Below are 112,497 nucleotides of genomic sequence, written 5' to 3'. Positions count from 1 at the left end.
GGCGGGACCGGAGACGAGCACGGTGGCCGCGCGCAGCCGCTCGAACGCCGCGTACGGGTCGTCGTGCAGCATCTCCAGATCGGCGAGCACGTCGCGGTGGCGCTCGCGGGTGCCGGCGTCCGGTTCCGGGACGCTGAGGGCGTCCAGGTCGAGGAGCAGGCCGGCCCGCCGCCAGGCCTCCAGCAGCTTGGCCACGACGGGACGGGCGGCCTCGCCGCCGAGCGCCGCGACGAGGGAGTCCTCGCTCGCGCCGTCCTCGAGCAGCGGGACGCACACGTCGGTCACCTTGAACAGTGCCGCCGGCCCGCGCAGGACGAACGACGTGCCCTCGGCTCCGAAGTAGACGCCGTCCCGCACGGGTGCGTAGTGCAGGGCCGGGCGCAGCCTCATCCGCATCGTTGCTCTCCCTGGTCCTTGTAGTGCCGGTGCCGTTCGGGTTCCCGGTCGTCGGTGGGCCCGCTGCCGGGCCGTGCGTAGGTGAACCGTCCACCGGACGGTCTGCTGATCTCGACCGCCCACTCGTAGGCGTGCGGTGACGCGCCCGCGGCGGGCAGTGCCTCTTCCACGAAGCCGCTGCCGTCACGTTCGAGGAACCGCGGCAGGGCCCTGGTGAGCAGCGCACTGGTGAGGTCGACGTACTGCGGTTTGCGCTGCTTGGCGGTGGAGCGGCCGGAGCCGGACTCCGCGCCGGCGCCGTTGCCCGGGACGGACGCGGGCTTCAGCATGACCTCGGCCGGCACCCCGTGGCGGGCGCGCCAGCGGGTGAGCGCCAGCATCCGGTCGGCCTCGCCGGGCCCCTGCCGGACGGCCTGCTCGAACTCCTCGCCCGGGTACCAGCGGCGGCGCTGGAGGACGACGGAGCCTGCGCACAGCCGCGGCGTGGCCGGCGCGGTGGGCTCGCCGCCGGGGCCGGGTCCGCCGAGGCCGCCGGGCATGCCCAGGTCGGGCAGCAGCCGGCCGCCCATGACCAGCCAGTTGGCCAGGCGCAGCGGGGGCGGAAGGATTTCGGGGTGGCCGGTGCCGAGGGTGAGGACGTGCAGGCGGCGGCCGTCGGCGTCGGCGACGTGCAGCCGGTCGAGGTCCGGGTCGTGGACGAGCCGCAGTCCGTACCAGTCCTCGGCGTGCAGCTGCCGGTCGAGGACGGGTGCATGGGCGTTGACGCTGACCCCGTGCAGGCCCCGGTCCTCGACGACGAAGGTGCCGTCGGCTCCGTGCCGTTCGAGGAGGCGGCGGCGCAGCCGGGGCAGGGCGTGGCCGCCGAGTTCGGCGTCGTGGCCGACGAAGCGGCCGTAGAGCATGCCGTGGCCGGGGTAGGAGTCGTTGAGGACCAGCCGTTCGCCGGCCGGCTGGACCAGGACGCTGTAGGCGAACGCGTCCTGGCGGAACCGGTCGGGCAGCGGCGCGGCCAGATCCGCCAGCCACCGGGCGGGCCAGACCACTTCGGTGTCGCCCTGGCGGCCCGCGAGGTCGGCACGGAGTTCGCCGAGGAGACGGGTGCGCAGCAGGCGCAGCGGGGTGAGGCTGTCGCAGCCGGCGACCACCCGCGCGTTGACCGTGCGCACCAGATGGCGGGCATGGTCGGTGAGGAGTACGGAGCCGCCGCGGCCGTAGCGCTCCACGAACACGTCGGTGAGCACGGCGCGGATGTCGTGGAGCCGGTCGAAGGCGGACAGGAACTCCATCGCGTGGGCGAGGTCGTTCAGCTGCCGGTCGTGGCCGCTGGTGTCGACCTGGGCCGGTGCCAGCAGGTAGTTCTCGGAGACGGTGAGCACGGCCGGGCGGCGGGCCTTCTCGCTCAGCGCCGAGGTGAGGGAGCCGATGCCGCGCAGGGCGTCGGCGCGCTCGGCGTGCCCGGCGTCGGCGAAAGCGGCCACGGCGGCCCGCAGTGCGGCGTGGGGAGCGGCGGCCAGCGGGTCGTCCGCACAGTCCTCCGGTCCGTCCGTCGTGCACAGGAGCCCGGCCTCCAGGGAGCCCAGGACGATGCCGGTGGCCTGCTCGGGGGTGGTGCCGAGGGTACGGGCGACATCGCCGGCGATCGCGCCGACGGTACGGGGGCCCATGTCCGTGGCGTTGAGGAGCCGGCGCAGGGGTTCGGTGAGGGAGGTCGACAGCAGCTTGCTGGTGTCGTCTCCGATCTTCACGAAGGAGATCCGGTCCGGGCCGGGGCCCGGGGAGAGGCTGGGCGCCTGCCGGACCCAGGTGCCGGGGTCCGGCGGGGTCCCCCGGCCGGCCGCGGCGACGTAGCCGAGCAGCGCCTGGTCGAGGTGCGGGAAGGACCGGGCCCCGGTGAAGGCGACCTCGTCGGGGCGGGTGCCGCCGGGTGAGGGGACGGCCAGGCCGACCGCCGTGAAGCGGGCGAGCGGGCTGGTGCGCATCATGGCCCGGGTCACGTACTGGAGCAGTCCGCGCTCGGACTTGGCGGCCCGGGACAGGGTGCCCTCGCGGTAGCGGACGGCCGCCCGGTGGACCTCGGGGGCCAGCAGCGCCAGCGAGCGCAGCAGGTCCTCGTCCCCCAGGAGGCCGCAGAGGGTGCCGCGCTCGCGGGCCAGCGCCCGGGGGTGTTCCTCGGCGGCCTCGGCGAGGAGCCCGTCGCGCAGGACGCGCAGCTCCAGCCAGGCGAGGAACTCGGCCGGGGCCGGGGCCGGCAGCGTGGCCGGGACCCGGTCGTTGTGCACGGCCCGGCGTACGGCGACCAGTGCGGCCCGCTCGTCGGCGGGGGCCGCGCCGATCCGCTCGTACAGGGCGTCGGTGCAGGCGGTGGCCCGTACGGCCAGTTCGGCCTCCACCCGGGCCAGTTCGTCGAGGACGCCGGCGAGGGCCGGGTCGGCGAGCCGGGTGCGCCGCAGCGGGTTGAGGCGCAGCATCCATACGGGCTCGGTCCGCTCCGCCGGGGGGCGCCCCGGGGTGTTCGCGGGGACCGTGCCCGTGGCCGTCGCCGTGACCGTTTCCGGGCCGGCGGCGGTGTCCGGCGGGGCGATCGCCGGGCGTTCTTCTGTGACGGTCACCGGAAGTCCTTCCGGATCCGGTGCGTGCGCGCGGCGACGCACAGCAGCAGTCCGCCGATGATCCAGGCACCCAGCACCAGGGCGACCCGGCCGAGTTCCCAGCTGTGCGCGGGCTCCAGCGCGGCCATGTCGTCGGGCAGCAGAGCCGCCCGCATGCCCTGGGCCATCCACTTCAGCGGGAAGAGGGCGCCGATGCGCTGCACCGTGTCGGGCAGGCCGGAGAAGGAGTAGTAGACCCCGGAGACGAACTGGAGGAGCACGAACGGGAACTGGACGGCGGCGGTGATGGTCCGCCGGTCGGTGATCAGGGAGCCGACGGCGATGCCCAGCAGGGCGGTGGCCGCGGAGCCGAGGAGGAACACCCAGGCCAGGGTGGCCCAGCGGCCGGGGGTGGTGGGCAGCTGGAAGCCGAACACGGCCACGGCCAGGCCCAGGACGGCGACGGACTGGAGCAGGGCCAGCACGAGGACCAGTACGGTCTTGGCGAGGAAGTAGCCGCCCGTCGCGAACGGGGTGCCGCGCAGCCGCTTCAGCGAGCCGTCGCCGCTCTCCAGGGCGATGCCGGTGGCGAGGACGCCGAACGCGGCGGACATGACGCCCGACGCGAGGACGCCGGCCACGACCACGTCGTGCATGGAGACGGTGTGGTCGCCCGCCTTCATCGTGAAGATCGAGCCGAAGAGCAGCATCAGGACCACGGGCAGGGCCATGTTCATGGCCACCGCGGTGCGGTTGCGGAAGAAGACCCGCAGTTCGGCGCGGGCCCGCAGGACGCCGGTGCGCAGGACGCCCGGCAGCGGGCCGCGGGCGGTCACGGTGCCGATCGGCGCCGGGGGGGCCTGCGCCGGGGCCGGGGCCGGGGTGGTGGCCGGTTCCCGGAGGGTCGGGGTGGGCGTCATCGGGTCCTGCTCCTTTCGTCCGTGTCGTCGCCGCCGCGTTGGCGGCCGGCGTCCTCGATCAGCCGCAGGTAGCGGCTCTCCAGGGAGGGGCGGCGGATCTCCAGTCCGGGCACGTCCGTGCCGAGCCGGGTGCGCAGTTCCTCCAGGACGGGTCCGACCTCGGCGGTGGTGACGGTGCGGGTGCGTCCGTCCTCGCGCCAGGACACCTCGGTCCCGGCGTCGCCGCCGCCCAGTTCGGCGGGCGGCGCGACCTCGCGCACGCGGCCGCCGGCGAGGACCGCCACGCGGTCCGCGAGCCGTTCGGCCTCGTCGAGGTAGTGGGTGGTGAGCAGGACGGTGGTGCCCTCGTCGCGGAGCCGCTCGATCATGGCCCAGCAATCGCGGCGGGCCTGCGGGTCCAGGCCGGTGGTCGGCTCGTCGAGGAACAGCAGCTCGGGCCGGCCCACGACCGCGAGGGCCAGATCCAGGCGCCGGCGCTGTCCGCCGGAGAGGGAGCCCAGGACGGCCCGGGGGCGGTCGGCGAGGTCCACCAGTTCCAGCGCTTCCCTGACGGGAAGCGGGTCGGAATAGCACAGACCGATCTGCTCGACGAGTTCACCGACCCGCCAGCCCTCGTGGTCGGTGCCGCTCTGCTGGACGATGCCGATGCGGTTGCGCCACGCGCGTCCGGCCTGGCCGGGATCCTCGCCGAGGACGGTGGCCGAGCCCCCGGAGCGGTGCCGGAAGCCCTCCAGGATCTCGATGGTGGTCGTCTTGCCGGCGCCGTTGGGGCCGAGCACTCCGAACACCTCGCCGCGGCGCACCTCCAGGTCCACGGACTCGACGGCGACGTGGGCGCCGTACGCCTTGTGCAGGCCGGTGGTCCGGACGGCGAGGTCCGCGGCGTCCGCGGTCCCCGTCACCGCTTCGGCTCCGGGCCAGCTGAGCGGACTCACGCCGCCTTCCTCTCCGCTGCACGCCGCAGCCGCTCGCGCCAGCTCTCCCCGTACACCTCGTCGACGGTCTCGGCGATGGCGAAGCACAGGTAGTAGCGCTGGATGGGTGTCACGCCGAGCAGGGGGAGCCGGCTGTAGAACAGGTTGATCAGGAGCCGGTACGAGGCGAACCAGGACGGGGTCCGGTCCGCGACCCGGCTCTCGGCGACGGTCGCGTGGAAGTCGCTGCGGCCCTCGCCGACGGGTCCGCGCTGTCCGGGCGGGGCCGTGGTCTCGCGGTCCATGGCGGGCGCCAGCCCGTCGAGCAGGCCGGCACTGAGGTCGCCGCGGGCCGCCGCGGTGTCGAAGACCCCCATGCCGTACGCGAACGCCGCCCGGAATTCGGCGGCTTCGGCGCTCTCCGCGCCGTCCCGGGCCCGCTCGACGACCGCGCGCAGCGCGGGCGCGTCGGCCTCCAGCCTGCGGGCGAAGGAGGGGCGCGGGTCCTTGACGGAGCTCGCCCAGTGAAGGAAGGCCTCGGCGTGCGAGCGCAGCGAGAACACCCCGTAGGCGGGGCCGCCGGGGTGGGCCGTGCACAGGGCGGTGAAGGCCTCGGCGAGGGCCGTCACGGGAACGCCTGCGTCCCGGTCGGCTGCGAGGTCCAGCAGCCGTGCCAGGGGGGTGAACATGCGGGTCAGGGCCAGGTCGCGGGGGGATTCCAGGGCGGCGGGCCAGGTCATGCCCGGGTACCGGTCGAAGAACTCGACGGTGCCGCGGGGGTGGAGCGGGAGATAGGGGGGCTCCACGCGCTCCAGCCGGCCCAGTTCACGGGCCTGGGCGAGGTACTGCTCGCCGGTCATCAGCTCGGGGAGTTCGTCCGCCCGCCAGTCGATGGAGCCGGCTATTTCCTGCCACGGAATTCCGTCCGGGCCGTGGGCTATGAGTTCGACGTGGGGGCCGTGCTTCCAGCCGCGGGCCAGATAGGCCACGGTGGCGTTGTGCTCGATGCGCAGGGACCGCACCACAGGCACCATCACCTGCGAAAGCCATCCGGGTCCGATCGGTGATTGCGCATGAAAGCGCATGCCGATCGTGCGCTCGTTCGGGGCGCCTTGCATGGGTCTCACCTCTCGTTCGCGGAGCGCCTTGTTCGGGTGCGCCTGAATCCTGAATCAGCCGTCAGCAGCAGGACGAGGCGGACGACGACGAGCAGCACAGCCAGCTACCCAGATTGGAGGCGCCCATTTCGGGGAGGGCGACACCATCGACGACGTCGAGTACTTCGAGGTCCTCCAGCTCGAAGGAAGCGAAGTCCTCGGCGGTCAGCTGGTCCATGCGAATTCCCTTTCACTGCGTTCACGGATGATGCGGGGCAGGCGCCCGCCCGCCGTCTTTCGACGGAGGGCGGGGCGCCTTGCTCAGACGTGCCTGAGGCGTACTGCCGTCGTCAGCTCAGCAGCAGGACGAGGAGGACGACGAGGAGCAGCACAGCCAGTCACCGCTGGAGGCACCGACCTCGGGGAGGGCGACACCGTCGGCGACGTCCAGGACCTCGATCTCCTCCAGCTCGAAGGAAGCGAAGTCCTCGGTGCCCAGGTTCTTGTCCATGTGAATTCCCTTTCAGGTTTTCTGCTTTCCGACCGGTCGGCCGGACAAGAAGAATCATGGCCGTTTCGAATCGGCTTCCGGAAGAGTTCGAGGGCATCCCCTGACACAGGTAACGGGGCCCCGTGACATTCGTCATGAGGCCCTGTACGCGTACGCGCGCGAGAAGGGGCGTGTGATTCCCGGCGGTTCTCCGGACGGCACCCCGGCCCGCCCCCGGACGGCACCCCGGCCCGTCTCCGGACGGCACCCCGGCCCGTCCCCGGACAGCACCCCGGCCCGTCCCCGGACGGCTCCCCGGCCCGTCCCCGAGCGGTTCCCCGGGATCCTTTCCCGGACGTTTTTCCCGGACGGCTTCCCGGGCCCCGGCAGCCCCGGAACAGCCGCCGCAATGACACTTGTCACGACCTCACGTGATGCGTGTCAGCGCCTCTTCGGAAAACCTTGTCCGGACCCGCGCTTCCGGCCGAGCATGCGAGGGACCCGTCTTCGCAGGGAACGAGAATGGCGTGACCGGACGATCCATTACGCAGGGGCACTACGTCACCCGCATGCTCGACGTACTCGCCCGGGCTCCGCGGCAGGCCCGCATCCAGGGCCGGGCCGGCTCCCTCGACGGGGCCGCGCTCGTCCGCTCCGTGCACCGGGCCCACGAAGCGCTCCGCGCGGCGGGCGCCGGACCGGGCACCATGGTCGGGATCCTCACCGGGCCCAACCACCCGCTGACCTTCACCGCACGGCACGCGGCCCATCTCCTGGGCGCCGGCGTGACGTACGTCCGATCGGCGAACCCCGGCTCGGACCTGCCGCTCCCTGCGGACGAACAGGCCGCGCTCCTCGCGGAATGCGAGGTCACCGTCCTCGCGGTGGACCCGGCCCACGCCGAGCGCGGCGCCGAACTGGCCCGCAGGGTGCCCCGGTTGTCGGCCGTCGCGGTGCTCGGCACCGAAACCGGGACCGAAGCCGAGGCCGGCTCGGACGGTGCTCCGGCGGCGCTGACGCCCCGGACCCCCGACTGCGCGGTGATCACGTACACGAGCGGGAGCAGTGGCCGCCCCAAGGGCGTGCGCCAGTCCTTCGCCGCCTGGAACCGGCTCGTGCTCCTCGACGCCGCCTCGTTCGCGGGGCGGCCCCCGGAGCGGATGCTGATCGTCACCCCGACGAGCCACACCGTCGCCGTCATGGCCGACGTGGTGCTCACCTCCGGCGGGTCCCTCGTCGTCCACGAGCGCTTCGACGCCGCCGAGGTGCTCGCAGCCCTCGCCGCCGAACGGATCACCCGCGTCTACCTGACCGTGCCGCAGCTGTACCGGCTGCTGGACCACCCGGACGCGGCCGGCACCGACCTGTCCGCGCTGCGCCAGCTGATCTACAGCGGCTGCCTGGCCTCACCTGCCCGACTTGCCTCCGCCGTACGGGTCTTCGGCCCCCGCCTCGTGCAGTGCTACGGCTCCACCGAGGCGGGCCGGATCACCCTGCTGGACCAGCTCGACCACTTCGAGGAGGAACTGCTGCCCAGTGTGGGGCGGCCCTTCCCCGGGGTCGAGGTCCGCGTCTGCGACCCCGGTACCGGCCTCGCGGTCCCGTCGGGGGCCACCGGCGAGGTCCAGGTGCGCTCCCCGTACGCGATGAGCGGCTACCAGGGCCTTCCCGCCGAGAGCGCCGCCGCGCTGCTGCCCGAGGGCTGGCTGCGCACCGGCGACCTCGGGCACTGGGACGCTTACGGCTACCTGCACCTGGTCGACCGCATCGGGCGGGTCGTCAAGGCCGCCGGGGTCAAGGTCCGTCCCGCCGAGGTGGAACGCGCGCTGCTCACCCACCCCGCCGTCGCCGACTGCGCCGTCTTCGGGATGCCGGACCCCGACACCGGCGAGGCGGTGCACGCCGCCGTGGTGCTCCGCGGCCCCCATGAACCGGACGCCCTGCGCCGGCACGTCACCGAAACCCTCTCCGCCGCCCACGCACCCGCCCGGATCGTGCTGTGGCCCGAACTCCCCCTGACCGCATCCGGAAAACCCGACCTCGAACGCCTGCGCGGCGCGGCGGTCGCCGGCACGGCCTCGACCCTCGAAGAAAGCGAGCTGTCATCGTGACGACCACCTTCACGTCCGCCCAGGCCCATCTGGCGTTCTTCACGGACCGCGCCGCCGCCGCGATCGCGGACGGCAAGCGGGAGTTCCTGGAGCTCGGCCGCCGGGCCGGGCGCTTCCCCAGCGCCTCCACCTCCGCCGACCCGGCGGACACCGCGGCCGAGATCAGCGTCTGGTGCAGCAACGACTACCTCGGGATGGGCCAGCAGCCGCAGGTCATGGCGGCGATGCGGGAGGCCGTGGCGCGCTTCGGAGCCGGCTCCGGCGGCTCCCGCAACATCGGCGGCACCAACCACGTCCACGTCGAGCTGGAGGCGGAGCTCGCCGCCCTGCACGGCAAGGAGGCGGCGCTGCTGTTCACCTCGGGCTACACCGCGAACGACGGTGCCCTGACCGTACTGGCCGGGGCGGTCCCGGACTGCGTGGTCTTCTCGGACGCGCTGAACCACGCCTCGATCATCGACGGCCTGCGGCACAGCGGCGCCGCGAAGCGCATCTTCCGCCACAACGACCACGCCCACCTTGAGGAGCTGATCGCGGCCGAGGCGCCGGAGCGGCCCAAGCTGATCGTGCTGGAGTCGGTGTACTCGATGTCGGGTGACGTGGCACCGATCCGCGAGGTCACCGAGATCGCCCGGAAGTACGGCGCGACGATCTTCCTCGACGAGGTCCACGCGGTGGGTATGTACGGGCCGCACGGCGCGGGCATAGCAGCCCGCGAGGGGCTGGCCGACGAGATCGACGTGGTCATGGGCACGCTGGGCAAGGGCTTCGGCACCGCCGGCGGCTACATCGCGGGCCCGGCCGCGCTCATCGACGCCGTACGGACCCTGTCGCGGCCGTTCGTGTTCACGACATCGCTGCCGCCCGCGGTCGCGGCGGGCGCGCTGGCCGCCGTACGCCACCTCGTCGGCTCGGACGCCGAGCGAGCCGCGCTGCACCGCAACGCGCGGCTGCTGCACGGGCTGCTGAAGGACCGGCGGATCCCGTTCCTGTCGGACGAGTCGCACATCGTGTCGGTGCTGATCGGCGAGGACGCGGCGTGCAAGAAGGCCTCGGCGCTGCTGCTGGAGCGGTACGGGATCTACGTACAGGCCATCAACGCGCCGAGCGTGCGGACCGGCGAGGAGATCCTGCGCATCGCGCCGGGGGCGGTGCCCGAGCCGGAGGACGTGGAGAAGTTCGTCGAGGCGCTCGACACGGTCTGGCTCGAACTCGGCCTGTCGCGGACCGGCGAATGAACCCCTCGTCCTCGTCGTTGGCGTCCGTCCTGGCCGAGTCGGCGGCCCGGCGGCCCGCGCACCCCGCGCTGGTCTTCGAGGACCGTTCGTACTCCTACGCACAACTCTGGGACGGCGCCCTGCGGTACGCGGCGGCACTGCGCGCCCGGGGTCTGGGGCCCGGGGACAAGGTGGCGCTGCTGCTGCCCAACACCCCCGCCTTCCCCATGGCCTACTACGGGATCCTCGCCCTCGGCTGCACCGCCGTACCGGTCCACGAGCACTCCCGGGCGCCCGAAATCGGGCACGTACTGCGGGACTCGGGCGCCGGAGCGCTGATCTGCGCGGGGTCCCTGCTGCCCGAGGCGGCCGCCGCCGCCCGGTCGGCGGGAACCCTGTTGCTCGGCGTGCGCGACGAGGGCGACGAGGGCGACGAGGGCGACAGCACGGAGGAACTCCCCTGGCTCGATCGGGAGGCGGAGCGCGTACCGCCCCTCGCCGGGCTCGTCCCGCGCGCCCCCGAGGACATCGCGGTGGTCCTTTACACCTCCGGTACGACCGGCGCACCCAAGGGCGTGACGCTCACGCACCGCAGTGTGCTCATGAACATCACGACCACCGCACGCACCCCCTTCGCCTTCGACGGGGAGGACGTGCTCCTCGGCACGCTGCCGCTGTCCCACACATTCGGCCAGATCTGCGGGATGGGCGTGTGCTTCCACGCCGGCGCCACCCTGGTGCTGATGTCCCGCTTCTGCGGGACGCGCGCGCTGGACCTCATGGCCTCCCACGGGTGCACGGTCGTCATGGGCGTGCCCACCATGTACCTGGCCCTGCTCGAAGCGGCCGTGCGTGATCCGCGCCGGCCTCCGCTGAAGCGCGCCTACTCCGGCGGCTCCTCGCTGCCCCCGGCGGTGCTCCGGCGCGTCGAGGAGCTGCTGGGCGCCCCGGTCTACGAGGGCTACGGGCTCACGGAGACCTCTCCCAGCGTGAGTTACAACCAGCCGGGAACGGAACGCAGGCCCGGGACGGTCGGCCTGCCGATCCCCGGCGTCGAGGTCGGAATCGCTCCGGCGGACGCGGCGGAGCGGATCCGGCTGCTGCCGGCGGGCGAGCGCGGGGAGATCGTCGTACGGGGCCACGGACTCATGGCCGGCTACCTGAACCGCCCGGAGGCCACCGCCGAGGTACTGGTCGACGGCTGGCTGCGCACCGGGGACATCGGGGTGCGGGACGAGGACGGCTACCTGAGCGTCCTGGACCGCAAGAAGGACGTGGTCATCCGCGGCGGCTACAACGTCTACCCGCGCGAGGTGGAGGAAGTACTGCTCGGCCACCCGGCGGTGGCCCAGGCCGCGGTGGTCGGCGTCCCCCACGAGCGGCTCGGCGAGGAGGTCTGCGCGGTGCTGCGGACCGTTCCGGGGGTGCGGCCGGATCCGCGGCTGGCCGAGGAGATCACCGCCTGGAGCGGGGAGCGGCTGGCGCGGTACAAGTGCCCGCGCAAGGTCGCGTTCACCGCGGCCTTTCCCGTGGGCCCCACGGGGAAGGTACTCAAGGGCGAACTGGCCGGGCTCTTCCGGTAGATCGCCAGGCGGGCCGTCCGGCCGTGTGGCAGGATCCCCGCGCCGGCTGCGAGAAGATGTACGACCCACGCACACCAGGAGGCAACACCCGTGGAAAAGACCGCCGCCCGTCCCGTCTTCACGACCCGACGGGACCAACTGCGCAATGGTGGCCGGGCGACACTGATCGGGACGGGCTTCGGCTCGATGTGGTTCGCGCTCGGTCAGGCCGGCGTCCACGGGGCCGCCCGCCCGGCCGTACTCGCGGGCGGCCTGCTCCTGTTCGCCGCGAGCGCGGCGGCGGTGGTCCGCCTGTTCCTCCTGGCCCGGCGCACCCCCGCCACGGTGAAGGGCGCGCCCCCGGCCCCGGGCGGTGGCGGTCCGAAGTTCCTCACGGTCCTGCTGATCGAGGTCGCCGTCCTCGGGGCGGGCAACAACTACATACGCACCGGCTTGCACCGTCCCGAGCTGATGCTGACCTGGTCGGCCCTGGTGGTCGGCGCGCACTTCTTCCCGATGGCCCGGAGCCTGCGCGCCCCGATGCTGCGGTGGGTCGGCGCGGCGATGCTGGCCACCGTCGGCCTCGCGGCGCTGGCCACGCTGGTACCGGGTGCGACCGAGAACGTCTGGCGGGCCGTGCCGGGCCTCGGCTGCGCGGCCGTGCTGTGGGCGGGGGCGGCGTACACCGGTCTGCGGGCGGGCCGGAAGGCGTAGCACCGCGGGGCGCGGCACCGTACGGCGAAGGAGCGCCCGGGGCGGGTCCCCGGGCGCTCCTTCGCGTACTGCTCAGATCCAGCCCTGCTCCACGGCGATGCGCGCCGCGTCGAAGCGGTTGCGGCCGCCGAGCTTTTTGATCGAGGCCGAGGTGACGTTGCGTACCGTGCCGGCGGCCAGGTAGAGCTCCGCCGCGATCTCCTTGACCGTGGCCCCGCCCGCCGTGAGCCGCAGCACCTGGGACTCCCGGGTGCTGAGCGGGGCGGAGGGCCCCATGGCGGCCAGGTTCATGGCGCCGTTCGCCAGGGACGGGGCCATCATCACGCAGCCCGCGGCGACGCCTTTGAGCATCGCGATCAGCCGGGGCAGGCCCGTGTCCATGGGAACGATGCCGTGCACGCCCGCCGCGACGGCCCGGCCGACCGCCGCCGGGCGGGAACCGGACATCATCAGCGCAATGCCGCATGCCGGTACCCGGGCCCGTACCGCCGAGACGAGACGCAGTACGTCATCGCCGACGGGGGTGTCTTCGAGGAGAAGGACGTCCGGCGAATGCCGGTGCACAAGTGATAGGACGTGCTGGTGATCGCTGTCCGCGGCGACGACTTCGATGTCGTCGACCCGTCGGAGCGCCTCGGCGAGCGCGTCGAGAAAGAGAGAGCGGCTGCCGCCGACGATGACGCTGATAGCCATTGAATCCCCCTGAGCGGATCTGGTAGCCGTGTTCTACCGTCCGGTTTCCACGGTCCAGCCACTGAGCTGTTGGGTTATCTCAAGTGCCCTGCGGCAAATAGCGATTGCCGGGGCCGGGGGTTCCGTCACGTCGGGGACGCTCTGGAACAGTACGAGCTCGACCTGCTCGGCGGAAGGGCGGACCGCGACGTGCTCCAGGCCGTCCGCGGGCGATGCCACGGCCCTCAGCAGCGAGGCGAGGAGGAGGGGATCCGGCTGGCCACCCGTCTGCGCACATGGCGAGCGCATGACAACTGAGGTCATATACATGCGAGCTTGTCAGTCCCAGTTGAGGTTTTCCAGGGCCGTCCCGGCGATGCCCGGCGCCGCGCCGGCGTCGGGCGCGACCACGTCCCAGTTGAGGTTCGAGGCGGTGTCGCGGATTTCCCGGTTCTGCTCACTGTGGGAAGCCCCGAAGGCGATGAGCGCGACAGCCAGACCGGCCAGGGAAGCGACACGGGAAAAACGACGGATGAACAGCATGAGAATCCCCCTGAAAAGCGTGCTTGGAGCGTGAGTCCCCCGGCCGTTGAGCCCGGGGTGCTCCTTCGTTCTGCACCCAGCTTGCTTTACGGAAGGAGTGATCAGGAAGCGGTTCGGCTGGCAGGAAGAACCAGGTGGCAGGTCGGTGCCAACCTCGCAACAGCTCGCGCCGGAAGTAGCCATTCACCTGCGACGTCTCATATGTTGATCACATCGGCGCGGCTCGGCGAAGAGTGAGCAGCGGGGGACCGAACGAGGACATCAATGCTGGAACTACTGGGGCTGGACGCGCAAACGGCGGATGTGTACGAACTCATGCTGGCGAACCATGCATGGGGCGTCGCCGAGATCGCGCGGCGGCTCAAAGTATCGACCGTCGACGTACGCGCGTCACTGGAGAAACTGACCGATCTGCGGCTTCTGCACCGCTCGGCCACGGGCAGTGAACTCCAGCCGAGCGACCCGGCACTGGGCCTGCGGGAGCTGCTCAACCAGCGCAAGCGGGAACTGGAGAGCCGGCAGGAGGCCGTGGCGCGCTGCGAAGCCGACCTGGCCGTGCTGGTCAACACCTACAGCGAGCTCTACACCGGCCAGACCCAACGCGTGGCCCAGCAGTTCGTGGGTGTGGAATCAGTACAGAACCGGATCAGGGAGCTGGCCTCCGAAGCCACTTCCGAGTGCCTGACCTTCAACCCGGGGGGCGCCCAGTCCCGGGCCAGCCTGGAGGCCAGCAAGCCCCTTGACCGCCAGACCCTCGACCGGGGGGTGCGGATGCGGACGGTGTACCTGGACAGCGTCCGCAACGACACGGTCACCACCGAGTACGCCGAGTGGCTCACCGACCTCGGCGGCGAGGTGCGCACCGCGCCCTCGCTGCCCGTGCGCATGCTCATCTTCGACCGGAGGACCGTCATCGTGCCGGCCGACCCGGAGAACACCCGCAAGGGCGCGGTGCAGCTGACCGAGCCGGGCGTGGTCGTCGGCCTCTGCGGGCTCTTCGACCAGATCTGGGAGTCGGCCCCGCCCATGGGTACCGGCCAGGACCGCGACGACCGCGGCCTGACCCGCCAGGAGAAGGAGCTGCTGCGCCTGCTCGGCAGCGGCCTCACCGACGAGGCCGCCGGCCGCCAGCTGGGCCTCTCCCTGCGCACGGTCCGCCGCATGATGGCGGAGCTGATGAAGCGCCTCGGCGCGGGCAGCCGCTTCGAGGCGGGCCTGCGCGCGGCGCAGCGGGAGTGGATCTGACCCTCCCCGGAGCTTCGTGAAAAGAGCAGCTCCTCCGTGGTCTCGAAGCGGTGCCGGCGGCGAAGGCCGGTGGGCGCGTACCGCGGCAGGGCCCGGACCGCGCGTCGCGATCCGGGCCCTGCCGCCGTGCCCCGCCGCCTGCGGCGGCGCTGCGTCAGTTCTGGTCGGTGTCGTCGCCCGTCTGCCCGGCGGCTGCCTCGGCCGCCTCCGCCTTCTCGCGCATCTTGCGCACCAGCTCCGCCTTCCGGTCGGCGGCACTCTGGCGGTCGAGGTTGCGGTGCGGACCGTTGTTCTGCCGTTCGGCGCGGGACTGCTTCTTGCGCTGGCCGCCGCCCTGGCCCACGGGGTTGTTGATGTTCTTGCTGTCGGTCATGGGCTCTCCTGGTGCTGCGGTGAACTGATCTGCGGATTCATCGGTGGGGGACGGGCGCGGCGGCGTCGAAGGACGTCAGCAGGGGCCCATCACTCGCTCACTCGTGAACCGGCGTCTAGAAGAACATGGCAACGACGTTACCCGGTTCCGCCGGCCCCGCACACCGGGCCCTTCGCCGCCGGTTCGAGCTCAGTCGTCCAGGGCGGTTCCCAGGTCGATCAGGGCGAGGCGCTGGGGGTCCGTGAGGATGTCCAGAGCGACGATCTTGCCGTTTCGGACCGTGAAGGCCATGAGCGACAGGGGCTTGCCCTCGGCCAGCGCGAGTGCGCCGGGGATGCCGTTGACGAGGACCGGAACGGCGGCCTCGGCGAATCGGGCGAAGGTGATCGCGTTCGAGGCGACGTCGGTCGCCCCGCGCCTGACCGAACCGGGGCGCAGCGCGCCGCCGTCGGAACGGGCCACGACGTCGGGGTCGAGGAGGTCGACGAGCGCGTCGAGGTCCCCGCCGCGGGCGGCGGCGAGGAAGGCGTCCACGACCTCGCGGGTGCGGGCCAGGTCGAGGTCGGGGGCGGGCGCGGCGCCCTCGACCCGGCGGCGCGCACGGCTGGCGAGCTGTCGCGTGGAGGCGGCGGTCCGGCCGAGCACCGGGGCGATCTCGTCGAAGGGGACGGCGAAGAGGTCGTGCAGGACGAAGGCGAGCCGCTCGGCGGGGGACAGGGTCTCCAGGACGACCAGCAGGGCGATGCCCGCGGAGTCGGCGACGAGCACCTCGCGCTCCGGGTCGATGCCGGAGAGACCCGTGACGACCGGGTCGGGCAGGCGGACGGACCCGTCCTGGTCGTACAGCGGGTCCTCGCGCCGTGAGGTCCGCGAGCGCAGCATGTCCAGACACACCCGGCCGACGACCGTGGTCAGCCAGCCGCCCAGGTTCGCCGCGGCGGAGACGTCCGAGCGGCTCAGCCGCGGCCACACCTCCTGTACGGCGTCCTCGGCCTCGCTGAGCGAGCCCAGCATCCGGTAGGCCACGGCCCGCAGATGGGGTCGGTGCTCCTCGAAACGCCGGGCCAGGGTGTCCTGCTCGCTCACCTGTCACGTCCTCGCGTCGTGATCGTCACTGCTCATGAGGACGCTAACCGCGATGCCGCACGGCCGGAGCGGTGTTTCACGTGAAACCTCGCCCGCCCCTCCCCGGGGTCCACATCATGGACAACTACGCTCGGCGCATGAACGCAGAAGCCGCCGACGCGCTCGCCGCCGTGAAAGACGCCGACCGGAAGCACGTTTTCCATTCCTGGTCGGCGCAGGAGCTCATCGACCCGCTCGCCGTGGCCGGGGCCGAGGGCTCGTACTTCTGGGACTACCAGGGCAACCGCTTCCTCGACTTCTCCAGCGCCCTCGTCTACACGAACATCGGCTACCAGCACCCCAAGGTGACCGCGGCCGTCCAGGAGCAGGCGGCCAAGCTCTGCACCGTCGCGCCCGGCTTCGCCGTCGACGTCCGCTCGGAGGCTGCCCGGCTGATCGCCGAGCGCACGCCCGGCGACCTCGACAAGATCTTCTTCACCAACGCGGGCGCCGAGGCCGTCGAGAACGCCGTCCGCATGGCGCGCCTGCACACCGGCCGGCCCAAGGTGCTGTCCGCGTACCGCTCGTACCACGGGGCCACCTCCACCGCGATCAACCTGACCGGTGACGCGCGCCGCTTCGGCAACGACACCGCGACCGCCGGCGTCGTGCACTTCTGGGGGCCGTTCCAGTACCGCTCGCCGTTCTACGCGGCCACCGAGGCCGAGGAGTGCGAGCGGGCCCTGCGCCACCTTGAGGACACGATCGTCTTCGAGGGCCCGCAGTCCATCGCCGCGATCATCCTGGAGACCGTCGGCGGCGCTCCCGGCGTGCTGGTGCACCCGGACGGCTACCTCGCCGGGGTCCGCGAGCTCTGCGACCGCTTCGGCATCGTCTTCGTGCTGGACGAGATCATGGTCGGCTTCGGCCGCACCGGAAAGTGGTTCGCCTCCGAGCACTGGGACGTCACCCCCGACCTGATCTGCTTCGCCAAGGGCGTGACCAGCGGATACGTGCCGCTCGGCGGGGTGGCCATCTCGGCCGCCATCGCCGAGACCTTCGCCCGCCGGCCCTACCCGGGCGGGCTGACGTACTCCGGGCACGTGCTGGCCTGCGGGGCCGCCGTGGCGACGATCAACGTCATGGAGGAGGAGGGCATCGTCGAGCAGTCCGCCCGCACCGGCGCGGAGCTGCTGGGGCCCGGCCTGCGCGCCCTCGCCGAGAAGCACCCGTCGGTCGGGGAGGTCCGGGGCCTGGGCACGTTCTGGGCCCTGGAGCTCGTGAAGGACCCGCGGACGCGCGAGCCGCTCGTCCCGTACAACGCCTCCGGGGCGGACAGCGCGCCGATGGCCGAGTTCGGCGCGGCCTGCAAGAAGGGCGGGCTGTGGCCGCTGATCGCGGGCAACCGCATCCACGTCGCGCCGCCCTGCAACATCGCCCCGCAGGACGTGGCCAAGGGGCTGGCGATCCTGGACGAAGCCCTGTCGGTCGCGGACGCGCACATGGCCTGAGCTGCACGGATGGAAGGTCGCCCAATCCGTGGGCGCCTGTCTTGGACGTTCCGCGTCATTCCGAACACCACGTGAACGTGCTGAAATCCGAACAGAGCACCTACGGACCGGGATGCACGTCAGTCCCGGGGCGGTCCTCCGTGACCGAACGGCGGGGAGCGGGCCGACCGCTGGACGCCGGGCGTACGGGATCCAGTCAGTCGGACTCCGTGTACCCGAAGGAATACAGCCATGAGCAAGCACGTCCTCGCGCAGAACCAGTACGGCAAGGCCGAGAACCGCATCGTCAAGGTCACCCGCAAGGGCTCCGACGGTTCGTGGCACGAGATCCGCGACCTCAACGTGTCGGTGGCGCTGCGCGGCGAGTTCCGCGACGTCCACCTGACCGGCGACAACGCCAACTGCCTGCCGACCGACACCACCAAGAACACGGTGTACGCCTTCGGCAAGGAGCACGGCATCGCCTCCCCCGAAGCCTTCGGCATCCTGCTCGCCAAGCACTTCGTCTCCTCCCAGTCGCCGATCCGCGAGGCGCAGATCCGGATCGAGGAGTACGCCTGGGAGCGGATCCCGGTCCCGACGCGCAAGGAGCAGCACTCCTTCGTCCGCAAGGGCCAGGAGGTGCGCACGGCGCAGATCACGTACAGCGAGACGACCGGCCTCCAGGTCATCTCGGGTCTGAAGGACCTGACCGTGATGAACTCGACGAACTCCGAGTTCCACGGCTACATCAAGGACGAGTACACGACGCTCAAGGAGGCGTACGACCGCATCCTGGCGACCAAGGTCACCGCGCGCTGGGCGCACTCGGCTCTGGCCGCCGACGACGCCGGGTTCGACTGGGACCAGTCGTACAAGAAGGTCCGCAAGAACATGCTGGAGGCCTTCGCGGAGACCTACTCGTACTCGCTCCAGCAGACCCTGAACCAGATGGCCGAGCGGGTGCTCGACAACTGCCCGCGGGTCAACGAGGTGCGCCTCAACCTCCCCAACAAGCACCACTTCCTGGTGGACCTCGAGCCCTTCGGCCTCAAGAACGACAACGAGGTCTACTTCGCGGCGGACCGCATGTACGGCCTGATCGAGGGCACCATCCACCGCGACGGGGTGCAGCCGGTGATCGCGACGAGCGACTGGATCACCGCCTAGCTCCTCCGCGCCGGGCGGCTACGCGTCGGGCCGCTACGCGTCGGGCGGCCGGCCGAGCTGGAGGTTCCACCGCCCGAGCCGCCCGGTGAGCGTGGTCATCGTGTCCGGCCGTACGTCGAGGCGCCAGAACGCGGCGGCCGGCAGCTCCAGCGCGTGCACCACGCCCGCCCGTACGACGGCCTGCTCGACCACCGCGCGGTGCGTGCCCGGGGCCAGGCCGTCGAGTGCGGTGCCCACCCGGGCGATCAGCGCGCTGACGGACTCCCCGCCGGGCGGCGCGTAGTCGGGGTCGGTCAGCCACAGCTGTACGGCGGCCGGATCCTCGGCGGAGACCTCGTCCAGGGTCCGGCCCGCCCATGCCCCCGTGTCCGGGCCGCTCAGGCCCTCGTGGCCGGGGCAGGGGGCTCCGTGGCCGAAACGGATCTGTCGTGAGGCCGCGCCGAACGGTGGTGTGACGAACTGAACTCGTACCACGGCACTCTTCATAAGGGGAGCGTAAACGCGGTACGGTCGCGGACGACAACCTAAAAAGACGACGGTATGACGGAAGTACCGGTGAAAATCCGGCACGGTCGCGCCACTGTGAATCCTCCCGGAGGGGGAGGGAAAGTCAGACCCGCCATGTCGTCGCGAGCACCACTGACCGGGACGCGTGTTCCCTCTGGAGGTACTGCCATGGCTCACTCCGCCGTGCCCACGACGGCCCCTGCCGTCGCCCCGATCTCGCTTTCCGCGCTGGCCCCCTGGGCCGTGTTCGTCGGCGTCCTCATGCTGGTCCTGCTCTACCTCGTCGGTGCCGAGCAGGGCGCCACCGCGCTCTTCGAGGGCGACACCGTCCACGAGTGGATGCACGACGGTCGCCACCTCCTCGGCTTCCCCTGCCACTGATCTCCACCTCCGCAAGGGAAGTACCGAACCATGAACCAGATTTCACCCCGTGTCCTGCTGGTCCGGGGCATGCTGGCAGGCCTGCTCGCAGGCCTGGCCGCCTTCCTCGTCGCGTACGTCCTCGGTGAGTCCAAGGTCGACGCGGCCATTGCCATCGAGGAAGCGGGCCACGCCGCCCACGACCACGGTGAGGAGGCGGCCCCGGTCAGCCGGGCCCTCCAGGCCACGGCCGGCCTCGGCACCGGCACGCTGCTGTACGGCATCGCTCTCGGGGGCATCGCCGCGCTCGTCTTCTGCTACGCGCTGGGCCGCATCGGCCGCTTCGGCCCCCGGGTCACGGCGCTGCTGGTCTCGGGCGGCCTGTTCGTCGCCCTCAACCTGGTGCCCTTCCTCAAGTACCCCTCCAACCCGCCGGCCGTCGGGGACCCCGACACCGTCGTCCGGAGGACCACCCTCTACGTCCTGATGATCGCGCTGAGCGTGCTGCTGTCGGCGGCCGCGCTCATCCTGGGCCGGCGCCTGGCGCCCAAGCTGGGGAACTGGAACGCGTCGATCATCGCCTCGGTCGCCTTCGTCGCGGCGGTGGCCGTCGCCTACGCGTCGCTGCCCGGCATCAACGAGGTTCCGGCGGACTTCCCGGCCGCCCTGATCTGGCAGTTCCGCCTCGCCACCCTGGCCATCCAGGCGGCGATGTGGACGACCTTCGGCCTGGCCTTCGGCGTCCTCGCCGAACGCGCCCTCACCCCGGCCGCCGCTCCCCGGGCGACGGCGCAGCCCGCGAGCTGATCCCGCCACCGGCACCCCGAGGCCCTGACCGCCCCCCGGCGGCCGGGGCCTCGGTCGTTCTCCGGTCCACCCGTTCGGTCGTATCTCGCGCAATCCCCGCAACGGCGGTGGCTCACCCGTCGCCAGCTGGGAAGACGTCCCGGTCGCGGGGGCGACACGCCTGTGACACGGCGTCAGTCTCCGGTGTGGTCAGCGGTACTGACGGACGCGGAGGGGGTCCACTGCTCTCAGGAGACCCGGCCGCCGGAGCCGGGGGATCGGACCAGGAGGGATTCCATGCCCCGCGCCAAGTGGGTGGCCGGCGTACTGACAGTGGCTCTGCTGGGTGCCGGGATAGGGATGTTGATGAACACCGAGGGCGCCCGGCCCACGGCGGCCACCGCCGCTGACGCCCTGCCGTCCCGGGCGCTGGGCCTGTCCGGCCACCGCCGGCTCGTCGAACAGCTGGAGCACTCCGGACAGCACGCCTCGGGCAAGGGGTCCCGGCCCTCCCGGGCCACCGCCATCACACCGCTGCGGTTCTCCCGGCCGCTGCGGCTGCACATCCCCAGCCTGGGGGTCGACCTGCCGCTGGGCAGGGACGCGGAAGAGGCAGCCTGGGACCACGACAGCCCGGCCCCGGGGTCGGCCGGCACGGCCGTGGTCACCGCCGGCGATCTGCGCCTCGCCGAACTGCGGCGCGGACTCACCATCGAGATCGCCCGGGCGGACCGCCGTACCGCCGTCTTCACCGTCGACCGGGTCTCGCCCGGCGGTATCACCGGTCGCGGACAGCGGCCGGGGCGCGCCCAGCTCCGGCTGGTCAGCGGTGAGACCACCGTCCTGGCCCGGCTGACCGGCCAGCACCGCACAGGCTGAGCAGGCGGCCGTACCGGCTTCCTGTCAGCCGTGGGGGGTGTCTTCGTCCCCCGGTCGGGGGCTTCTGGGGTCCGGTCGGGGAGTTGTCCGGCGTGTCGGGGCAGACCCCTCGCATGAGCGGGACGCGGTACGCACGCACGGCACTGGCCAGGGCCCTTTCGGTGGCCTGTGTCGTGCTGCTGTGCCTGTTCGCGTCCGGTCCCGCCGTCACGACGGCCTCGGCGGCCGCCGCGGCCGAACGCACCGCCTCCGGCGTGCCGAGCGAGCCGGGCGCCCCCGCCGAGGGGGAGTCCGATCCTGCCGCGGATCCCGAGGTCCGGGCCGCCGTACGGCTCGTCGTGCGCGGGCTGCCGGGGGTGCGGCAGCTGCCGCGGCCGGTGTTTCACGTGAAACCTGCCGGTCAGGACGTGCTCGTCCGGGCCTCCGGGGCCGACGGGCCGATGCTGTCCGCGTGGACGGAACGGAGTGTGGTCCTGCGCTGCTGAGCGGGCCGAAGCAGCGCACACCCCCACACACCCCCGAACACCGTGAGGTTCCGGCATGCCCATCGACCCGTACGCCGCCCTGAACGCCATGCTCCGCGCAGAGGTCACCCGCTACACCCCGCCGGCCCCGAAGCCCCCGGGCCGCGGGACCGACGGCGAGGGCTCCCCCACCGCGTCCGTGGCGGCCGTGACCACCCCTGCCGCCGACTCCGACTCCTCGTCCGAGGCCTGAGCCCCGGACGCGAACGGGCGCCGGTCCCCGTACGGACCGGCGCCTGCCACGGCTCCCGTCAGGGCTCGCGCATGTGGTACCGGTAGAACGCCGCCACTCCGATGCCCATGCCGACGAGAAGGCCGACCAGGCACGAGCGGAGGATCGAGTGGTCGGCCAGGCTGTACAGGTAGCCCACGGCGATACCGCCGAACGCCCCGTACGCCGCGGCGTGCAACTCCTGCATCAGGCGGGGGCCCACCTGGGAGAGGGTGTACATGATCGCGGCGAAGATGGCTCCGCACAGGATCCCGTAGAAGACGTTGCCCGCGTCGACGGGGCCCGTCTGGCGCTTCATGAAGGCCGCCCAGACGCCGTAGACCAGTCCGAGGAGCAGCGCCCGCGTCAGCGGGCCCTTGCTCACGTGCTCCGTGCCGGTCGCCTGAAAGTGCCGCCCCGGGGCGGTGGGTGCCGCATGTGCCATGACAGGGCTCCTCTCTTCCACCATCCAGGGCACACCCGCCACACCGCTCCGGCAAGTGGAGCAGCGCCCGGCACCCTGCGCCACCCGCCCGCAGCAGCACCGCTCGCGTCCCCCGCGGCGGCGGCTTTCCCTGGTGACGTGCGCACCTTCCTCTCGGCGGTACTCATCGTGCTGGTGGCCCTCCTGGTGCCCGCCGGCGCCGTCGCGTACTGGGCGGACCACGAGCTGGGCGACGCCGACCGGTACACCGCGGCGATGTCCCCCCTGGCCGAGAACCCGGCCGTGCAGAACGTCGTCGTCACCCAGGCGGGCCGCGCCCTCTCCGGGCAGATCGACGCCGGTCCCTTCCAGGGCGGCATCGACGCGCTGCTCGGGGAGGCCCTGCGCTCCTTCTCCGGCACCCCGGCCTACCGCACCGCCTGGGACGCGGCCAACCGCGCCGCGCACGCCGCCTTCCTCAAGGCGCTCACCACCGGTGACGGCAACGCCGTCAGCATCGACCTCGCACCCGTGATCGAGCAGGTCAAAGGGGACCTCCTCGCCGACGGCGTGCCGTTCGCCGACCGGATCCCGGTGACGCACGTGTCGGTGAAGGTCATGGAGTACGACAACCTCGGCGCGCTCCGGAAGGGCTTTCGCATGCTGCAGATCGCCGGCGTCTGGCTTCCCGTGCTCACCGTGGTGCTCGCCGCGACGGCGATCGCCGTCGCAGTCCACCGGCGCCGCGCCGTGATCGCCACCGGGCTGGGGGTGGCCGTCGGCGCCGTACTGCTGTGGATCGCGGTGGTCGTCTGCCGCCGGCTCACCCTCGACGACCTGCCGGCCGACGTCGACCGGGCGGCCGCCGCGGCGGTGTACGACGCGCTCACCGCGTTCCTGCGCACCACCGCCTGGGTGGTCCTGGCGATCGGGCTCGCCGCCGCAATCGCCGCCTGGCTGACGGGCCGACTGCGCCGCACCCCATAAGCTCGGAAGGTACCGGAGCGCGCAGAACGCCCCAGAAGAAGCCGAGAAGAACCCAAGAAGAACGCAAGACCCCGGAACAGCGCAGAAGAACCGATTCACGAGCGGCCGCACGGAAGCTGAATGAGCACCGAACGCACCGAACACATACCCTCCGGGCGACCCCGGCACCGTCCGCTGGCTCCGCCCGCCTGGCTGCTCAAGGGACTGCGGCCGAGCACCGCCCCGATCCCCTGGGCCGCCGCCGCGCGCGCCGGCATCGCGATGGCCGCCCCTCTCGCCGTCGGATTCGCCCTGAACGAGCCCGAGTACGGGGCCCTCGTCTCGATGGGCGCCCTGTCCGGAGTCATCGGCGACACCGCCGACGCCTACCGGATGCGGGTCCTGAACATCGCCGTGCCCCAGCTGTTCGGCGCGGTCGGAGTCGCCCTGGGCACCCTGGTCTACGGCCACGGCTGGCTCGCCGTCGGCGTCCTCACCCTGATCGCCCTGGTCTCCGGGATGATCTCCTCGATCGGCACGGTCGCGTCCGTCTCCGGACTGCTGCTGCTCCTCAACGCCGTGGTCGGCGCAGGCCTGCCGCTGCCCCAGCCCTGGTGGACGGCCCCGCTGCTGCTCAGCGCGGGCGGGCTGTTCGTCCTCCTGCTGACCCTGCTGGGCTGGCCGCTGCGCGGCCGGCAGCCGGAACGCGTGGCCGTGGCGGCCACCTACCGGGCCCTCGCCGACGCCCTGGAAGCCGCGGGCGGACCGGACTACGACGACCGCCGCCGGCAGGTCACGCACGCCCTGAACCAGGCCTACGACCTGGTCCTGGGCCGCCGCGCCCGGGTACACGGCCGCAGTCCCTCGCTCGTACGGATGCTGGCCCAGCTGAACGTGGTGATCCCGCTGGTGGAGGCCGCACCCGCCATGCACCTGCGGGGCAGGGCGCTGCCGCCCGAGATCCCCGCAGCCGTACGGGACCTGGCACAGGCCGTGGAGGAGGGCCGCACCGGCAAGCCCGTACTGGACCTGCCCGCGCCGCGCACCCCCGCCGAACGGGCACTCGACGCGGCCCTGCGGCACGCCGCGGCCATCGTCCACGTGCCCGATCCCGACCTGCACAACGTCGACGACCGGCTCGGCCGGCCCGCCGCGCTGACGGTCCGCGCCCGGCGGGCCGTGCGCGACATGATGCTGTCCAGCGCCTCCTGGCGGTACGGGCTGCGTCTGGCCCTGTGCATCGGGCTCGCCCAGACACTGGTCTCCGTGGTGCCGGTCGAGCGGTCCTACTGGATCGCGCTGACCGTCACCTTCGTCCTCAAGCCCGACTTCGGCTCGGTGTTCTCCCGGGCCGTGCTGCGCGCCGTGGGCACGGCGGCCGGGCTGGTCATCGCCGCCGCCGTGCTCGCCGAGGTGCCGCGCGGCTGGTGGGACGTGCCGGTGATGGTGGTGCTCGGCGCGCTGATCCCCGCGTTCTCCGCGAAGGGGTATGCCTTCCAGACCGCCGCGATCACCCCGGTGATCCTGCTGCTCTCCGACCTCCTCAACCACCAGGGCTTCGACCTGATCCGGCCCCGGCTGCTGGACAGCCTGATCGGCTGCGCCATCACCCTCGTCGCCGGCTACCTGCTGTGGCCCGAGAGCTGGCACACCCGGATCGGCGACCGGCTCGCCGACACCGTGGACGACGCGGCCCGGTACGTGGAACGCGCCTTCGGCACCCACCCCGACACGGAAGCCGGCCGGCAGGCCGCGAGGACCGCCCGGCTCCAGGCCCGGCGGCGGATCTACCGCGAGATGTCGGGCGTACGCAACGAGTTCCAGCGGGCGCTGACCGAGCCGCCGCCGACGGGGGCGCGGGCCGCCGCGTGGTGGCCGCTGGTCGTCGCCGTCGAACGGATCGTCGACGCGACCACCGCGGCGCGGGTCCGGGTCAACCACGGCGCCGAAGCCCCCGGCGCCGAAGAGGTGACGATCGTCATCGCCGATCTGCGGGCCCTGGCCGAGGGGGTGCGCAGGGCCAGGACGCCGACCCAGCTGCGCCCGGCAGCGCTGCCGCCCGGGGACGAGGCATCCGTCCTGGCCCCGGTGCGGCACGAGCTCGCCGCGGCCCGCGCGATCGCCGCCGACGACCACTGACGCGGGCCGCCGCCCCGGGGCCCGGAGCGCGCGCGTCGCCCGAACGGCCCCCGGGCCGGGCCCGCGCGGCCCGGCCGGGAGAGCATCGGTGCATGAGGCCCCTCTCCCGGCGCGGCCGCGCAGCGGCCCCGGTCCTCGCCGCCGTGCTCGCGGCGGCGACCGGGTGCGCCGATGTGGACGGGCTGCGCGACGACGGCGACCTGGGCACGGTGCACGCCCCGCAGTCCCTGTGGTCGGACATCCGCCCGGACCCGCCCGGCCCGGGCCAGCAGCCCGGTACGGCCGCAGTGGTCCCGGGGCTGCCCAAGGTCGCCGGGCTCAGCATGCGGGGCGTGAACGCGGTGGAGGTCGTACGGGCCGACATCACCGCAGCCACCGCCCAGGACGAGGGGACCGGGCGCCTCGTCGACCCCCGGGCGGTGCAGCGCCTCGCGCTGTGTACACAGGCTGTGGACGGAGGTCCGGACTGCCCGGTACGGGCCCCGGTGCTGCACGACGTGACGGGCAACGGCCGCGACGAGCTGATCACCGCCCTGGACCTCGACGGCCGGGTCAGCGAGCTGCGCGTCTACACCGTCCGGGACGACGGGACGATCGCCCGGATCCTGTCCCGGCGCGGGGTGCTGGAAGGAGTGGAGGTGGCCGCGGAGCACCTGGCGGTCCGCGAGCCGACCTCCAACCCGGCGAAGGTCTCCGTCTCCGACTACGTGTGGGACTCCAAGGCCGGGATCATGAACCTGTCCCAGCTCACCCTCGACGAGTGCCCGGGCACGAAGAACGGCTCCGCCCGGTGCTCCTCCGCGAGCCGGGGCTGAGAGGGCCGGGCCGGCATGCGGGTGACGAGCAGTCTGCGCTGGAAGATCGCCATGACCACCACGGCCGTGTGCTGCGCCGTCGCGGCCGTCCTCGGGATCCTCGTGCACAACGTGGTCGCCCAGCAGATCGTCGGAGAGGTCCGCAAGGACGCGGACCGGGATCTGGACTACGCCCTCGCCCAGTACCAGTACGGCACCTCCCACGGCGATGTGAACGTCGCCGTGAACCCGCCCGAGCTCCCGGGACCCCTGCGGACACTCGTGTCCCGAGGACGCACGGGCAGCATGGTCGGCGAGCGCGCCGGCAAACCCGTCATGTGGGCCGCCGGACCCGCCGACGACAAGGCCATCGCCATCTGGCTCCCGTACGAGAGCACCCGCCACCGGCTGCGGGACATCGACACCGCGATCCTGGCCTCCGCCGCGCTCGCCGCCGGAGTCGTGGCGCTGGCCGGCCTGTTCCTCGCCAACCGGATCAGCCGCCGGCTGACCACCACGGCCGCCGTTGCCCGCCGGATCAGCGCCGGGGACCTGGACGCGCGCGTGGGCTTCCCCGTCGAACACGACGGCGACCGGCGCCGGCCCCGCTACCGCGACGAGGTCCGGGACGTCGCGGTGGCGCTCGACTCGATGGCCCGTTCCCTCCAGGAGCGGATCGAGGCGGAGAAGCGCTTCACCGCGGACGTCGCGCACGAGCTGCGCACCCCGCTCACCGGTTCCCTGGCCGCGGCCGCCCTGCTGCCGGAGGGGCGCCCCAAGGAGATGATCAACGACCGGCTCAAGGCCCTGCACCTGCTCACCGAGGACCTGCTGGAGATCTCCCGGCTGGAATCCGGCGTCGAGCACGCAGAGCTGGCCCGGGTGGAGCTCGGCGAGGCGGTACGGCGGGCCGTCCGCGCGACCGGCCTGGAGGCCTCCGTACGGGTCATCCGAGACGTGGTGGTGCTCACCGACCGGCGGCGGCTGGACCGGATCCTGGCCAACCTGCTGGTCAACGCCGACAAGCACGGGGAACCGCCGGTCGAGGTGACCGTCGAAGGGCCGGTGGTGGCCGTACGCGACCACGGGCCCGGCTACCCGCCCGAGCTGATCGAGCAGGGCCCGCAGCGCTTCCGCACCGGGGACCCGGGCCGCGGCCGTGGCCACGGGCTGGGCCTGACCATCGTGGCCGGCCAGGCGGCGGTCCTGGAGATCGCCCTGAGCTTCGCCAACGCACCCGACGGCGGGGCGATGACGACGCTCATGCTGCCCGTCGGACGCCTGGCGGACACGAGCCGGGAAGGCGAACCTCCCTCCCCCGGCTAGGCCGTGGCTCTCCGACCAGGGACAAGCCCATCCGGTGAAACACCCGTGGGCGGTGGGTGTTTCACGTGAAACACCCACCGCCCACGGGGATTCAACCGGTCAACTGACCGCGCTTGCCGGTCCGATCACACGCCGATGTTCTTGCCGTCCTTGCGCCAGACGGACACGACCGCCGGGCGGACGATCTTGCCGGGGCCGTCGGGCCACACCGACTGCGGCTTCTCGACGGACGCGCCGTCGATCTCGCCCGGGTGCTGGACGGCGACCAGGACGCGCTTGTCCTGGACCAGCGGGCCGCAGGTCTCGGCGCCGCGGGGGACGGTCAGGAACTGCTTCAGCTCACCGCGGCGGTCACCGGCGGTGGCGACACCGAACAGGCCGTCGTGGGAGCCGAGCTGGTTGCCGTCCGTGGAGATCCACAGGTTGCCGTGCGGGTCGAAGGTCACGTTGTCCGGGCAGGAGATCGGGCTGACCTTCTCCTTCGGGAAGCCGGCGAAGAACGTGGACGGGTCCTTCGGGTCACCGGCGACCAGGAACAGGCGCCAGGCGAAGCCGTCACCGGCCGGGTCGTCGAAGTTCTCGGCGAGCTCCAGGATCTGGCCGTGCTTGTTCGCGTTGCGCGGGTTGGCCTCGTCCGCACCGGCCTTGCCGGCCTTGCCGCGGTCGCTGTTGTTGGTGAGGACCACGTACACGCGGCCGGTGCGCGGCGAGGGCTCGATGTCCTCGGGGCGGTCCATCTTCGTGGCGCCCACCTTGTCGCCGGCCTCACGCGTGAACACGGCCACCTCTTCGGCGGTCATGCCCTCGACGTGCGAGACGTTGCCGGAGGGGGAGGAGGTGAGGAGCTTGATCCACACGCCGGAACCGTCGAACTGGCCGTCGGAAGGGAGCTTGCCGGTGCCGTCGAACTCGGCGGCCGGGGAGTCACCGGTCAGCTTGGCGACGTAGAGGGTGCCCTCGTCGAGCAGCGTGAGGTTGTGCTCCTTCGCCGCGCGCGAGTCGCCCTTCTTCATCTGCTTCGAGGAGACGAACTTGTAGAAGTAGTCGAACTTCTCGTCGTCGCCCATGTAGACGACCGGACGGCCGTCCTCGGTCAGGCGGGGCTGGGCGCCCTCGTGCTTGAAGCGGCCCAGCGCGGTGCGCTTGCGCGGAGTGGAGTGCGGGTCGTACGGGTCGAGCTCGACGACCCAGCCGAAGCGGTGCGACTCGTTGGGCTCCTGGAGCACGTCGAAGCGCTTGTCGAAGCGCTCCCACTTGCGCTCGGTGGCGCCGGCGGTCACGCCGTAGCGCTTCAGGCGGGCCGCCTGGGTGGCGTCGGTGACCTGGCCGGCGTTGGCGAAGTACTGGTTGAAGTTCTCCTCGCCGTGCAGCGTGGTGCCCCACGGGGTGGTGCCGCCGGAGCAGTTGTTCAGCGTGCCGAGGACCTTGGTGCCGGTCGCGTCGACGGAGGTCTTCACCAGCGCGCTGCCCGCGGCCGGGCCGGTGAGCTTGAACTCGCTGGTCGCGGTGAGGCGGCGGTTCAGCTGGTGGCGGTTGACCGCGGTCAGCTTGCCGCTGCGGTGGTCCTCCTGGACGACGACGACGCCGAGGCCGTGCGCGGCCCAGGCGATCTCGACCTGCTCACGGGTCGGGTTCGCCGGGTCGTAGCCCTTGAACATGAGGATCTCGTCGGTGTACTCGTGGTTGGCCACGAGCAGCTGCTGGCGCTCGTAGTCACCGCCGAGCGGGAGCAGCGAGAGGAAGTCGTTGTTGTAGCCGAACTGACCGGCCTGGGCGGCGGCGGTCTGCTTGTCGGCGTTGAAGCCCGGAGCGCCCTTGACGATGGGCTCGCCCCAGCGGATGACCACGTTCTGCTCGTAGCCCTCGGGGACGGTGACCCGGTCGTCGGTGTTCGGCGCGACGGCCTTGAAGCGCAGACCGCGGGCGCCCGCGGCGTCGGCGGCGGCGCCCTGGGCTTCGGCGGCGGGGGCGGCGGTGGCCGAGGAGCCGTTGCTGCCCAGGGTGATGGCGGTACCGGCGGCGGACGCGACCGTGACGACGGCGGCAGAGCGCAGCATCGAGCGGCGCGAGTAGGCGCGGGCGATGACGTCGCCGACGTACTCGTTGTCGCTCTTGTTCGGCACCTCGTGGAAGCAGGCGTCGCCGCAGCGGTAGCGGCAGGTGAGGGCGGAACGGCCGCCCCCATGCGAGTTGCCTATGAGCGGCAGGAGCTTGCGCACGAGTGTCCTCCGTAGATGCACGGGTGCCGACAGCATGTCGGTCGAATCCAGCCGTGACGGTAGGCGCGGGTTGCGCCGAAGCGGCGGCGACGGAATGAACGCCCGGTGAACCGGGCACGTCGGTGCGGGAGTTCGGCAAGATGGGGTGTGTGCTGGGTGGGCCGGGCGCCACGAAGGGCGCCCCTGCCGAAGTTCCAGCCAAGCGGCCGATAACCTTACGTGTCCACTCTGGGCAGGGATCAACCGCGCAGCACGGACAAATGACGCACGCACTCATGCGAAAGGCCTGGCCCATGGGTATTCGGAGCTTGTTGCGCAAGGTGTTCGGACGGTCTGCCGAGCCGGTTCCGGAGATGACGGACGCCACTTCGGCCGCCGTCCCGAGCCAGGCGGAACGGACCCCCCTGGACGTGGCGGCCGAACTGGTCGCCGCCTCCTTCGACAATCCGACGGTTCCCCCGCAGTCCGCTCCGCGGGACCGTGAACCGGGGACCCTTCTCACCGCCCCGGCCCCGGACCCCACGGTCCCGGAGGCACGGCGCCCCCAGCAGTCGGCCGCACCGGCGGCCGCAGCGGCGGCACCGGCCGCCGAGGCGAAGCCGGAGCCGGAGGCCGCGCCGGCCGAGGCCGCGGCGGAGCCCGAGGCCGCGGCGGAGCCCGAGGCCGCGGCGGAGCCCGAGGCCGTCCCGGCCGAGGCCGCGGCGGAGCCCGAGGCCGTCCCGGCCGAGGCCGCGGCGGAGCCCGAGGCCGTCCCGGCCGAGGACGCGGCGGAGCCCGAGGCCGTCCCGGCCGAGGACGCGGCGGAGCCCGAGGCCGTCCCGGCCGAGGACGAGACCGGGACCGGGAACGCCGAGGCCGAGGACGAGACCGGGACCGGGAACGCCGAGGCCGAGCCGGTGGCCGAGGCGGACGCCCCGGTCGTGGCCGAGCCCGAGGCTCAGCCCGAACCCGAGGTCGCCGTGGAGCCCTTGGCTGCCGAGGCGCAGACCCCGGAGGCGGAGCCGATCGCCGCAGCGGCCGAGCCCGAGGTCGTCGAGGTCGAAGCCGCGGCCGTGGCGGAGCCCGCAGCCGAGGTCGAGCCGGCGGCCGAGGTCGTTGCCGACGTGGAGCCGGTGGCCGACGTGGTCGAGACCGAGCCCGAGGTCGTCGCCGAACCCGTCGCGGAGCCGGTCGCCGACGTGGTCGTCGAGACCGAGCCCGAGGTCCTCGCCGAGGTCGTCCCGGAGCCGGTCGCCGAGGTCCTCGCCGAACCCGTCGCCGACGTCTCCGCCGCCGAGACCGAGGGTCCGGCTCGCGTGCTCGCCGACGTGAAGCGGGCTGCGCCCGGCGTGGCCGGGGCCTACAAGGCCGCCGGGACGGTGCTCCGGGGCAAGGGCAAGGCCGGTGCGCGGGCCAAGGTGTACCTGGTCCTGGACCGGTCCGGGTCGATGCGCCCGTTCTACAAGGACGGCAGCGCCCAGCGCCTCGCGGACCACGCCCTCGCCCTCGCCGCGCACCTCGACGGCGAGGCGACCGTGCACACCGTGTTCTTCTCCACGGACGTGGACGGCACCGCCGACCTGACCCTCGAAGCCCACGACGGCGCCTGGGTCGAGACCCGGCACGCCGAGCTCGGCCGCATGGGCCGCACCAGCTACCACGTGGCCGTGGAGGCCGTCGTCGAGCGGTACCAGAAGGACGGCGGCGAAGGCCCCGCCCTCGTCGTGTTCCAGACCGACGGCGCCCCCGACAGCGTCCGGCCCGCCAAGCAGGCGCTCGCGGACGCCGCCGCCTCCGCACCGGGGGTGTACTGGCAGTTCGTCGCCTTCGGCGACCACGACGCCAAGGCCTTCGACTTCCTGCGCAAGCTGGACGCCGAGAACGCCGGCTTCTTCCACGCCGGTCCGGCCCCCGCCGACCTGACCTCCGCCGCACTGGCCAAGGGCCTGCTCCAGAGCTACTGAGCCCTGCGGCCCCTCCGCACGAGGAAGGGCCCGGGATCCATCGGATCCCGGGCCCTTCCTCGTGCGTACGGCGATTACCGCGCGGCGTCCGGGTGGACGGCCTCCGCGATCGGCTTGGCGTCGGCGGCCTTCGTCTCCACCGGCTTGCGCAGCGCGATGTTCAGCTCGCGCAGGCGGGACTCCTCCAGGACGGTGGGCGCGCCCATCATCAGGTCCTGCGCGTTGCCGTTCAGCGGGAAGGCGATGGTCTCGCGGATGTTCGGCTCGTCGGCGAGCAGCATCACGATGCGGTCCACACCCGGGGCGATGCCACCGTGCGGCGGGGCGCCGAGGCGGAAGGCGCGCAGCATGCCGGCGAACTCGCGCTCGACGGTCTCGGCCTCGTAACCCGCGATCTCGAAGGCCTTCAGCATGACCTCGGGCTCGTGGTTGCGGATGGCGCCGGAGGACAGCTCGATGCCGTTGCAGACGATGTCGTACTGCCACGCCAGGATGTCGAGCGGGTCCTTCTCCTCCAGGTCCTTCATGCCGCCCTGCGGCATGGAGAACGGGTTGTGGGAGAAGTCGATCTTGCCGGTCTCCTCGTCCTTCTCGTACATCGGGAAGTCGACGATCCAGCAGAACCGGAAGACGTTCTCCTCGAACTGGCCGGCACGCTTGGCGGCCTCGACCCGGACCGGGCCCATGATCTTGGAGACCTCTTCGAACTCGCCCGCGCCGAAGAACACGGCGTGGCCGGGGACCAGGCCCAGGCGCTCGGTGAGGACCTTGAGGTTCTCCTCGGTGAGGAACTTGGCGATCGGGCCGGTCAGCGAGCCGTCCTCGCCGACGCGGACCCAGGCCAGGCCCTTGGCGCCGAGCGAGATCGCGTACTCGCCGAGGCCGTCGAAGAACTTGCGGGGCTGCGCGGCGGTGTCCGGGACGGCCAGCGCACGCACGTGCTTGCCGGCGAACGCCTTGAACTCCGAGCCCTCGAAGACGTCGGTGATGTCGACGAGCTCCAGCTTGGCGCGCAGGTCGGGCTTGTCGTTGCCGTACTTCAGCATCGACTCGCGGAACGGGATCCGCGGGAACGGCGAGGTGACCTCGCGGCCGCCGCCGAACTCGGTGAAGAGCTCGGTCATCAGGCGCTCGATCGGCTGGAAGACGTCCTCCTGCTCGACGAAGGACATCTCGACGTCGAGCTGGTAGAACTCGCCCGGCGAGCGGTCGGCGCGGGCGTCCTCGTCGCGGAAGCACGGCGCGATCTGGAAGTACCGGTCGAAGCCCGAGATCATCAGCAGCTGCTTGAACTGCTGCGGGGCCTGCGGCAGGGCGTAGAACTTGCCCGGGTTCAGGCGGGACGGGACGACGAAGTCGCGCGCGCCCTCGGGGGAGGTCGCGGTGAGGATCGGGGTCGCCATCTCGTTGAAGCCGAGGGCCACCATCTTGTGGCGGATCGCCGCGATGACGGCGGAGCGCAGCATGATGTTGCGGTGCATGCGCTCGCGGCGCAGGTCGAGGAAGCGGTACTCCAGGCGCCGCTCCTCGTTCACACCGTCGTCGGTGTTGATCGTGAAGGGCAGCGGGGCGGCCGCGCCGAGCACCTCGACCTCGGCGGCCTCGATCTCGATCTCGCCGGTGGGCAGCTCGCCGTTGACGTTCTCGGCGCCGCGCGAGACGACCTTGCCGTCGACGCGGACGACGGTCTCCTTGGACAGCTTGTCCAGGACGGCGGCCGCGGCGGTGCCGGGGCGGGCGACGAGCTGCGTGATGCCGTAGTGGTCGCGCAGATCGATGAAGAGGATGCCGCCCAGGTCTCGACGGTTGTGCAGCCAGCCGCTCAGCCGGACGTCGGCGTTGACGTCAGAGGCGCGGAGCTCGCCGCAGGTGTGGGACCTGTACCGATGCATCAGTCATCCAGTTCTTCGCGATACCAGGGTGGATTCAACCCTCACAAGGTTACCGTCCGGGCCGGGGACCGTGCGGGCGTGCCCGCCGACCCCCGAGAACAGGCACGCCGGGGAGATGACCTGTAAAGATGACCGAGTGCGCACCGAGGACGTCCTGGCCGCCATCGCGACGGGCCTGTGGCGCTGGGACAACGCCACCGGGACGGTCACCCTCGACAGCGAGGCCGCCCGGCTGCTCGGGCTGCCTCCCGAGCCCGTCGTACTGCCCGAGGTCGTCGTACGGTCGCGGTTTCACCCGGTGGACTGGAACGAGATCAACGGGATCGTCAACCTCGCGGTGGCCGAGGACACCCTCGCCGAGGCCCGGCTGCGGATCATGGACGAGGACGGGCGGGTGCTGCGGACCGTACGCAGCCGCTCCAAGCCCGTGGAGAACCGGACCGCCGAGGGCCGCGTCGACTACGAGCTGATCGGCACCATCCAGGAGATCGCCGAGCCGCAGCCCGGCACCACCGCCGTCCACACCCCGATCACCGGCGACTGGCGGCGCTCCCGCGAGGCCTTCCTGCTGGACGCGGGGCGTGCGCTCGCCGAGGCCCGGTCCACGGCGGAGGTGCTGCGCGTCGCCGCGTCGCTGTCGATGCCCGGCTTCAGCCCCGACGGGCTGGCGGTCTTCGGGGTGGCCGGGGACCGGCTGTCGATCATCGGGCACCACGGGCACGGCCCCGGCGACGAGGCCCCCTTCTCGGACATGCGGCTGGACACGGATTACCCGGCCGCCGAGGTGGTCCGTACGGGGCGGGCGATCTACATCCCCTCCGCCGAGGACTACAAACGGCGGTTCCCGGCCACCTGGCCGCTCGCCCAGCGCTTCGGCCGGGCCTCATGGGCCTTCCTCCCCCTCATCGTCGCCGGGCGCACCATGGGCGCCTGGATGGCCGCGTTCAAGCACCCGGTGTCCTTCTCCCCGGACGAGCGCTCCGTCCTGACCACGGTGGCCCGGATGCTGGCCCAGGCCCTCCAGCGTGCGGGCGTGGCCGAATCCGAGCGGGAACTCACCTCCGACCTGCAACGGTCGATGATGCCCATGCTGGGCCCCGACATCCCCGGCATGCGCATCGCCGCCCGGTACGTCCCGACCGGCGGCGGGCTGGAGGTCGGAGGCGACTGGTACGACATGATCCCGCTGCCGGCGGGACGGTTCGCGCTGGTCATCGGGGACGTCCAGGGGCACGACGTACGGGCCGCCGGGCTGATGGGCCAGCTGCGGATCGCGGTGCGCGCGTACGCCTCCGAGGGCCACCGGCCCGACGCGGTGCTCTCCCGCGCCTCCCGCTTCCTGGCCGGCATCACCGATTCGTACGAGGACGACGACTTCCGCAGCCCGCGCTTCGCGACCTGCCTGTACGTGGAGTGCGACCCGGCGTCCGGGCTGCTGGAGGTGGCCCGCGCCGGCCACCCCGACCCGGTGATCCGGATGCCGGACGGCACGGTGCTGATGCGCCCGACCGCCGGGGGGCTGCCGCTCGGCATCGTGGCGGACACGGACTACCCGACGACGCGGTTCACGCTGGAGCCCGGCGAGACGGTGATGCTCTGCACCGACGGGCTGATCGAGACCGGCGGGCACGACCTGGACACGGGCTGGGCGCGGCTGCGGGCGATCCTGGAGTCCGAGACGCACGAGCCGGACGGGACGCACGGCTCCGACGGCCTGGAGAAGCTGGCCGACCTGCTGGTGCAGGCCGTGCACGGACCCTCCTCGCACCACACCACGGGCCCGCTGGCCGACCGGCGCGAGGACGACATAGCCGTGGTCCTGCTGTGCCGGGAGGGCTCGCAGTGCGACTGCGGCGCCCCCGCGGAGCACGTGGTGCGACCGGCGCGCCGCACGATGCTGACCGTGGCCCAGGCGGAGCCGGAGCGGATCGCGGGCGCGCGCCGGCAGATCCGGGAGCTGCTGCACGACTGGGCGGACGCGGAGCAGGTGGACTCGGCGGTGCTGATGGTCTCCGAGATGGTCACCAACGTCCTCACGCACACCGACGGCGACGCGCTGCTCGTCGCGGAGGCGGTCGGCGAGCCGGGGACGCGGAGGCTGCGCATCGAGGTCGCGGACGCCAGCGACGAGCTGCCGCACAAGCGGCACCCGGGCGAGATGGCGTCGAGCGGCCGGGGCGTCCTGCTGATGGAGATGCTGGCGGACACCTGGGGCGTGGATCCGCGCGGTGAGGGCAAGTCGATCTGGTTCGAGATGTACGAGCAGACCGGGGACGACCCCGCGGGCCCGGCCTGATCGACAGGACACTCCCCGGGGGGTGTTCGCTCGCGGAGGCGGCCCGGCGCGGCCAAGGCGGCGGCGCGGCGGCGTGGTTGGATGCACGGGTGCTGACTCTGCTTCCCCCGCCGGTCAGGCGGCTGGCCGCCTGGTGCGTGGTCGCCCTGCTCGTCACCGGCGTGACCGCCGTCGGCGTCTGGCTGTGCATCACGTTCAAGACCGCCGTCACGCCCGTCCTGCTCGCGCTGCTCGGGGCCGCCCTGCTCGGGCCGATGCACCGGCGCCTCGTACGGATGGGGATGCACCGCTCGCTGGCCGCCGCGCTCACCTGCCTCGGCGTGGTCGCGGTGTTCGGCGGGGCCGGGTACGTGGTCGTCCACGCCCTGATCGACACCGGCGACCAGATCCTCGGCTCCCTCACGCGGGCCGGGCAGGACCTCGCCGCCCGCTTCGGGCCCGCCGGCACCTCGCTGGAGGACCTGGCCTCGAACGCCAAGGAGCTGCTGGCGAAGTTCGGCGGTACGGCCGCCTCGGGCGTCATCACCGGCATCAGCGTCGTCGGCGAGATGCTCGCCACCGCCGTCCTCGCCCTCCTGCTGATGTTCTTCTTCCTGCGCGATGCGCACCGCGCGGCCGGCACCCTGCGCTCGCTCGCGCCCCGCGCCACCGGCGACACCGTCGAGGCGATGGCCCGCCGCGCCTTCGAGGCCGTCGAGGGCTTCATGCGCGGAACGACCTTCATCGCCCTGATCGACGCCGTGTGCATCACGATCGGGCTGCTCGTGCTCCGCGTCCCCGGCGCCGTCGGCCTCGGCGCCCTCGTGTTCGTCGGCGCGTACATCCCCTACCTGGGGGCCTTCATCTCCGGCGCGGTGGCCGTGCTCGTCGCGTTCGCCGAGCGGGGCTGGTTCATCGGCCTGTGGGCCGTGGGCGTGGTGCTCGCCGTACAGGTGCTGGAGGGGCACGTCCTCCAGCCCGTGATCCAGAGCCGGACCGTGCAGATGCACCCCGCCGTGGTGATGCTCGCCATCACCGCCGGCGCCAGCGTCGCCGGGATCCTCGGCATGCTCCTGTCCGTGCCGCTGACCGCTGCCGCGTTCGGTGTGGTGTCGGAGGTCCGGGCGCGCTACGCGGGGGCCGAGCCCCTGGAGTAGCGCGCCGCGCGGGGTCAGGAGTGCTGGTCCGCCGACTTGTTGCGCTCCCGGGCGGTGGTGGGGATGGTCCCCAGCCGGCCGGCCTGGAAGTCGTCGAAGGCCTGCTGGAGCTCCTGGCGGCTGTTCATGACGAACGGCCCGTAGTGCGCCATCGGCTCGCGGATGGGGCGCCCGCCGAGGATGACGACCTCCAGGTCCGGGGTGTTGGCGTCCTGGGACTCGTCCGCGCGCACCGTGATCGAGCCGCCCTCGCCGAAGACCGCCGTCTGCCCGGTGTGCACGGGGCGCCGGTCGGTGCCGACGCTGCCGCGCCCGGCCATGACGTACGCGAGGGCGTTGAAGTCCTCGCGCCACGGGAGGGTGATCTGCGCGCCCGGGGTGACGGTCGCGTGGATCATCGTGATCGGGGTGTGGGTGATGCCGGGGCCGGAGTGGCCGTCCAGTTCACCGGCGATCACGCGGAGCAGGGCGCCGCCGTCGGGGGTGGACAGCAGCTGGACCTGGCCGCCGCCGATGTCCTGGTAGCGCGGGGGCATCATCTTGTCGGAGGCGGGGAGGTTCACCCACAGCTGGAGGCCGTGGAAGAGCCCGCCGGACACGACGAGGGACTCCGGCGGGGCCTCGATGTGCAGGAGGCCGGAACCGGCGGTCATCCACTGGGTGTCGCCGCCGTTGATGACTCCGCCGCCGCCGTTGCTGTCCTGGTGGACGAAGGTTCCGTCGATCAGGTACGTGACGGTCTCGAAGCCGCGGTGGGGGTGCCAGGGGGTGCCCTTGGGCTCGCCCGGCGCGTACTCCACCTCGCCCATCTGGTCCATCATGATGAACGGGTCGAGGTACTGGTAGTTGATCCCGGCGAACGCGCGGCGCACCGGGAACCCCTCGCCCTCGAACCCACCCGGGGCGGTCGTGACGGCCAGCACCTTGCGGGCGGCGGTCTCCTGAGCGGGCTCGGCGACGCGGGGGAGCGTCAACGGGTTCTCCACAGTCACTGCAGGCATGGTCGGAACCTCCTTCTGCGTCGAGTTTAGTTGAAACTCGAACTTTCTGCCACACCCCACAGAACAGAAGGGGCCCCGGGGACATTCCCCCCGGGGCCCTGCGCCTGTCACCTGCGCGAATGCGGTTACGGCGAAACGATGACCGAGTTGATGGGCGTGATGTCCCGCCACTGGTACCAGTCCAGCGGCATGGACTCACAGCTTCCGGTGCCGTTGTAGCCGGTGCACAGCTTGAACTTCCAGTCGTGGGTCTGGTTGTTCAGGACCCAGCGCTCACCGTTCTTGTTGCTCAGGTTGTAGGTACCCGCCCGGTCGAACTTCACGTCCACCGTGAGCGAACCCCAGCCCGGGGTGTAGATGCACCCGAAACCGGACGGGCACCCGTCGACGGTGTGGTCCGAGGCCGCCGCCGGTGACGCCGCCAGGACCCCCGTGCCCAGCGCCATGACCCCGGCGGCCGCCAGCGCGGCGAACTTCGTACGTAAGGACATGCGTGACATCGCAGTCTCCCTCTCGGTAGCGGCGGGTTTTCCCCGCAGCACCGATGGTCGGGAGCCGGGGCACCGGCCGCGATCCTTTCGGGCACGGCCGAAAGGACGGCGCCGAGAGGTCAGCGCCCGCTGTGGAGCAGGTCCACACCGAGGCCCGTCGCCGAGTGGAGGACCGCCTTGCCGTCCCGCGCCGTCGTGATGAGTCCGGCCGCCCGCAGGGTGCGGGTGTGCTCGGACACCGAGGGCAGGCTGATGTCGAGGTCCCGGGCCAGTTCGCTCGTCGTGCGCTGCTCGACGAGCAGCTGGAGCACGGCCGCCCGCGTCCGCCCCAGCAGCGCGTCGAGCGCACCCGCCGCGGGGCCCTCCGCCACCAGGGGCAGCGGGCTCATCGCGGGATAGTGCAGTACGTGCGAGCCGTCGGGCCGGGTGGCGAGCAGCGGGCGCCCCGTCCAGAACGCCGACGGCATGAGCAGCAGGCCGCCGCCGCCCAGCCGGACCTCGTAGTCCGGCGGCTCCCCGACCTCGAAGGCGGTGCCCGACCAGTCGGCCTTCGGGTGGGTGCCGGCCAGGCACGCCTTGATGCCGTGGGTGGCCAGCAGCCGGGTGCGCCAGGCGATGTCCGCCTGGAAGGACTGCCGTATGCGCGGCCAGTGGGGGGCGATGACGGCCTCGTGCGCGGACCGGATGGCCTCCTCCAGCTGCCCCCAGGCCGTACGGTCCTGCCGCCACAGCGCGCACAGCCAGGACGGGGCGCCGGGAGCGCGGCCCGCGACCCGGTGCAGAAGACCGGGGCCGAGCCGCGGCGCCGCCTCGCGTACGGCCGCCAGCCCTTCCTCCAGACTGCGCGACAGCGGCTCGATGAACTGCGGATTGTCCCCGTCCGGCCGCAGCAGGTCCAGCAGCGGGCGGGCCCGGCCCGGCAGCTCGCGGCTGACCGTGCCGCGCCAGCGGCCGAAAACGGCCTGCTCGTCGGTGCGCTGCCAGGCGATCAGCGCCATCGACAGCTCCACCAGGGGGGAGGGCTCGCCCGCGAACGTGACGTTCAGCAGGTCCTCGGCCGTGAAGTGCACCCGCAGCATCGCCCCGCCCGCCCCCTTGGCGCACCGGCCGGAAACGGCCGCTCAGCCGTGCATGTCAGCCGTGCACGCGGCTGTCAGCCGTACATGCGGCGCATCGCGTAGTCGACCATCTGCTCCACGGCCTTCGCGTCGAAGACCATCCGGTGGTCGCCCTCCATGTCGAGGACGAAGCCGTAGCCGGTCGGCAGCAGGTCGATCACCTCGGCGCCCGTGATCACGAAGTACTTGGACTCCTTGCCGGCGTACCGGCGGAGCTCCTTGAGGGTGGTGAACATGGGGATCACCGGCTGCTGCGTGTTGTGCAGCGCCAGGAAGCCCGGCGTCTCACCGCGCGGGCAGTAGACCTTCGACGTGGCGAAGATCTGCTGGAAGTCCTCGGCGGACAGCGACCCGGTCGTGAACGCCCGCACCGCGTCGGCGAGCGACGGGGGCGAGGGCTCGGGGTACAGCGGCTGCTCACCGTACCCGCCGGCCATCTGCTGCGGGGCGGCGTACTGCTGCTGCCCCGCGTTCACGTTCTGGTCGTAGCCGTACATGGGGCGAAGCCTACCGAGCGACCCCTGCCCCGTGGACGCGCATTCCCGCCAAGGCCGCGGACCCGTGGCCGGCCGGCCCGCGGCTTGACCCTGGTCACAGTCGCCACATCAGGGGTTGCGTCTTATTACCCGTGGGTAGCATCATGACATTACCGATTGGTATGTACGAGGAATCTGTCTTCCCGAGCCTTAACGGAGCCGTCGCCATGGGGCACTACAAGTCGAATCTCCGCGACATCGAGTTCAACCTCTTCGAGGTGCTCGGCCGCGACAAGCTGTACGGCACCGGACCGTTCGGTGAGATGGACACCGAGACCGCCAAGAGCGTCCTGTCCGAGATCACCCGCCTCGCCGAGAACGAGCTGGCCGACTCCTTCGCGGACGCCGACCGCAACCCGCCGGTCTTCGACCCGGCCACCAACACCGCGCCGGTCCCGGCGTCCTTCAAGAAGAGCTACGAAGCCTTCATGGACTCCGAGTACTGGCGCCTGGGCCTGCCCGAGGAGATCGGCGGCACCACCTCGCCCCGCTCCCTCATCTGGGCCTACGCGGAGCTGCTGCTCGGCTCGAACCCGGCCATCTGGATGTACTCCTCCGGCCCGGCGTTCGCCGGCATCCTCTTCGAAGAGGGCAACGAGGCGCAGAAGAAGGTCGCGCAGATAGCGGTCGAGAAGCGCTGGGGCTCCACCATGGTCCTCACCGAGCCGGACGCCGGCTCGGACGTCGGCGCCGGCCGCACCAAGGCCGTCCAGCAGGACGACGGCTCCTGGCACATCGAGGGCGTGAAGCGCTTCATCACCTCCGGTGAGCACGACATGGAGGAGAACATCCTCCACTACGTCCTCGCGCGCCCCGAGGGCCACGGCCCGGGCACCAAGGGCCTGTCCCTCTTCCTCGTCCCCAAGTTCCACTTCGACTGGGAGACCGGCGAGCTGGGCGAGCGCAACGGCGTCTACGCGACGAACGTCGAGCACAAAATGGGCCTCAAGGCCTCCAACACGTGCGAGATGACCTTCGGCGACCAGCACCCCGCCAAGGGCTGGCTGATCGGCGACAAGCACGACGGCATCCGCCAGATGTTCATGATCATCGAGTTCGCCCGCATGATGGTCGGCACGAAGGCCATCGCGACGCTCTCCACCGGCTACCTGAACGCCCTGGAGTACGCCAAGGAGCGCGTGCAGGGTCCGGACCTGGCCAACTTCATGGACAAGACGGCCCCCAAGGTCACCATCACGCACCACCCCGACGTGCGCCGCTCGCTGATGACGCAGAAGGCGTACGCCGAGGGCATGCGCGCCCTGGTGCTGTACACCGCCTCCGTCCAGGACGCGATCCAGGTCAAGCAGGCCGCGGGCGAGGACGCCTCCGCCGAGATCGGCCTGAACGACCTGCTCCTGCCGATCGTGAAGGGCTACGGCTCGGAGCGCTCGTACGAGCAGCTCGCCCAGTCGCTGCAGACCTTCGGCGGCTCCGGCTACCTGCAGGAATACCCGATCGAGCAGTACATCCGCGACGCCAAGATCGACACCCTCTACGAGGGCACCACGGCGATCCAGGGCCAGGACTTCTTCTTCCGGAAGATCGTCCGCGACCAGGGCGCCTCCCTGAACGTCCTCTCCGAGACGATCAAGAAGTTCCTGGCCGAGGCCGTCGGCGGCGAGGAGCTGGCCGGCGCCCGCGACGCGCTCGCCAAGGCCGCGGTCGACCTGGAGGCCATCGTCGGCCAGATGATCGTCGACCTCACCGCCACCGGCGAGGACGTCAAGAACATCTACAAGGTCGGCCAGAACACCACCCGCCTGCTGATGGCCTCCGGTGACGTGGTCGTCGGCTACCTGCTGCTCAAGGGCGCGGCCGTGGCCGCCGAGAAGCTCGCCGCCGGCGCCCCCGCGAAGGACGTCGCCTTCTACACCGGCAAGATCGCGGCGGCGAAGTTCTTCGCCTCCCAGGTCCTGCCGAACGTCTCGGTCGCCCGTGCGCTGGCCGAGTCCGTCGACAACTCCCTGATGGAGCTCGACGAGGCCGCGTTCTAGCCTCCACGGCCATCCACGGCCCGTCCACGGCCATCCGCCCGACGGCCGGGCCCCCGCTGAGGGGCCCGGCCGTCGGCATTCACAGGTTGTCGGTGGTTCGTGGCACGCTCGTAGACATGAGTCCGGCAGAGCAGCACGGCAACAGCAGGGGGTACTCCGTCCCGACCGGGCGGCCGTACGCCCTCAAGGAGCTGCAGGCCGCCCTGGGCAGCCTCGGCGACCACATGAAGGAGCTGTACGACGGCGCCCACCCCGCCGAGTACGAGACCGTGGCCGACGCCCTCTACACCGCGTTCCAGACCGCCGCCGGGCTGGCTCCCGCCAAGAGCTACACCGGCTGCTCCGAGCACCCCAACGGGGCCCTGGACCCCGAGGCGCCCGACGGCTGGGGCCGCTGCCTGATCTGCAACGACCGGCGGCGCCTCGGGCTGCGCTCCCAGGGGCTGCGCGGCGCCCGCGCGGCGGCCGCCGCCCCGCCGAAGGGGGAGCAGCGCCGGCTGGGCTATCCCGTGCCGGACCCTCCGTACACGCTGCAGGCCCTGCGCGACCACCTCCGCACGATCGAGGACCGCCGCTTCCACCTGGGCTTTTCCTCCCCGGCCGAGGACTTCGTCCGGATAGCGGACGATCTCCACCGGGCATTCATCGTGGCGCGCGAACTGTCCAGGCCGCGCAACGCCTCCGGCTGCTCCGAACACCCCGGCGCGCCCATCGACCCGGACGCGCCACCCGGTGAGGCCTGTATCTTCTGCGCCGGACGCAAGAGACGCGCGCAGCGCTCCGCGACGACCCCGGAGATGCTCCCGCGCATCCGCCGGGGCGAGCGCAGGCAGCTACAGCGCCGATTCGAGCGCCCGCCGGGCTGAACAGCAACCGGGGAGCGGACCACACAGCCCGCCCACCCGGCGTTTCGGCTATCCGCCGCAGTCCGACCATGGCGAACACGACCGTCGTTAAGGTGAACCACATGAGCTCTCCCGCCCGCTTCGACCGCGGCCACACCGACGATCTGATGACCTTTCTGACGGCCAGTCCGTCGCCGTACCACGCCGTGGCCAATGCGGCCGAGCGGCTGGAAAAGGCAGGTTTCAGGCAGTTGTCGGAAACGGACGCCTGGGACTCGGGCAGCGGAGGCCGGTTCGTCCTGCGCGGCGGAGCGCTCATCGCCTGGTTCGTACCGGAGGGCGCGACCGCGCACACGCCGTTCCGGATCGTCGGCGCGCACACCGACTCCCCCAACCTGCGCGTCAAGCCGCTGCCTGACACGGGCTCACAGGGCTGGCGGCAGATCGCGGTCGAGATCTACGGCGGCACCCTGCTCAACACCTGGCTGGACCGGGACCTGGGCCTGGCGGGCCGGCTGACCCTGCGCGACGGCAGCGAGCGGCTGATCAACGTGGACCGCGCGCTGCTGCGCGTCCCGCAGCTGGCCGTGCACCTGGACAGGTCGGTCAACAGCGACGGGCTCAAGCTCGACAAGCAGCGCCACATGCAGCCGATCTGGGGCCTGGGCGAGGTCCAGGAGGGCGACCTCATCGCCTTCCTGGAAGAGGAGGAGGACCTGCCGCAGGGCTCGGTGGCCGGCTGGGACCTGATGGTCCACTCGATCGAGCCGCCCTCGTACCTGGGGCGCGACCGCGAGCTGGTGGCCGGCCCGCGCATGGACAACCTGGTCTCGGTGCACGCGGGCGTCGCGGCGCTGGCCGCCGCCTCGGCCGCCGACAAACTGGACCACATCCCGGTGCTGGCCGCGTTCGACCACGAGGAGAACGGCTCGCAGTCGGACACGGGCGCGGACGGGCCGCTGCTGGGGAACATGCTGGAACGTTCCGTCTTCGCACGTGGGGGCACGTTCGAGGACCGCGCGCGAGCCTTCGCGGGCACGATCTGCCTGTCCTCGGACACCGGCCACGCCGTGCACCCCAACTACGCGGAGCGGCACGACCCTTCGCACCACCCGCGCGCCAACGGCGGCCCGATCCTCAAGGTCAACGTCAACCAGCGGTACGCGACGGACGGCAGCGGCAGGGCGGTGTTCGCCGAGGCGTGCGAGCGGGCCGGGGTGCCGTGGCAGTCGTTCGTCTCCAACAACGCGATGCCGTGCGGGACGACGATCGGCCCGATCACGGCCGCGCGGCACGGGATCCGGACGGTGGACATCGGCATCGCGATCCTGTCGATGCACAGCGCCCGCGAGCTGTGCGGTGCGGACGACCCGTACCTGCTCGCGAACGCCCTGCTGGCGTTCCTGGAGGGCTGAGTCCGTACGGCCGCGCCGCCTCCCGAGTACGGGAAGCGGCGCGCTCATCCGCCGGGCGGGTCGATCTCGGCGGCGCCGCGGTGCGATGAACGTATGGTGACGCTCCGTCATGTTGTGCTGGGATTCCGCCCTTCCCGGCCGACGAGGAGAGTCCCGTGCTCCGCCTGTTCAGCCTGCTCCGGCCGTTCCGGCCGTTCCGCCTCGACCCCGTACCGCGCATCGCGGCAGCCATCGGCATCGCCCTGGCCCTGCTCGTGGCCGCCCCCGCCGCGGCCACGCCCGAGCCGCCGGACTCCCCGGACACGGAGCTGTCCCTCGCGGATCCGCGGATCATCGCGCACTTCGACTTCGAGGCCGGCGAAACGCCCGAGAACATCGCCCTGGAGCCCGACGGCTCCGCCGACCTGACCCTCGCGCTCGCCCGCCAAGTGGTCCGGGTCGACCGGCACGGCGGAAAGCGGGTGCTCGCGACCCTGCCCGACGTCGAGAACCCGCAGACGCCCCTGCTCGGCGCCGCCGTCGTGAGCGGCATCGTCCGCACCCGCGACGGGACGCTCTACGTCGGCTACAACACCGGCACCGCCGAGAGCGGCATCTACCGGATCACCCCCGACCGCGAGGTCTCCAAGCTCGTCGACATGTCACCGAAGGGCTTCGTGAACGGTCTCGCCCTCGACGAGCACCTCGGGCTGATCTACGCCGCCGACTCCGTCCTCGGCACGGTCTGGCGCATCCCCCTGGACGGGAAGCCCGAGGTGACGGCCTGGGCCACCGGCGCGGCGCTGGAGCCGACCGCGTTCATCGGCGCGAACGGCATCAAGGTGCGCGGCCACGCGGTCTGGGTGTCGAACTTCGACCGCGCCACGCTGCTGCGGATCCCGGTCGACGAGGACGGATCCGCGGGGAAGACCATGACGCACGCCACCGGGCTGACGGGCATCGACGACTTCGCGTTCGCCGGACGCGGAGAGACGGTCCTCGCCGCGCTGAACACCACCGCGAGCGAGCTCGCCCTGGTGCGGCCCGACGGCACCCACACCATCGTGCTGACCAAGCGGGACGGGCTGTCCGGACCCACCTCCGTGGCGGTCCGCCACCACAAGGTCTTCGTCACCAGCGGCGCCTTCCTCGACGGCTTCGACCCGAACCTGCTGGTCGCGGACGAGGTGAAGGGCGCCGCCGAGGCCGCACGACGCCCTTCCCCGTAACGCCCGTCCGGCCTAGGCGTCCATTCCCGCGAGGACGAGCGGGAGCCGGGTGGCGCCGTCGGCCGTGACGGTCACCGGCACGCCCCAGTCCTGCTGGTGCACGTGGCAGGCCGGGTACTCGTTCGCCGGGTCGTCGTCGCAGGAGGCCGCCATCGCCGAGACGTGCAGCACCCCCTCGGTGACCTCCGGGTTCAGGGCCAGCTCCCGGAACAGGTCCGTCCCGGTACCCTCACCGCCCACCAGCAGCTCCGGCGGGGTCGAGGACACCAGCAGCCGCGTCGACGGCCCGTAGCGGGTGTCCAGCTTCTGGCCGGTCGGCGCCTGGAACACCACGTCGAGCCGGAGCGTGCCCGGGGCGACCTCGGTCGCGGCCCGCTGGGTACGGTGCGCGACGGCGTCGACCCGTACCGCCTCCTCCGGCAGCCGCAGCCGGGTCAGCCGGTGGCGGGCGGACTCGACGACCACGATGTCCTCGCCGGCCAGCACCGCGTCGCTGGGCTCCCGCAGGTCCGTTGCCAGCGTGGAGACCTGGCCGGTCGCCGGGTCGAAGCGGCGCAGCGCGTGGTTGTACGTGTCGCACACCGCGACCGAGCCGTCCGGCAGGGCGGTCACCCCGAGCGGGTGCTGGAGCAGGGCCTGGGCGGCGTCGCCGTCCCGGTGGCCGAAGTCGAACAGGCCGGTCCCGACGGCGGTCCGCACGGCGTACCCGGCGGCCCCCTCGCCCGCGGGTTCCACGTACCGCAGGGCGCTGTTCTCGGAGTCGGCGATCCACAGGCGGTCGCCGGCGGCCGCGAGCCCGGAGGGCTGCGCCAGCCAGGCCTCCAGGGCGGGGCCGTCGTGCAGGCCCTCGCTGGTCGTCCCGGCGGAGACGGCGACGGTCCCGTCCGCCGGGTCCCAGGTCCACAGCTGGTGGACGCCCGCCATGGCGATCCACACCTTGCCCTGCCACCAGGCGACGTCCCACGGCGAGGACAGGTCCACCTCCAGGGCCGGGCCGGAGGCCGGGGAGCCCTGCCACCACTGGCGGCCGGTTCCGGCGACGGTCTCGACGGCGCCGGTCGCGGGGTCGAAGCGGCGCAGCGCGTGGTTGACGGTGTCGGCGACGACGACGGAGCCGTCGGGGAGCAGGGCCAGGCCCTGGGGCTCGCTGAAGGCGTCCGGCCCGAAGCCTCGCTCGCCGCTGCCGATGCGCCGTACGACGCTCTCGCCGTCGGGGGCCAGCTCCACGAGCTGGTGCCGCGTCGTGTCCGAGACGAGGAGGTTCCCGCTCGGCAGGACGAGCGCCTTGCCGGGGAAGCGGAGGTCGGTGGCCACCGGCTCGGGCGCCACGTACGGCCCGTCCCCGCGGCGCAGGGTGCCCTTGGCCTCGTGCTCGGCTTCGAGCTCCTCCACGAGCTTCGCGATGGCGTGCGCGTGCCCCTCGCCGGCGTGCTGCGCGACGATGTACCCCTCGGGGTCGATGACGACGAGCGTCGGCCAGGCCCGTACGGCGTACTGCTTCCAGGTGGCCAGCTCGGGGTCGTCGAGGACGGGGTGGTGCACCTCGTACCGCTCGACGGCGTCGACGACGGCCGCGTGCTCGGCCTCGTGCACGAACTTCGGCGAGTGGACGCCGATGATCACGACGGTGTCGCGGTGCTTCTCCTCCAGCTCGCGCAGCTCGTCCAGGACGTGCAGGCAGTTGATGCAGCAGAAGGTCCAGAAATCCAGGATCAATACGCGGCCTCGGAAGTCGGCGAGCTTCAGGTCCTTCCCGCCGGTGTTGATCCAGCCGCCCTTGCCGGTCAGCTCGGGGGCGCGGACACGGGCACGGCGGGGTGCGGGCGCGGGGGTGGGCGCCGGGGCAGCATCGTTCATCCTTCAAGCTTGCCATCCGCCCGTGAACGTCCGGTCACGGGCGCGTGGCCGCGTGACCGGGGCGCCGCGCGGTCCCCGGCGCGGTCAGCCGAAGAGGGCGCTCAGGCGGGGGAGGCGGGTGGAGGTCAGTGCCGTGTCGTCGAAGTCGAAGTCCCAGGACGGGTCCAGCGCGGGGTAGCTGATCGTGAAGGAGTCCGCCGGGAGCTCGCGGCCCGTGGCCGATTCGTAGGCCGTCCAGGCGATCGACAGGGCCTCCTCGTCCCACAGCTCCAGGCCCTCCGCCGCCGCCTCGCGGACCGCGGGGTGGTCGGCGAGGGAGTCGGGGTCGGCCAGGGCTCGGGCGAAGGCCTCCTCGCCCTGGGTCAGGAGCCAGCCGCGGAAGTAGTCGAAGCCGTCGTCCGAGCAGCCGCCGTTGATCACGTACGCCGCGGCCCACAGGGGGCTGCGGTAGGACTCCGCCAGCAGGTCCCACAGCACCTGCTGGGCGGCGGCTATCTCGGCCTCGGGGCGGCGCGCCAGCAGTTCCGAGGCGCGCGCCGCCACCTGGTCCGGCTCGGCGTCCGTACGGGCGGCTTCGATCAGCTTCCAGAACGTTTGCTTGTCCATGGGGGAATCGTGGCACTCGCCTCTGACATCGGACGCGTCGTCAGACCGTGAGGAAGGAGTGGAGGGATTGCGTCAGAGCGGTGACGAAGGTCTCCTGCGTCGCCGCGGGGACCAGGTCCAGGGAGAGGTACGGGTTCAGGTCCTCCAGCTCGACGAGGAGGAGCTCGCCGGACGGTGCGCGGCAGGCGTCCACCCGCTGGATGCCGTGCGACAGCGTGTTCCACGCGATGAAGGCGCGGGCGAAGTCGAGGTCGGCCGCCGTGGCCCCGTACGGTTCCAGCTGCCAGCGGCGGGCCGGGTCCGGGGCGTACAGGGCGTACTGGAAGGCGTCGTCGACGAAGTAGAAGGAGACCTCGTACGCGAAGTCGATGCGCGGCTGGATCAGGTTCACCCCCGCCGGGCCGCCGGGGTGCGCGGTGAAGGTCAGGCCTATGGAGTCGGCGCCCTGCTTGGGCTTCACCGCGTACGAGGGCACCGACGGCAGCAGCGCGAGGTCCGCGGGGTCGTCGATCGTGGGGATCACCGGGTAGCCGGCGGCCGTGAGGTCGAGGAGGTACTGCTTGCCGGCCATGTCGCCGCGGCCCGTGAGCGGGTTGTAGACGCGGGTGCCGGCGGCGAGGGCGGCCGCGCGGAAGGCGTCGTACGCCTCCTGGTAGTGCAGGACCGGCCCGCTGTTGCGGACGACCACCGCGTCGAAGTCCGCCATCATCGACGCCGCGTCCAGCGGATGGCACAGGGCGAGCGGGAAGTGCTCGCGCAGGCGGGAGGTGAGGAGGATGTCCTCGTCGCAGTAGCGGCGGCCGCGCGCCGGGTACGCCAGGTCGGTCACATAGAGCAGAGGCATGGCGGCAACCTATCGCGGGCATCGATCCGGGCATGAAATACCTGGTTCGGGACAAAATGCTCGCCGTCGGGGACGACTACTGGATCGAGGACGAGGACGGGAGGCACGCCTTCCTCGTCGACGGCAAGGCACTGCGCGTCCGGGACACGCTGGAGCTGAAGGACCCGGACGGGCACATCCTGATCACGCTGCGGGAGAAGCTGTTCAGCCTGCGCGACGCGATGACCCTGGAGCGCGACGAGCGCCGGCTCGCCGTGATCCGCCGCAAGCGGCTCTCGCTCCTGCGCAACCACTACCTGGTGACGCTGGTCGAGGGCACCGAACTGGACGTGAGCGGGCGGCTCCTGGACCGGGAGTTCAAGATCGAGTACGAGGGGGAGCTGCTCGCGCTGATCTCCCGCCAGTGGTACCGGATCCGCGAGACCTACGCGGTGGACGTGATCCGGGAGGACGCGGACGCGGCGCTGCTGATCTCGGTCGCCGTGTGCGTCATCCGGATGGCGGAGAGGGAACGGGAGGCCGGGGCCGGTCCCGATGGTGGTTCCGGGCCGTGAGCTGGCCCTGGACGTAGGCGTCGGTGTCCGGCGTGTACGGGCCTCCGTGGTCGGACAGGAGGTCGGTGATGCGCTGCCACTCGGCGGCCCCGGCGCGGACGGCGGCGTCCGCGGACTCCAGGTCGCCGGCGGCCGCGAGCACGGCCTCCAGGGCGGCCCGCGCCTTGTGGTGGGTCATCCCGGTGGCCCGGTCCCGCACCCGCCGGCGGGCGTCGATCTCCGCCGCGGCGGGCTCGTGCGGCTCCAGGGCCGCCTCCAGCACGTCCTCTGCCTCGTCCGTCACGGCGTACCCGCCTCCTCGCGTCCCGGTCGTCCCGTCTTCGCGGACCGGCGTCCGGCGCCGCCCGCTCCTTCCCCCTGCCCGCGAACCCCGGCGTCAATCGGCGGCCCCGCAGCCCTGCAGCCCCGCGGCCCCGCAGCGGCGATCAGCGCAGCCGGCGGTCCTTGAGGGCCGGGAACTGCTCGCGGGTCTCGGCCACCTTCGCCGGGTCCAGTTCGACGGTGAGGACGTCCTCACCCGGGCCCGCCTCGGCCAGGACCTCGCCCCACGGGTCCACGACCAGGCTGTGCCCGGCCTGCTCGACTCCCGCGTGCGTACCGGCCAGCCCGCAGGCGAGCACGTACGACTGGTCCTCGACGGCCCGTGCCCGGTTGAGCAGGGTCCAGTGGGCCCGGCGGCGGGCCGGCCAGCCCGCGGCCACGACCATCGTGGTGGCCCCGGCGTCGACCAGGCCGCGGAACAGCTCGGGGAAGCGCAGGTCGTAGCAGGTGGCGATGCCGAGGACCTGCTCCGGCAGGGTCACGGTGGTCAGGGACTCACCGGCCGACATCAGGACGGCCTCGCCCTGGTCGAAGCCGAAGCGGTGGATCTTGCGGTAGGTGGCGGCCAGCTCGCCGGCCGGGGACAGGACGAGGGTCGTGTTGTAGAGGGAGCCGTCGCCCGCGCGCTCCACGACCGAGCCGGCGTGCAGCCAGACCCCGGCGTCGCGCGCCGCCTTCGACATCGCCTCGTACGTCGGACCGTCCAGCGGCTCGGCCTCGGTTTCGAACTGCTCGTAGGCGAAGGCGCCGACCGTCCACAGTTCGGGCAGCACGACCAGGTCCGAGCCGGACTGCTCCCGTACGATATCGGCCACTCGGGCCCGGCGTGCGGCGACCGACTCCCCGTCGGACACCGCGATTTGGATCAGCGAGGCGCGCACAGTACCACCGTCCTGGCATTCAAGCCGTCAACTCGGGCCTACGATCGTCACACGAAAGCACTGCCGGGGTGCTCACCGGCAGCGTAGTTTTGGAAGCAGTCCACACGCTTCCAGAAAACGCGCCACTGAACAGCACGCGAGGGGTCCCGTTGACCGTCCAGCCGCATCCCAGCCTCCAGCCCTATGCCGACGCGTGGACCCACTCCATCGAGGCGATATCCGAGCTGGTCCTCCCCTTGGCGGAGGGCGAGTGGAACCGGGCGACGCCGTGTCCCGGCTGGTCCGTCCGTGATGTGGTGTCACACATCATCGGCATCGAATGCGAGCAGCTGGGGGATCCGCGGCCGATCCACACCGTGGCGCGGGATCTGCGGCACGTGGTCGACGAGTTCAGCCGCTACATGGAGGTCCAGGTTGACGTCCGGCGCCACCACACCGCGCCGGAGATGACCTCGGAGCTGGAGTACACGATCATCCGGCGGTCGCGGCAGCTGCGGAACGAGAAGCGGGATCCGGACACGATGGTGCGGGGGCCGCTGGGCGACCAGGTGACCCTGGAGCACGCCCTGCGGCTGCGGGCGTTCGACGTGTGGATCCACGAGCAGGACCTGCGGGCGGCGCTGGGCGCACCCGGGAACTGGGACTCCCCGGGTGCGTTCGTGGCGCGGGACATCCTGCTGGCCGGGCTGCCGAAGGTGGTCGCGAAGCTGGCCGGGGCGCCGGCGAACTCGGCGGTCGTGATCGACGTGCACGGGCCGGTGGAGTTCATGCGGACGGTACGCGTGGACGCGGAGGGACGCGGAACGGTGGACGGGACGCCCTCGCTGGGCCCGGCCGTGACGCTGACGATGGACTGGGAGACGTACGTACGCCTCGCGGCGGGCCGGGTGCGCGCCGGCGCGGGCGCCGTCGCGGACCGGGTGAAGGTCGAGGGCGACGCCGAGCTGGCGGACGCGATCCTGGCCCACTTCGCGGTGACTCCGTGACGCCGTGACTTCGTGACTTCGTGATCCCGTAGCCACCGCGCGGCGCGGGCCACTCCCCGTGGTCCTCCCATTCGCTCCCGCTCCGGCCGAGAACCGCTCGCGCCGTTGGCACGTCCTTGTCATGGACGGGACATGGAAGAGCGGGAGAAGGGGGTTCCGGGGTGTGGTCAAGGATGTCGGCCGCCGCGGTACCGGCGTCGGAGCGGCTCGACTGGTTCACCGACGTGATCGCGCAGGAGCTCGTGCCCACGGCGATCCGCAGTGAACGCGGCCGGGACTTCTGGGCCGAGGCCTCCGTCCTCGACCTCGGCGGCGTGCAGGTGTCCTCGTTCGAGTTCAGCTCGCTGCACTCCCTGCGCACTGCCGCCCACGTGCGGCGCAGCGATCCCGAGCAGTACCAGCTGGGTCTCGTGACCACCGGATCCATGTCGCTCGCCCAGAACCGGAACGAATCGGGTCTGTTCACCGGGGACATGGTGCTCTGGGACACCTCGCGGCCCATGGAGTCGGACGCCGTACCGGACACGGACGGGGGCCGGGTCCGGGCGATCGTCCTGTCCTTCCCCCGCGACGCGATGCCGCTGCGCGGCGCCCGGGTCGAACGGCTGCTGGCCCACCGGATCGCCGGCGGCCACGGCATGGGGGCGATCCTCGCCCAGTACATGCGGTCGCTGGCGGCGCACGCGGCCGACTGCGGGCCGGTGGAGCTGGACCGGCTGGGAAGGGTCGCCCACGACCTGGTCGGCGCCTGCCTGGCCGGGCAGCTCGGCGCGCGGGAGGACCTCTCGCCCGAAGCCCGCACCCGCGCCCTGCTGGAGCGGATCGAGGTCTTCGTCCACCACAACCTCGGCGATCCGGAGCTGACGCCGTCCGCCGTCGCCGCCCGGCACGGGATCTCGCTGCGCCACCTCCAGCAGTTGTTCCGCGACCGGGGCGAGACGGTGGCGGCCGGGATCCGGCGGCGCCGGCTGGAGCGGTGCCGGGCCGACCTCGCGGACCCGGCCCTCCTGACCACCCCCGTCCACACCGTGGCGGGGCGCTGGGGATTCACCAACGCCTCCGTGTTCAGCCGGACGTTCCGGGAGGCGTACGGGACGAGCCCCACCGAGTTCCGGCACCGGGCGGTCCGGGAGACCCTTGCGCGCAAGATCAACGAGCCGTGCGCTCCCGGCACATCCGGGGGTGCCGCGCGGCCGTAGGGTCGGCCGTGCCGTACCGGCAGGATGGTTCGGCGGGACTGGACGGGGGTCTGTCCCGCCGGACCCCTGCCGGTGGAGCGGAGCCGCACGCAGCGTCGGCGTGCGGGCTACGCGGGCGCCGGCCTCGGGGAGTCGGCCGGGTCCGCCGGTGCGGCGGAGGCCGCGGCGGCCGCTGAGGCCGAGGGGGCCGAGGGGGCCGACGGAGTCGACGGGGGTCGGACCGCGGCCAGGCGGGTGCGTTCGCGCGCCAGGGCCCGGGGGCGCAGGCGCAGGATCTGGGTCAGGCCCAGGAGTTCCACCGCGAAGACCGACGAGAAGGCGATCCGGTAGTCGTCGCCGGTGGCGTCCAGGAGGAGGCCGATGGCCAGGAGGGTCGTCATCGAGGCCAGGAAACCGCCCATGTTGGTGATGCCCGAGGCGGTGCCCTGGCGGTCCGGCGGGTTCGCGGGGCGGGCGAAGTCGAAGCCGATCATCGAGGCCGGGCCACAGGTGCCGAGGACGACGCACAAGGTGACGAGCAGCCACATCGGGGCGTGCGGGCCCGGGTGGGCCAGCGTCGCGGCCCACAGCAGCGCCGTGAGGCCGACCGTGCCCAGCGCCAGCGGGATCCGCGCCGACTGGCGGCGTCCGATCAGCTGGCCGTAGAGGAGGCCGAAGCCCATGTTCGAGGCCACCACCAGCGTCAGCAGCCCCGCGGCGGTGGTCCGCGCCAGCCCCTGGTCCTCGACCAGGAACGGCATGCCCCACAGCAGCAGGAACACCATCGCCGGGAACTGCGTCGTGAAGTGCACCCACAGGCCCAGGCGGGTGCCGGGCTCCTGCCACGAGTCCCGGATCTGGCGGCGTACGAAACCCCCGCCCCCCGCCCGCACCGGCGGTTCGTGGCCCTCCGGGTGGTCCTTCAGGAAGAGGACCAGCGGGACCAGCACCACCACGCCCGCCACCGCGCTGCCCGCGAACGCCTGCACCCAGCCGACCCCGTGCAGGACCGGGGCCAGCACCAGCGTGGAGACCAGGTTGCCGGCCATGCCGACCAGCCCCGCCAGCTGCGCCATCAGCGGACCGCGCCGGGCGGGGAACCACCGGGTGCCCAGCCGCAGCACGGATATGAAGGTCATCGCGTCGCCGCAGCCCAGCAGGGCGCGGGCCGCGAGGGCCATCCCGTACGAGGGCGAGAGCGCGAAGCCGATCTGGCCGGCGGTGAAGAGGACCGCGCCCAGCGTCAGCACCTTCTTGGTGCCGAGCCGGTCCACCATCAGCCCCACCGGCACCTGCATGCCCGCGTACACCAGGAGTTGGAGGATGGAGAAGGTCGAGAGCGCGGAGGCGTTGACGTGGAAACGATCCGCCGCCTCCAGTCCGGCCACGCCCAGGCTCGTACGGAAGATCACCGCGACGAAGTACACCGCGACGCCGATCGACCAGACGGCCACCGCCTTGCGGCCGCCCGGGGGATCCCGGAAGACGCCGTTCCCGCTCACCGGCCCGGCCCCCGCACCAGCGCCTCGACCCGGCCCACGTGGCCCCGTACGGCGGCCGCCGCCGTCTCCGCGTCCCCGGCCCGCAGGGCGTCCAGGATCTCCGCGTGCTCGGCGATCGAGCGCTCCGCCCTCTCGGGGTGCGCGTGCAGCAGGGCCACGCCCATCCGCAACTGCCGGTCGCGGAGCTGGTCGTAGAGGCGGCACAGGATCGCGTTCCCGGCGCTGCGCACGATCTCGGCGTGGAAGCCCCGGTCGGCGGCCATCATCGCCGCGAGGTCGCCCCCGGCGGCGTGCCGGCGCTGCTCCTCCAGCAGTTGCGCGAGCCGCTCCAGCAGCCCGGGCGGGGCCGGGACGGCCCTGCGCACGGTGAACTCCTCGACCAGCAGCCGGGTTTCTATGACGTCGGCGATCTCCTGCGCGGAGACCGGCAGCACCAGCGCGCCCTTCTTCGGGTACAGCTTCAGCAGCCCCTCGGTCTCCAGGCGCAGCAGCGCCTCACGGACCGGCGTACGGGACACCCCGACGGCGTCGGCGAGTTCGCCCTCGGTGAGGAGGGTGCCGCCCTCATAGCGGCGGTCCACCAGGACGGCCTGCTTGACGTGTCGGTACACGCGCTCGGCGGCGGGGACGGCGGCTGCCGGCGGAGCGGCGGAGGGTGGAGCGGCGGTGGGGGTCGCGGTCGCGGAGGGGGTCGCGGTGGGGGCGGCTGGCGGCATGCGCACAGGATAGATACATGAAGGGTGCACCCGGTTGCCCCGTCCGGGATGTGGACAGCCGCCCGGCACCGCTGCATCGAAGGATGTACCGGGGCTTCGTCCGGCCGCAGGACGCAACGGGCAACCGGCGCCGGGACGCTGAGGTCATGGCCCACACCACCCTCGTCGCCCCCCGGGCGACCTCGACCCGGCTGCCCTTCCTCGACGTCCTGCGCGGCGCCGCCATCCTCGGCACGCTCATGACCAACGTCTGGATCTTCGCCTCGCCCGGCTCCGAGTGGGCCGTGCTGGACGGCGGTCTGGACGCGCCCGACCCGCTCGCCGCCCCCTCCGCCGCGAACATCGCCGAGAGCGTCTTCCGCTTCCTCGCCGACGGGAAGTTCCTCTCCCTGCTGACGATCCTGTTCGGGGTGGGCCTGGCCATCCAGTACGACTCCGCCGCACGCCGCGGCGAGCCCTGGCCCGGGCGCTACCCGCGGCGGGCCGCGTTCCTCTTCCTGGAGGGGACCGTCCACTTCGTCCTGGTCTTCGCCTGGGACGTGCTGATGGGGTACGCCGTCACCGCCCTGCTGGTGGCCCGGCTGCTGGCCCGCTCCGAGAAGGTCCGCCGGGCCGCGATGTGGACGGCGGGCGGGCTGCACCTGGCGCTGATCGGCCTCGTGACGCTCGGGGACCTGGCCAAGGCGGATTCCGGGCCCGGCACCCCGGACCCCGCCGCGACCCGGCTGTACGCCCACGGCGGCTACCTCGACCAGATCTCCTTCCGGCTCGACAACGCCCTCGCCCTGCGCGTCGAGCCCGTCTTCACCTTCGGGCTGCTGGTCTTCCTCTTCCTCCTCGGCGTCCGCCTGTACCGCGCGGGGGCCTTCGGGACGAGCGCCGGCGGGCGCCGGATCCGGGTCCGGATGGCCGCGTGGGGACTCGGCGCCGGGCTGCCGCTGGGCGCCGCCGCCGCGCTCGGCGGCCCCGACTTCTTCGTCCTGGGGCGGTACGGCATCGCCCCGCTGGTCGCCGTCGGGTACATCGGGCTCATCGGCTGCGCCCTGGACCGCTTCCGGGTCCCGGGGGCCGGGGCCCTCGGCTCCGTCGGGCGCACCGCCCTGTCCTGCTACGTCGGCCAGAACCTGCTCTGCATGCTGCTCTGCTACGGGATCGGCCTGGGGCTCGCCGACCGACTGGCCGGGAGCGGGCCCTGGTGGGTGATGGGCCTGTGGGCGGGGGTCGGCCTCGTGCTGGTCGCCGCGTCGCGGCTGTGGCTGCGCCGCTTCGAGCGGGGCCCGCTGGAGGCCGTGCAGCACTGGGCGCTCAGCCCCCGTCCGGCCCGCGGGCCGCGCCCGTGACCTCCGCCTCCACTTCCACCTCCAGGACGAACTCGTCGTACGGGGCCTCCTGCGGGTACGGCGGCCGGATCTGCGCGAAGCGGATCGTGGCCCGCCCGCCCGGGCAGCGGCCCCGGACGAGGTACGTCCGCTCCAGCGCGGCGCCGGGCAGCACCTGTGCGGGCGGCGGCGGGGGCCGGCTCACGTCGCTGACGGAGACGGCGTCGGCGTCCCCCGTGACCTGCCAGGTCCACACGTACCCGCGCGCCCCGCGCCCGGTGAGCCGCAGCTCGTACGACTCACCCGCGCCGAGGGCGATGCTGCGTACCTCCACCCGCGACCACCTCCCGGCTCAGGCGGGGCCGATCACCGGCCCCTCGTGCCAGCCCGCACCGTCGCGCCAGTAGTGCTGAAGCTGCCGGTCCGTGCGCAGGACGATGACTTCCAGGTTGAACCCGAAACTCCCCTGGAGCATCCCGGTGACGGCGAGCGCGTCGTGGCCGAAGACGGCGCTGCGGCTCCAGGCGGAGCCGGCGGCGTTGCCGCGCCACCAGTGCTCGACGCGGCCTCCGCCGGCCGCCACGCAGAGCTCGTAGTTCCCGGCGGTGTCCTCGTCGGCCGCCCCGTACTGGCCCTCGATCAGACAGGGCGCGGAGGTGATCGCGCTGCCGAAGACCTCCCCGGGGCGCCAGGCGAAGCCGTTCGGGTCGTCCCGCCACCACAGCTGCATCCGCCCGTCCGTACGGGTGGCGACGAGGTCGAGGTGGCGGCTGCGGGTCTGGACCAGGGCGGGCCCGTAGTGGGCGATGCCGGAGCCGAAGCGGCCGCCGTCGTTCCAGGTCCAGGGGGCGCCGTTGATCCGCCACCAGTGGTTGAGGCGGCCGTCGGCGGTGCGGACGACCGCCTCGAAATTGCCGGGCTTGCCGTAGTCGCTCTGGATGAACGCCGGGGTCGAGCCGATCGCCGCGTCGCCCGGCCCGAAGGCGCCGCCGTCGCGCCAGACTCCGGCGGACTGCTCGTAGTACCAGTGGCGCAGCCGGCCGCCGGTGGTCACGTGCAGGGACTCCATGTTCCGGTTGTACGTGGTGCCGGTGAAGGCGGGCCTGCCGGAGGCGTCGTTCGCGTACGCCTGGGCGCGGGCCCACGCGAAGGGGGCGTCGCCCTCGCGCCACCAGTGCTGGAGGCGGCCCCCGCCGGCGGGGGCGCACAGTTCGAAATTGCGGTGGGCGCGGCCGTTGCCGCTCTCGTAGACGTTGCCGGCGTGCAGACGGCGTTTGCTCCACGGGTCGATGTTCGTGCCGCGCAGACCGCACTTGGCCCAGTGGTCGATGTCGACTTCGCCGTAGGCGATCCGGCCGTGGCCGCCGACGTGGTAGCCCGTCCCCCAGGAGTTCTTGAACAGCCAGCAGCCGGCGGCGTCGTCGTAACCGGTGATCAGGACGCAGTGGCCGCCCGCGAGGTGGTCGGACGTGCGGTGGTAGACGCCGGAGCCGAGGGCGAAGAAGTCGTCGTACACGTCGAAGCAGGCGGTGAGCGGGCCGACGGTGTCCAGCCAGACCTTCTGCTGCTCGACGTCGCCGAGGCGTACGTAGTCGGTGATCCGCACGGTCCGGCCGGACCGGTCCCAGCTGGGCGTGTACTCGGCGCGCCAGGCCTCGCGGCGGTCGGCCGGGACGGTGGGCGGGGGCGGGGAGTAGGGCCAGCAGTCGGGATCGGCGAGGCCGCCGTTGTCCTTGACCCAGTCGAGGGCGGTCTCGGGGTTGGAACCCTGGCCGCAGGTGAACTTCAGACCGTCGTGGACGTCCCCCTCGGAGCGCTCCGCCCAGACGTTGTGCTCGATGCGGGCCATGGACTCGACGAGGCCCGCGGCCCCGAAGGCCCAGCAGGAACCGCACGGGTTCTGGTCCTTGACCTTGGTGATCCAGGGCCAGCCCCAGCGGACGCGCCAGTCGACGGCGGCGGGGCGGGCGCCGGGCCCCGCGGACGGCGTGCCGGGCAGCAGGCCGTGGGCGGCGCGGCGGCGGGTGAGGTGCGGATTGGCGCTCTCGTGGCCGATGAGCGCCCGCAGGTCGACGGCGCCGACCTGCGCGGCGGGCGTGAGGTTCGCGCCCGGTTCCAGGCCGAGGGAGGCCCGCGGTACGGGCTCCTCGTCGGCGAGATGTTCGATGACGGACCAGCGCGCTCGCCGCGCCGCGAGCCGCGCGCGCAGCTCCCCCGCCGTCTGGACAGACTGCTCCGGCATGACCGGCCCCCCAGCGTCAACCGTTGTGTGCAATCCGGGAGCGTCCATCGGGCGGCGGGGCGCGTCAAGGGAGTCCGCACGGTCGCGCGGTCGCACGGGGGGTCGTACGGGACAGCCGTCCGCCCCCGGCGTCGGAGGGACGCCGGGGGCGGGGGCAGGGCCGAGCGGCCGAGTGGCCGAGCGGCCGAGCGGGGCCTATTCCGCCGGGGCGGGAGCGGCGGCCGGCATTCCGGGCAGGCCGAGGCCGGTGAAGAGGGCGACGACGGTGGTGCCGAGGTCGTTCACGACGTCGTTGGCCTTGGCCTTGGCGTCGGTGGTGCAGCCGCAGGGACCGGCGGCCTTGGCGACTTCGTCGACGGAGGCCTTGAGGTGGTCGACGGCGGCGGTGACCAGGTCCACGCGGGCGCGGTCCACGGCCTTGGGCTTCGCCGCGACGACCGGGGCGACGGCCGGGAGCGTGACGGGCTGCGCGACGGCTGCCGGCGGCTCGACCGGGGCGGGCGGCTTCAGCACGTCGACGGGAGGCTTCGCGGCCTCGACGGGCGGCTTCGCCACTTCGACCGGCGGCTTCGCAGCCTCGACCGGCGGCTTCGCGGCCTCGACCGGCGGCTTCGCGGCCTCGACCGGCGGCTTCGCGGCCTCGACCGGCGGCTTCGCGGCCTCGACGGGCGGCTTCGCGGCCTCCACCGGCGGCTTCGCAGCCTCGACCGGCGGCTTCGCGGCCTCCACCGGCGGCTTCGCAGCCTCGACCGGCGGCTTCGCGGCCTCCACCGGCGGCTTCGCCACCGCTCCCGGAGGCTCGTCCGCCGGCTGCTTCGGCAGGACCACCGGGGTCACCGGCACGGTCGCCGGCGGCTTGACCGCCGCCTCCGGTACGGCCGGAGCCGCCGGGGCCGCCGCCGGAGCCGCCGCCGCGAAGGTCTTCTTCATGGAGGCCAGGGCCGCGTCGATCTTCTGCTTGTGCGCGGCCAGGTCGGCCTCCGGCAGCTTCCCGTCCGGCGACTTCAGCACGTCCCCGAGGAAGTTCGTGACGGGGGTGATCATGCTGCCGGCGGCCCCGAGGGAAGCCACCTGCGCGGTCAGCGCCTCGGCACCGGGGATGGCCTTCTTCGCCACGGGAGCCGACGCCTTCGCCGGGGCGTCGGCCGCACCGGCCAGACCGGGGGTCACGGAGATCAGCGTCACGCACAGGGCGGCGGGGAGGGTGTAGCGGGTGATGCGGTGCAAGATTTCTCTCCTGTTCAGAGTCGCGGGGCAGGGTGTGCCCCTGTCCACTCACCGCCACCCGGTCACATTCGGCAACCGGAAGCCGGACCGCCCGCCTCCCAATCCACCCACCCGCACGCCCGCCACCTGCACGGATGAATTCTCCGCCCGGCTCCACCACCGGTGCTGCACCTCCACGAAAGCGTCACCCTGAGTGATGATCCGGCATGGTGGTCCCGGCGTGCGCGCGGGGACCGCCCAGAGGTCCGTACGGGCCGGGACCGGCGCCGGCGGCCCCGCTAGGGTTTCCCGCATGGGGACCTGGATAGCGCCGAGCGTCATCGAACGAGAGCTGTACGAAGCCAAGCTCGGGAACGACTGGCCCTCCTACTTCGACACCCTGGCCGGCGCCTGGCTGTTCATACCCATGGCCCGCGGCTACGCCGACGCGCACCCCACCTCGGTACTCCTCGAACCCGCGTACTTCCCGCAGGCCCGCGCCCGTTGCTACGTCGCGTACACGGCCGGCATGCTGCCCGCCCCCACCCCCGACGTGGTCTTCAAGCGCCAGAGCCTCGCCTGGTTCGCCGCACATCTGGAACCCGGCGACCCGCCGTTCCTGGCCGTGAACCCCGGCAGCCCCTGCGAGGCCTTCCTGCCGGCCTCCCCCGCCGACCGCGCCGTGTGGAACGCCCACTGGGAACGGGCTCCGCTCCACGGCCTGGAGCAGAACAAGGTCCACGCCCTCCACGTCGGGGGCCCGCTGCGCGGCCCCGCCGCCTTCGGGCTCGCCTGCGGTGCGCACCTCTCGGTACGCAACGGGCTCTTCTGGAACGCCCTCGGCTACCACGGCGAGGGCTACACGAAGGAGCGCGAGAAGCTCAAGGAGTACTGGGGCATCACCACCCGCGAGGAGTGGCTGGTCAGCATCGAGCAGCTGCTGACGGCGGACATGGTCAGCGCGGTATGGGAGTTCACGCTCCGGATCCGCGGCGCCCTCGCCAAGGAGTTCGCCGGACCGGTGGACATCGAGCACTGGCGCCACGCCACCGAGGCGACCCTGCGGGCCAACGCCGAACGGGCGGCCGAGCCCCGGATCACCCCCGAGGGCGTCACCGTGGCCCGGCCCCGCTCCACGGCCGAGATCGAGGGGGAGGTCGCCGGGGTCCAGCGGGTCATCGGCCGCATCGCGCGCTACGAGCAGCGCTTCCGGGCCGACGGGATCCTCGGCGAGGGCAAGTTCGTCCGCTCCGTCGAGGCCTGGGACTACGGGCGAGCCTCCCAGATGGCCCGCTGGGGCCTCGGCGCCCGCCTGTGCACGCTCCAGGAGGCCGAGGACGCCGTGGTGAGGGCCGGGAGGGTCTGCCGGCTCGCCTACCGCTCCTGGGAGGACCTCTCGGCCGGCTTCATCCTCGGACGCTGCCTCCAGTTCGACGAGGAGGAGTACGGACACTGGTACACCGAGATGGCCGCCACCCACCAGGCGCTGATGAGCGACCCGGGCAGCCCGTGGCTCAACATCCCCTGGGAGTAGGCGATGTCCGGGCAGAGGGCTGCCGCTCGCCGCCGCTCGCCGACTTTCCCCAGTCGCGGAGAAATCTTGGACCGGGCCGGAATCCGCCGACTAGCCTCGCCCGCATGACCATTGTTCTGAACGACACGGTACGCAAGCTGCTCGACTCCCCGCATCCGGCGGTGCTCACCACCCTCAACCCCGACGGCGGCCCGCAGAGTTCGGTGGTCTGGGTGGCCCGGGACGGCGACGAACTGCTGATCTCCACCGAGCAGGGGCGCCGCAAGGAGCGCAACATCGCCCGTGACGCGCGGGTCGGTCTGACCGTTTTCGACACCGCCAACCCCTTCTTGTACGTCGAGGTGCGCGGCACGGCCACCCTCGCCGAGGACACGGGCCGCGAGGTCGCCGTGCTCATCGCGGAGCAGTACACGGGTCCGGGCGGCGGCAAGGAGTACGCCGAGGCCCCGGCCGAGAACGTCCGCCTCGTCGTGCGCATCACCCCGACCAAGGTGCTCGGCAACGCGGCCAAGGCCGGCTGACGCGGCTCCCGTCCTACGGCAGCCGCGGGCGGACCTCCGCCCAGGCGTCGACCGCCGCGGCGAGCGGGCCGTCGTCCGCGAGGTGGGGCCGTACGAGGGCCGTCCACGGCAGCAGGAGCTTGATGCGCCGCAGGTGCCGGATGCGCGGTCGCGGCAGGTCGCGCCAGGTGCGGGCCTCCGCGGCCGCCTCCGCCGGGGTCAGATCGATGAGCGCCAGCACGTCGCGGCACAGCTCGTCCGGGTCGCCGCCGCGGCCCGGGCCGAACTGCCCGATCAGGTAGCCGCGTACGGCGGCCACCTCGACCGCGCGGTCCAGCGGGTGCGCGTCCGCCCAGTCGGCCTTGCGGTGCGTCGCGGCCAGCGCCACCGCGCCCCAGCGCAGCCGGGTCTCCTCGGGGAGCCAGTCCCCCTGCATCCGGCCCACGGCCAGCGTCCGCAGGGTCGGCGGATGCGGCTCGTCCAGCAGCGGCGGGTCGGTGGCCAGCCAGGCCTCGATGTCCTCCAGCGCGTGCTCGCCGGGCGGGACCGCGGTCAGCACCTGGCCCCGGGTGAGCAGCGCGACCAGGGCTCCCGTGAGGTGCACCTTGGCCACGTGGCCCGCGTCGAAGAAGGCCACGGTGCGCCCGTACCGCTCGATCCGGCGCAGCCCGAGCCGCAGTTCCCCGACGGCGTAGACCTGCCCGGCGCGGGCGACCCCGCCCAGGCACCGCACGACGCACACCCCGCCCGTGACGTCGGCCTCCTCGACGGAATACACCTGCAACTCGGCGATGGCCACTCCCGGCCCCCCTTCCCCGGCGGGGAGGGTACCGCCTGCGGGTGTCGCAGCGGCGCCGGCCCGGCGGCTACGCCTCCGGCTCCAGGACCAGGCGGATCTCCGTGACCTCGTAGCCGGCGCGGTCGAAGGCCGCGGCCATGGGGGAGTTGACGGTGTCCGTCGTCGCCGTGACCCGCTCGGCGCCGGCGGCCGCGTGGAAGCGGGTGATCTCCGCCAGGACCTCGTCGATCAGGCCGCGGCCGCGCTGCTCCGGTACGACGCCCAGGTACCCGACGTTGCGGTGGTACGGGGTCGCGGACGGGATGGCCATGCCCGCGAGCGTGCCGTCCGGGAGTTCGGCCAGGCGCCACCAGGAGCGCTCTCCGGGGCAGTCGAGGTAGAAGTCGACGTCCGCCCGGGCCAGCCGCTCGGCGTCCATCGAGCGCAGCTCGTTCTGCGTGTGCAGGTCCAGGCTGCCGGCCGAGAGGCGGGCGAAGGCATCGAGGAACTCCTCGTCCGTGCCCTCGCGGAAGACCAGCCGCCCGGTGGGCTCGGCGGTGCCCGCCGCTGGGGTCCACTCGTAGCGCAGCCGCTCGATCTCGCGGGTCAGCCCGGCCGCGTACGCGGCCTTCTGCCGCCAGGCGACGGCCTCGACGAGATCGGGGCGGGTCCGCCAGCCGCCGGGCAGCGAGATGTTGTAGAGCGGCAGGTTCCCGAAGGCGGCGTGCCCGGCGGCGAGCAGGGCGGCGGCGAGCGCGGCCGGGTCGGCCACGGATTCCCGTACCTGGAGGCAGTCGAGGGCGAGGGGCCGCTCGCTGTCCGCCCGGCCCCACCACAGCGCGCGGCCCAGGACCTCGCCGTCCTCGTCCTCGGCGAACCAGGTCCACTCGGGACGGAACCGGTTCCCGGCGAGCTCCTCGCGGATCTTCTCCGCGGACAGGGCCCCGACGGGCCCGTCGGCCGGGTAGGCGAGGGCGCGGTCGATGCCGGCGGGGTCTGCGGTGGCGGCGTGGAATCGCATGCGTTGATCATCACCCGGGGGCGGGCCGGCCGGCCAGGGTCGTCGCGTCACGCCGAAGCCCCCCTCGCGGTGCGGTGGCGAGGGGGGCTTCGGGTACCGGATCGGTCAGGACCGGGCTACGCCCAGGTGACCAGGCGGCGCGGGTGTTCCAGGACGGCCGCGATGTCCGCCAGGAACTTCGAGCCGAGCTCACCGTCGATGAGGCGGTGGTCGAACGACAGCGCCAGGGTGGTGACGTGACGCGGCTTCACCTTGCCCTTGTGGACCCACGGCTGGAGCTTGATCGCGCCGACCGCGAGGATCGCGGACTCGCCGGGGTTCAGGATGGGCGTACCGGTGTCGACGCCGAAGACGCCGACGTTGGTGATGGTGATGGTGCCGTTCTGCATGTCGGCCGGGGAGGTCTTGCCGTCGCGGGCCGTGCCGACCAGCTCGGACAGGGCCGTCGACAGCTCGCCGAGGGTCTTGGCGTGCGCGTCCTTGATGTTCGGGACGATCAGGCCGCGGGGGGTGGCCGCCGCGATGCCCAGGTTGACGTAGTGCTTGAGCACGATCTCCTGGGCCGCCTCGTCCCAGGACGCGTTGACGTCCGGGTTGCGGCGGATGGCCACCAGCACCGCCTTGGCGATGAGCAGCAGCGGGTTGATCCGGAGCCCCGCGAGGTCCGGGTCCTCCTTGAGCTCCTGGACCAGCTTCATCGTGCGGGTCACGTCGAAGGTGATGAACTCGGTGACGTGCGGCGCGGTGAACGCCGAGTTGACCATCGCCTGGGCGGTGACCTTGCGGACGCCCTTGACCGGGACGCGGGTCTCGCGGGCTCCCCCGGCCGCCGGTGCCTCGACCTGGACCGGTACGGGGACCGATACGGCCTGGGCCGGTGCGGGCACCGCCGCCTGCGGGGTGATCGCGGCCGCCGCTGCGGCGTGCACGTCCTCGCGGGTCACGACCCCGCCCTCGCCGGTGGGCACCACGGAGGCGAGGTCGATGCCGAGGTCCTTGGCCAGCTTGCGCACCGGCGGCTTCGCCAGCGGGCGCTCCCCGGCGGCGTGGCCGGTGCCGTTGCCGTTCAGCGCGGCAGGAGCGGCCGGAGCCGCCTCCGGCTGGGCCGGTACGGCCGGCACGGCCACGGGGGCGCTGCCGTTCTGCGCGGCCGGCACGGCCTTGCGCGGGCGGCGCTTCGTCGAGGCCTGGGAGACCCCGTAGCCGACCAGGACGGGCTGGCGGGCGGCGGCGGCCGGCTCCTCGGCGGCCTCGGCCACGGCTACGGCCGCGGCAGGAACCTCGACTGCGGCGGCCGTAGCGGCCGCGGGAGCCTCCGCCTCGCCCGTCTGCACCGAGATGATCACCTGGCCGACGTCGACCGTGGTGCCCTCCTCGAAGAGCAGCGCGTGCACGGTCCCGTCGAACGGGATCGGCAGCTCCACGGCCGCCTTCGCCGTCTCGACCTCGCAGACGACCTGCCCGTCGGTGACGGTGTCACCCGGCTGGACGTACCACTTGAGGATCTCGGCCTCGGTCAGGCCCTCGCCCACGTCGGGCATCTTGAATTCGCGGATCGTCACGGGAACGCTCTCCTCAGTACGCAAGCGAGCGGTCGACGGCGTCGAGCACCCTGTCCAGGCCCGGCAGGTACTCGTCCTCCAGGCGGGCCGGCGGGTACGGGGCGTGGAAGCCGCCCACGCGCAGCACCGGCGCCTCCAGGTGGTAGAAGCACCGCTCCGTGATGCGGGCGGCGATCTCCGCGCCCGTGCCCAGGAACACCGGGGCCTCGTGGACGACCACGAGCCGGCGGGTCTTCTCCACCGAGACCTGCAGCCCGTCGAAGTCGATCGGGGACATCGAGCGCAGGTCCACGACCTCCACCGACTTGCCCTCCTCGGCCGCCGCGGCCGCGGCCTCCATGCAGACCTTCACCATCGGGCCGTAGGCCGCCAGGGTGATGTCGGAGCCCTCGCGCGTCACGCGCGCCTTGTGCAGCTCGCCGGGGATGGCGTCGGTGTCGACCTCGCCCTTGTCCCAGTAGCGCCGCTTCGGCTCGAAGAAGATCACCGGGTCGTCGCTGAGGATCGCCTGCTGGAGCATCCAGTACGCGTCGCTCGCGTTGGAGGGCGAGACCACCTTCAGGCCCGGGACGTGCGCGAACAGCGTCTCGGGGGACTCGGAGTGGTGCTCCACCGCGCCGATGCCGCCGGCGTACGGGATGCGCACGACGACCGGCATCTTGACCTTGCCCAGCGCCCGCGCGTGCATCTTCGCGAGCTGCGTGACGATCTGGTCGTACGCGGGGAAGACGAACCCGTCGAACTGGATCTCCACCACGGGCCGGTAGCCGCGCAGCGCCAGGCCGATCGCCGTGCCGACGATGCCGGACTCGGCGAGCGGGGTGTCGATGACCCGCTCCTCGCCGAAGTCCTTCTGCAGGCCGTCGGTGATCCGGAAGACACCGCCCAGCTTGCCGACGTCCTCGCCCATGATCAGGACCTTCGGGTCCTGCTCCAGGGCCTTGCGCAGGGACTCGTTGAGCGCCTTCGCGATCGACATCTTCTCGACGGTCATCAGTGACCCTCCTCGGCCTCGAAGGAAGCGAGGTAGGCGGCGAACTGGGCGCGCTCCTCGTCGACGAGCGCGTGCCCGTCCGCGTAGACGTTCTCGAAGATCGCCATGGTGTCCGGGTCGGGCATGGCGCGCACGACCTCGCGCACCCGCTTGCCCAGCGCCTCGCTCTCGGCCTCCAGCGACTCGAAGAAGGCCTCGTCGGCCCCGCCGCTGGCCAGCAGGTACGTCTTCAGGCGCAGGATCGGGTCCTTCGCCTCCCACGCCTGCGTCTCCTCGTCCCGGCGGTACTTCGTCGGGTCGTCGGAGGTGGTGTGCGCGCCCATGCGGTACGTGAACGCCTCGACCAGGGTCGGGCCCTCGCCCGCTCGGGCCCGCGCCAGCGCCCAGCGGGTCACCGCGAGGCAGGCCAGGACGTCGTTGCCGTCCACGCGGACGCCCGGGAAGCCGAAGCCCTGGGCGCGCTGGTAGAGCGGCACCCGCATCTGGCGCTCGGTCGGCTCGGAGATCGCCCACTGGTTGTTCTGGCAGAAGAACACCACGGGGGAGTTGTAGACGGCCGAGAAGGTGAACGCCTCGGCCACGTCGCCCTGGCTGGACGCGCCGTCGCCGAAGTAGGCGATGACCGCGGAGTCCGCGCCGTCCTTGGCCACGCCCATCGCGTAACCGGTCGCGTGCAGCGTCTGCGAGCCGATGACGATCGTGTACAGGTGGAAGTTGTTCGTGTTCGGGTCCCACCCGCCGTGGTTCACGCCGCGGAACATGCCGAGCAGGTTCGTCGGGTCGACGCCGCGGCACCAGGCCACGCCGTGCTCGCGGTACGTCGGGAACACGTAGTCGTCGTCGCGCAGCGCGCGGCCGGAGCCGATCTGGGCGGCCTCCTGGCCGAGCAGCGAGGCCCACAGGCCCAGCTCGCCCTGGCGCTGGAGGGCGGTCGCCTCGCCGTCGAAGCGGCGGGTGAGGACCATGTCGCGGTAGAGCCCGCGCAGGTCCTCGGTGGTGATGTCCTCGACGAAGGAGAGGAACTCCGCGGCGTCGGGATTGTCCGCTGCGCTGACCCGTTCACCCTCGGGCGTCAGCAGCTGTACGAGCTGGGGCTCGGCGTTCTGCGCGGTGGCGGCAGCCTTGGCAGCGGGGGCCTTGGCGGCGCTCGCCGCGCCCGCCGCCCGCTTGGTGCCGCTGCTGCGTCGCGGCTTGCGCGCGGCAGTGCTCTCCACGGTCACGTGTTGCTCCTCCGTCGGTCCGGCTCCCGGGTTCTCCGGGGTCCAGTGCGGCTCACCCGGATCCGTACCAGCGCACAAGGGTGGGTGCGCGTCGTGTACGGATTCGGGCGTGACAGGTGCCCCGGCAAGTGCCCTGCGCAATGCACGTTACCCAGTGCGCCGCATAACTGCGAAACCCCACTTGACCTGCGTTTTTGCTTGGATTTCCAAGTAAATCCGCCGGGTGGGGAACAACCACTGGTCACAGCCTTGCAGGGGGCCGGAACAACGGCACGTTATCCCGGGTAACGACGGCAGGGAAGGGGTGAGTGTGTGAAACTGAGTTCGTGCGCGAAGACGGAAAAATCAAGGTATTCCTCCTGGACGACCACGAAGTGGTACGTCGGGGTGTCCATGAGCTCCTTTCGGTCGAAGAGGACATCGAGATCGTCGGCGAGGCCGGTACCGCCGCGGACGCCCTGGTGCGCATTCCCGCCACCCGCCCCGACGTCGCCGTGCTCGACGTGCGCCTGCCCGACGGCAGCGGGGTGGAGGTCTGCCGCGAGGTCCGCTCGCAGGACGAGGGCATCAAGTGCCTGATGCTGACCTCGTTCGCCGACGACGAGGCACTGTTCGACGCGATCATGGCCGGCGCCTCCGGTTACGTGCTCAAGGCGATCCGCGGCAATGAGCTGCTCAGCGCCGTGCGGGACGTGGCGGCCGGCAAGTCGCTGCTGGATCCCGTCGCCACGGCGCGGGTGCTGGAGCGGCTGCGCGACGGCAAGAACGGCAAGGGCGACGACCGCCTTTCCAACCTCACCGAGCAGGAGCGGAAGATCCTCGACCTGATCGGCGAGGGCCTGACCAACCGCGTCATCGGCGAGCGGCTGCACCTGGCCGAGAAGACCATCAAGAACTACGTCTCCAGCCTGCTGTCCAAGCTGGGCATGGAGCGGCGCTCGCAGGCCGCCGCGTACGTGGCCCGCCTCCAGGCCGAGAAGCGCGCCTGAGCCGCCCTACAGCCCGGCCCGCAGCCCTGCCCACGGCCTGACCTGGCCGTTCCTCCGGCGGGTCCGTTCATTCGGGACCAACGTCCCCGATCATCGGGGCGGCCTCCTCTTTTCGGACGAGTGTCCGTACCGGACAGTGGACGCATGTCTCCGGAGGAACTCCACGCCATCGAACTGCTGCGCCGGGTGCCCTACGGCAGGGTGGCCACCAGCATGCGCGCGCTGCCCTTCCTCGCCCTCGCCCGCCACATCGTGGTGGACGGCAACGTCGTGCTGAGAATGCACGCGGGTTTCGGCTACCACCAGGCGTGCAGCGGCAGCGTGGTGGCCTACGGCGCCGACAACTTCAATTCGGCGGACCGGCGTCTGTGGTCCGTGCAGTTCACCGGAACGGCCGAGATCATCGAGCCGGCCACCCGGGAACTGGAACTGTTCGGACCGGTTCCGCATTACGTGGACGGCGCGGTCTTCGACCCCGTCTACATGCGCATCGAGCCCCAGTTCGTCACCGTGCACTCCCTGGCCGGAAATCCGGACAGGGAGTATCAGCACGCCCTCTGAGCACCTCTTCCGAGCACGCCGCTGAACTGCGGTTTCCCCTTTGCGGCGCGCCCGTCTTTACAGATCGTCCAGCGGATTCGGCGGGTCGACCGGCGGCGACTTCGTCACGGGCGACTTCGTCGGGCCCGACGACTTGGACGGACTGGACGAGGTCGAGGGCGACGTGCTGGTCGACGGCGACGTCGACGGCGAAGTCGACGGGCTGGTGCTCGGCGTGTACTTGCTGCGGCCCGGCGACGGCGTGAAGTCGTCCGACTGGCGCGTCGACGGCGTCTCCTTCGAGGGGGTCACCTGCTGGTCGGACGGAGTGCTCTGCTGTCCGCTCGAAGAACTCTGGACGGCCGGCGGAGTGCTGTCGTCGTTGTTCTTGCCCGACCCGGAGTTGACGGCGTACGCCACGCCTCCGGCGATCGCGACGATGGCCAGCACCGCGAACAGCCACAGCTTCCAGCGGCTGCCGCCGCGGTCGTCGTAGCCCTCGTATCCGTCGCGGCCGCCCTGCCCGCCGCCGTGGCCGTGGTTGTCGTACCCGCCCCCGCCGGGGAAGGCCGAGCCGTCGTCCGGGTTCAGCGGCGGCACCATCGGCTGCTGGAACTGCGAGGTCGTGGCGTGCGCCGCGTACGGCTGCTGCCCGCCGGTCTGGCCCATCGGCATCGCCGTGGTCTGCGCCGCCCCGCCCCGCCCGTGCGGCAGGGCCATGGTGACCGGGCCGGTGTTCCAGGTGCCGGTGTTCGCGCCCTGGTCGTGCAGCATCTGGAGCGCGTACTGGACCAGCCCGCGCATCTCCTCGGCGCTCTGGAACCGGTCGTCCGGGTCCTTGGCGAGGGAGCGCATGACGAGCCCGTCGAGCTCCTGCGGGATGTGGTGGCCCTCGGGCAGCTGCGAGGGCGGAACCGGCGCGTCCTGTACGTGCTGGTAGACCACGGACAGCGGGGTCTCACCGGTGAACGGGGGCCGCAGCGCGAGCAGTTCGTACAGCAGGCAGCCGGTGGCGTACAGGTCGGAGCGGTGGTCCACCGCCTTGCCGAGCGCCTGCTCGGGCGACAGGTACTGCGGGGTGCCCATGACCATGCCGGTCTGGGTCATCGTCGACTGGGCGCCGTGCAGGGCGCGCGCGATGCCGAAGTCCATCACCTTGACCGCGCCGGTCTCCGTGATGATGACGTTGGCGGGCTTGATGTCGCGGTGCACGATGCCGTGCTGGTGCGAGTACGCGAGGGCTTCGAGCACGCCCGAGGTGATGATGAGCGCCTGCTCCGGGCCCGGGGCCTCGGCGCTGATCAGCAGATCGCGGATGGTGCGGCCCTCGACCAGCTCCATCACGATGTAGGGGACGGTGTTGGGGCCGACCCTGTCCTCGCCGGAGTCGTACACGGCGACGACGGCGTGGTGGTTGAGCCCGGCGACCGACTGCGCCTCACGCGTGAAGCGGGCCTTGGAGACCGGGTCCTCCGCGAGGTCGGCGCGCAGCAGCTTCACGGCGACGGTCCGGCCCAGCCGTACGTCCTCGGCGGCGAACACCTCCGCCATGCCGCCGCGGCCCAGGCGGTGGGTGAGCCGGTAGCGGCCGTCGCCGACCAGGCCGCCGGCGCCCCAATGCTCAGGACCATCGGCCATCCCGGCGCCGTTTCCCTCGGGTTCGGGTGCCATCAGTCCTCGCCGTCGTTTCTCTCGGCCGCCGCTCAGCGGTAGGTCCTTTTCGGGTGCTCCGATGAACGCTACAGCCTCGGAACAGGTCGCCGTTCGGACTATGGCGCGCCGTGGCCCCGCGGTCACGGAACGGGCACCCGGCTTGACGTGTGCTTGCCCTCCGGCAGACTGGGCGCCACATGCGCTCAGCCAGAGGCGTTGGGACACATCCCGAGGGGAAGCAACAGTCATGAGCCAGGACGGCACTCAGGGCCAGTACGCGGGCGGCTCTTTGGCCGGTGGCCGTTACCAGCTAAGGGACTTGCTGGGTGCGGGCGGCATGGCGTCCGTCTACCTGGCGTACGACTCCGCGCTCGACCGGCAGGTCGCCATCAAGACCCTGCACAGCGATCTCGGGCGGGAGCAGTCGTTCCGCGAGCGCTTCCGCCGTGAGGCGCAGGCTGTTGCGAAACTGTCGCACACGAACATCGTCTCGGTATTCGACACGGGCGAGGGCGAAGTCACGTTCAGCGGTCCCGGGGCGGGCGACGCGGCGGTGATGCCGTACATCGTCATGGAGTACGTGGAGGGCCGGCCGCTGGGCTCGGTGCTGGAGGCGGACGTCCGCCAGTACGGGGCGATGCCGGCCGACAAGGCGCTGAAGGTGACGGCCGACGTGCTGGCCGCGCTGGAGGTCAGCCACGAGATGGGGCTGGTCCACCGCGACATCAAGCCCGGCAACGTGATGATGACCAAGCGCGGCCTGGTCAAGGTGATGGACTTCGGCATCGCCCGGGCCATGCAGTCGGGGGTCACCTCGATGACGCAGACCGGCATGGTCGTCGGCACCCCCCAGTACCTCTCGCCCGAGCAGGCGCTGGGGCGCGGGGTCGACGCCCGGTCCGACCTGTACTCGGTCGGCATCATGCTCTTCCAGCTGCTCACGGGCCGGATCCCGTTCGACGCGGACTCGCCGCTGGCCATCGCGTACGCGCACGTCCAGGAGGAGCCGGTCGCCCCGTCCTCCATCAACCGCTCGGTCACCCCGGCGATGGACGCGCTGGTGGCGCGGGCCCTGAAGAAGAACCCGAACGAGCGCTTCCCGACGGCCGCCGCCATGCGCGACGAGGTCGCGCGGGTGATGTCGGCCGGTCAGACGGGGGCTCCGGCCATCGTGCCCGGCTCGCACGCGGGCGGCAGCGGGGCGGGCGTGGGCTCCGCCGTGTTCCCGCCGGTGGACTCCGGTTTCCAGGCGCCGCCGGCCCAGTCCGTGCAGCAGCCGTACGCGCCGACGCCGGCGCCGTCCCCGTACGCGCCGACCCCGGCGCCGATGGCGCAGCAGCACGGGCAGGGCGGGTACGCGTATCCGCCGCAGCAGCAGGTCTCTCACCAGCAGCAGTACGCACCGCAGACCCCGCCGCCGTTCACCATCTCTCCGGCCTCGACGACCGCGTCGGGCGGGGGCGGCGGCGACAAGCGGAACATGCCGGTGGTCATCGGCGCGATCGCGGTGGCGCTGCTGGCCATCGGCGGTCTGATCGCCGTGATCTCGATGAACGGCGACGACGACTCGGGCAAGTCCGGTGACACGGCCTCGTCGCCCGGGGCCTCCACGGCCGCGTCCGGCTCGCCCAAGGCCAACTTCAAGGGTCCGGACACCTCGCGCACGATCGACGCCGCGAAGTGCAAGGAGCCGAGCAAGCACTACAGCGACGCCACCAAGTACACGGCGCCGGACCTGCGCTACAAGAACCTGCTGTCGGTCAAGGCGTGCATCCAGGCCTCCGCCGGCAAGTACAAGATCGTCGAAAAGGACGAGGCCGTGTACGGCAAGGACACCGTGCTCGACCAGAACCCGCGGCCCGGGGACAAGATCGAGAAGGAAGGCACGGAGTACACGCTGACCGTGTCGACCGGCAACCCGGAGTAGGCCCACCGGGGACCGGAAGGTCCTCCCGCGACACACCCGGCATCCCGGGCGACCCTGATGAGGCGCCCGGGATGCCGCTTTTGCCCCACTATGTAAACCTGAGCGCAACGTCGGCTGCTCGGGACGGGAGGGGCTCCCCGTGACTCAACGCCTCCGCGCGCGGCGCTGGCTGGCCGGGGCCGCAGTGGCAGCCGCCGCGCTCTCTCCCGCCGCTTCCGCCGCGTCCGCCGCCCGCGCCGCCGCCCCGCCCCCGGCCGGCCGGGTCGCGGCCGTCCGCCTCCCCGCACCGGTCCTGCCCGGCAGGGCCCCGGCCGGCAGGGCCCCCGCCGCCGCGCCGAAGGCCGACGAGACCGATCCCGGCGCCGACCCCGACCCGGTGGCCGACGTACCGCACGAGGCGTACGAGGAGCTCGCCGGCAGCGTCGCCGGAGTCGGCCGGGAACGGCCCGGGAGACCGGCCGCCGAGCCCGCGAACCCGGAGACCGTGCTCGCCGCCCGCCCCCTCCTCCCGGCCGGCCCGCACGACCGGCCGGCCCTTCCGGCCGATCCGGCCCATCCGGCCCATCCCGCCGATCCGGCGCATCCGGTCGGTCCCGGCCGTCCGGACGGTCCCGGCCATCCCGTCGGTCCCGGCCGTCCGGACGGTCCGGCCAGCGCGCAGCCGGTGGCGCCGCCTCCGCCGAGCCCCCCGCCCGTGGTCACCGCGATCGGCACCGGGCCGAACGAGCGCGCCGCCGACCTGGCCGCGCACATACTGCCGCTCGGCACGGGGTTCGCCCTGATGGGACTGGGTCTGGGCTACCTCGGGATGCGGCTGCGCAAGGGTCTGTGACCGCTCCGCGCCCCCGTCCGCAGCAGGACCCGGGGGCGCCCGTCCCCCCTCCGGCGTACACCTCGGGATGGTTGCGCCGGCCTGCATACTCGGTATACATACTGAGTATGTCGATCCGCCACGGCCTTCTCGCCCTGCTGGAAAGGGGTCCTCGGTACGGCTCTCAGCTGCGTACCGAGTTCGAATCCCGCACCGGCTCCACCTGGCCGCTCAACGTCGGGCAGGTGTACACCACCCTCGCCCGCCTGGAACGCGACGGCCTCGTCGCACCCGGTGGCGAGGACGCCGCTGGGCACACCCTCTACGCCATCACCGACTCCGGACGCGCCGAACTGCACCAGTGGTACGAGCGTCCCGTCGACCGCACCAACCCGCCCCGCGACGAGCTGTCCATCAAGCTCGCCATGGCCGTGGGCGCCCCCGGCGTGGACATCCGCGCCGTCATCCAGTCCCAGCGGCACGCCACGATCAAGGCGATGCAGGACTACACCCGGCTCAAGGCGCAGGCGCTCGCCGCGATCGAGAGCGGGAAGTCCCGCGAACGCGACGACGTGGCCTGGCTGCTGGTCCTGGAGCAGCTGATCTTCCAGACCGAGGCCGAGGCCCGCTGGCTCGACCACTCGGAATCACGGCTCGTACGGCTCTCCCTGCCGGCCGACCGGAGAGCCGAGCCCGACCCGACCCAGGCCGCAGACACCGAAGCCCCCGCGGCCGCCGCCGCACCGAAGCCCCGCGCCTTCCGCACCCCGCGGCGCTGAAGCCACCACCGTCCCAGGGGGGACCTCCATGCCCGACCAGCACCCCGCACCCCGCATACAGCCCGGACAGCCCGGACCGGCCTCGCCCGCCGCGCCCTCCGCGCCCTCCGCACAGCCCGTGCTCCGGCTCGAAAGACTCGTCCGCACGCACGGCAGCGGCGCCACCGAAGTGCACGCACTGCGCGGTATCGACCTGTCCGTGTACCCCGGCGAACTCGTCGCCGTCATGGGCCCCTCCGGCTCCGGAAAGTCCACGCTGCTCACCCTGGCCGGCGGCCTCGACACGCCCACCAGCGGCCACGTCGTCGTCGAGGGCACCGACATCACCACCGCGAGCCGCAAGCAGCTGGCCGCGCTGCGCCGCCGCAGCATCGGGTACGTCTTCCAGGACTACAACCTGATCCCGGCCCTCACCGCCGCCGAGAACGTGGCGCTGCCCCGGGAGCTCGACGGGACCTCCGCCCGCAAGGCCCGGGTCTCGGCCCTGGCCGCACTGGAGGAGATGGGCCTCGCGCAGCTCGCCGACCGCTTCCCCGACGAGATGTCCGGCGGCCAGCAGCAGCGCGTGGCCATCGCCCGCGCCCTCGTCGGCGACCGCCGCCTGGTCCTCGCGGACGAGCCCACCGGCGCGCTCGACTCCGAGACCGGCGAATCCGTGCTCGCCCTGCTGCGCTCGCGCTGTGACGCGGGCGCCGCCGGCATCCTCGTCACCCACGAACCGCGGTTCGCCGCCTGGGCGGACCGCGTGGTCTTCCTGCGCGACGGCAGCGTGGTCGACGAGACCCTGCGGAGCCAGGCCGACTCGCTGCTCTCGGGGCAGGCGGCCGGCCGGTGAAGTCCTCGTACCACTCCTGGATCGCGGCCATCCGGATCGCCCGCCGCGATGCCTGGCGCGCGAAGGGCCGCAGCGCCCTCGTCCTCGCGATGATCGCCCTGCCGATCGTCGGCGTGAGCGCCGCCGACCTCACCGTGCGCAGCGCCGAGCTCTCACCCGAGCAGAAGGTGACCCGTCAGATCGGCGCCGCGGACGCCCGGTTCACCGGATCCCAGATCACCGGAGCCATCTACCAGGACGTCGAGGGCAGGAACTCCTCGCCCGTCGGCGGCTTCGACAAGTACACCCCCGGCGCCGAGCCCGATCCGAAGCTCCTGCTCTCGGCGATCCCGGCCGGCTCCCAGTCCCTCAAGGACAGCACGGCGCACACCAAGATCCGGACCCGGTACGGCCTGCTGGAGACCGATCTGCGCGAGATCGACGCGGCCAGCCCCCTGGTCAAGGGCATGATCGAGATGAAGCGCGGGCGGCCCGCCCAGGAGGCGGGCGAGGTCGTCGCCACGACCGCCTTCCTGAAGGAGTCCGGCTTCTTCGTGGGCTCCGAGTTCCGCGCACGCGGCTCGGATACCTGGTACCGGATCGTGGGCGCCTACGAGCTGCCCTCCGAGCTCGGCAAGACCGAGGTCCTCGCCCCGCCCGGCACCCTGCTGGCCCCGCTCGACAAGGCCTTCCAGGCCGCCGGGGTCCCCGGGGTGGTGGCCAGCGACAGCTACCTGGTCAAGGTCGGCGGCGATGGTTTCACGTGGAACATGGTCAAGGCGCTCAACACGAAGAGCGTGCAGGTCGTCTCGCGCGCGGTGTTCCTGGACCCTCCGGCCGAGTCCGAGGTGCCGTACATCGTCCAGCAGAAGGAGCTGGGCTACTACTCCCCCGACAAGGGGCTCCCGACCACCGAACTGGCCGTCCTGGCCACGGTCGTCGGCCTCGCGATGCTGGAGATCTGCCTGCTGGCCGGACCCGCCTTCGCGGTCGGCGCCCGCCGCTCGCGCCGCCAGCTCGGGCTGGTCGGCGCCAACGGCGGCGACCGGCGCCACATCCGGGCCATCGTGCTCTCCGGCGGACTCGTCATCGGCGCCGCGGCCGCGGTCAGCGGCACCGCGATCGGCATCGCCCTCACCCTGGGGCTGCGGCCGGTGCTGGAGGAGTATCTCGGCGCGCGCTTCGGCGGATTCACGCTGCGCCCGCTGGAGATCCTCGGCATCGCCCTGCTCGCCGTCGTGACCGGCCTGCTGGCCGCGATCGCCCCGGCCGTCACCGCGTCCCGGCAGACCGTCCTGGCCTCGCTGACCGGCCGCCGCGGGGTCCGCCGGGCCAACCGGGTGCTGCCCGTCCTCGGCCTGATCGCCCTCGCCGGCGGCGCCGCGATCGCCCTCTACGGCACGGCCTCCCGGATGGGCTCCACCGTGGTCGCGGGCGGCAGCGCCATCGCCGAGCTCGGCATCGTCGCCCTCACCCCCGTGCTGGTCGGCCTGTTCGGGCGGCTCGGGCGCTGGCTGCCGCTGTCGCCGCGGCTCGCGCTGCGCGACGCCGTGCGCAATCGCGGGCGTACGGCCCCGGCCGTGGCCGCCGTCCTGGCCGCCGTCGCCGGCACCGTCGCGGTGGCCACGTACCAGCACAGCTCGGAGATCCAGGCGCGCCACGAGTACGTCGCCGACCTCCCGGACGGCGCGGGCATCGTGTCCGTCAACGAACTCGGCCGCAGCAAGGACATGGGAGCCGTCCGCGAGGCGGTCTCGCAGGAACTCCCGCTGGCCGTACGGGCGGACGTCGACTACATCTCGTACGGCAAGCCCGGCTGCGAGCGGTTCACCGGCAACGAGGGCTGCGGGCGGGTCGACATCATGCGGCCCAAGGAGCAGCGCTGCCCGCTCTACGAGGCCAAGGACGGGCCCGACTCGTTCAGCCCGGCGGAGAAGAAGACGCTGCGCAAGGACCCGCGGTGCACGTACAACCGCCACTCCGCGCAGTTCAGCGTGGTCGTCGCCGACGAGAAGCTGATGACGGCGCTTGCGGTCACCGATCCGGGCGCCGTCGCCGCCCTGAAGGAGGGCAAGAGCGTCTCGTTCGACAAGCGCAACGTCAAGGACGGCAAGGTCACCGTCCGGCTGATCGACAGCAAGGACGAGATCTACGAGCCGGGGGTCGACCCCAAGGGGGTGGACAAGGTCTTCGCCGTCCACCAGACGCCCGACACCGCCGAGGGCTACGGCCTGGAGCTCGTCCTGCCGCCGACCGCGGCCAAGAGCGCCGGGCTGACCACCCTGCCGTTCGCCTCGTACTTCACCCTGGACGGCAAGGCCACCAGCCGGCAGAAGCAGCGGGTGGCCGAGCGGATCGACCAGATCGGCGTGGAGGCCCCCGTCACCATCGAGGCGGGCTACCAGGCCGCGGCCGACATCACCGGCCTGGCCCTGACCGTCTTCGCGGGCCTGGTCACCATCGGCGCGGCCGGCATCGCCACCGGACTCGCGCAGGCCGATGCCGAGGCCGATCTGAAGACCCTGGCGGCGGTCGGCGCGCCGCCGCGGGTGCGGCGCACGCTCAGCGGTTTCCAGTGCGGGGTGGTGGCCCTGATGGGCGTGGTGCTGGGCTCGGCGGCGGGCATCCTGCCGGCGGTGGGCCTGCGGCTCGTCCAGCGGCGCGAGACGGAACATCTGATGGAGATGGCCGGCGACGCGAACGACACGCTGTTCGTGCCGATCGCGGTGCCGTGGGAGACCCTCGGCGGGCTGCTCGTCGTGGTCCCGCTCGGGGCCGCCCTGCTGGCCGCCCTGGTCACCAAGTCCAGCGGCGCCGTGGCGCGGCGCGAGGCGGGCTGACGGTCACTCTGTGTTCTCGCCCCCGTACAGGGTGGATCACGCCCGTACGGGGGCACACCGTGTGAGTAAGACGGTGTGCGAGAGAATGACGGCATGGAGATGCCGAGGAGTGAACGGTCGCAGGACAGCCCCCCGCACGGCCTGATCGTGGGACAGGACGGGATGCCGGTCGGCGGCGCCGATGACGAGTCGCGCGAGGTCCCGGTGACGGAGATGGTCGAACAGCCCGCCAAGGTCATGCGGATCGGCAGCATGATCAAGCAACTTCTGGAAGAGGTCCGCGCCGCACCTCTGGACGAGGCCAGCCGGGTCCGTCTGAAGGACATCCACGCAGCGTCGGTGAAAGAGCTGGAAGACGGCCTGGCTCCGGAACTGGTGGAGGAACTGGAGCGCCTGTCGCTCCCGTTCACCGAGGAGGCGATCCCCTCCGAGGCGGAACTGCGGATCGCCCAGGCCCAGTTGGTGGGCTGGCTGGAGGGCCTCTTCCACGGCATCCAGACGGCGCTGTTCGCGCAGCAGATGGCCGCGCGGGCCCAGCTGGAGCAGATGCGCCGCGCCCTGCCGCCGGGCGCCCCGACGGACGAGGAAGACGGCCACGGAGCCATCCGCTCGGGCCCCTACCTGTAAGCGGCGATGTGACATGGGACCCGGGGTCCCGGGGCTTCGGCCCCGGGACCCCGGTCCCGTTGACAAGCACCTGGTAAGTGCGGCCCCCCGCAGCGCACATGGGCCGCGCATACTCATGGGTATGACCTACGACGCGATCGTCCTGGCCGGCGGCGCCGCGAGACGCCTCGGAGGCGCGGACAAGCCCGCCCTCCAGGTCGGCGGACGGGCCCTCCTCGACCGCGTCCTCGACGCCTGCGCCGATGCCGCCGCCACCGTCGTGGTCGGCGACCGCCGGCCCACCGCCCGCCCGGTCCGCTGGACCCGTGAGGACCCGCCCGGCGCCGGCCCCGTCGCCGCCCTGGACGCCGGGCTGCGCGCGACCACCGCCGAGCTGGTCCTCGTCCTCTCCGCCGACCTGCCGTTCCTCGACCGGGACACGGTCCGGGCGCTGCTGCGGGCCCCGGCAGCCGACGGGGACGGCGCCCTGCTGCGCGACCCCGCCGGCCGCGACCAGCCCCTCGTCGCGGCCTACCGCGCCGAACCGCTGCGCCGGGAGATCGCCCTCCTGGCGACCGAGCACGGCAGCCTCTCCGGCCTCCCCCTGCGCGCCCTCACCGCCGAGCTCGACCTGGCCAAGGTGACGGATTCCGCGCCGCTCGCCTCCTTCGACTGCGACACCTGGGAGGATCTCGCGGTCGCCAGAGCCCGGATCAGGGAGCATGGAAGCGTGCTGGACCAATGGATCACCGCCGTCAAGACCGAGCTGGACATCGACGTCGCCGTCGACACCAAGATCCTGCTCGACCTCGCCCGTGACGCCGCACACGGCGTCGCCCGGCCCGCCGCCCCCCTGACCACCTTCCTCGTCGGTTACGCGGCCGCGCAGGCCGAAGCCGCCGGTGCGGACCCCGCCACCGCCGTCGCCGAGGCCTCCCGCAAGGCCGCCGAGCTGGCCCTGCGCTGGGCCGCCGAAGCCGAAGCCGAGGCCGCGGCCCGAGAGAACGGCTCAGGATGACCCCCACCGACGCCGACCACGCCCTCCAGGCCCTCGACGAGGCCCTGGCCCTGGTCAGCCGCGATCCGCGCTCCGGCGACGCCTCCGGCACCGGTTCCTCCGGAAACACCGGTGCCTCCGGAAACCCCCACCGGGCCGCCGGCTGGCCGCAGGCCCGGGAGGCCTCAGTCCGGGCCGGATCCGGCATCCGGCCCCGCACCCACCGCGTCCCCCTCGCGGACGCGCTCGGCGAGGTGCTGGCCCGGTCCCTGGAGGCCCTCACCGACCTGCCGTCCTTCGACAGCTCCGCCATGGACGGCTGGGCCGTCGCCGGGCCCGGCCCCTGGACCGTCCGCCCCGGGGGCGGGGTCCTGGCCGGATCCGAGCGCCCCGAGCCACTGGCCGACGGGGAGGCCGTACGGATCGCCACCGGCGCCCGGGTCCCCGCCGACACCACCGCCGTCATCCGCAGCGAGCACTCGCGCGAGTCCGGTACCCAGCTGCACGCCGACCGGACCGTACTCACCGGCCAGGACATCCGCCCGCGCGGCCAGGAATGCCGCTCCGGCGACCTGCTGCTGCCCGCCGGCTCCCTCGTCACCCCGGCCGTCCTGGGCCTCGCCGCCGCCGCCGGGTACGACGAGCTCACCACCCGGCCCCGGCCCCGCGTGGAGATCCTGGTGCTCGGGGACGAGCTGCTCACCGAAGGCCGCCCGCACGACGGGCTGATCCGCGACGCCCTCAGCCCCATGCTCGGCCCCTGGCTCACCCGGCTGGGCGCCGAGGTCATCGCCACCCGGCGCCTCGGGGACGACCCGGCCGGGGCCAAGGCCCTGCTGGCCGCCGTCACGGACTCCGACGCCGATCTGGTCATCACCACCGGCGGTACCGCCTCCGGCCCCGTCGACCACGTCCACCCCGTCCTGCGCGAGGCCGACGCCGAACTGCTGGTCGACGGGGTGGCCGTACGCCCCGGGCACCCCATGCTGCTGGCCCGGCTCGGCGACCGCGCCGACGGACGCCACCTGGTCGGCCTGCCCGGCAACCCGCTCGCCGCCGTCTCCGGGCTGCTGACCCTCGCCGAGCCACTGCTGCGCGCCCTGGCCGGCCGCCGCCAGCGGCCCCGGTACACGGTTCCGGTGCAGGGCGAGGTGCCGGGCCACCCGTACGACACCCGGCTCGTGCCCGTCCTGCTGACCGACGAGCACGCCGTACCGCTGCGCTACAACGGTCCCGCGATGCTGCGCGGCGTGGCCGCCGCCGACGGGCTGGCCGTCGTACCGCCGCACGGCGCGCGGGACGGACAGGACCTGGAGATCCTGGATCTGCCATGGGTCTCCGGAGGATGTTTCACGTGAAACTTCACGGCCACGACGCGATGGCCCGGGGCGCCGACGAGAAACTCGTCTCACGGCGCATCAAACTGCCCAAGCGCGTGGTGGAGAAGCCGCTGCGGCAGGTGGGCAAACGCCTGCTGATGGCGCTGTTCGTCCTGTTCCTGACGGTCCTGATCGTGTGGCTCGACCGGGCCGGCTACCACGACAACGCCAACGAGACGGTCGACCTCCTCGACTGCGTCTACTACGCCACGGTGACCCTGTCGACGACCGGCTACGGCGACATCGTCCCGTACAGCGACAGCGCGCGGCTGACCAACATCCTGCTGATCACCCCGCTGCGCGTGCTGTTCCTGATCATCCTGGTCGGAACGACCCTGGAAGTGCTCACCGAGAAGACCCGGGAAGAGTGGCGGCTGAACCGCTGGAGGAAGAACTTGCGTGACCACACGGTAGTCGTCGGCTTCGGCACCAAGGGCCGTTCGGCCCTCCAGACGCTGCTGGCCACCGGCCTCCGCAAGGACCAGGTCGTCATCGTGGACCCGAGCGCCAAGGTGATCGACATGGCCAACGCGGAGGGGTTCACCGGCGTGGTCGGCGATGCCACCCGCTCCGATGTCCTGCTCCGCGCCGAGCTGCAGAAAGCCCGTCAGATCGTCATCGCCACGCAGCGGGACGACACGGCCGTCCTGGTCACGCTGACGGCCCGGCAGATGAACCGCGGCGCGAAGATCGTCGCGGCGGTCCGCGAGGAGGAGAACGCGCCGCTGCTGCGCCAGTCCGGCGCCGACGCGGTCATCACGAGCGCGAGCGCGGCGGGCCGGCTTCTGGGCCTTTCGGTGCTGAGCCCGAGCGCCGGCACGGTGATGGAGGACCTGATCCAGCAGGGCAGCGGGCTCGACCTGATCGAACGGCCGGTGCGGAAGGCCGAGGCCGGCAAGGGCGTACGGGAGACGGAGGACCTGGTGGTGAGCGTGCTGCGCGGCCACCGGCTGCTCGCGTACGACGACCCGCACGCCAGCCCGCTCCAGCTGACGGACCGTCTCATCACCATCGTGCGCGCCGCGCCGGCCGGAGCGCCGAAGGTGACGCTCGGGCCCGCCGATTAGAGGCTGCCGTTCGCGGAGGTGGCGTACCCTCCGGGCCATGCATGCGATCACGATCGAAGAGCCCGGCGGCCCCGAGGCCCTCGTCTGGGCCGAGGTACCCGATCCGGTGGCCGGCGAGGGCGAGGTCCTCGTCGACGTCGCGGCGAGCGCCGTGAACCGCGCCGACGTCCTCCAGCGCCAGGGGTTCTACGATCCCCCGCCGGGCGCCTCCCGCCACCCCGGCCTGGAGTGCTCGGGGCGCATCGCCGCGCTGGGCCCGGGCGTGTCCGGCTGGTCCGTGGGAGACGAGGTGTGCGCCCTGCTCGGCGGCGGCGGGTACGCCCAGCGGGTGGCCGTGCCGGTGGGCCAGCTGCTGCCGGTCCCGGCCGGTGTGGACCTGGTGACGGCGGCGGCGCTGCCCGAGGTGGTCTGCACGGTCTGGTCGAACGTGTTCATGGTGGCCGGTCTGCGCCCCGGCGAGACACTGCTGGTGCACGGCGGTTCCAGCGGCATCGGCACGATGGCGATCCAGCTCGCGAAGGCCGTCGGCGCGTGCGTGGCGGTGACCGCGGGCGGCCCCGAGAAGCTGGCCCGCTGCAAGGAGCTGGGCGCGGACGTCCTGATCGACTACCGGGAGCAGGACTTCGTCGCCGAGGTGCGGGCCGCGACGGGCGGCGCCGGGGCGGACGTGATCCTGGACATCATGGGCGCGAAGTACCTGGCGCGGAACCTGGACGCGCTGGCCGTGAACGGCCGGCTCGCGGTGATCGGGCTCCAGGGCGGGGTGAAGGCGGAGCTCAACCTGGGGGCACTGCTGGCGAAGCGGGCGGCCATCACCGCCACGTCCCTGCGGGCACGCCCGCTGGAGGAGAAGGCCGCCATCGTCGCGGCCGTACGGGAGCACGTCTGGCCGCTGGTGGCCGCGGGCCGGGTGAACCCGGTGGTGCACGCGTCGTTCCCGATGCGGGAGGCCCCCGAGGCCCACCGCACGTTGGAATCGAGCACGCACGTGGGCAAGCTGCTCCTGACCACCTGACCTACTGAACGCGGTCGGGCGCCCCACACCTCGCCCGAGGTGTGGGGCGCCCCGCTACGGCGAGCGCGTCACAGCGAGCGCAGCAGTACCGCCGGGGACTCCACGCAGTCGGCCACGTAGCGGAGGAAGCCGCCCGCCGTGCCGCCGTCGCAGACGCGGTGGTCGAACGTCAGCGAGAGCTGGACGACCTGGCGGACCGCCAGCTCACCCTGGTGGACCCAGGGCTTCGCCATGATCCGGCCGACGCCGAGCATCGCCGCCTCCGGGTGGTTGATGATCGGCGTGGATCCGTCCACGCCGAACACCCCGTAGTTGTTCAGGGTGAACGTGCCCCCGGTGAGGTCCGCGGGAGCCAGCTTCCCGGCCCGGGCCACCTCGGTGAGGCGCGCGAACTCCGCCGACAGGGACTCGGCACCGCGCGCCTGCGCGTCCCGGACCACCGGAACCACCAGCCCGCGCTCCGTCTGTGCGGCGAAGCCCAGGTGCACGGAGGGCAGCCGCACGATCTCGTTCGCCGCGAGGTCCACGGTCGAGTTGAGCTCGGGATACTTGGCCAGCGCGGCCGTGCAGATCCGGGCCAGCAGCGCCAGCACCGAGATCTTCGGCCCGCCCACGGCGTTCATCGCGGCCCGCGCCGCCATCAGCTCGGTCGCATCGGCGTCGACCCAGCACGTGGCGTCGGGGATCTCCCGGCGGCTGCGCGACAGCTTCTCGGCCACCACGCCCCGCAGGCCCTTCAGCGGCACCCGCTCGCCCACGGCCCCGACCGCGACCGAAGCCGCCACCGGAGCGCCGGCGGGCGCCGGCGCCTCGGGGACACGGACCGCCGCCTCCACGTCCGCCCGCAGGATCAGGCCCTCGGGCCCGGATCCGCGCAGCCCGCGCAGATCGATCCCGTGGTCCCGGGCCAGCTTGCGCACCAGCGGCGAAATGACCGCCACCGGACCGGTCACGGCGGCAGCGGGAGCGGGTGCGGGAGCGGCGGCCACGGCCGGCACTGCGGAGCCAGGTCGCACCCGCCTCCGACGCGCCGTGCGCGAGTGGTCCGTCCCGTAGCCCACCAGGACGTTGCCCGAGCCTGAATCCTCGGGCTCCGCCCCGGGGGCCGTCTCCGCACCCACCGCCACCGTGATCAGCGGTGCTCCGACGGGGAGTTCCGTGCCCTCCTCCCCGAACCTGGCGGTGACCACACCGCCGTACGGGCACGGCACCTCCACCATCGCCTTGGCCGTCTCGACCTCGACCACCGGCTGGTCGATGGCCACGACGTCGCCCACCGCCACCAGCCAGCGGACGATCTCGGCCTCGGTCAGTCCCTCCCCGAGGTCGGGGAGCTTGAACTCCATTACCTGCGGCATCAGTTCTCCCACTGCAGGCGGGCCACGGTGTCCAGGATCCGGTCCACACCGGGCAGATGGTGCTTCTCCAGCATCGGCGGCGGGTACGGGATGTCGAGGCCCGTCACCCGCAGCACCGGCGCCTCCAGGTGGTGGAAGCACTTCTCCTGGATGCGGGCGACGAGCTCCGCGCCCGGTCCGGCGAAGCCGTTCGCCTCGTGGACCACCACCGCGCGCCCCGTACGCCGCACGGAGGCCATGACCGTGTCCTCGTCGAACGGGACGAGTGAGCGCAGGTCCACGACCTCCAGGTCCCAGCCCTCCTCGCGCGCCGCCTCGGCGGCCTCCAGGCACACCGGCAGCGAGGGCCCGTACGTGATCAGGGTGGCGCTCGCGCCGGTACGCCGGACGAGTGCCTTCCCGATCCCCGGCACGGACGCCGGCTCCGCCGGGTCCCACTGCGCCTTGGACCAGTACAGCCGCTTCGGCTCCAGGAAGATCACCGGGTCGTCGCTCGCGATCGAGGCGCGCAGCAGCCCGTAGGCGTCCTCGACGGTCGCCGGGGTCACCACGTGCAGGCCGGGGGTGGCCACGTAGTACGCCTCGGAGGAGTCGCTGTGGTGCTCCACCCCGCCGATCCCGCCGCCGTACGGCACGCGGATGGTGATCGGGAGCGGCATCGCGCCGCGCGTGCGGTTGCGCATCTTCGCCACGTGCGAGATCAGCTGCTCGAACGCCGGGTACGCGAACGCGTCGAACTGCATCTCCACGACCGGGCGCAGCCCGTACATGGCCATGCCCACCGCGGCGCCCAGGATCCCGGCCTCCGCGAGCGGGGTGTCCGTGCACCGCTCCTCGCCGAACTCCTTCGCGAGGCCGTCCGTGATCCGGAAGACCCCGCCCAGCGTGCCGACGTCCTCGCCCATGACGTGGACCGTCGGGTCCTCGGCCATCGCGTCACGCATGGCGCGCTGCAGCGCCTGCGCCATCGTCGCCGGCTTCACGGCCACCGTGGTCACGACTGCTCCTCCGCGTCGAGCTCGGCGCGCAGCATCTCCGCCTGCTCGCGGAGCCGGCCGGTCTGCTCCGCGTAGACGTTTTCGAACAGGTCCATCGGGTCGAGCACGGGCTCGGCGTTCATCCGCTCGCGCAGGGTCGCGGCCATCGCCTCGGCGGCGTCCTTGGCCTCCTGGATGCCCTCGGCGTCCAGGATCCCGCGGGCGGTCAGCTCGCGCTCCAGCAGCTCCACCGGGTCGTGCGCCTTCCAGGCCTCGACCTCGGCGTCACCGCGGTAGCGGGTCGCGTCGTCGGCGTTCGTGTGGGCCTCGATGCGGTACGTGACCGCCTCGATCAGCGTCGGTCCGCCGCCGGCCCGGGCCCGACGGACGGCCTCGGACAGCACCTCGTGCACGGCGGCGATGTCGTTGCCGTCGACGAGGCGTCCGGGCATCCCGTACCCGACGGCCTTGTGGGCCAGGGTGGGGGCGGCCGTCTGCTTGGCCAGCGGGACCGATATGGCGAAGCCGTTGTTCTGGACGAGGAAGACCACCGGGGCCTGCCAGACGGCCGCGAAGTTCAGCGCCTCGTGGAAATCGCCCTCGCTGGTGCCGCCGTCGCCCACCATGGCGAGCGCGACCACGTCGTCGCCGCGCAGCCGGGCCGCGTGCGCCAGGCCGACCGCGTGCGGCAGCTGGGTGGCGAGCGGGGTGCTCAGCGGCGCGATGCGGTGCTCGCGCGGGTCGTAGCCGGTGTGCCAGTCGCCGCGCAGCAGGGTCAGTGCCTGGACGGGGTCCAGGCCGCGCGCCACGGCCGCGAGGGTGTCGCGGTAGCTCGGGAAGAGCCAGTCCTGCTCCTCCAGGACCAGCGCGGCCGCGATCTCGCAGGCCTCCTGGCCCACGGTGGACGGGTACACGGCCAGTCGGCCCTGCCGGGTGAGGGCGGTCGCCTGGGCGTTGTACCGGCGGCCGCGCACCAGCTCGGCGTAGCAGCGGCGCATCAGCTCGGGGTCGAGCTTCTCGGCGGCCGGTGTGCCCAGCACCCGGTACGGCTCGGGGTCCGGGAGCAGCGGGGCGGCATCCGTACGGGGCCTCCAGGCGGGCGGCGGGGTGGAACGGTGGGATGCACCGGCACCGGGCAGCTCTTGGACCGTCATGGCGGCGTACACCTCCTCGTGGGAAGCGGGCAGGGCGACTCGGCTGTGAGGCGCCTCACCAACCGATTGTTCGGTCGATGGCGCAATTTGGCTACAGGCGGCTCCAGGCTGTGGACAAAGTGGCGCCGGGGCCCTGGGATGGGTGCAGGACGTCCAGAAGAGGGAGGCAGTGGGCAATGCCGGATGAACAAATGGCCGCACCGGGTGCCGCGCCGGGTTCCGCTCCGGTGCCGCCCGGAGGTGCGCCTTCGGCCCCGCAGGCCCCGCAGACACCCCCGCGCCCCCTGGATCCCATCGACCGTTCGATCATGCGCCTGCTCCAGGCGGACGGCCGCGCGTCGATACGGTCGGTGGCCGAGCAGGTCCACGTATCGCGCGCGAACGCCTACGCCCGGATCAACCGGCTGATCGACGATGGCGTGATCCGCGGGTTCACGGCCCGCGTCAACCACGAGAGGGCGGGCCAGGGCGCCTCCGCGTACATCACCCTGAAGATCGTCCAGAACTCCTGGCGCACGGTCCGCGAGCAGCTCCGCGAGCTTCCGGGCGCCGCGCACATCGCCCTGGTCAGCGGGGATTTCGACGTGCTGCTGCTGGTCCACACGCCCGACAACCGCACCCTGCGCGAGCTGGTCCTGACCCGCCTCCAGTCCATCCCGGAGGTCCTGTCGACCCGCACCCTGCTGGTGTTCGAGGAAACGGATCTGCTCGATTCCGCCCCGGGCCCGGGCGGCGCGGGCCCGGCGATCTCGGAGGAGTAGCGGGCTCCGGCCTCCCCGGGGAACGGCAGAGCCCCGGGAAGGCCGTGAGGGCCTTCCCGGGGCTCTTCACGAGGCCCGCCGCGCGGTTACTTGGTCTCGTAGTAGCCGAACATGTCGACGAGCAGGTCCGTCGGCGCCCAGCTCTGGTTCCAGAAGTCGACGACGCCGTTGACGCCGCCGGAGCTCGCCTGGACCAGGTTCGGGACGGTCTGGCCGGCCGTCCAGTTCAGGGTGGACGACGTGGGCCGCGTCGGGAAGACGTCGGTGCCGTTGTCGTAGTCGTTCGGGTGGTTGGGGTCCGGTGCGACCGACAGGAACCCGTCCTGCTGCGTGTTGGTCACCGTGGTGTTCAGGACGTACCCCGCGATGCCCTCCTCGTCGGTGGAGATGGGCATCCAGATGTAGCCGCGGGCGTACATCGGCCCGTGGCCCCAGGCCCGGGTGTCGAGCATGCGGCGCGGCGCGAGGGGCATGAAGGCCCCCGAGCTGTCGGGGCTGTAGTAGCCGACGACGTCGACGATGACGTCGGTGCCGGCCCAGGCGCCGTTGAAGATGTTGACCTTGCCGTCGGGACCGACGGGGACGATCACCGAGTTGGCGACGGTCTGCTTGGCCTTGAAGTTCACGTTGGACGTGTTCGGGGCCTGCTGGCCGCTCGGGTAGGCCGTCAGGTGGCCGTCCTCGCGCGGGTTGGTGGCGGTCACGTTCAGCGCCACCGCCGTGGCGCTGGAGGGCACGTACCAGCCGCCGAGCTGCACGCCGATCGACTTGCGGCCGCCGACCTGGCCCTGGGGCGCGCCCTGGCCGGAGCGGGTGTCCACGGCGCGGACCGGGGTCATCGGCGTGTAGCCGCTGGCCGCGGTGCGGGTGAAGTAGCCCGTGATGTCCGCGATCAGGTCGATCGGCGTCCAGCTGCCGTTGTAGAGCTCGACGGTGCCGTCCTTGCCGACCGGCACGATCACCATGTTCGGGACGGTCTGCGCGGCCACGAAGTTGACGTTGGACGTCGTCGGACGCGTGGTGCCGCCGGCGAACACCGTGACGTGACCCGGGTTCGAGGTGTTGGTCGCGGTGACGTTCAGGGCCACGGCCGTGACGCCCGCCGGGATCTTGCCGTTGCCGGCGATCTTCACCTTGGTCGAGGAGTACGCCTGGACCATGCCCCGCGGGGCTCCGGTGCCCTCGCGGGTGTCCAGGAGACGGGTCGGGGCGTACGGGGTGAAGTCCGAGCCGACCGTCGAGAGCGGCAGCTCGTTGACGGACTCGGCCTGGTTCACGGTGTCCGTGACGGTGACCTTGACCTTGTACTCGCCCAGCTCGGCGTAGCTGTGCTTGAGCGACACCTCCTGGCCCGGGTAGGCGTCGGTGCCGTCGGTCGTGCCGTCGCCCCAGTCGTAGGTGACCTTGAGGGTGGCGCCCGCGACGCTGACGACCTGGGCGCGCAGCTCGATGCCGTGCGCGGAGACGCTCTTCGCGTCGAGGACGAGACCCAGCTCCGGGTTGCCCGCGGCGGTCTCCGCGCCCTGCGCGGTGGCGTTCGCGGAGGCCTTGCCCTTGGCCGCGGGCAGGGTCTTGCGGACCGAGTGCTCCTTCGGGCTGTGGAAGGTCTTGACGTCGGACGCGCCGAGCTTGGCCAGGTCCGCTCCGGGAGCGGACACCCCCTTGGCCAGCGGCGCGGTCGAGCCCGCGGCCGGACCGGCCGCCTGGGCCGTGCCCGGGATGAAACCAACGCTGGCCGCGACGACAACGGCAGCGGAAACTACAAGACGGCGACTGCGCACCGGCCCCCCATTTTCTGTTACTGCTTGAACGCGTTCGAAAGCTCGCTCATCGTACAGAGTTCACACAGCAATTCATCAGAAAATATTTGCCGAGATCGAACGGATCGCGGCGGGGTACCGGGGGACCTAGCCGCGAACCGTCCGCAGGCCGTCCAGGGCCATGTGGACCACGGCGTCGGCCAGCTGGTCCGCGGTCGTGCCGGGGTGCGGGCGGTACCACTCGACCAGCGAGTTCACCATGCCGAACAGCAGCCGGGTGGCCAGCCGGATGTCCACGTCCGCGCGCAGGTCCCCGTCCGCCGCCGCGGCCTTCAGCAGCTCCGCGACCTGGTGGTCGAACTCGCGCCGCCGCTCCAGCGCCCAGCGCTCGGTCCGGGTGTTGCCCCGCACCCGCAGCAGCAGCGTCACGTAGGGGAGTTCGGCGACCAGGACCTCGACCGTGCGGCGCGTGACGTACTCGACCCGCTCGACCGCCCGGCCCCGTACCGCACCGGTCTCCTCCAGGACGGCGAAGAGCCCGTCGAGCGCGCGGCTGACGGCCCGCCGGAGCAGCTCCTCCTTGCCCGCCACGTGGTGGTAGATCGAGGACTTCGAGATCCCCGCCGCCTTGGAGAGGTGCTCCATGGAGGTGCCGTCGTAGCCCCGCTCGTTGAAGACCTGGACGGCGACGGACAGCAGGGTCTCGGGGGTGTAGGTGTCCCGCTTCGCGGTGGTCATGCAGTCTCCTCCGCGGCGGCCTCGCGGCCCTCTTCGCCCTCTTCGCCGTCTCCGCCCTCCGCGCCTTCATCACCCTCGGTGTAGCCGAGTTTGAACAGCGCCAGCGAGGGCGCGTAGCGGCCGCCGGGACAGCGTTCGTCGAGGTGGTGCAGCAGGTCGTACGCCCAGTCCCGGCCGAGCCGGCCGTGCCATTCGGACGGGCCCAGCGGGTAGTTGACCCCGAGCCGCATCGCCGTGTCGATGTCCTCGGCACTGGCCGCCCCGCGCGCGACGGCGTCGGCGGTCAGGTCGATGAGCATCGCGACCGTACGGGCGACGATCATGCCGGGCACGTCGCCGATGACGGAGACCTTCTTGCCGAGCTTCTGGAACAGGCCGACCGCCTCGGCAAGGGTCCGCTCGCTGGTGTCCTCTCCGGCGGAGAGCGCGATCCGGGTGGCCCCGCGGTAGTCGAGCGCGAGGTCGAAGTAGACGACGTCGGCGAACTCGATCGAGGTCTTGCCGTCCGCGAGCACCAGCTGGCCCTCGCCGGGCAGCTGGATGTACGGACCCCCGTGCGCGGTTTCCGTGACCGCGATCCCGGCCTCCTCCAGCAGCTCGACCAGCCCGGCGGCCGGACCGAGGTCGCCGACCACGGTGACCTTCTCCGGAGCGGCCTCCGGAGCGGCGGTGTGCGGGGCCGGGGCCTGGGCGTCCGGGCCGTACGGGAACCAGCCGTGGCCCGACTTGCGGCCGAGGCGGCCCGACTGGACCAGCCGGCGCTGCGCCAGGGACGGGGTGAACTTGGGGCTCCGGAAGAACGACTCCCACACGGAGCGGGTGACGGCCTCGTTGACGTCCTGGCCGATCAGGTCGGTCAGCTGGAACGGGCCCATCTTGAACCCGCCGCTCTCGCGGAGCACGGCGTCGATGGTGGCCGGGTCGGCGCCCTGCTCCTCGTACACCGCGAAGGCCTCGGCGTAGAAGGGGCGGGCGATTCGGTTGACGATGAAGCCGGGGGTGTCGGCGCAGCGCACCGGCGTCTTCCCCCAGGCCAGCACGGTGGCGTACGCGCGCTCGGCGGCGGCCGGGCCGGTCGCGAAACCGCTGACCACCTCGACGAGCGGGAGCAGCGGCGCCGGGTTGAAGAAGTGCAGCCCGAGGAAGCGGCCGGGGTGCGCGAGGCCGGCCGCGAGCTCGGTGACGGAGAGGGAGGAGGTGTTGGTCGCCAGCAGCGCGTCCGGCGCGACCACCTCTTCGAGGGTTTCGAAGAGCGCGCGCTTGACGGCCACGTCCTCGACGACCGCCTCGATGACGAGGGCGGAGTCCGCGAGGTCGGCGAGGGAGGAGGCCGATTCGATCCGGCCGATCGCGTCCTCGGCCTCGGCGCGGTCGAGGCGGCCCTTCGCGGCCATGCGGTCGACGCGGTCCTGGACGATGCCGACGCCGCCGGCGGCGAGGGTGGCGTTGATGTCGTAGATCAGCACCCGGTGACCTGCGAGAAGGGCGACCTGGGCGATGCCCTGCCCCATGGTGCCGGCGCCGACGACCGCCACAGTGCGGGACCGCTCGATTGCTGTCATGTCCTGATCCTCCCGCACCGGGTTATCCACAGGCCTGCCGGGCCCTCTTGTCCCGACCGATCGTTCGGTTACTCTAACTCCAGTCTGCTCTTCTTCACCCGCCCCTGCCTGATCTCAGTCTGCGACCCAGCCTGATCTTGCCCGGCTCAACGAGGAGTTGGTCCCTGATGGCCGCCGAGCTCACCGTCCACCAGCTGTCCGACAAGCACCGGTCCACCCTGGACCAGGCCCTGGCGGCCATCCGCAGCCGCGCCTACTGGTCCCCGCATCCGGAGCACCCCAAGGCCTACGGGGAGACCGCCCCGGCCGACGGGCTGGCCGCCTTCGAGGCGGTCCGCGGCACCCGGTTCGACCTGGACCAGCCCGGTACGGACGGCTGGACCGGCGGCGAGGTGTCCCCGTACGGCCCCGATCTGGGCGTCGAGTACCCGCACGCCGACCCGGACGTGCTGCTGCCCGCGATGAAGGCCGGCATGGGCGCCTGGCGGGACGCCGGGCCCGAGGCCCGCGCCTTGGTCTGCATCGAGATCCTGGCCCGGATCAGTGCGCGGACGCACGAGTTCGCGCACGCGGTCATGCACACCAGCGGCCAGGCCTTCATGATGGCGTTCCAGGCGGGCGGCCCGCACGCGCAGGACCGCGGCCTGGAGGCGGTGGCCTACGCGTTCGAGGAGCAGACCCGCGTCCCCGGCCGGGCCGACTGGTCGAAGCCGCAGGGCAAGAAGGACCCGCTGGAGCTCGGCAAGACCTTCACGGCCGTCCCGCGCGGCATCTCGCTGATGATCGGCTGCAACACCTTCCCGACCTGGAACGGCTACCCGGGCCTGTTCGCCTCCCTGGCCACGGGCAACGCGGTGCTGGTCAAGCCGCACCCGCGCGCCGTGCTCCCGCTGGCGCTGACCGTGAAGGTCGCCCGCGAGGTCCTCGCCGAGGCGGGGTTCGACCCGAACCTGGTGGCCCTCGCCGTGGAGCGCCCGGGCGAGGGCATCGCCAAGACCCTGGCCGTCCGCCCCGAGATCAAGCTGATCGACTACACCGGTTCGACCGGGTTCGGCGACTGGCTGGAGACCAACGCCCGCCAGGCACAGGTCTACACGGAGAAGGCCGGCGTCAACACGGTCGTCGTCGACTCGACCTCGAACTACAAGGGGATGCTGTCCAACCTGGCGTTCTCGCTGTCGCTGTACAGCGGCCAGATGTGCACCACCCCGCAGAACCTGCTGATCCCGCGCGACGGCATCGAGACCGACGCCGGCCACAAGTCGTACGACGAGGTCGTCGCCGACCTCGCGGCTTCGGTCGGCGGTCTGCTGGGCGACGACGCCCGGGCCAACGCGCTGCTCGGCGCCCTGGTCAACCCGGACGTCAAGAGCCGCCTGGAGGCGGCGGCCGCCCTCGGCGAGGTGGCGCTGGCCTCGCGCGAGGTGGTCAATCCGGAGTTCCCGGACGCCGTCGTCCGCACCCCGGTGATGGTCAAGCTGGACGCCGCCAAGCCGGACCCGGAGGCCCCGTACCTGTCGGAGTGCTTCGGCCCGGTGTCGTTCGCGGTGGCCGTGGACTCCACGGCGGACGCCCTGGAGCTCCTGCGCCGCACGGTGCGGGAGAAGGGCGCGATGACGGTCGGCGCCTACACCACCTCGGCGGACACCGAGCGGGCCATCGAGGAGGTCTGCCTGGAGGAGTCGGCGCAGCTCTCCCTGAACCTGACGGGCGGGGTCTACGTCAACCAGACCGCGGCCTTCTCGGACTTCCACGGCTCCGGCGGCAACCCGGCGGCCAACGCGGCGCTGTGTGACGGCGCCTTCGTCTCGAACCGCTTCCGCATGGTGGAGATCCGCCGCCAGGCCTGACGGCGACGGAGGCGGCGGGCCCGGCGTGGCGGCGCCGGGCCCGCCGCTTGACCCTCGACCTGGTGGAGGTCCCAGAGTCGGGGGTGTGGAGAGCGACATGCGCAGCATCGGCGAGATGGGCCGGGACAGCGGGCTCGGGGTGAGCGCCCTGCGGTTCTACGACCGCGCGGGCGTCCTCGTACCGGCGTGGGTGGATCCGGTGACCGGGTACCGCTGGTACGCCCCCGAGCAGCTCGGCGAGGCGCGGCTGCTGGCGCGGCTGCGGCGCTCGGGTATGCCGCTCGCGGACATCCGGCTGGTGCTGGCCGGCTGGGCGGGCGGGGACACCGGCCTGGTGCCCCGGCTGCTCGACGGGCATCTGCGCCGGCTCGAACGCGGGCTGGCCGAGGCGCGCGAGGAACTCTCCACGGTACGAGCCCTACTCGGACACAAGGAGACCTCCATGACCACCGCCACCGCCGCCCGACTGACCCTGCCGGGCGAGGGGCTCGCGGCCGCCCTGGACTCCGTGCGGTACGCCGCCGGAACCGACCCGGAGCTGCCGGTGCTCGGCGGGATCCACTTCGACATCGAGGGCGACGCCCTGCACCTCGTGGCCACGGACCGCTACCGGATGGCCGTCGCCCGTACGTCCGCCACCACGTCCGACAGGCCGTCCGACACGGCATCCGACACGGCCGGCCATGGCGGCGGCCGGGTCCGGGTGACCGTGCCCACCCCGCTCGCGGACGCGATGCGCGCTCTGCTGACCGACGGGGCCCCGGCCCGCCTCACCGTGGACGGGGGCAGGGTGGAGCTGGAGACCCAGGGCCGCCAGGTCGCCGGGCAGAGCCTCGGCGAGGACTTCCCCGACTACCGCCGCCTGACCCTGCTGCCCGAGGGCCGCCGGCTCACCCTGGACGTGCCCGCCCTGCGCCGGGCCCTCGGCGAGCAGGAGACCGAGGTGTGCGTCCTCGTCCTGACGGACACGGTGACCGTCGGCGACGAGGAATCCGCCGGGGACCGGGTGGGGGTCAACCCCGCCTTCCTCCTCGACGCCCTCGCCGCCGGGGAGGAACTGCTCCTGGAGTACATCGGCCCCAAGGCCCCGCTCGTCCTCCTGCGCCCCGACGTCGAGGACGCCTTCTCGCTGCTGATGCCGGTCAGTCTCGAGGCGTGATCCGGCCGGGCCGGTCAGACCGGGTCGGGCCCGCCCCAGTGGAAGAGGGTCATGGCCACGCTGGTGGCCAGGTTGTAGCTGGAGACCTGCGGGCGCATCGGGAGCGCGACCAGGTGGTCGGCCCGTTCGCGCAGCTCGGGAGAGATGCCGTGGCGCTCCGAGCCGAAGGCGAGCAGGGCGTCGTCCGGCAGGGTGAGGGCGCGGATGTCCTCTCCCTCCGGGTCGAGCGCGTACACGGGCCCGGCCGGCAGGGTGTCGATGTCGACCCGGTCCACGGTGGTGGCGTAGTGCAGGCCCGCTCCGGCACGGACCACGTTGGGGTGCCAGGGGTCGAGGTCGCCTCGGGTGACGACGCCGGTGGCGCCGAAACCCGCCGCGAGCCGGACGACGGCGCCGACGTTGCCGAGGTTGCGCGGGTTGTCGAGCACGACGACGGGCGCGGTACGCGGCTGCCGGTCGAGCCGGGCCCGACCCTCGGCCCGGTCGGGCCGCACGGCCAGCGCGGCGACCCCGGTGGGATGCACGCGCGCCACGAGCTCCTTCAGCCCGGCCCCGCGCACCAGCCCCGCCACCTCCGCCGCCACGTCCGGAGCCAGCTCGGCGGCCAGGGCCCGTACGCCGTCGGGATCATCTGCCACGGCCATCCGCACATCGGCCCCGAACCGCAGGGCGTGCTTCAGCGCGTGGAACCCGTCCAGCAGCACGAGATCCCCCCGCCCGACGGCCTCCCGCCACTGCTGCGCGATGTCGTCGGCGCTCCGGTGCAACTCAGTCATACCGCCGAGCGTACGGGCCGGCCCGGGTTCGGCTCCGCCGGGGGAAGCACCCTGCGCACCCCGCCGGAGGCCCTGGCGCCCAGCCAGAGGAGGAACGCCGTCGGCAGGAACACCGCGTCGGCGGCGATCATCGCCAGGGAGAAGAACGGCAGCCCCAGCAGCACCGCGATCCCCGCGTGCTCCAGCATCATCAACGCCAGCAGCACGTTCTTGATCCGCCGGTTGAACACCGTGAACGGAAAGGCGACCTGCACCGCCACCGTCCCGTACGACAGCAGCATCACCATCGTCCCGCTCCCCGCCAGCACCCCCGACAACCCGGGCCACGGGGTGAAGTAGTCCAGGCCGAGCGGGTAGTACAGCGCGGTCCCGTCCTGCCACCGCGACCCCTGGATCTTGTACCAGCCGGCCGTCGCGTAGATCAGGCAGACCTCCGCCATGATCACCAGCAGCCCCGCGTTGTGCACCAGGTTCGCCAGCACGTCCAGGACGGCCCGCCCCTCGCCCTCCGGCTCGTACCGGTCCACCATCCACCACACCGCGGACACGACCCACAGCGCCGCGAAGGCCGCCAGCCAGCCGTAGCTGAACCGCTCCGTGACCGCCCCGTACGCGAACACCGCGCCCAGCACGCCCCACAGCACCGGCCCGGCCGCCCCCGCCGAGGCCGAGCCCCGCAGCCGCGCGCGCCGCGCGTCGAGCGACCACACCTGCGCGCACCGGGTCAGCACCAGGTAGATCGCCATCAGGTGGATGACGTTGTCCCCGCCGTCGCCCATGAAGACGCTGCGGTTCTGCAGCGACAGCACGCCGACCATGAACACCGTGGAGGTCGCGCGCGTCCGCCAGCCCAGCATCAGCAGCAGGCTCGAAGCCACCGACACCGCGTAGACCGTCTCGAACCAGAGCCCCGAGTCCGACCACATCAGTATCGAGAAGGCGTGGTTCGAGGCGATCAGCCGCTCCGCCAGCGCGAAGCTCCAGGGCCCGTGCGGCCCGTAGAGCTCCGCGCGGTTCGGAAACTCCCTCAGCAGGAAGAACAGCCAGGTCGCCGAGAAGCCGATCCGGACGACGGCGCTCTGGTACGGGCCCAGCGCCCGCCCGCTGACCTGCGCCACCGCCCGGCCCGCGGCGGCCCGTGCCCGCGCGACCGTCCGCGCGGCCGCCGGCGCCCGTCTCACACCGTCCACCACGGCAGCTCCCGGTAGTACGTCTGGGTGTCGGTCTTCTCGTCGCTCCACGGCGGCGCCGGCACCGCCCGGGTCGCCGAGCGCAGCTGGATGCGCACGACCTCGCCCCGCCCGCCGGCCCCGTCCTGCGTGAGCCGGGTCAGCGCGATCCGGCGCAGGTACTGCTCCGACAGTTCGCCGCGCTCGCCGATCGGCTTGTTGTCCTCGTCGTGCGAGCCGGTGAAGAAGTCCCAGGCCCGGCGCAGCTCGTTCTGCCGGGTGTGGCTCGGCAGCAGGCCGTGCCGGATGGCCGCGCCGTCCTCGGCCGACAGGTCGCGCCAGCCGACGGCCACGAGCTCGCCGCCAAGGGCGGGGCGGACCTCGGCCCGTACCTCCACCGCGATGTTCTGCTGGAGCGGGTTGGGGGCGAAGAGCTTCCAGTTCTGCTCGAACTCGGGGTAGATCCAGTCGTCGACCGTCCGCGCATGCTGCTTGCTCACCGTGTTGGAGGGCGCGACGTGCAGGAAGACCAGCGCCAGGTGACCGCAGGCGGCGAGCCCCGCGGCCGCCAGTGCGAGGGCCGCGACGACCCGGTACGGGGCGGACAGGCCCGCGATGCCGGGGGCCCGCGGCGGTTGCGCCTCGTCGGCGGGCGGCTCGGCGGGCGCCTCGGCCGGCGGATCCGCGCGCGGCCCGGCCGGCGGATCCGCCGGGGTACGGGCCGGGGGGACGGCTGCCGTGGCGGCCGGCCGGCCGGCCGGTGGATCGATCGGCGGACCGGCGGGAACGGCTGCTTCCGCGGGCTCGCGCTCGTTCGATTCCATCCCGCCCCGATCGTCCGGCGTCCACAGGGTTGACCTCAGAGGTTGACACCCTACGGGCCGCCGACCCACCATTGAAGAGTACGAACCGAACGATCGGTCGGTCGGGCGGTCAACAATCTCTGGCAGGGGGCCGGGATGGTGGCAGTGACCCCGGAGACGGGGCAGGACTCAGGCCTCGGGGCTGACCTCGGAGCCCAGCTCGCGGCAGCCTTCGACGCCGCCGTGGCGGCGGACGAGCGCGTCGAGCCGCGCGACTGGATGCCCGAGGCGTACCGCGCCTCGCTCGTACGCCAGATGGCCCAGCACGCCCACTCCGAGATCATCGGAATGCAGCCCGAGGCCAACTGGATCACCCGCGCGCCCTCGCTGCGCCGCAAGGCGATCCTCATGGCCAAGGTCCAGGACGAGGCCGGACACGGCCTCTACCTGTACAGCGCCGCCGAGACCCTCGGCACCAGCCGTGACGAGCTGCTCGACAAGCTCCACTCCGGCAAGCAGAAGTACTCCTCGATCTTCAATTACCCGACTCTGACCTGGGCCGATGTCGGCGCCATCGGCTGGCTGGTGGACGGCGCGGCGATCACCAACCAGGTGCCGATCTGCCGCTGCTCCTACGGGCCGTACGCCCGCGCGATGGTCCGGATCTGCAAGGAGGAGTCCTTCCACCAGCGCCAGGGCTTCGAGCTCCTCATGGCCCTGTCCAAGGGCACCGAGGCACAGCACGCGATGGCCCAGGACGCCGTGGACCGCTGGTGGTGGCCCTCGCTGATGATGTTCGGCCCGCCGGACGACGAATCGGCGCACTCCGCGCAGTCCATGGCCTGGCGGATCAAGCGCCACTCCAACGACGAGCTGCGCCAGCGCTTCGTCGACATCGCCGTTCCGCAGGCCGAGGCGCTGGGCCTGACCCTGCCCGACCCGGACCTGAAGTGGAACGAGGAGCGCGGGCACCACGACTTCGGCGCGATCGACTGGGCCGAGTTCTGGGACGTGCTCAAGGGCAACGGCCCCTGCAACGAAGAGCGGATCGGCCGGCGGCGCCGGGCCCACGAGGAAGGCGCCTGGGTCCGCGAGGCGGCCGCGGCGTATGCGGAGAAGCACAGCGCACACCACGCCGTACAGAACACGGCGACGAACGAGGAGGCAGGGGTATGACGCAGAACTGGCCACTGTGGGAGGTGTTCGTGCGCTCGCGCCGCGGGCTCTCGCACACGCACGCGGGCAGTCTGCACGCGCCCGACGCCGAGATGGCCCTGCGCAACGCCCGCGACCTCTACACGCGGCGCGGCGAGGGCATCTCGATCTGGGTGGTGCCCTCCGCCGAGATCACCGCCTCCTCGCCGGACGAGCGGGACCCGTTCTTCGCCCCCTCGGCCGACAAGCCGTACCGGCACCCGACCTTCTACGAGATCCCCGAGGGGGTGCACCACCTGTGACCAGCACCGATGCCATTCAGAGCGAGGTCTCTCGCGCCGCCGCCCTCGCACTCGGGGACGACGCGCTGATCCTCTCCCACCGCCTCGGCGAGTGGGCGGGCCACGCCCCCGTCCTGGAGGAGGAGGTCGCCCTCGCGAACATCGCGCTCGACCTGCTCGGGCAGGCCCGCGTCCTGCTGTCCCTGGCCGGCGACGAGGACGAGCTGGCCTTCCTGCGCGAGGAGCGGTCCTTCCGCAACCTCCAGCTGGTCGAGCAGCCGAACGGGGACTTCGCCCACACCATCGCCCGCCAGCTCTACTTCTCCTTCCACCAGCACGAGCTGTACACGGAACTGGCTGCCGGCGACGGCCCGTTCGCCCCGCTCGCCGCCAAGGCGGTCAAGGAGACGGCCTACCACCGCGACCATGCCGAGCAGTGGACCCTGCGGCTCGGCGACGGCACGCAGGAGAGCCGCGCCCGCATGCGGGCCGCCCTGGACGCCCTGTGGAAGTACACGGGCGAGATGTTCCAGCCGGTCGACGGCATCGAGGGAGTCGACTGGACCGCCCTGGAGGGCCGCTGGCTGGCCGCCGTGGGCGGCGTACTGGAGCGGGCCGGGCTCGCGCTCCCCGAGGGCCCGCGCACCGGCGCCTGGGCCGCCGGGGCCGGCCGCCAGGGCCTGCACACCGAATCCTTCGGCAGGCTGCTCGCCGAGATGCAGCACCTGCACCGCAGCCATCCGGGGGCGTCATGGTGACGGACCGGGCCCCCGAGGCCCCCGAGGCCCTGACCCGCCTGGAGGCGGAGCTGGCCGAGCTCGCCGGCTCCGTCCCCGACCCGGAGCTGCCCGTCCTCAGCCTCGCCGAGCTCGGCGTGATGCGCGGGGTGCGGATGTACGAGGACGGCCACGTCGAGGTCACCCTGACCCCGACCTACACCGGCTGCCCCGCCATCGAGGCGATGTCCGCCGACATCGAGCGGGTCCTGACCGGCCACGGCATCCCGGACGTGCGGGTGCGCACCGTCCTGGCCCCGGCCTGGTCCACCGACGACATCAGCGCCGAAGGGCGCCGCAAGCTCGCCGAGTTCGGCATCGCCCCGCCCCGCCCGCACGCGGCCGGCGGGCCGGTCCCGGTCGCCCTCTCGGTGCGCTGCCCGAACTGCGGATCGACCGACACCGAACTGCTCAGCCGGTTCTCCTCCACGGCATGCAAGGCGCTGCGCCGCTGCACCGCCTGCCGTGAACCGTTCGACCACTTCAAGGAGCTGTAGATGGCCGCGTCCACGCCGTCGCCCACGTCGGGCTCCGGGCGCCCCGCGCGCCACGGCGCCTTCCACCCGCTGACGGTGGCGGCGGTCGAGCGGCTCACCGACGACTCCGTGGCGCTGACCCTGCGCGTCCCCGAGGAGCTGAGCGGCGAGTACCTGCACGCCCCCGGCCAGCACCTCACCCTGCGCCGCCGCACCCCCGAGGGCACCGAGGTCCGGCGTACGTACTCGATCTGCTCGCCCGCCCCGGATCCCGCGGGCCCGGGCCCGGCGGCCCTGCGGGTGGGTGTGCGGCTGGTGGAGGGCGGCGAGTTCTCCACGTTCGCCCACAAGGAGATCGCCGCCGGCGACGTGCTGGACGTGATGGTCCCGGCCGGGCGGTTCGTCCTGGAGCCGGCCGCCGCCCCGGCCGGCGGGCACTACGCGGCGATCGTCGGCGGCAGCGGGATCACCCCGGTGCTGTCGATCGCCGCCTCGGTGCTGGCGGCGCGGCCCGACGCCCGGTTCTGCCTGGTCCGCAGCGACCGTACGGCCGCGTCGACGATGTTCCTGGACGAGGTCGCCGACCTCAAGGACCGCTTCCCCGACCGCTTCCAGCTGGTGACCGTCCTCTCCCGCGAGGAGCAGGAGGCCGGGCTGCCGTCCGGCCGCCTCGACGAGGAGCGGCTGAAGGCCCTGCTGCCCGCGCTGCTGCCGGTCGCCGAGGTGACGGGCTGGTTCCTGTGCGGCCCGTACGGGCTGGTCATGGGCGCGGAGCGGGCCCTGGGCGCGCTCGGCGTCGTGCGCACCCGGATCCACGAGGAGATCTTCCACGTCGAGGACACGGCCGCCCCGGCTCCTGCCGCGGCCCCGTCCCACGTACGGGTCACGGCCCGCCTCGACGGCCGCTCCGGGACCTGGCCGGTCCAGGACGGCGAGTCCCTGCTGGACGCCGTTCTGCGCAACCGCGCGGACGCCCCCTACGCCTGCAAGGGCGGGGTCTGCGGCACGTGCCGGGCGTTCCTGGTCACGGGCGAGGTCCGGATGGACCGGAACTTCGCGCTGGAGTCGGAGGAGACGGAGGCCGGGTTCGTGCTGGCCTGCCAGTCGCACGCGGTGACCGAGGAAGTGGAGATCGACTTCGACCGCTGAGGCCGCGCCCCTCCCGCGCTGTCCATTTCCGTCATCCTGCTCTATCTTGACGCACCGTCAGGTTCGGACCGGGCCTGACCGGGATCCGGTGCGCGCGGGAGGACAGGCAGTGGACTTCACCTTCACCGAGGAGCAGCAGGCCGCCGTCGAGGCGGCGAAGGCCGTCTTCGCGGACGTCGCCCCCGACGGCGTGCCCAGCCCCGCGCTGACCCAGGGGGCCGTCGCCGAGGACTTCGACCGGCCGCTGTGGGCCAAGCTGGCCGCGTCCGACCTGCTGAGCCTGGTCCTCGCCGAGGAGCACGGGGGCGCGGGCCTCGACGCGATCGCCCTGTGCCTGGTGCTGCGCGAGGCGGCCAAGGTGCTGGCCCGGGTGCCGCTGCTGGAACACTGCGCCACCGCCATGGCCGTCCAGGCCCACGGCAGCCCCGAACTGGCCGCCGCCCTGCTGCCCGGCGCCGGGCGCGGGACGCTCGTCCTCACCGCCGCCGCCCACGGCCGCAGCGGGCACGACCCCGCGGAACTCGCCGTCACCGCCCGGCGCGAGGGCACGGGGTGGACCCTCGAAGGGGTACAGACGGCCGTCCCGTGGGCGCACGGCGCCGACTGGATCGCCGTACCGGCCCACACCGGCGAGGGGGAGGCCGTCCTGGCGCTCGTACCGCGCACCGCCGAGGGCCTCACCCTGGCCGACCAGGTCTCCACCAGCGGGGAACGGCTCGCCGAACTCGCCCTGGACGGCGTACGGGTGCCCGCGAGCCATCTCATCGAGACCCCGGGCGCCTGGGAACGGCTGCACCAGCTCCTCGCCACCGGGACCTGCGCCCTGGCCCTCGGCCTCGGCGAGAACGTCCTCACCATGACCAGCCAGTACACCGGCAAGCGCGAGCAGTTCGGCTTCCCGGTGGCCACCTTCCAGGCCGTCGCCGTCCAGGCCGCCGACCGCTACATCGACCTGCGCGCCATGGAGGTCACCCTCTGGCAGGCCGCCTGGCGGCTCGACGCGGCGACCGGGGGAGCCGGCGGCCCGCTGCCGAGCGCCGGAGACGTGGCCGTCGCCAAGATCTGGGCCTCGGAGGGGGTGCGCCGGGTCGTGCAGACCGCGCAGCACCTGCACGGCGGCTTCGGTGCCGACACCGACTACCCGCTGCACCGCTACCACGCGTGGGCCAAGCAGCTGGAGCTCCAGCTGGGCCCGGCCGCGGCCCACGAGGAGGCGCTGGGCGACCTGCTGGCCGCCCACGCCCTCGCCTGACGTACGGGACGCCCGCTAGAGCACGAAGGCCGGGTTCCCGCTGTCGGTCACCATCGGGCGCCCGGCACCGTCCCAGGCCTGCATGCCGCCGTCGATGTTCACGGCATCGATGCCCTGGCGCACCAGGTACTGGGTGACCTGCGCGGAGCGACCGCCGACCCGGCACATCACGTGCACGCGGCGGCCGTCCTCGACGGCCTCCGTCAGCTCACCGAAGCGGGCCACGAAGTCGCTCATCGGAATGTGCAGGGCGCCTTCCACGTGTCCGGCAGTCCATTCGTCGTCCTCACGGACATCGAGGACAAAGCCTTCGGAGGGCACCGCGGCGGCGTCCACCGAGGGAAGCGGTCCGAAGTTCATACGTCGCCTTCTCTCATCGCAGGTCTGTTCCCAACCTATCCAACGAGCGCGGCAAGCTCCGCCTCACGCTTCGCGACATCGGCGAGCAGCTGCTCCGCGATCTGCTCCAGCAGCCGGTCCGGGTCCTCCGGGGCCATCCGCAGCATCGATCCGATCGCGCTGTCCTCCAGCTCCCGCGCCACCACCGACAGCAGCTCCTTGCGCTGCGCCAGCCACTCCAGCCGGGCGTAGAGCTCCTCGCTCTCGTTCAGCCGCCGTACCTCCTCGGGCACGGGACCCGCGGCCCACTCCTCGGCCAGCTCGCGCAGCAGCCGCTCCTCGCCCCGCCCGTACGCGGCGTTGACCCGCGCGATGAACGCGTCGCGGCGCTCGCGCTCGGCCTCGTCCCGGGCGAGGTCAGGGTGCGCCTGGCGGACCAGCTCGCGGTAGAGGCGGCGTACCTCCTCCGTGGGCCGCACCCGCTGCGGGGGCCGCACCGGACGGTCGGTGAGCATCGCGGACGCGTCGTCGGAGATGCCCTCCGAATCCATCCAGTCGTGGAACAGCTCGTCCACCCCGGGCATCGGCATCACCAGCGAGCGGGCGTCCCGGGCCCGCCGCGCATCCTCGGCGTCCCCGCTGCGCGCCGCCTTCGCCTCGGCGATCAGCGCATCCAGCTCATCGAGCCGCGAGTACATCGGGCCGAGTTTCTGGTGGTGCAGCCGGGAGAAGTTCTCCACCTCCACCCGGAAGGTCTCCACCGCGATCTCGAACTCGATCAGCGCCTGCTCGGCGGCCCGCACGGCCCGCTCCAGGCGCGCCTCGGGTCGCTCGTCGCCCGTCTCTTCAGTCTGCTGCTCGCTCACCCGGCCAGCCTAAGGCCGTCCGCGTCGGGTCCATGTTTCACGTGAAACATGAACCCGAGTTTCACGTGAAACACGGAGCCCGACCGTGGCCCGCTCAGACCCCGGCCTCCGCCTCGATCCGCCCGCACTTCACCGCTGCCACGAGATCGGCGTGGTCGGCCTCGCTCCGGTCGGCGTACGCCACCGCGAACGTGGCCATCGCCTCGTCCAGCTCGTCGTTCTTGCCGCAGTACCCGGCCAGCAGCCGCGGATCGGCGCTGTGCGCGTGTGCCCGGGCCAGCAGGGCGCCGGTCATCCGCCCGTAGTCGTCGATCTGGTCGGGGGCCAGCGCCGCCGGGTCCACGCTGCCCTTGCGGTTGCGGAACTGCCTCACCTGGTAGGGCCGCCCCTCCACCGTGGTCCAGCCCAGCAGGATGTCCGAGACCACCTGCATGCGCTTCTGTCCGGCCACCACACGCCGGCCCTCGTGCTCCTCGGTCGCGCTCTCGAAGCCCAGCGCGGGCAGGTAGGGCAGCAGCACGGACGGCCGCGCCTCCTTCACCTGGAGCACCAGCGGCTCACCCCGGTGGTCCAGCAGCAGCACCACGTACGAGCGGGTGCCGACGCTCCCGGTGCCCACCACCCGGAAGGCCACGTCGTGGATGGCATAGCGGGCCAGCAGCGGCAGCCGGTCCCCCTGGAGGGTCTCCAGGTACGGGCCCAGCGCTGCCGCCACGGCCGCCGCCTCCCCGTCGCCGACCCGGCGCAGCACCGGCAGTGCGTCCACGAAGCGGCGCGACCCGTCGGCGCCGGCCTCGGTGGACTTGGCGGCGAACCGCGCCGAGGTGTTGTTGCGGGCCTTCTCCGAGACCCGCTCCAGGGTGCCCAGCAGATCCCGGGCGTCGGTGTGCGAGACGAGCTCCTCGTCCGCGATGGCGTTCCAGGCGTCCAGCGCCGGCAGCTTGGCCAGCAGCCGCATCGTCCGCCGGTACGCGCCCACCGTGTCGTGCGCCGCGGCCCGGCAGGTGTCCTCGTCCGCTCCGGCCACCCGCCCGGCCAGGACCAGCGAGGTGGCGAGCCGCTTCAGGTCCCACTCCCACGGGCCGAACACGGTCTCGTCGAAGTCGTTCAGGTCGATGACGAGCCGGCCGCGGGCGTCCCCGTACAGACCGAAGTTCGCCGCGTGGGCGTCACCGCAGATCTGTGCGCCGACGCCGGTCACGGGACCGCCGGAGAGGTCGTGCGCCATCAGCCCGGCCGCTCCGCGCAGGAACGCGAAGGGGTTCGCGGCCATCCGGCCGACCCGGATCGGTGCCAGCTCGGGGACCCGCCCCACGTTGGAGTCCTCCACGGCCCGCACCGCGTCCGGCCGTCCGGCCGGGGCCTCGAAGTGCGCGTGCGCCGAACGCGGCACCCGCAGCCGCAGGGCCTTGCCCGCCTCCTTGGGCGAGCCCGCCACCGCCCGCGCCGCGAACCCGCCGACAGCCGGTATCCGCCCGTCGCCGACCGTCCACCCCGCCGCCCCGTCCGGCCCCGCCACTCGCTGCTCCGGTACCGCCGCCATCCGTGCCGCCCCCGCCCGTACCCGTCGTACTGTTCCGGCCGGACGACACCAATCGCCCGGCTCACCACATGGATTCGGCCCGACCGTACCTACAGCCCGGCGTCCCTGGCCAGCAGGGCGGCCTGAACACGGTTCTCGCAGCCCAGCTTGGAGAGGATCCGGCTCACGTACGTCTTCACCGTCGCCTCGCTCATGTGCAGCCGCCGGCCCGCGTCCGCGTTGGACAAGCCCTCGCCCAGCAGCGCCAGCACCCCGCGCTCCCGCTCGCTCAGCTCGGCCACCCGCCGCCGCGCCCGCTCGCCGCGCGCCGCGCCCTGCCCCGTGGCCAGTTGGTCGACCACGTGCCGGGTCGCCCCCGGCGAGAGGTACGCGTCCCCGGCGGCGGCCGCCCGGACCGCGCCGATCAGCTCGCCCGGCGCCGAGTCCTTCAGCAGGAACCCCGCACCGCCCGAGCCCAGCGCGCGCAGCACGTTCTCCTTCTCCCCGAAGGTGGTCAGGATCAGCGCCCGGACCTCCGGCGCCGCCCGCCCCAGCTCGCCGAGTGCGGCGAGCCCGTCCATCACCGGCATCTGGATGTCGAGCAGCATCACGTCCGGCGTGTGCGCGCGGGCCAGTTCCACGGCCTCGCGGCCGTTCGCCGCCTCGGCGACGACCTCGATGTCCGGTGCCGAGGTCAGGATCATCCTGATCCCCGCCCGGATCAGCGGCTCGTCGTCAGCGATCACCACGCGGATCACCTTGGCTGTCACCCGTGCTCCTACTACTCGGACTCGTACGCCTGCTTGTCGACGAGCTTGCCGTCCTTGAAGCAGAACCGGAAAACAGTATTGGTGGCCAGCCCGGAATCGTCCGACGACAGCAGCGCCAGGCAGTCCGAACCCGCGGGCCGCTCCGGCCCCTTGCGGTCGAGCCCCTCGGTCATGAAGCTGTCGCCGTCGGGCAGCCCCTTGCGGACCGCCTCCTCCGACTCGCCCACCCGGACCTTGTCGTAGTCGGCCTGGCTGATCATCGCGCTGCCCGCCGAGCCCACGAGCAGCGCCACCCCTGCCCCGATGACGATCACCAGCAGCACCACCGCCGCGAAGGCGATGCCGCAGCCCATCGCGACGCCCCCGACCCGGCTGCGGCCCCCTACGGCCAGCTCCTTGTCCACCGCCGCCCAGTCCATCGCCGGCGGCGCCACCGCGAACCCCCGGGCCTGCGCCTGGGCCAGGGCCTGGGCCTGCTGCCCGAAGTCGTCGGCGATGTCCTCCACCCCGGCCGGCTCGGCCCCGTACGGGAGCACGCCGGCCACCCGGAACCCTCCGTCCTCGGTCCCGCCCGCGTGCACCATCCCGCCGACCAGCCGGGCCCGTTCCCGCAGTCCGGTGAGCCCCTGGCCGCCCGAGACCGCCGCCCCGACACCCGGCCCGGCCGCCGGCCCGTTGGCGATCTCCACCACCAGCGAGTCGTCCTCGTACCGAAGTTCCACCGAGATCGGCGCCCCCGAGGCGTGCTTGTAGGCGTTCGTCAGCGCCTCCTGCACGATCCGGTACGCCGCGTGGTCACAGGCCGCGACCAGCGGCCTCGGCCGCCCCGACACGGCCATCCGCACGTCGGTCCCCGCGCTCCGCGCCGCCTCCACGATCCCCGCGATCCCGGCGACCCCGCGCGCCGCCGGCTGTGCCTCCTCGGCCGGGGCCGGTGCCTCGACTCCGTCCCGCAGGATCCCGACGACCTCGCGCAGTTCGTGCATCGCCGCGACGGAGGCCTGCCGCAGCACGCCCACCGCCTCGCGCTGGCGCTCGGTCAGCTGCGGGTCCACCTCCAGTGCGCCGGTGTGCACGGCGATCAGCGCCAGCTGGTGGCCCAGGCTGTCGTGCATGTCCTGGGCGATCCGCTGCCGCTCGCGCAGCCGGGCCTGCCCGGCGACCATCACGCGCTCCCGCATCAGCTGCCCGTTGCGCTCCTGGAGGGCCTGGAGCAGGGTCCGGCGCTGCGACCAGTAGCGGCTGGCCAGGCCCGGCATCACCGTCATCGCGAGGAACATCAGCGTGGAGAACACGATCACCAGCACGGGCCGCTGTTCGGACCACGCTTGCAGCACGCTGAAGACGACCGCGGCGAGGAAGGCCACGGTGAACGCGGCCAGCGCCCGGCCCACCCCGACGATCCGCCGCCCCGCCGACCAGCCCAGCAGGACGGTGACCAGCAACGAGCCCGGCAGGAACGGGGAGACCGCCGAAGCCACGATCAGGGTCGTGGCCGGGAGCCGGCGCCGCGCCAGCGTGAGCAGCACCACGGCGGCGGCGCTGGCCACCATCCGCTGCACGCTGCCGTTGTCGAGCTCCTCGACACCCAGCCCGAGCACCGCGAGCACCCCGGCGAGCACCAGGTCGCCCGCCAGCATCCGCCGCGTCCACGGCTCGGGCCCCTTCAGCCAGTCCCAGCCCGCCCGCACCCTCGCCGTCGCATCCACGGGCCCGACCCTAGACACCACCGCCCCGCGGGGCCGCCCTCTTTCGTCGCGCCCCGGACAACGAAAGTCGGACCTCTCGCGCCCGGGGTCCGGTCCACGAGGGCTGTAATCCGCGTCACGAATGTGTGTGAACGTGCCCCTCGCTCCGAGGCGTACGGACGTACACCCGCCGTACCGACGGGAACTGACGGGAAGAACCCCGGGAAACACGAAACGGCCGCCACCGCTTTCGCGATGACGACCGTTTCGTCGATGTGGGCGAGGGGGGATTTGAACCCCCACGTCCCGAAGGACACTGGCACCTGAAGCCAGCGCGTCTGCCGTTCCGCCACTCGCCCGAGCAGCACCCCAGTGGATCTTCCCTTTCGGGCCGTTCCCCTGGCGACGTCGAAACATTAGCACGTCGGAGGGGGTGGATTCACATCGCTTTCCCCGGCCCCCCGGGCCCGGCCCGGATTGCCCCTCCCGCACCGCGCTCCCGGTGCGGGACACTGTCCCCTGAGCGCCCCTACGATCCCTTGTGAGTACCAACACTCATGCGCATGGGACCCAGGGGGAACCACCCGAATCCGCCACGCGTGGATACGATCAGTAAGCAGTACAGGGCGACAACGACGGAGGAGGTGCCCCATGGGAGTCCTGAAGCGGTTCGAGCAGCGACTCGAAGGTCTGGTGAACGGCACCTTCGCCAAGGTGTTCAAGTCCGAGGTCCAGCCCGTCGAGATCGCCGGCGCCCTCCAGCGCGAGTGCGACAACAACGCGACGATCTGGAACCGGGAGCGGACGGTCGTCCCGAACGACTTCATCGTCGAGCTCAGCACCGGCGACTACGAACGTCTGAGCCCCTACTCCGGGCAGCTCGGCGACGAGCTCGCGGGCCTCGTCCGCGACTACGCCAAGCAGCAGCGCTACAGCTTCATGGGACCGATCAAGGTCCACCTGGAGAAGGCCGACGACCTGGACACCGGGCTCTACCGGGTCCGCAGCCGCACGCTCGCCTCCAGCACCTCCCAGGCGCCGCCGCAGGCCGCCCCCCAGAACCAGCAGGGCGGCTACGGCTACCCGCCGGTCTCCGCACCGCCGATGCCGGCCGGACCGCCCCCGGGCGCACCCGCTCGCCGGCCGGGCGCCGCGGGACCGGCCCCCGTACCCACCGGAGGCGCCACCCGGCGCCACTGGATCGAGATCAACGGCACCCGCCACCAGATCTCGCGTCCCACGCTCGTACTCGGCCGAAGCACCGAAGCCGACGTGCGGATCGACGACCCCGGCGTCTCGCGCCGGCACTGTGAGATCCGGACCGGAACGCCCTCGACGATCCAGGATCTCGGGTCCACCAACGGCATCGTGGTGGACGGGCAGCACACCACCCGCGCTACGCTCCGCGACGGCTCGCGGATCGTCGTGGGCAGCACCACCATCATTTACCGGCAAGCCGAAGGGTGAAGCGGGGGCAATGTCAGAGCTGACCCTGACGGTCATGCGGTTGGGTTTCCTGGCCGTTCTGTGGCTGTTCGTCATCGTGGCCGTCCAGGTCATCCGCAGCGACCTCTTCGGTACGCGCGTCACCCAGCGCGGCTCGCGCCGCGGCGGCGGGAACGCGTCCGGAGCACCGGCGCAGGGCGGCCGCCAGGCCGCGGCGCCGCCGCAGCAGCGCCAGCGCCGCGGAGCACCGACCAAGCTCGTCGTCTCCGAGGGAACCCTTACGGGCACCACGGTCGCCCTCGCGGGGCAGACGATCACGCTCGGCCGGGCACACGACTCAACGATCGTGCTGGACGACGACTACGCGTCCAGCCGCCATGCCAGGATCTACCCCGACCGTGACGGCCAGTGGATCGTCGAGGATCTCGGGTCCACCAACGGCACGTATCTCGACCGGACCCGGCTGACCACCCCGACGCCCATTCCGCCGGGCGCCCCGATCCGCATCGGCAAGACCGTCATCGAGCTGCGGAAGTAGTACGAGAATGAGCGAGCGGAGCGAGCGAGCCGCGGCAGTCCGGACCACCCAGGACACGGACCCGAGCGCGCTCCCGACCGGAGGGTGGGCAGTGTGGCTCGAGACCGGTTGTACCCGGAGGAATCGACTGGGCAGGTGCGCATGAGTCTGTCCCTGCGGTTCGCCGCCGGATCCCACAAGGGCATGATCCGCGAGGGCAACGAGGACTCCGGCTATGCCGGTCCCCGTCTCCTCGCCGTCGCCGACGGCATGGGCGGCCAGGCCGCCGGCGAGGTCGCCAGCTCCGAGGTGATCTCCTCCCTCGTGCAGCTCGACGACGACGTCCCGGGCTCCGACATCCTCACGTCGCTCGCCACCGCCGTGCAGCGCGCGAACGACCAGCTGCGCGTCATGGTCGAGGAGGACGCCCAGCTCGAAGGCATGGGCACCACCCTGACCGCGCTGCTGTGGACGGGCCAGCGCCTCGGCCTCGTCCACGTCGGCGACTCCCGCGCCTACCTGCTCCGCGACGGCGTCCTCACGCAGATCACCCAGGACCACACCTGGGTCCAGCGCCTCGTCGACGAGGGCCGCATCACCGAAGAGGAAGCCACCACCCACCCGCAGCGCTCCCTGCTCATGCGGGCGCTCGGCAGCGGTGACACCGTCGAGCCCGACCTCTCGATCCGCGAGGTCCGCACCGGCGACCGCTACCTGATCTGCTCCGACGGACTGTCCGGCGTCGTCTCGCACCAGACCCTGGAAGAGACCCTCGCCGACTACCACGGCCCCCACGAGACCGTGCAGGCCCTGATCCAGCTCGCCCTGCGCGGCGGCGGACCGGACAACATCACCTGCATCGTCGCGGACGTCCTCGACACCGACAGCGGCGACACCCTCGCCGCCCAGCTGAACGACACCCCGGTCGTCGTCGGCGCGGTCGCCGAGAACCAGCACCAGCTCTTCGACGCGGGCGCCATGCAGACCCCGGCGGGCCGCGCCTCCGGCCTGGGCCGCCAGGCCCCCCCGCCGCCGGGCGCCTTCGGGCCCCCCGGCAGCGGCGAGGCCCCCGGCTACGGGTACCCCGACCAGAGCCAGGGCGGCGGCGGCACGTACGGCAGCTTCGGCGAACCCGACCCGTACGAAGACGACTCGCGCTACGAGGACACGTACGACCACCCCCGCCGGCGCCGCGGCAAAGGGCGCAAGTGGACCACCCGCACCCTGATCCTGCTGATCGTCGCCGGCGCCATCGGAGGCGGGCTCTACGCCGCCCACCGCTGGACCCAGACGCAGTTCTACATCGGCGTCAAGGGCGAGCACGTGGCGCTGTTCCGCGGCATCAGCCAGAACCTCGGGCCGCTGGAGCTCTCCAAGGTGGAGACCGACCGCACCGACATCGAACTGAAGTACCTGCCGCCCTTCAAGCGGAAGCTGGTCGAGGCCACCATCACCGAGACCAGCCTCGACGGCGCCCGTCGGAAGATCGACGAACTCGGCGTTCAGGTCGCCGCCTGCAAGAAGGACGAGGAGCGCCGCACCGCGGAAGCGCAGAACCCACCAGCATCCGGTCCCAGCCTGACTCCCACGGAGCAGTCACTGGTCGGCCTCTGCGGCAAGCAGTAGTACACACCCGCGGGCACAGGGGGCCTGCCACACCATGAGCGTAGTCACCAACACGACCACCATCGGCGCCATCGAGCTGCCGAGCCGGCGGAACACCGAGCTCCTGCTGCTCGTGTTCGCCGTGGTCATCCCGATCTTCGCCTACGCCAACGTGGGCCTGTCGATCCACGGCAAGCTGCCGCCGGGCATGGTCGCGTACGGCGGCGGCCTGGCCGTCCTCGCCGGCATCGCCCACTTCGTGGTGCGCCGCTACGCGAAGTACGCCGACCCCCTGCTGCTGCCGATCGGCACGCTGCTCAACGGGCTCGGCTGCGTGCTGATCTGGCGGCTCGACCAGTCGGAGCGGCTGCAGAACCTGGCCAAGCGCCAGTTCGGCCACTTCTCCGAGTCGGCCCCCCGGCAGATGATGTACACGGCGCTCGCCATCGCGCTGTTCGCCGCCGTGCTGCTGCTCCTCAAGGACCACCGCACGCTCCAGCGCTTCACGTACATCTCCATGGCCGCCTCCCTGGTCCTGCTGATCCTGCCCGTCATCCCGGGCCTCGGCGCCGACGTCTTCGGCGCGAAGATCTGGATCAGCGTCGCCGGCTTCTCCATCCAGCCCGGCGAGTTCGCGAAGATCGTCATCGCGATCTTCTTCGCCGGCTACCTGATGGTGAAGCGCGACGCCCTCGCGCTGGCCAGCCGCCGCTTCATGGGCCTCTACCTGCCGCGCGGCCGCGACCTCGGCCCGATCTTGATGATCTGGGCGATGAGCCTGCTCGTCCTCGTCTTCGAGAACGACCTCGGCACCTCGCTGCTCTTCTTCGGCATGTTCGTGATCATGCTGTACGTGGCCACCGAGCGCACCAGCTGGATCGTGATCGGCCTGGTCATGAGCGTGGCCGGCGCGGCCGTCGTCGGCGCGACCGCCAGCCACGTCAAGGCCCGTGTCACCGCCTGGCTCGACCCCTTCGCCTGCTACACCAAGTCGGGCGCCTGCGAGCAGGTCGGCCAGTCGATCATGAGCTTCGGCTCCGGCGGGGTCCTCGGCACCGGCTGGGGCCAGGGCAACTCCGACCTCATCGGCTTCGCCGCCAACTCGGACTTCATCTTCTCCACGGTCGGCGAGGAGCTCGGCCTCGCGGGCGTCATGGCCTTCCTCCTGCTCTACGGCCTGATCATCGAGCGCGGCGTGCGCACCGCCCTCGCCGCCCGCGACCCCTTCGGCAAGCTCTTCGCCATCGGTCTCTCCGGTGCCTTCGCCCTGCAGATCTTCGTGGTCGCCGGCGGAGTCATGGGCCTCATCCCCCTGACCGGCATGACCATGCCCTTCCTGGCTTCCGGCGGTTCGTCCGTCCTCGCCAACTGGGCCCTCATCGGGATCCTCATCCGGATCAGCGACACCGCACGCCGCCCCGCCCCGGCCCCGGCTCCGTCCCCCGACTCCGAGATGACCCAGGTGGTCCGCCCGTCATGAACAAGCCCCTGCGTCGCATCTCGCTCTTCTGCGGGCTGCTCGTCCTCGCGCTGCTGATCCGGACCAACTGGCTGCAGTACGTCCAGGCCGAGGAGCTCAGCACCCGCAAGGAGAACCGCCGGGTCCAGATCGCCCAGTACGCCACCCAGCGCGGCAACATCATCGTCGCGGGCGGGCAGGCGATCACGGGCTCCGCGGCCACCGACGGCAGCGACTACAAGTACAAGCGGATCTACAACGACGGCGCTCTGTGGGCGCCGGTGACCGGTTACGCCTCCCAGGCCTTCGGC

104 protein-coding genes and 1 tRNA gene (2 of these 105 cut by a window edge) are annotated in these 112,497 nt (G+C 72.5%); 55 read left to right on the top strand and 50 right to left on the bottom strand.

All coding sequences use genetic code 11. The features are described from left to right. From ACFYXV_RS16715 to ACFYXV_RS16685, 7 genes are all read right to left on the bottom strand, one after another. Window positions 1–396, bottom strand: the 5' end (the start) of a protein-coding gene (locus ACFYXV_RS16715; protein ID WP_389383228.1) for a hypothetical protein. The gene continues 1,356 nt to the left of window position 1, outside the view; the window shows 396 of its 1,752 coding nt (coding positions 1–396); the start codon lies at window positions 394–396; its stop codon lies off the left edge, out of view. Then, window positions 387–3,005, bottom strand: coding sequence for a hypothetical protein (locus ACFYXV_RS16710; protein WP_389383227.1), 2,619 nt, complete (start codon window positions 3,003–3,005; stop codon window positions 387–389). The genes ACFYXV_RS16715 and ACFYXV_RS16710 overlap by 10 nt, the downstream gene beginning before the upstream one ends. Then, window positions 3,002–3,904, bottom strand: a complete 903-nt coding sequence (locus ACFYXV_RS16705; protein WP_389383226.1) for an ABC transporter permease — start codon at window positions 3,902–3,904, stop codon at window positions 3,002–3,004. The genes ACFYXV_RS16710 and ACFYXV_RS16705 overlap by 4 nt, the downstream gene beginning before the upstream one ends. Next, on the bottom strand, window positions 3,901–4,839 hold the full coding sequence (locus tag ACFYXV_RS16700) for an ABC transporter ATP-binding protein (RefSeq protein ID WP_389383225.1): 939 nt from the start codon (window positions 4,837–4,839) through the stop codon (window positions 3,901–3,903). The genes ACFYXV_RS16705 and ACFYXV_RS16700 overlap by 4 nt, the downstream gene beginning before the upstream one ends. Then, the gene (locus ACFYXV_RS16695; protein ID WP_383337222.1) at window positions 4,836–5,840 is read right to left on the bottom strand and encodes a hypothetical protein; all 1,005 of its coding nucleotides are present in this window, start codon (window positions 5,838–5,840) and stop codon (window positions 4,836–4,838) included. The genes ACFYXV_RS16700 and ACFYXV_RS16695 overlap by 4 nt, the downstream gene beginning before the upstream one ends. A 157-nt stretch (window positions 5,841–5,997) precedes the next feature. Continuing rightward, window positions 5,998–6,153: a thiazolylpeptide-type bacteriocin gene (locus tag ACFYXV_RS16690; protein ID WP_383337220.1), complete on the bottom strand. Its 156-nt coding sequence runs from the start codon at window positions 6,151–6,153 to the stop codon at window positions 5,998–6,000. Between the two features lie 117 nt (window positions 6,154–6,270). Beyond that, window positions 6,271–6,426: a thiazolylpeptide-type bacteriocin gene (locus tag ACFYXV_RS16685; RefSeq protein ID WP_266575931.1), complete on the bottom strand. Its 156-nt coding sequence runs from the start codon at window positions 6,424–6,426 to the stop codon at window positions 6,271–6,273. Window positions 6,427–6,932: 506 nt separating this feature from the next. Between ACFYXV_RS16685 and ACFYXV_RS16680 the strand changes: the two genes are divergently transcribed. From ACFYXV_RS16680 to ACFYXV_RS16665, 4 genes are all read left to right on the top strand, one after another. Beyond that, window positions 6,933–8,516, top strand: a complete 1,584-nt coding sequence (locus tag ACFYXV_RS16680; protein ID WP_389383224.1) for an AMP-binding protein — start codon at window positions 6,933–6,935, stop codon at window positions 8,514–8,516. 29 nt (window positions 8,517–8,545) lie between these two features. Then, window positions 8,546–9,754, top strand: coding sequence for a 5-aminolevulinate synthase (hemA, locus tag ACFYXV_RS16675; protein WP_389383323.1), 1,209 nt, complete (start codon window positions 8,546–8,548; stop codon window positions 9,752–9,754). Continuing rightward, a complete protein-coding gene (locus ACFYXV_RS16670; RefSeq protein ID WP_389383222.1) occupies window positions 9,751–11,316 on the top strand; it encodes an AMP-binding protein in 1,566 nt (521 codons plus the stop codon). The genes hemA and ACFYXV_RS16670 overlap by 4 nt, the downstream gene beginning before the upstream one ends. Window positions 11,317–11,406: 90 nt before the next feature. Then, the gene (locus ACFYXV_RS16665; protein ID WP_383337214.1) at window positions 11,407–12,009 is read left to right on the top strand and encodes a hypothetical protein; all 603 of its coding nucleotides are present in this window, start codon (window positions 11,407–11,409) and stop codon (window positions 12,007–12,009) included. A 72-nt stretch (window positions 12,010–12,081) separates the two neighbouring features. Here the strand turns inward: ACFYXV_RS16665 and ACFYXV_RS16660 are convergent, their stop codons facing one another. Further along, the gene (locus tag ACFYXV_RS16660) at window positions 12,082–12,702 is read right to left on the bottom strand and encodes a response regulator transcription factor (protein ID WP_385466630.1); all 621 of its coding nucleotides are present in this window, start codon (window positions 12,700–12,702) and stop codon (window positions 12,082–12,084) included. 318 nt (window positions 12,703–13,020) lie between these two features. Further along, on the bottom strand, window positions 13,021–13,224 hold the full coding sequence (locus ACFYXV_RS16655) for a hypothetical protein (RefSeq protein ID WP_385466627.1): 204 nt from the start codon (window positions 13,222–13,224) through the stop codon (window positions 13,021–13,023). A 264-nt stretch (window positions 13,225–13,488) separates the two neighbouring features. On the opposite strand from ACFYXV_RS16655, the gene ACFYXV_RS16650 reads away from it, so the two are divergent. After that, the gene (locus ACFYXV_RS16650; RefSeq protein WP_385466624.1) at window positions 13,489–14,469 is read left to right on the top strand and encodes a LuxR C-terminal-related transcriptional regulator; all 981 of its coding nucleotides are present in this window, start codon (window positions 13,489–13,491) and stop codon (window positions 14,467–14,469) included. A gap of 154 nt (window positions 14,470–14,623) precedes the next feature. On the opposite strand, the gene ACFYXV_RS16645 is transcribed toward ACFYXV_RS16650, so the two are convergent. Together ACFYXV_RS16645 and ACFYXV_RS16640 are read right to left on the bottom strand one after the other, a co-directional pair. After that, a complete protein-coding gene (locus tag ACFYXV_RS16645; RefSeq protein WP_389383221.1) occupies window positions 14,624–14,842 on the bottom strand; it encodes a DUF6243 family protein in 219 nt (72 codons plus the stop codon). Between the two features lie 189 nt (window positions 14,843–15,031). Then, window positions 15,032–15,928 carry a sigma-70 family RNA polymerase sigma factor gene (locus ACFYXV_RS16640; RefSeq protein ID WP_389383219.1) on the bottom strand — a complete coding sequence of 299 codons (897 nt, stop codon included), beginning with the start codon at window positions 15,926–15,928 and terminating at the stop codon, window positions 15,032–15,034. Between the two features lie 137 nt (window positions 15,929–16,065). On the opposite strand from ACFYXV_RS16640, the gene ACFYXV_RS16635 reads away from it, so the two are divergent. Next, entirely contained in the window at window positions 16,066–17,418 is a 1,353-nt protein-coding gene (locus ACFYXV_RS16635; RefSeq protein ID WP_385466615.1) for an aspartate aminotransferase family protein, read from the top strand. A gap of 231 nt (window positions 17,419–17,649) precedes the next feature. Further along, window positions 17,650–18,567: a factor-independent urate hydroxylase gene (pucL, locus tag ACFYXV_RS16630; protein WP_385466612.1), complete on the top strand. Its 918-nt coding sequence runs from the start codon at window positions 17,650–17,652 to the stop codon at window positions 18,565–18,567. 33 nt (window positions 18,568–18,600) lie between these two features. Here pucL and ACFYXV_RS16625 read toward each other — a convergent pair whose 3' ends face one another. Then, the gene (locus ACFYXV_RS16625; protein WP_389383218.1) at window positions 18,601–19,053 is read right to left on the bottom strand and encodes a histidine phosphatase family protein; all 453 of its coding nucleotides are present in this window, start codon (window positions 19,051–19,053) and stop codon (window positions 18,601–18,603) included. Window positions 19,054–19,242: 189 nt separating this feature from the next. Between ACFYXV_RS16625 and ACFYXV_RS16620 the strand changes: the two genes are divergently transcribed. The 5 genes from ACFYXV_RS16620 to ACFYXV_RS16600 all read left to right on the top strand — a co-directional run bounded on the left by ACFYXV_RS16620 (window position 19,243) and on the right by ACFYXV_RS16600 (window position 21,816). After that, window positions 19,243–19,455, top strand: a complete 213-nt coding sequence (locus tag ACFYXV_RS16620; RefSeq protein ID WP_030857499.1) for a CbtB-domain containing protein — start codon at window positions 19,243–19,245, stop codon at window positions 19,453–19,455. A 30-nt stretch (window positions 19,456–19,485) separates the two neighbouring features. Then, window positions 19,486–20,241, top strand: coding sequence for a CbtA family protein (locus tag ACFYXV_RS16615; RefSeq protein ID WP_383337196.1), 756 nt, complete (start codon window positions 19,486–19,488; stop codon window positions 20,239–20,241). 276 nt (window positions 20,242–20,517) lie between these two features. Next, window positions 20,518–21,099: a hypothetical protein gene (locus tag ACFYXV_RS16610; RefSeq protein ID WP_385466605.1), complete on the top strand. Its 582-nt coding sequence runs from the start codon at window positions 20,518–20,520 to the stop codon at window positions 21,097–21,099. Window positions 21,100–21,212: 113 nt separating this feature from the next. Continuing rightward, window positions 21,213–21,584, top strand: coding sequence for a hypothetical protein (locus ACFYXV_RS16605; RefSeq protein ID WP_383337192.1), 372 nt, complete (start codon window positions 21,213–21,215; stop codon window positions 21,582–21,584). Between the two features lie 55 nt (window positions 21,585–21,639). Then, window positions 21,640–21,816: a hypothetical protein gene (locus ACFYXV_RS16600; protein WP_385466599.1), complete on the top strand. Its 177-nt coding sequence runs from the start codon at window positions 21,640–21,642 to the stop codon at window positions 21,814–21,816. A 58-nt stretch (window positions 21,817–21,874) separates the two neighbouring features. Here ACFYXV_RS16600 and ACFYXV_RS16595 read toward each other — a convergent pair whose 3' ends face one another. Next, complete coding sequence (locus ACFYXV_RS16595; RefSeq protein WP_385466596.1) at window positions 21,875–22,279, bottom strand: hypothetical protein; 405 nt, start codon at window positions 22,277–22,279, stop codon at window positions 21,875–21,877. Window positions 22,280–22,417: 138 nt separating this feature from the next. Between ACFYXV_RS16595 and ACFYXV_RS16590 the strand changes: the two genes are divergently transcribed. The 4 genes from ACFYXV_RS16590 to ACFYXV_RS16575 all read left to right on the top strand — a co-directional run bounded on the left by ACFYXV_RS16590 (window position 22,418) and on the right by ACFYXV_RS16575 (window position 27,483). Beyond that, window positions 22,418–23,245 carry a hypothetical protein gene (locus ACFYXV_RS16590; RefSeq protein ID WP_385466593.1) on the top strand — a complete coding sequence of 276 codons (828 nt, stop codon included), beginning with the start codon at window positions 22,418–22,420 and terminating at the stop codon, window positions 23,243–23,245. Between the two features lie 120 nt (window positions 23,246–23,365). Then, window positions 23,366–25,363 (top strand): FUSC family protein, encoded by a 1,998-nt coding sequence (locus ACFYXV_RS16585; protein WP_385466590.1) that lies wholly within the window; start codon window positions 23,366–23,368, stop codon window positions 25,361–25,363. Window positions 25,364–25,455: 92 nt separating this feature from the next. After that, complete coding sequence (locus ACFYXV_RS16580; RefSeq protein ID WP_389383217.1) at window positions 25,456–26,178, top strand: hypothetical protein; 723 nt, start codon at window positions 25,456–25,458, stop codon at window positions 26,176–26,178. A gap of 15 nt (window positions 26,179–26,193) precedes the next feature. Beyond that, window positions 26,194–27,483 (top strand): sensor histidine kinase, encoded by a 1,290-nt coding sequence (locus tag ACFYXV_RS16575; protein ID WP_385466584.1) that lies wholly within the window; start codon window positions 26,194–26,196, stop codon window positions 27,481–27,483. A gap of 125 nt (window positions 27,484–27,608) precedes the next feature. Here ACFYXV_RS16575 and ACFYXV_RS16570 read toward each other — a convergent pair whose 3' ends face one another. Next, a complete protein-coding gene (locus tag ACFYXV_RS16570; RefSeq protein ID WP_385466581.1) occupies window positions 27,609–29,702 on the bottom strand; it encodes a PhoX family protein in 2,094 nt (697 codons plus the stop codon). Window positions 29,703–30,055: 353 nt separating this feature from the next. On the opposite strand from ACFYXV_RS16570, the gene ACFYXV_RS16565 reads away from it, so the two are divergent. After that, entirely contained in the window at window positions 30,056–31,645 is a 1,590-nt protein-coding gene (locus ACFYXV_RS16565; RefSeq protein WP_389383216.1) for a VWA domain-containing protein, read from the top strand. Between the two features lie 74 nt (window positions 31,646–31,719). Here the strand turns inward: ACFYXV_RS16565 and aspS are convergent, their stop codons facing one another. Continuing rightward, window positions 31,720–33,537, bottom strand: a complete 1,818-nt coding sequence (gene aspS / locus ACFYXV_RS16560; RefSeq protein ID WP_383337175.1) for an aspartate--tRNA ligase — start codon at window positions 33,535–33,537, stop codon at window positions 31,720–31,722. Window positions 33,538–33,673: 136 nt separating this feature from the next. On the opposite strand from aspS, the gene ACFYXV_RS16555 reads away from it, so the two are divergent. Both ACFYXV_RS16555 and ACFYXV_RS16550 read left to right on the top strand, forming a co-directional pair. Continuing rightward, complete coding sequence (locus ACFYXV_RS16555; RefSeq protein WP_389383215.1) at window positions 33,674–35,833, top strand: SpoIIE family protein phosphatase; 2,160 nt, start codon at window positions 33,674–33,676, stop codon at window positions 35,831–35,833. 92 nt (window positions 35,834–35,925) lie between these two features. Then, on the top strand, window positions 35,926–36,969 hold the full coding sequence (locus ACFYXV_RS16550) for an AI-2E family transporter (protein ID WP_385466689.1): 1,044 nt from the start codon (window positions 35,926–35,928) through the stop codon (window positions 36,967–36,969). A 14-nt stretch (window positions 36,970–36,983) separates the two neighbouring features. On the opposite strand, the gene ACFYXV_RS16545 is transcribed toward ACFYXV_RS16550, so the two are convergent. The 4 genes from ACFYXV_RS16545 to ACFYXV_RS16530 all read right to left on the bottom strand — a co-directional run bounded on the left by ACFYXV_RS16545 (window position 36,984) and on the right by ACFYXV_RS16530 (window position 40,076). Next, a complete protein-coding gene (locus ACFYXV_RS16545; protein ID WP_383337171.1) occupies window positions 36,984–37,970 on the bottom strand; it encodes a pirin family protein in 987 nt (328 codons plus the stop codon). Between the two features lie 125 nt (window positions 37,971–38,095). After that, on the bottom strand, window positions 38,096–38,461 hold the full coding sequence (locus tag ACFYXV_RS16540) for a hypothetical protein (RefSeq protein ID WP_385466571.1): 366 nt from the start codon (window positions 38,459–38,461) through the stop codon (window positions 38,096–38,098). A 119-nt stretch (window positions 38,462–38,580) separates the two neighbouring features. Next, window positions 38,581–39,540, bottom strand: coding sequence for an ArsR/SmtB family transcription factor (locus ACFYXV_RS16535; RefSeq protein WP_385466568.1), 960 nt, complete (start codon window positions 39,538–39,540; stop codon window positions 38,581–38,583). Window positions 39,541–39,614: 74 nt separating this feature from the next. Further along, entirely contained in the window at window positions 39,615–40,076 is a 462-nt protein-coding gene (locus ACFYXV_RS16530) for an SseB family protein (protein WP_383337165.1), read from the bottom strand. Between the two features lie 206 nt (window positions 40,077–40,282). Here ACFYXV_RS16530 and ACFYXV_RS16525 point away from each other — a divergent pair, with 206 nt between their 5' ends. The 4 genes from ACFYXV_RS16525 to ACFYXV_RS16510 all read left to right on the top strand — a co-directional run bounded on the left by ACFYXV_RS16525 (window position 40,283) and on the right by ACFYXV_RS16510 (window position 45,580). Beyond that, the gene (locus tag ACFYXV_RS16525; RefSeq protein ID WP_385466686.1) at window positions 40,283–42,112 is read left to right on the top strand and encodes an acyl-CoA dehydrogenase; all 1,830 of its coding nucleotides are present in this window, start codon (window positions 40,283–40,285) and stop codon (window positions 42,110–42,112) included. Window positions 42,113–42,228: 116 nt separating this feature from the next. Beyond that, complete coding sequence (locus ACFYXV_RS16520; RefSeq protein WP_383337163.1) at window positions 42,229–42,978, top strand: hypothetical protein; 750 nt, start codon at window positions 42,229–42,231, stop codon at window positions 42,976–42,978. Window positions 42,979–43,079: 101 nt separating this feature from the next. Continuing rightward, on the top strand, window positions 43,080–44,372 hold the full coding sequence (locus ACFYXV_RS16515; RefSeq protein ID WP_389383212.1) for a M18 family aminopeptidase: 1,293 nt from the start codon (window positions 43,080–43,082) through the stop codon (window positions 44,370–44,372). 155 nt (window positions 44,373–44,527) lie between these two features. Further along, window positions 44,528–45,580, top strand: a complete 1,053-nt coding sequence (locus ACFYXV_RS16510) for an SMP-30/gluconolactonase/LRE family protein (RefSeq protein WP_389383211.1) — start codon at window positions 44,528–44,530, stop codon at window positions 45,578–45,580. A 12-nt stretch (window positions 45,581–45,592) separates the two neighbouring features. Here the strand turns inward: ACFYXV_RS16510 and ACFYXV_RS16505 are convergent, their stop codons facing one another. The 3 genes from ACFYXV_RS16505 to ACFYXV_RS16495 form a co-directional block, all read right to left on the bottom strand. Beyond that, complete coding sequence (locus ACFYXV_RS16505) at window positions 45,593–47,437, bottom strand: NHL domain-containing thioredoxin family protein (RefSeq protein ID WP_389383210.1); 1,845 nt, start codon at window positions 47,435–47,437, stop codon at window positions 45,593–45,595. Window positions 47,438–47,521: 84 nt separating this feature from the next. After that, complete coding sequence (locus ACFYXV_RS16500; RefSeq protein ID WP_389383209.1) at window positions 47,522–48,043, bottom strand: DUF4240 domain-containing protein; 522 nt, start codon at window positions 48,041–48,043, stop codon at window positions 47,522–47,524. Window positions 48,044–48,083: 40 nt separating this feature from the next. After that, window positions 48,084–48,887 carry a hypothetical protein gene (locus tag ACFYXV_RS16495; protein WP_385466551.1) on the bottom strand — a complete coding sequence of 268 codons (804 nt, stop codon included), beginning with the start codon at window positions 48,885–48,887 and terminating at the stop codon, window positions 48,084–48,086. A gap of 32 nt (window positions 48,888–48,919) precedes the next feature. Between ACFYXV_RS16495 and ACFYXV_RS16490 the strand changes: the two genes are divergently transcribed. Then, window positions 48,920–49,441, top strand: coding sequence for an LURP-one-related/scramblase family protein (locus ACFYXV_RS16490; RefSeq protein WP_385466548.1), 522 nt, complete (start codon window positions 48,920–48,922; stop codon window positions 49,439–49,441). Here the strand turns inward: ACFYXV_RS16490 and ACFYXV_RS16485 are convergent. Next, entirely contained in the window at window positions 49,377–49,724 is a 348-nt protein-coding gene (locus tag ACFYXV_RS16485) for a hypothetical protein (protein WP_385466545.1), read from the bottom strand. The two genes, ACFYXV_RS16490 and ACFYXV_RS16485, sit on opposite strands and share 65 nt — an antisense overlap. 142 nt (window positions 49,725–49,866) lie before the next feature. Next, the gene (locus ACFYXV_RS16480; RefSeq protein ID WP_389383208.1) at window positions 49,867–50,643 is read right to left on the bottom strand and encodes a carbon-nitrogen family hydrolase; all 777 of its coding nucleotides are present in this window, start codon (window positions 50,641–50,643) and stop codon (window positions 49,867–49,869) included. Between the two features lie 149 nt (window positions 50,644–50,792). Between ACFYXV_RS16480 and ACFYXV_RS16475 the strand changes: the two genes are divergently transcribed. Then, the gene (locus ACFYXV_RS16475; RefSeq protein WP_389383207.1) at window positions 50,793–51,629 is read left to right on the top strand and encodes a maleylpyruvate isomerase family mycothiol-dependent enzyme; all 837 of its coding nucleotides are present in this window, start codon (window positions 50,793–50,795) and stop codon (window positions 51,627–51,629) included. Window positions 51,630–51,802: 173 nt separating this feature from the next. Next, complete coding sequence (locus ACFYXV_RS16470; RefSeq protein WP_385466539.1) at window positions 51,803–52,828, top strand: helix-turn-helix domain-containing protein; 1,026 nt, start codon at window positions 51,803–51,805, stop codon at window positions 52,826–52,828. Between the two features lie 107 nt (window positions 52,829–52,935). Here the strand turns inward: ACFYXV_RS16470 and ACFYXV_RS16465 are convergent, their stop codons facing one another. Both ACFYXV_RS16465 and ACFYXV_RS16460 read right to left on the bottom strand, forming a co-directional pair. Beyond that, on the bottom strand, window positions 52,936–54,309 hold the full coding sequence (locus tag ACFYXV_RS16465; RefSeq protein WP_389383206.1) for a nitrate/nitrite transporter: 1,374 nt from the start codon (window positions 54,307–54,309) through the stop codon (window positions 52,936–52,938). After that, entirely contained in the window at window positions 54,306–55,025 is a 720-nt protein-coding gene (locus ACFYXV_RS16460) for a GntR family transcriptional regulator (protein WP_389383204.1), read from the bottom strand. The genes ACFYXV_RS16465 and ACFYXV_RS16460 overlap by 4 nt, the downstream gene beginning before the upstream one ends. 146 nt (window positions 55,026–55,171) lie before the next feature. Here ACFYXV_RS16460 and ACFYXV_RS16455 point away from each other — a divergent pair, with 146 nt between their 5' ends. Further along, a complete protein-coding gene (locus tag ACFYXV_RS16455) occupies window positions 55,172–56,365 on the top strand; it encodes a DUF418 domain-containing protein (RefSeq protein ID WP_385466530.1) in 1,194 nt (397 codons plus the stop codon). On the opposite strand, the gene ACFYXV_RS16450 is transcribed toward ACFYXV_RS16455, so the two are convergent. From ACFYXV_RS16450 to ACFYXV_RS16440, 3 genes are all read right to left on the bottom strand, one after another. Continuing rightward, window positions 56,331–56,678 carry a protease inhibitor I42 family protein gene (locus ACFYXV_RS16450; RefSeq protein WP_383497219.1) on the bottom strand — a complete coding sequence of 116 codons (348 nt, stop codon included), beginning with the start codon at window positions 56,676–56,678 and terminating at the stop codon, window positions 56,331–56,333. The genes ACFYXV_RS16455 and ACFYXV_RS16450 overlap by 35 nt on opposite strands. Before the next feature lie 18 nt (window positions 56,679–56,696). Continuing rightward, window positions 56,697–58,586, bottom strand: coding sequence for a C1 family peptidase (locus ACFYXV_RS16445; RefSeq protein WP_385466526.1), 1,890 nt, complete (start codon window positions 58,584–58,586; stop codon window positions 56,697–56,699). A gap of 195 nt (window positions 58,587–58,781) precedes the next feature. After that, window positions 58,782–59,813, bottom strand: a complete 1,032-nt coding sequence (locus ACFYXV_RS16440; RefSeq protein ID WP_389383203.1) for a hypothetical protein — start codon at window positions 59,811–59,813, stop codon at window positions 58,782–58,784. A gap of 292 nt (window positions 59,814–60,105) precedes the next feature. Between ACFYXV_RS16440 and ACFYXV_RS16435 the strand changes: the two genes are divergently transcribed. Beyond that, window positions 60,106–61,326, top strand: a complete 1,221-nt coding sequence (locus ACFYXV_RS16435; protein WP_389383201.1) for a DUF1266 domain-containing protein — start codon at window positions 60,106–60,108, stop codon at window positions 61,324–61,326. A 104-nt stretch (window positions 61,327–61,430) separates the two neighbouring features. Then, entirely contained in the window at window positions 61,431–61,847 is a 417-nt protein-coding gene (locus ACFYXV_RS16430) for a PPOX class F420-dependent oxidoreductase (protein WP_385466516.1), read from the top strand. Between the two features lie 13 nt (window positions 61,848–61,860). On the opposite strand, the gene ACFYXV_RS16425 is transcribed toward ACFYXV_RS16430, so the two are convergent. The 5 genes from ACFYXV_RS16425 to pdhA (ACFYXV_RS16405) all read right to left on the bottom strand — a co-directional run bounded on the left by ACFYXV_RS16425 (window position 61,861) and on the right by pdhA (ACFYXV_RS16405) (window position 67,401). Continuing rightward, window positions 61,861–62,625 (bottom strand): hypothetical protein, encoded by a 765-nt coding sequence (locus tag ACFYXV_RS16425; RefSeq protein ID WP_385466513.1) that lies wholly within the window; start codon window positions 62,623–62,625, stop codon window positions 61,861–61,863. A gap of 67 nt (window positions 62,626–62,692) precedes the next feature. Beyond that, entirely contained in the window at window positions 62,693–63,625 is a 933-nt protein-coding gene (locus ACFYXV_RS16420; RefSeq protein ID WP_385466510.1) for a GNAT family N-acetyltransferase, read from the bottom strand. A gap of 116 nt (window positions 63,626–63,741) precedes the next feature. Continuing rightward, entirely contained in the window at window positions 63,742–65,166 is a 1,425-nt protein-coding gene (locus ACFYXV_RS16415) for a dihydrolipoamide acetyltransferase family protein (RefSeq protein ID WP_389383321.1), read from the bottom strand. 34 nt (window positions 65,167–65,200) lie between these two features. Then, window positions 65,201–66,181 (bottom strand): alpha-ketoacid dehydrogenase subunit beta, encoded by a 981-nt coding sequence (locus ACFYXV_RS16410; protein WP_385466507.1) that lies wholly within the window; start codon window positions 66,179–66,181, stop codon window positions 65,201–65,203. Further along, window positions 66,181–67,401, bottom strand: coding sequence for a pyruvate dehydrogenase (acetyl-transferring) E1 component subunit alpha (gene pdhA, locus ACFYXV_RS16405; RefSeq protein ID WP_048474448.1), 1,221 nt, complete (start codon window positions 67,399–67,401; stop codon window positions 66,181–66,183). The genes ACFYXV_RS16410 and pdhA (ACFYXV_RS16405) overlap by 1 nt, the downstream gene beginning before the upstream one ends. A gap of 326 nt (window positions 67,402–67,727) precedes the next feature. Between pdhA (ACFYXV_RS16405) and ACFYXV_RS16400 the strand changes: the two genes are divergently transcribed. Together ACFYXV_RS16400 and ACFYXV_RS16395 are read left to right on the top strand one after the other, a co-directional pair. Next, window positions 67,728–68,390: a response regulator gene (locus ACFYXV_RS16400; protein WP_385466502.1), complete on the top strand. Its 663-nt coding sequence runs from the start codon at window positions 67,728–67,730 to the stop codon at window positions 68,388–68,390. Between the two features lie 144 nt (window positions 68,391–68,534). Continuing rightward, entirely contained in the window at window positions 68,535–68,951 is a 417-nt protein-coding gene (locus tag ACFYXV_RS16395) for a pyridoxamine 5'-phosphate oxidase family protein (protein ID WP_383337121.1), read from the top strand. Between the two features lie 57 nt (window positions 68,952–69,008). Here ACFYXV_RS16395 and ACFYXV_RS16390 read toward each other — a convergent pair whose 3' ends face one another. After that, window positions 69,009–70,568 (bottom strand): protein kinase, encoded by a 1,560-nt coding sequence (locus ACFYXV_RS16390; RefSeq protein ID WP_385466496.1) that lies wholly within the window; start codon window positions 70,566–70,568, stop codon window positions 69,009–69,011. A gap of 262 nt (window positions 70,569–70,830) precedes the next feature. Here ACFYXV_RS16390 and ACFYXV_RS16385 point away from each other — a divergent pair, with 262 nt between their 5' ends. The 10 genes from ACFYXV_RS16385 (at window position 70,831) to ACFYXV_RS16340 (ending at window position 82,818) form a co-directional block, all read left to right on the top strand. Beyond that, window positions 70,831–72,510 (top strand): protein kinase, encoded by a 1,680-nt coding sequence (locus ACFYXV_RS16385; protein ID WP_389383199.1) that lies wholly within the window; start codon window positions 70,831–70,833, stop codon window positions 72,508–72,510. 139 nt (window positions 72,511–72,649) lie between these two features. After that, window positions 72,650–73,342 (top strand): hypothetical protein, encoded by a 693-nt coding sequence (locus tag ACFYXV_RS16380; protein WP_389383198.1) that lies wholly within the window; start codon window positions 72,650–72,652, stop codon window positions 73,340–73,342. A gap of 107 nt (window positions 73,343–73,449) precedes the next feature. Next, entirely contained in the window at window positions 73,450–74,100 is a 651-nt protein-coding gene (locus ACFYXV_RS16375; RefSeq protein ID WP_385466487.1) for a PadR family transcriptional regulator, read from the top strand. 118 nt (window positions 74,101–74,218) lie between these two features. Beyond that, entirely contained in the window at window positions 74,219–74,935 is a 717-nt protein-coding gene (locus ACFYXV_RS16370; protein ID WP_385466680.1) for an ABC transporter ATP-binding protein, read from the top strand. Beyond that, window positions 74,932–77,754, top strand: a complete 2,823-nt coding sequence (locus tag ACFYXV_RS16365) for an FtsX-like permease family protein (RefSeq protein WP_385466484.1) — start codon at window positions 74,932–74,934, stop codon at window positions 77,752–77,754. The genes ACFYXV_RS16370 and ACFYXV_RS16365 overlap by 4 nt, the downstream gene beginning before the upstream one ends. Before the next feature lie 93 nt (window positions 77,755–77,847). Further along, window positions 77,848–78,381: a bacterial proteasome activator family protein gene (locus ACFYXV_RS16360; protein WP_030153082.1), complete on the top strand. Its 534-nt coding sequence runs from the start codon at window positions 77,848–77,850 to the stop codon at window positions 78,379–78,381. Window positions 78,382–78,502: 121 nt separating this feature from the next. After that, complete coding sequence (locus tag ACFYXV_RS16355) at window positions 78,503–79,378, top strand: NTP transferase domain-containing protein (protein ID WP_385466480.1); 876 nt, start codon at window positions 78,503–78,505, stop codon at window positions 79,376–79,378. Beyond that, entirely contained in the window at window positions 79,375–80,715 is a 1,341-nt protein-coding gene (locus tag ACFYXV_RS16350) for a molybdopterin molybdotransferase MoeA (RefSeq protein WP_389383196.1), read from the top strand. Before ACFYXV_RS16355 ends, ACFYXV_RS16350 begins: the two co-directional genes overlap by 4 nt. After that, window positions 80,703–81,803 carry a potassium channel family protein gene (locus ACFYXV_RS16345; protein ID WP_389383195.1) on the top strand — a complete coding sequence of 367 codons (1,101 nt, stop codon included), beginning with the start codon at window positions 80,703–80,705 and terminating at the stop codon, window positions 81,801–81,803. The genes ACFYXV_RS16350 and ACFYXV_RS16345 overlap by 13 nt, the downstream gene beginning before the upstream one ends. Before the next feature lie 37 nt (window positions 81,804–81,840). After that, entirely contained in the window at window positions 81,841–82,818 is a 978-nt protein-coding gene (locus ACFYXV_RS16340; protein ID WP_389383194.1) for an NAD(P)H-quinone oxidoreductase, read from the top strand. Window positions 82,819–82,886: 68 nt separating this feature from the next. Here ACFYXV_RS16340 and ACFYXV_RS16335 read toward each other — a convergent pair whose 3' ends face one another. Genes ACFYXV_RS16335 through pdhA (ACFYXV_RS16325) form a run of 3 tightly spaced genes read right to left on the bottom strand, consistent with a single transcriptional unit; the run spans window position 82,887 to window position 86,307 of the window. Further along, complete coding sequence (locus ACFYXV_RS16335; protein ID WP_389383192.1) at window positions 82,887–84,176, bottom strand: dihydrolipoamide acetyltransferase family protein; 1,290 nt, start codon at window positions 84,174–84,176, stop codon at window positions 82,887–82,889. Beyond that, the gene (locus ACFYXV_RS16330; protein ID WP_385466677.1) at window positions 84,176–85,144 is read right to left on the bottom strand and encodes an alpha-ketoacid dehydrogenase subunit beta; all 969 of its coding nucleotides are present in this window, start codon (window positions 85,142–85,144) and stop codon (window positions 84,176–84,178) included. Before ACFYXV_RS16330 ends, ACFYXV_RS16335 begins: the two co-directional genes overlap by 1 nt. A 26-nt stretch (window positions 85,145–85,170) precedes the next feature. Next, window positions 85,171–86,307 (bottom strand): pyruvate dehydrogenase (acetyl-transferring) E1 component subunit alpha, encoded by a 1,137-nt coding sequence (gene pdhA / locus ACFYXV_RS16325; protein WP_389383190.1) that lies wholly within the window; start codon window positions 86,305–86,307, stop codon window positions 85,171–85,173. Between the two features lie 176 nt (window positions 86,308–86,483). Here pdhA (ACFYXV_RS16325) and ACFYXV_RS16320 point away from each other — a divergent pair, with 176 nt between their 5' ends. After that, window positions 86,484–87,068, top strand: a complete 585-nt coding sequence (locus ACFYXV_RS16320) for an Lrp/AsnC family transcriptional regulator (protein WP_385466462.1) — start codon at window positions 86,484–86,486, stop codon at window positions 87,066–87,068. A gap of 86 nt (window positions 87,069–87,154) precedes the next feature. Here ACFYXV_RS16320 and ACFYXV_RS16315 read toward each other — a convergent pair whose 3' ends face one another. The 3 genes from ACFYXV_RS16315 to ACFYXV_RS16305 all read right to left on the bottom strand — a co-directional run bounded on the left by ACFYXV_RS16315 (window position 87,155) and on the right by ACFYXV_RS16305 (window position 91,128). After that, the gene (locus ACFYXV_RS16315) at window positions 87,155–88,849 is read right to left on the bottom strand and encodes a PKD domain-containing protein (protein ID WP_385466459.1); all 1,695 of its coding nucleotides are present in this window, start codon (window positions 88,847–88,849) and stop codon (window positions 87,155–87,157) included. A 126-nt stretch (window positions 88,850–88,975) separates the two neighbouring features. After that, entirely contained in the window at window positions 88,976–89,566 is a 591-nt protein-coding gene (locus ACFYXV_RS16310) for a TetR/AcrR family transcriptional regulator (RefSeq protein WP_383337091.1), read from the bottom strand. After that, window positions 89,563–91,128 (bottom strand): 3-hydroxyacyl-CoA dehydrogenase, encoded by a 1,566-nt coding sequence (locus ACFYXV_RS16305; RefSeq protein WP_389383188.1) that lies wholly within the window; start codon window positions 91,126–91,128, stop codon window positions 89,563–89,565. Before ACFYXV_RS16305 ends, ACFYXV_RS16310 begins: the two co-directional genes overlap by 4 nt. 167 nt (window positions 91,129–91,295) lie before the next feature. Between ACFYXV_RS16305 and paaN the strand changes: the two genes are divergently transcribed. Beyond that, window positions 91,296–92,978, top strand: coding sequence for a phenylacetic acid degradation protein PaaN (gene paaN, locus ACFYXV_RS16300; RefSeq protein ID WP_383337087.1), 1,683 nt, complete (start codon window positions 91,296–91,298; stop codon window positions 92,976–92,978). Window positions 92,979–93,075: 97 nt separating this feature from the next. Further along, window positions 93,076–94,137 (top strand): MerR family transcriptional regulator, encoded by a 1,062-nt coding sequence (locus tag ACFYXV_RS16295; protein WP_389383187.1) that lies wholly within the window; start codon window positions 93,076–93,078, stop codon window positions 94,135–94,137. 14 nt (window positions 94,138–94,151) lie between these two features. On the opposite strand, the gene ACFYXV_RS16290 is transcribed toward ACFYXV_RS16295, so the two are convergent. From ACFYXV_RS16290 to ACFYXV_RS16280, 3 genes are read right to left on the bottom strand one after another with little or no spacing between them, the layout of a single operon-like run. After that, window positions 94,152–94,913 carry a TrmH family RNA methyltransferase gene (locus ACFYXV_RS16290; protein ID WP_389383186.1) on the bottom strand — a complete coding sequence of 254 codons (762 nt, stop codon included), beginning with the start codon at window positions 94,911–94,913 and terminating at the stop codon, window positions 94,152–94,154. Then, window positions 94,910–96,094: an HTTM domain-containing protein gene (locus ACFYXV_RS16285; RefSeq protein ID WP_389383319.1), complete on the bottom strand. Its 1,185-nt coding sequence runs from the start codon at window positions 96,092–96,094 to the stop codon at window positions 94,910–94,912. Before ACFYXV_RS16285 ends, ACFYXV_RS16290 begins: the two co-directional genes overlap by 4 nt. Then, a complete protein-coding gene (locus ACFYXV_RS16280) occupies window positions 96,091–96,906 on the bottom strand; it encodes a DUF5819 family protein (RefSeq protein ID WP_385475423.1) in 816 nt (271 codons plus the stop codon). The genes ACFYXV_RS16285 and ACFYXV_RS16280 overlap by 4 nt, the downstream gene beginning before the upstream one ends. Before the next feature lie 135 nt (window positions 96,907–97,041). Here ACFYXV_RS16280 and paaA point away from each other — a divergent pair, with 135 nt between their 5' ends. The 6 genes from paaA (at window position 97,042) to ACFYXV_RS16250 (ending at window position 101,974) form a co-directional block, all read left to right on the top strand. Continuing rightward, window positions 97,042–98,061, top strand: a complete 1,020-nt coding sequence (gene paaA, locus ACFYXV_RS16275; RefSeq protein ID WP_385475425.1) for a 1,2-phenylacetyl-CoA epoxidase subunit PaaA — start codon at window positions 97,042–97,044, stop codon at window positions 98,059–98,061. Beyond that, window positions 98,058–98,342, top strand: a complete 285-nt coding sequence (paaB, locus tag ACFYXV_RS16270) for a 1,2-phenylacetyl-CoA epoxidase subunit PaaB (protein ID WP_132758176.1) — start codon at window positions 98,058–98,060, stop codon at window positions 98,340–98,342. Before paaA ends, paaB begins: the two co-directional genes overlap by 4 nt. Further along, window positions 98,339–99,079, top strand: coding sequence for a 1,2-phenylacetyl-CoA epoxidase subunit PaaC (gene paaC, locus ACFYXV_RS16265; RefSeq protein ID WP_385475428.1), 741 nt, complete (start codon window positions 98,339–98,341; stop codon window positions 99,077–99,079). Before paaB ends, paaC begins: the two co-directional genes overlap by 4 nt. Beyond that, the gene (gene paaD, locus ACFYXV_RS16260; protein ID WP_385475430.1) at window positions 99,073–99,594 is read left to right on the top strand and encodes a 1,2-phenylacetyl-CoA epoxidase subunit PaaD; all 522 of its coding nucleotides are present in this window, start codon (window positions 99,073–99,075) and stop codon (window positions 99,592–99,594) included. Before paaC ends, paaD begins: the two co-directional genes overlap by 7 nt. Continuing rightward, a complete protein-coding gene (locus tag ACFYXV_RS16255) occupies window positions 99,595–100,722 on the top strand; it encodes a 2Fe-2S iron-sulfur cluster-binding protein (RefSeq protein ID WP_385475432.1) in 1,128 nt (375 codons plus the stop codon). Window positions 100,723–100,831: 109 nt separating this feature from the next. Then, window positions 100,832–101,974 (top strand): acyl-CoA dehydrogenase family protein, encoded by a 1,143-nt coding sequence (locus ACFYXV_RS16250; protein ID WP_389383183.1) that lies wholly within the window; start codon window positions 100,832–100,834, stop codon window positions 101,972–101,974. 15 nt (window positions 101,975–101,989) lie between these two features. Here the strand turns inward: ACFYXV_RS16250 and ACFYXV_RS16245 are convergent, their stop codons facing one another. The 6 genes from ACFYXV_RS16245 to ACFYXV_RS16220 all read right to left on the bottom strand — a co-directional run bounded on the left by ACFYXV_RS16245 (window position 101,990) and on the right by ACFYXV_RS16220 (window position 107,518). After that, window positions 101,990–102,334 (bottom strand): rhodanese-like domain-containing protein, encoded by a 345-nt coding sequence (locus ACFYXV_RS16245; protein WP_359170118.1) that lies wholly within the window; start codon window positions 102,332–102,334, stop codon window positions 101,990–101,992. 35 nt (window positions 102,335–102,369) lie between these two features. Further along, window positions 102,370–103,179 (bottom strand): J domain-containing protein, encoded by an 810-nt coding sequence (locus ACFYXV_RS16240; RefSeq protein ID WP_385475436.1) that lies wholly within the window; start codon window positions 103,177–103,179, stop codon window positions 102,370–102,372. Between the two features lie 94 nt (window positions 103,180–103,273). Continuing rightward, complete coding sequence (locus tag ACFYXV_RS16235) at window positions 103,274–104,722, bottom strand: DUF2252 domain-containing protein (RefSeq protein WP_389383182.1); 1,449 nt, start codon at window positions 104,720–104,722, stop codon at window positions 103,274–103,276. Between the two features lie 89 nt (window positions 104,723–104,811). After that, window positions 104,812–105,471, bottom strand: a complete 660-nt coding sequence (locus ACFYXV_RS16230) for a response regulator (RefSeq protein WP_383337064.1) — start codon at window positions 105,469–105,471, stop codon at window positions 104,812–104,814. Window positions 105,472–105,482: 11 nt separating this feature from the next. Then, the gene (locus tag ACFYXV_RS16225) at window positions 105,483–107,180 is read right to left on the bottom strand and encodes a sensor histidine kinase (protein ID WP_385475439.1); all 1,698 of its coding nucleotides are present in this window, start codon (window positions 107,178–107,180) and stop codon (window positions 105,483–105,485) included. A 255-nt stretch (window positions 107,181–107,435) separates the two neighbouring features. Beyond that, window positions 107,436–107,518, bottom strand: a tRNA-Leu gene (locus ACFYXV_RS16220). A 292-nt stretch (window positions 107,519–107,810) separates the two neighbouring features. On the opposite strand from ACFYXV_RS16220, the gene ACFYXV_RS16215 reads away from it, so the two are divergent. From ACFYXV_RS16215 to ACFYXV_RS16195, 5 genes are all read left to right on the top strand, one after another. Next, window positions 107,811–108,626: a DUF3662 and FHA domain-containing protein gene (locus ACFYXV_RS16215; protein WP_048477937.1), complete on the top strand. Its 816-nt coding sequence runs from the start codon at window positions 107,811–107,813 to the stop codon at window positions 108,624–108,626. A 10-nt stretch (window positions 108,627–108,636) separates the two neighbouring features. Further along, entirely contained in the window at window positions 108,637–109,143 is a 507-nt protein-coding gene (locus ACFYXV_RS16210; protein WP_359170100.1) for an FHA domain-containing protein, read from the top strand. Window positions 109,144–109,284: 141 nt separating this feature from the next. Continuing rightward, the gene (locus ACFYXV_RS16205) at window positions 109,285–110,748 is read left to right on the top strand and encodes a Stp1/IreP family PP2C-type Ser/Thr phosphatase (protein WP_385475441.1); all 1,464 of its coding nucleotides are present in this window, start codon (window positions 109,285–109,287) and stop codon (window positions 110,746–110,748) included. A gap of 34 nt (window positions 110,749–110,782) precedes the next feature. Next, window positions 110,783–112,207, top strand: coding sequence for an FtsW/RodA/SpoVE family cell cycle protein (locus ACFYXV_RS16200; protein ID WP_359170094.1), 1,425 nt, complete (start codon window positions 110,783–110,785; stop codon window positions 112,205–112,207). Beyond that, window positions 112,204–112,497: the beginning of a peptidoglycan D,D-transpeptidase FtsI family protein gene (locus ACFYXV_RS16195; protein ID WP_385475443.1), read on the top strand. Its footprint extends 1,182 nt past the window's final position; 294 of the gene's 1,476 nt are visible here — the first part of the coding sequence; its start codon is at window positions 112,204–112,206; its stop codon lies beyond the right edge, outside the window. The genes ACFYXV_RS16200 and ACFYXV_RS16195 overlap by 4 nt, the downstream gene beginning before the upstream one ends.

This window comes from Streptomyces sp. NPDC002181 (assembly GCF_042890485.1).
Lineage (GTDB): Bacteria > Actinomycetota > Actinomycetes > Streptomycetales > Streptomycetaceae > Streptomyces.
Note: the sequence above shows the minus strand (reverse complement) of the source record. Positions and strands in the feature narration are given on the sequence as shown.

Excerpts from the sequence above, each read along its gene's own strand:
- ACFYXV_RS16705 (WP_389383226.1), bottom strand. The coding sequence starts at position 3,904 with ATGACGCCCACCCCGACCCTCCGGGAACCGGCCACCACCCCGGCCCCG.
- ACFYXV_RS16690 (WP_383337220.1), bottom strand. The coding sequence starts at position 6,153 with ATGGACCAGCTGACCGCCGAGGACTTCGCTTCCTTCGAGCTGGAGGAC.
- ACFYXV_RS16685 (WP_266575931.1), bottom strand. The coding sequence starts at position 6,426 with ATGGACAAGAACCTGGGCACCGAGGACTTCGCTTCCTTCGAGCTGGAG.
- ACFYXV_RS16670 (WP_389383222.1), top strand. The coding sequence starts at position 9,751 with ATGAACCCCTCGTCCTCGTCGTTGGCGTCCGTCCTGGCCGAGTCGGCG.
- ACFYXV_RS16660 (WP_385466630.1), bottom strand. The coding sequence starts at position 12,702 with ATGGCTATCAGCGTCATCGTCGGCGGCAGCCGCTCTCTCTTTCTCGAC.
- ACFYXV_RS16655 (WP_385466627.1), bottom strand. The coding sequence starts at position 13,224 with ATGCTGTTCATCCGTCGTTTTTCCCGTGTCGCTTCCCTGGCCGGTCTG.
- ACFYXV_RS16650 (WP_385466624.1), top strand. The coding sequence starts at position 13,489 with ATGCTGGAACTACTGGGGCTGGACGCGCAAACGGCGGATGTGTACGAA.
- ACFYXV_RS16645 (WP_389383221.1), bottom strand. The coding sequence starts at position 14,842 with ATGACCGACAGCAAGAACATCAACAACCCCGTGGGCCAGGGCGGCGGC.
- ACFYXV_RS16635 (WP_385466615.1), top strand. The coding sequence starts at position 16,066 with ATGAACGCAGAAGCCGCCGACGCGCTCGCCGCCGTGAAAGACGCCGAC.
- pucL (WP_385466612.1), top strand. The coding sequence starts at position 17,650 with ATGAGCAAGCACGTCCTCGCGCAGAACCAGTACGGCAAGGCCGAGAAC.
- ACFYXV_RS16625 (WP_389383218.1), bottom strand. The coding sequence starts at position 19,053 with ATGAAGAGTGCCGTGGTACGAGTTCAGTTCGTCACACCACCGTTCGGC.
- ACFYXV_RS16620 (WP_030857499.1), top strand. The coding sequence starts at position 19,243 with ATGGCTCACTCCGCCGTGCCCACGACGGCCCCTGCCGTCGCCCCGATC.
- ACFYXV_RS16615 (WP_383337196.1), top strand. The coding sequence starts at position 19,486 with ATGAACCAGATTTCACCCCGTGTCCTGCTGGTCCGGGGCATGCTGGCA.
- ACFYXV_RS16610 (WP_385466605.1), top strand. The coding sequence starts at position 20,518 with ATGCCCCGCGCCAAGTGGGTGGCCGGCGTACTGACAGTGGCTCTGCTG.
- ACFYXV_RS16605 (WP_383337192.1), top strand. The coding sequence starts at position 21,213 with ATGAGCGGGACGCGGTACGCACGCACGGCACTGGCCAGGGCCCTTTCG.
- ACFYXV_RS16600 (WP_385466599.1), top strand. The coding sequence starts at position 21,640 with ATGCCCATCGACCCGTACGCCGCCCTGAACGCCATGCTCCGCGCAGAG.
- ACFYXV_RS16595 (WP_385466596.1), bottom strand. The coding sequence starts at position 22,279 with ATGGCACATGCGGCACCCACCGCCCCGGGGCGGCACTTTCAGGCGACC.
- ACFYXV_RS16585 (WP_385466590.1), top strand. The coding sequence starts at position 23,366 with ATGAGCACCGAACGCACCGAACACATACCCTCCGGGCGACCCCGGCAC.
- ACFYXV_RS16580 (WP_389383217.1), top strand. The coding sequence starts at position 25,456 with ATGAGGCCCCTCTCCCGGCGCGGCCGCGCAGCGGCCCCGGTCCTCGCC.
- ACFYXV_RS16575 (WP_385466584.1), top strand. The coding sequence starts at position 26,194 with ATGCGGGTGACGAGCAGTCTGCGCTGGAAGATCGCCATGACCACCACG.
- ACFYXV_RS16565 (WP_389383216.1), top strand. The coding sequence starts at position 30,056 with ATGACGGACGCCACTTCGGCCGCCGTCCCGAGCCAGGCGGAACGGACC.
- aspS (WP_383337175.1), bottom strand. The coding sequence starts at position 33,537 with ATGCATCGGTACAGGTCCCACACCTGCGGCGAGCTCCGCGCCTCTGAC.
- ACFYXV_RS16545 (WP_383337171.1), bottom strand. The coding sequence starts at position 37,970 with ATGCCTGCAGTGACTGTGGAGAACCCGTTGACGCTCCCCCGCGTCGCC.
- ACFYXV_RS16540 (WP_385466571.1), bottom strand. The coding sequence starts at position 38,461 with ATGTCCTTACGTACGAAGTTCGCCGCGCTGGCGGCCGCCGGGGTCATG.
- ACFYXV_RS16535 (WP_385466568.1), bottom strand. The coding sequence starts at position 39,540 with ATGCTGCGGGTGCACTTCACGGCCGAGGACCTGCTGAACGTCACGTTC.
- ACFYXV_RS16530 (WP_383337165.1), bottom strand. The coding sequence starts at position 40,076 with ATGTACGGCTACGACCAGAACGTGAACGCGGGGCAGCAGCAGTACGCC.
- ACFYXV_RS16525 (WP_385466686.1), top strand. The coding sequence starts at position 40,283 with ATGGGGCACTACAAGTCGAATCTCCGCGACATCGAGTTCAACCTCTTC.
- ACFYXV_RS16520 (WP_383337163.1), top strand. The coding sequence starts at position 42,229 with ATGAGTCCGGCAGAGCAGCACGGCAACAGCAGGGGGTACTCCGTCCCG.
- ACFYXV_RS16515 (WP_389383212.1), top strand. The coding sequence starts at position 43,080 with ATGAGCTCTCCCGCCCGCTTCGACCGCGGCCACACCGACGATCTGATG.
- ACFYXV_RS16505 (WP_389383210.1), bottom strand. The coding sequence starts at position 47,437 with ATGAACGATGCTGCCCCGGCGCCCACCCCCGCGCCCGCACCCCGCCGT.
- ACFYXV_RS16500 (WP_389383209.1), bottom strand. The coding sequence starts at position 48,043 with ATGGACAAGCAAACGTTCTGGAAGCTGATCGAAGCCGCCCGTACGGAC.
- ACFYXV_RS16495 (WP_385466551.1), bottom strand. The coding sequence starts at position 48,887 with ATGCCTCTGCTCTATGTGACCGACCTGGCGTACCCGGCGCGCGGCCGC.
- ACFYXV_RS16490 (WP_385466548.1), top strand. The coding sequence starts at position 48,920 with ATGAAATACCTGGTTCGGGACAAAATGCTCGCCGTCGGGGACGACTAC.
- ACFYXV_RS16470 (WP_385466539.1), top strand. The coding sequence starts at position 51,803 with ATGTCGGCCGCCGCGGTACCGGCGTCGGAGCGGCTCGACTGGTTCACC.
- ACFYXV_RS16460 (WP_389383204.1), bottom strand. The coding sequence starts at position 55,025 with ATGCCGCCAGCCGCCCCCACCGCGACCCCCTCCGCGACCGCGACCCCC.
- ACFYXV_RS16455 (WP_385466530.1), top strand. The coding sequence starts at position 55,172 with ATGGCCCACACCACCCTCGTCGCCCCCCGGGCGACCTCGACCCGGCTG.
- ACFYXV_RS16445 (WP_385466526.1), bottom strand. The coding sequence starts at position 58,586 with ATGCCGGAGCAGTCTGTCCAGACGGCGGGGGAGCTGCGCGCGCGGCTC.
- ACFYXV_RS16435 (WP_389383201.1), top strand. The coding sequence starts at position 60,106 with ATGGGGACCTGGATAGCGCCGAGCGTCATCGAACGAGAGCTGTACGAA.
- ACFYXV_RS16430 (WP_385466516.1), top strand. The coding sequence starts at position 61,431 with ATGACCATTGTTCTGAACGACACGGTACGCAAGCTGCTCGACTCCCCG.
- ACFYXV_RS16420 (WP_385466510.1), bottom strand. The coding sequence starts at position 63,625 with ATGCGATTCCACGCCGCCACCGCAGACCCCGCCGGCATCGACCGCGCC.
- ACFYXV_RS16415 (WP_389383321.1), bottom strand. The coding sequence starts at position 65,166 with ATGCCCGACGTGGGCGAGGGCCTGACCGAGGCCGAGATCCTCAAGTGG.
- ACFYXV_RS16410 (WP_385466507.1), bottom strand. The coding sequence starts at position 66,181 with ATGACCGTCGAGAAGATGTCGATCGCGAAGGCGCTCAACGAGTCCCTG.
- ACFYXV_RS16395 (WP_383337121.1), top strand. The coding sequence starts at position 68,535 with ATGTCTCCGGAGGAACTCCACGCCATCGAACTGCTGCGCCGGGTGCCC.
- ACFYXV_RS16390 (WP_385466496.1), bottom strand. The coding sequence starts at position 70,568 with ATGGCCGATGGTCCTGAGCATTGGGGCGCCGGCGGCCTGGTCGGCGAC.
- ACFYXV_RS16385 (WP_389383199.1), top strand. The coding sequence starts at position 70,831 with ATGAGCCAGGACGGCACTCAGGGCCAGTACGCGGGCGGCTCTTTGGCC.
- ACFYXV_RS16375 (WP_385466487.1), top strand. The coding sequence starts at position 73,450 with ATGTCGATCCGCCACGGCCTTCTCGCCCTGCTGGAAAGGGGTCCTCGG.
- ACFYXV_RS16360 (WP_030153082.1), top strand. The coding sequence starts at position 77,848 with ATGGAGATGCCGAGGAGTGAACGGTCGCAGGACAGCCCCCCGCACGGC.
- ACFYXV_RS16355 (WP_385466480.1), top strand. The coding sequence starts at position 78,503 with ATGACCTACGACGCGATCGTCCTGGCCGGCGGCGCCGCGAGACGCCTC.
- ACFYXV_RS16350 (WP_389383196.1), top strand. The coding sequence starts at position 79,375 with ATGACCCCCACCGACGCCGACCACGCCCTCCAGGCCCTCGACGAGGCC.
- ACFYXV_RS16345 (WP_389383195.1), top strand. The coding sequence starts at position 80,703 with ATGTTTCACGTGAAACTTCACGGCCACGACGCGATGGCCCGGGGCGCC.
- ACFYXV_RS16340 (WP_389383194.1), top strand. The coding sequence starts at position 81,841 with ATGCATGCGATCACGATCGAAGAGCCCGGCGGCCCCGAGGCCCTCGTC.
- ACFYXV_RS16335 (WP_389383192.1), bottom strand. The coding sequence starts at position 84,176 with ATGCCGCAGGTAATGGAGTTCAAGCTCCCCGACCTCGGGGAGGGACTG.
- ACFYXV_RS16330 (WP_385466677.1), bottom strand. The coding sequence starts at position 85,144 with ATGGCGCAGGCGCTGCAGCGCGCCATGCGTGACGCGATGGCCGAGGAC.
- pdhA (WP_389383190.1), bottom strand. The coding sequence starts at position 86,307 with ATGACGGTCCAAGAGCTGCCCGGTGCCGGTGCATCCCACCGTTCCACC.
- ACFYXV_RS16320 (WP_385466462.1), top strand. The coding sequence starts at position 86,484 with ATGCCGGATGAACAAATGGCCGCACCGGGTGCCGCGCCGGGTTCCGCT.
- ACFYXV_RS16310 (WP_383337091.1), bottom strand. The coding sequence starts at position 89,566 with ATGACCACCGCGAAGCGGGACACCTACACCCCCGAGACCCTGCTGTCC.
- ACFYXV_RS16305 (WP_389383188.1), bottom strand. The coding sequence starts at position 91,128 with ATGACAGCAATCGAGCGGTCCCGCACTGTGGCGGTCGTCGGCGCCGGC.
- paaN (WP_383337087.1), top strand. The coding sequence starts at position 91,296 with ATGGCCGCCGAGCTCACCGTCCACCAGCTGTCCGACAAGCACCGGTCC.
- ACFYXV_RS16295 (WP_389383187.1), top strand. The coding sequence starts at position 93,076 with ATGCGCAGCATCGGCGAGATGGGCCGGGACAGCGGGCTCGGGGTGAGC.
- ACFYXV_RS16290 (WP_389383186.1), bottom strand. The coding sequence starts at position 94,913 with ATGACTGAGTTGCACCGGAGCGCCGACGACATCGCGCAGCAGTGGCGG.
- ACFYXV_RS16280 (WP_385475423.1), bottom strand. The coding sequence starts at position 96,906 with ATGGAATCGAACGAGCGCGAGCCCGCGGAAGCAGCCGTTCCCGCCGGT.
- paaA (WP_385475425.1), top strand. The coding sequence starts at position 97,042 with ATGGTGGCAGTGACCCCGGAGACGGGGCAGGACTCAGGCCTCGGGGCT.
- paaB (WP_132758176.1), top strand. The coding sequence starts at position 98,058 with ATGACGCAGAACTGGCCACTGTGGGAGGTGTTCGTGCGCTCGCGCCGC.
- paaD (WP_385475430.1), top strand. The coding sequence starts at position 99,073 with ATGGTGACGGACCGGGCCCCCGAGGCCCCCGAGGCCCTGACCCGCCTG.
- ACFYXV_RS16255 (WP_385475432.1), top strand. The coding sequence starts at position 99,595 with ATGGCCGCGTCCACGCCGTCGCCCACGTCGGGCTCCGGGCGCCCCGCG.
- ACFYXV_RS16245 (WP_359170118.1), bottom strand. The coding sequence starts at position 102,334 with ATGAACTTCGGACCGCTTCCCTCGGTGGACGCCGCCGCGGTGCCCTCC.
- ACFYXV_RS16235 (WP_389383182.1), bottom strand. The coding sequence starts at position 104,722 with ATGGCGGCGGTACCGGAGCAGCGAGTGGCGGGGCCGGACGGGGCGGCG.
- ACFYXV_RS16215 (WP_048477937.1), top strand. The coding sequence starts at position 107,811 with ATGGGAGTCCTGAAGCGGTTCGAGCAGCGACTCGAAGGTCTGGTGAAC.
- ACFYXV_RS16210 (WP_359170100.1), top strand. The coding sequence starts at position 108,637 with ATGTCAGAGCTGACCCTGACGGTCATGCGGTTGGGTTTCCTGGCCGTT.
- ACFYXV_RS16205 (WP_385475441.1), top strand. The coding sequence starts at position 109,285 with ATGAGTCTGTCCCTGCGGTTCGCCGCCGGATCCCACAAGGGCATGATC.
- ACFYXV_RS16200 (WP_359170094.1), top strand. The coding sequence starts at position 110,783 with ATGAGCGTAGTCACCAACACGACCACCATCGGCGCCATCGAGCTGCCG.